89 protein-coding genes, 2 tRNA genes and 3 pseudogenes (2 of these 94 cut by a window edge) are annotated in these 115,343 nt (G+C 67.0%); 37 read left to right on the top strand and 57 right to left on the bottom strand.

Annotated features, from left to right (window positions below; translation table 11 throughout):
• The 3 genes from ABZ412_RS09390 to ABZ412_RS09400 form a co-directional block, all read left to right on the top strand.
• A protein-coding gene (locus tag ABZ412_RS09390; protein ID WP_357278402.1) for an MFS transporter crosses the window boundary here: on the top strand, positions 1–752 show its 3' portion. 487 nt of this gene lie to the left of the window's left edge; the window shows 752 of its 1,239 coding nt (coding positions 488–1,239); the start codon falls outside the window, past its left edge; the stop codon is at positions 750–752.
• Between the two features lie 4 nt (positions 753–756).
• Positions 757–1,122, top strand: coding sequence for a metalloregulator ArsR/SmtB family transcription factor (locus tag ABZ412_RS09395; protein ID WP_357278405.1), 366 nt, complete (start codon positions 757–759; stop codon positions 1,120–1,122).
• Between the two features lie 117 nt (positions 1,123–1,239).
• The gene (locus tag ABZ412_RS09400; protein WP_357278407.1) at positions 1,240–2,847 is read left to right on the top strand and encodes an NAD(P)/FAD-dependent oxidoreductase; all 1,608 of its coding nucleotides are present in this window, start codon (positions 1,240–1,242) and stop codon (positions 2,845–2,847) included.
• Between the two features lie 52 nt (positions 2,848–2,899).
• On the opposite strand, the gene ABZ412_RS09405 is transcribed toward ABZ412_RS09400, so the two are convergent.
• Together ABZ412_RS09405 and ABZ412_RS09410 are read right to left on the bottom strand one after the other, a co-directional pair.
• Entirely contained in the window at positions 2,900–3,883 is a 984-nt protein-coding gene (locus tag ABZ412_RS09405) for an alpha/beta hydrolase family protein (RefSeq protein WP_357278409.1), read from the bottom strand.
• A 198-nt stretch (positions 3,884–4,081) separates the two neighbouring features.
• Entirely contained in the window at positions 4,082–5,056 is a 975-nt protein-coding gene (locus ABZ412_RS09410) for an alpha/beta hydrolase family protein (protein WP_357279011.1), read from the bottom strand.
• 232 nt (positions 5,057–5,288) lie between these two features.
• Between ABZ412_RS09410 and ABZ412_RS09415 the strand changes: the two genes are divergently transcribed.
• Positions 5,289–6,677: a serine hydrolase domain-containing protein gene (locus ABZ412_RS09415; protein ID WP_357278412.1), complete on the top strand. Its 1,389-nt coding sequence runs from the start codon at positions 5,289–5,291 to the stop codon at positions 6,675–6,677.
• Between the two features lie 51 nt (positions 6,678–6,728).
• Here ABZ412_RS09415 and ABZ412_RS09420 read toward each other — a convergent pair whose 3' ends face one another.
• Positions 6,729–9,869: a BTAD domain-containing putative transcriptional regulator gene (locus tag ABZ412_RS09420; protein WP_357278415.1), complete on the bottom strand. Its 3,141-nt coding sequence runs from the start codon at positions 9,867–9,869 to the stop codon at positions 6,729–6,731.
• Positions 9,870–9,983: 114 nt separating this feature from the next.
• Here ABZ412_RS09420 and ABZ412_RS09425 point away from each other — a divergent pair, with 114 nt between their 5' ends.
• The 5 genes from ABZ412_RS09425 (at position 9,984) to ABZ412_RS09445 (ending at position 14,734) form a co-directional block, all read left to right on the top strand.
• Positions 9,984–10,394: a PaaI family thioesterase gene (locus tag ABZ412_RS09425; protein ID WP_357278417.1), complete on the top strand. Its 411-nt coding sequence runs from the start codon at positions 9,984–9,986 to the stop codon at positions 10,392–10,394.
• Between the two features lie 89 nt (positions 10,395–10,483).
• Positions 10,484–10,723 carry a hypothetical protein gene (locus ABZ412_RS09430; RefSeq protein WP_357278420.1) on the top strand — a complete coding sequence of 80 codons (240 nt, stop codon included), beginning with the start codon at positions 10,484–10,486 and terminating at the stop codon, positions 10,721–10,723.
• Between the two features lie 314 nt (positions 10,724–11,037).
• The gene (locus ABZ412_RS09435; protein ID WP_357278422.1) at positions 11,038–12,237 is read left to right on the top strand and encodes a hypothetical protein; all 1,200 of its coding nucleotides are present in this window, start codon (positions 11,038–11,040) and stop codon (positions 12,235–12,237) included.
• Positions 12,238–12,293: 56 nt separating this feature from the next.
• On the top strand, positions 12,294–13,517 hold the full coding sequence (locus tag ABZ412_RS09440; protein WP_357278424.1) for a MoxR family ATPase: 1,224 nt from the start codon (positions 12,294–12,296) through the stop codon (positions 13,515–13,517).
• Positions 13,514–14,734 (top strand): VWA-like domain-containing protein, encoded by a 1,221-nt coding sequence (locus tag ABZ412_RS09445; RefSeq protein ID WP_357278426.1) that lies wholly within the window; start codon positions 13,514–13,516, stop codon positions 14,732–14,734. The genes ABZ412_RS09440 and ABZ412_RS09445 overlap by 4 nt, the downstream gene beginning before the upstream one ends.
• 47 nt (positions 14,735–14,781) lie before the next feature.
• On the opposite strand, the gene ABZ412_RS09450 is transcribed toward ABZ412_RS09445, so the two are convergent.
• The 5 genes from ABZ412_RS09450 to ABZ412_RS09470 form a co-directional block, all read right to left on the bottom strand.
• On the bottom strand, positions 14,782–15,498 hold the full coding sequence (locus ABZ412_RS09450) for a cation transporter (protein WP_357278429.1): 717 nt from the start codon (positions 15,496–15,498) through the stop codon (positions 14,782–14,784).
• Positions 15,498–15,827: a metalloregulator ArsR/SmtB family transcription factor gene (locus tag ABZ412_RS09455; RefSeq protein ID WP_357278432.1), complete on the bottom strand. Its 330-nt coding sequence runs from the start codon at positions 15,825–15,827 to the stop codon at positions 15,498–15,500. The genes ABZ412_RS09450 and ABZ412_RS09455 overlap by 1 nt, the downstream gene beginning before the upstream one ends.
• A 93-nt stretch (positions 15,828–15,920) precedes the next feature.
• Entirely contained in the window at positions 15,921–17,342 is a 1,422-nt protein-coding gene (locus ABZ412_RS09460; RefSeq protein ID WP_357278434.1) for an MFS transporter, read from the bottom strand.
• 143 nt (positions 17,343–17,485) lie between these two features.
• Positions 17,486–18,142, bottom strand: a complete 657-nt coding sequence (locus ABZ412_RS09465; RefSeq protein ID WP_357278437.1) for a TetR/AcrR family transcriptional regulator — start codon at positions 18,140–18,142, stop codon at positions 17,486–17,488.
• Positions 18,143–18,196: 54 nt separating this feature from the next.
• On the bottom strand, positions 18,197–18,874 hold the full coding sequence (locus tag ABZ412_RS09470; protein ID WP_357278439.1) for an SGNH/GDSL hydrolase family protein: 678 nt from the start codon (positions 18,872–18,874) through the stop codon (positions 18,197–18,199).
• A gap of 298 nt (positions 18,875–19,172) precedes the next feature.
• On the opposite strand from ABZ412_RS09470, the gene ABZ412_RS09475 reads away from it, so the two are divergent.
• A complete protein-coding gene (locus tag ABZ412_RS09475; protein WP_357278441.1) occupies positions 19,173–19,406 on the top strand; it encodes a hypothetical protein in 234 nt (77 codons plus the stop codon).
• Positions 19,407–19,747: 341 nt separating this feature from the next.
• Here ABZ412_RS09475 and ABZ412_RS09480 read toward each other — a convergent pair whose 3' ends face one another.
• Complete coding sequence (locus ABZ412_RS09480; RefSeq protein ID WP_357279014.1) at positions 19,748–20,212, bottom strand: WYL domain-containing protein; 465 nt, start codon at positions 20,210–20,212, stop codon at positions 19,748–19,750.
• 57 nt (positions 20,213–20,269) lie between these two features.
• Positions 20,270–20,629 (bottom strand): annotated as a pseudogene (locus ABZ412_RS09485) (HTH domain-containing protein); the annotation flags it as partial.
• Here ABZ412_RS09485 and ABZ412_RS09490 point away from each other — a divergent pair.
• On the top strand, positions 20,517–21,260 hold the full coding sequence (locus tag ABZ412_RS09490; RefSeq protein ID WP_357278444.1) for an alpha/beta fold hydrolase: 744 nt from the start codon (positions 20,517–20,519) through the stop codon (positions 21,258–21,260). The pseudogene ABZ412_RS09485 and the gene ABZ412_RS09490 overlap by 113 nt on opposite strands.
• 62 nt (positions 21,261–21,322) lie before the next feature.
• Positions 21,323–21,970, top strand: a pseudogene (locus ABZ412_RS09495) (helix-turn-helix domain-containing protein); the annotation flags it as partial.
• 18 nt (positions 21,971–21,988) lie between these two features.
• Here ABZ412_RS09495 and ABZ412_RS09500 read toward each other — a convergent pair.
• Together ABZ412_RS09500 and ABZ412_RS09505 are read right to left on the bottom strand one after the other, a co-directional pair.
• Positions 21,989–22,624, bottom strand: a complete 636-nt coding sequence (locus ABZ412_RS09500; protein ID WP_357278446.1) for a TetR/AcrR family transcriptional regulator — start codon at positions 22,622–22,624, stop codon at positions 21,989–21,991.
• 37 nt (positions 22,625–22,661) lie between these two features.
• On the bottom strand, positions 22,662–23,645 hold the full coding sequence (locus ABZ412_RS09505; RefSeq protein ID WP_357278448.1) for an alpha/beta hydrolase: 984 nt from the start codon (positions 23,643–23,645) through the stop codon (positions 22,662–22,664).
• Positions 23,646–23,821: 176 nt separating this feature from the next.
• On the opposite strand from ABZ412_RS09505, the gene ABZ412_RS09510 reads away from it, so the two are divergent.
• On the top strand, positions 23,822–25,213 hold the full coding sequence (locus ABZ412_RS09510; protein ID WP_357278450.1) for an FAD-linked oxidase C-terminal domain-containing protein: 1,392 nt from the start codon (positions 23,822–23,824) through the stop codon (positions 25,211–25,213).
• Positions 25,214–25,449: 236 nt separating this feature from the next.
• Here the strand turns inward: ABZ412_RS09510 and ABZ412_RS09515 are convergent, their stop codons facing one another.
• The 4 genes from ABZ412_RS09515 to ABZ412_RS09530 all read right to left on the bottom strand — a co-directional run bounded on the left by ABZ412_RS09515 (position 25,450) and on the right by ABZ412_RS09530 (position 28,043).
• A complete protein-coding gene (locus tag ABZ412_RS09515; protein ID WP_357279016.1) occupies positions 25,450–26,226 on the bottom strand; it encodes an MspA family porin in 777 nt (258 codons plus the stop codon).
• A 265-nt stretch (positions 26,227–26,491) separates the two neighbouring features.
• Positions 26,492–26,830: a hypothetical protein gene (locus tag ABZ412_RS09520; protein ID WP_357278452.1), complete on the bottom strand. Its 339-nt coding sequence runs from the start codon at positions 26,828–26,830 to the stop codon at positions 26,492–26,494.
• A gap of 686 nt (positions 26,831–27,516) precedes the next feature.
• Positions 27,517–27,590 (bottom strand) — tRNA-Ile (locus tag ABZ412_RS09525).
• A 69-nt stretch (positions 27,591–27,659) separates the two neighbouring features.
• Complete coding sequence (locus ABZ412_RS09530; protein WP_357278454.1) at positions 27,660–28,043, bottom strand: DUF4234 domain-containing protein; 384 nt, start codon at positions 28,041–28,043, stop codon at positions 27,660–27,662.
• A 132-nt stretch (positions 28,044–28,175) separates the two neighbouring features.
• Here ABZ412_RS09530 and ABZ412_RS09535 point away from each other — a divergent pair, with 132 nt between their 5' ends.
• From ABZ412_RS09535 to ABZ412_RS09545, 3 genes are all read left to right on the top strand, one after another.
• Complete coding sequence (locus ABZ412_RS09535; protein WP_357278456.1) at positions 28,176–28,604, top strand: nitroreductase/quinone reductase family protein; 429 nt, start codon at positions 28,176–28,178, stop codon at positions 28,602–28,604.
• Between the two features lie 178 nt (positions 28,605–28,782).
• Complete coding sequence (locus ABZ412_RS09540; RefSeq protein ID WP_357278459.1) at positions 28,783–29,820, top strand: TerC/Alx family metal homeostasis membrane protein; 1,038 nt, start codon at positions 28,783–28,785, stop codon at positions 29,818–29,820.
• Between the two features lie 580 nt (positions 29,821–30,400).
• The gene (locus ABZ412_RS09545; protein WP_357278461.1) at positions 30,401–30,886 is read left to right on the top strand and encodes a hypothetical protein; all 486 of its coding nucleotides are present in this window, start codon (positions 30,401–30,403) and stop codon (positions 30,884–30,886) included.
• On the opposite strand, the gene ABZ412_RS09550 is transcribed toward ABZ412_RS09545, so the two are convergent.
• From ABZ412_RS09550 to ABZ412_RS09585, 8 genes are all read right to left on the bottom strand, one after another.
• Complete coding sequence (locus ABZ412_RS09550) at positions 30,883–31,245, bottom strand: hypothetical protein (protein ID WP_357278463.1); 363 nt, start codon at positions 31,243–31,245, stop codon at positions 30,883–30,885. The two genes, ABZ412_RS09545 and ABZ412_RS09550, sit on opposite strands and share 4 nt — an antisense overlap.
• A gap of 136 nt (positions 31,246–31,381) precedes the next feature.
• The gene (locus ABZ412_RS09555; RefSeq protein WP_357278466.1) at positions 31,382–33,145 is read right to left on the bottom strand and encodes an SDR family oxidoreductase; all 1,764 of its coding nucleotides are present in this window, start codon (positions 33,143–33,145) and stop codon (positions 31,382–31,384) included.
• 24 nt (positions 33,146–33,169) lie between these two features.
• The gene (locus tag ABZ412_RS09560; RefSeq protein ID WP_357278468.1) at positions 33,170–34,297 is read right to left on the bottom strand and encodes a PDR/VanB family oxidoreductase; all 1,128 of its coding nucleotides are present in this window, start codon (positions 34,295–34,297) and stop codon (positions 33,170–33,172) included.
• Positions 34,294–35,199, bottom strand: coding sequence for a metal-dependent hydrolase (locus tag ABZ412_RS09565; protein WP_357278471.1), 906 nt, complete (start codon positions 35,197–35,199; stop codon positions 34,294–34,296). The genes ABZ412_RS09560 and ABZ412_RS09565 overlap by 4 nt, the downstream gene beginning before the upstream one ends.
• A gap of 96 nt (positions 35,200–35,295) precedes the next feature.
• Positions 35,296–37,161, bottom strand: coding sequence for an amino acid transporter (locus ABZ412_RS09570; protein WP_357279019.1), 1,866 nt, complete (start codon positions 37,159–37,161; stop codon positions 35,296–35,298).
• Between the two features lie 213 nt (positions 37,162–37,374).
• On the bottom strand, positions 37,375–38,175 hold the full coding sequence (locus tag ABZ412_RS09575; protein ID WP_357278473.1) for an N-acetylmuramoyl-L-alanine amidase: 801 nt from the start codon (positions 38,173–38,175) through the stop codon (positions 37,375–37,377).
• Between the two features lie 36 nt (positions 38,176–38,211).
• On the bottom strand, positions 38,212–38,631 hold the full coding sequence (locus ABZ412_RS09580; protein WP_357278475.1) for a MarR family transcriptional regulator: 420 nt from the start codon (positions 38,629–38,631) through the stop codon (positions 38,212–38,214).
• On the bottom strand, positions 38,621–39,997 hold the full coding sequence (locus ABZ412_RS09585) for an MFS transporter (RefSeq protein ID WP_357278477.1): 1,377 nt from the start codon (positions 39,995–39,997) through the stop codon (positions 38,621–38,623). Before ABZ412_RS09585 ends, ABZ412_RS09580 begins: the two co-directional genes overlap by 11 nt.
• 98 nt (positions 39,998–40,095) lie before the next feature.
• Here ABZ412_RS09585 and ABZ412_RS09590 point away from each other — a divergent pair, with 98 nt between their 5' ends.
• Positions 40,096–41,184: a family 20 glycosylhydrolase gene (locus tag ABZ412_RS09590; RefSeq protein WP_357278480.1), complete on the top strand. Its 1,089-nt coding sequence runs from the start codon at positions 40,096–40,098 to the stop codon at positions 41,182–41,184.
• Positions 41,185–41,199: 15 nt separating this feature from the next.
• Here the strand turns inward: ABZ412_RS09590 and ABZ412_RS09595 are convergent, their stop codons facing one another.
• Complete coding sequence (locus ABZ412_RS09595; RefSeq protein WP_357278482.1) at positions 41,200–41,943, bottom strand: hypothetical protein; 744 nt, start codon at positions 41,941–41,943, stop codon at positions 41,200–41,202.
• Positions 41,944–42,024: 81 nt separating this feature from the next.
• Positions 42,025–43,014, bottom strand: a complete 990-nt coding sequence (locus tag ABZ412_RS09600) for a zinc-binding dehydrogenase (RefSeq protein WP_357278484.1) — start codon at positions 43,012–43,014, stop codon at positions 42,025–42,027.
• Positions 43,015–43,385: 371 nt separating this feature from the next.
• Between ABZ412_RS09600 and ABZ412_RS09605 the strand changes: the two genes are divergently transcribed.
• The 7 genes from ABZ412_RS09605 (at position 43,386) to ABZ412_RS09635 (ending at position 49,505) form a co-directional block, all read left to right on the top strand.
• Positions 43,386–45,269 carry an ATP-binding protein gene (locus ABZ412_RS09605; protein WP_357278486.1) on the top strand — a complete coding sequence of 628 codons (1,884 nt, stop codon included), beginning with the start codon at positions 43,386–43,388 and terminating at the stop codon, positions 45,267–45,269.
• Positions 45,266–45,679 (top strand): roadblock/LC7 domain-containing protein, encoded by a 414-nt coding sequence (locus ABZ412_RS09610; RefSeq protein ID WP_357278488.1) that lies wholly within the window; start codon positions 45,266–45,268, stop codon positions 45,677–45,679. The genes ABZ412_RS09605 and ABZ412_RS09610 overlap by 4 nt, the downstream gene beginning before the upstream one ends.
• On the top strand, positions 45,676–46,029 hold the full coding sequence (locus ABZ412_RS09615; RefSeq protein ID WP_357086153.1) for a DUF742 domain-containing protein: 354 nt from the start codon (positions 45,676–45,678) through the stop codon (positions 46,027–46,029). The genes ABZ412_RS09610 and ABZ412_RS09615 overlap by 4 nt, the downstream gene beginning before the upstream one ends.
• 28 nt (positions 46,030–46,057) lie before the next feature.
• Positions 46,058–46,612: an ATP/GTP-binding protein gene (locus tag ABZ412_RS09620; RefSeq protein ID WP_357279021.1), complete on the top strand. Its 555-nt coding sequence runs from the start codon at positions 46,058–46,060 to the stop codon at positions 46,610–46,612.
• Positions 46,609–47,871, top strand: coding sequence for a cytochrome P450 (locus tag ABZ412_RS09625; RefSeq protein ID WP_357278490.1), 1,263 nt, complete (start codon positions 46,609–46,611; stop codon positions 47,869–47,871). Before ABZ412_RS09620 ends, ABZ412_RS09625 begins: the two co-directional genes overlap by 4 nt.
• Complete coding sequence (locus ABZ412_RS09630; RefSeq protein ID WP_357278492.1) at positions 47,868–49,094, top strand: cytochrome P450; 1,227 nt, start codon at positions 47,868–47,870, stop codon at positions 49,092–49,094. The genes ABZ412_RS09625 and ABZ412_RS09630 overlap by 4 nt, the downstream gene beginning before the upstream one ends.
• A gap of 144 nt (positions 49,095–49,238) precedes the next feature.
• The gene (locus ABZ412_RS09635; RefSeq protein WP_357086159.1) at positions 49,239–49,505 is read left to right on the top strand and encodes a GlsB/YeaQ/YmgE family stress response membrane protein; all 267 of its coding nucleotides are present in this window, start codon (positions 49,239–49,241) and stop codon (positions 49,503–49,505) included.
• A gap of 259 nt (positions 49,506–49,764) precedes the next feature.
• Here the strand turns inward: ABZ412_RS09635 and ABZ412_RS09640 are convergent, their stop codons facing one another.
• From ABZ412_RS09640 to ABZ412_RS09650, 3 genes are all read right to left on the bottom strand, one after another.
• Entirely contained in the window at positions 49,765–50,724 is a 960-nt protein-coding gene (locus ABZ412_RS09640; RefSeq protein ID WP_357278494.1) for a helix-turn-helix domain-containing protein, read from the bottom strand.
• A gap of 119 nt (positions 50,725–50,843) precedes the next feature.
• Positions 50,844–51,689 (bottom strand): ParB/RepB/Spo0J family partition protein, encoded by an 846-nt coding sequence (locus tag ABZ412_RS09645; protein ID WP_357278497.1) that lies wholly within the window; start codon positions 51,687–51,689, stop codon positions 50,844–50,846.
• 380 nt (positions 51,690–52,069) lie between these two features.
• Positions 52,070–53,080 (bottom strand): GAF domain-containing protein, encoded by a 1,011-nt coding sequence (locus ABZ412_RS09650; protein WP_357278499.1) that lies wholly within the window; start codon positions 53,078–53,080, stop codon positions 52,070–52,072.
• A 220-nt stretch (positions 53,081–53,300) separates the two neighbouring features.
• Here ABZ412_RS09650 and ABZ412_RS09655 point away from each other — a divergent pair, with 220 nt between their 5' ends.
• Positions 53,301–53,810, top strand: a complete 510-nt coding sequence (locus ABZ412_RS09655) for a hypothetical protein (RefSeq protein ID WP_357278502.1) — start codon at positions 53,301–53,303, stop codon at positions 53,808–53,810.
• A gap of 71 nt (positions 53,811–53,881) precedes the next feature.
• Here ABZ412_RS09655 and ABZ412_RS09660 read toward each other — a convergent pair whose 3' ends face one another.
• The gene (locus ABZ412_RS09660) at positions 53,882–55,093 is read right to left on the bottom strand and encodes an FAD-dependent monooxygenase (RefSeq protein WP_357278505.1); all 1,212 of its coding nucleotides are present in this window, start codon (positions 55,091–55,093) and stop codon (positions 53,882–53,884) included.
• Between the two features lie 189 nt (positions 55,094–55,282).
• On the opposite strand from ABZ412_RS09660, the gene ABZ412_RS09665 reads away from it, so the two are divergent.
• From ABZ412_RS09665 to ABZ412_RS09690, 6 genes are all read left to right on the top strand, one after another.
• The gene (locus ABZ412_RS09665; protein WP_357278507.1) at positions 55,283–55,852 is read left to right on the top strand and encodes a YdcF family protein; all 570 of its coding nucleotides are present in this window, start codon (positions 55,283–55,285) and stop codon (positions 55,850–55,852) included.
• 76 nt (positions 55,853–55,928) lie between these two features.
• The gene (locus ABZ412_RS09670; protein ID WP_357278509.1) at positions 55,929–56,267 is read left to right on the top strand and encodes a hypothetical protein; all 339 of its coding nucleotides are present in this window, start codon (positions 55,929–55,931) and stop codon (positions 56,265–56,267) included.
• A 162-nt stretch (positions 56,268–56,429) separates the two neighbouring features.
• Positions 56,430–58,214: a serine/threonine-protein kinase PknD gene (locus tag ABZ412_RS09675; protein WP_357278511.1), complete on the top strand. Its 1,785-nt coding sequence runs from the start codon at positions 56,430–56,432 to the stop codon at positions 58,212–58,214.
• A 93-nt stretch (positions 58,215–58,307) separates the two neighbouring features.
• Positions 58,308–58,601 carry a replication initiator gene (locus ABZ412_RS09680; protein ID WP_357278513.1) on the top strand — a complete coding sequence of 98 codons (294 nt, stop codon included), beginning with the start codon at positions 58,308–58,310 and terminating at the stop codon, positions 58,599–58,601.
• A gap of 95 nt (positions 58,602–58,696) precedes the next feature.
• Complete coding sequence (locus ABZ412_RS09685; protein WP_357278515.1) at positions 58,697–59,152, top strand: hypothetical protein; 456 nt, start codon at positions 58,697–58,699, stop codon at positions 59,150–59,152.
• A gap of 373 nt (positions 59,153–59,525) precedes the next feature.
• Positions 59,526–59,807 carry a hypothetical protein gene (locus tag ABZ412_RS09690; protein WP_357278517.1) on the top strand — a complete coding sequence of 94 codons (282 nt, stop codon included), beginning with the start codon at positions 59,526–59,528 and terminating at the stop codon, positions 59,805–59,807.
• A 1,496-nt stretch (positions 59,808–61,303) separates the two neighbouring features.
• Here the strand turns inward: ABZ412_RS09690 and dpdD are convergent.
• The 8 genes from dpdD to dpdE are packed head-to-tail and all read right to left on the bottom strand — an operon-like array spanning position 61,304 to position 78,533.
• On the bottom strand, positions 61,304–63,310 hold the full coding sequence (dpdD, locus tag ABZ412_RS09695) for a protein DpdD (protein WP_357278520.1): 2,007 nt from the start codon (positions 63,308–63,310) through the stop codon (positions 61,304–61,306).
• The gene (gene dpdK, locus ABZ412_RS09700) at positions 63,289–63,810 is read right to left on the bottom strand and encodes a phospholipase D-like domain-containing protein DpdK (protein WP_357278522.1); all 522 of its coding nucleotides are present in this window, start codon (positions 63,808–63,810) and stop codon (positions 63,289–63,291) included. Before dpdK ends, dpdD begins: the two co-directional genes overlap by 22 nt.
• On the bottom strand, positions 63,807–68,195 hold the full coding sequence (gene dpdJ, locus ABZ412_RS09705) for a protein DpdJ (protein WP_357278525.1): 4,389 nt from the start codon (positions 68,193–68,195) through the stop codon (positions 63,807–63,809). The genes dpdK and dpdJ overlap by 4 nt, the downstream gene beginning before the upstream one ends.
• Positions 68,192–68,863, bottom strand: a complete 672-nt coding sequence (locus ABZ412_RS09710) for a hypothetical protein (protein ID WP_357278528.1) — start codon at positions 68,861–68,863, stop codon at positions 68,192–68,194. Before ABZ412_RS09710 ends, dpdJ begins: the two co-directional genes overlap by 4 nt.
• Entirely contained in the window at positions 68,856–71,933 is a 3,078-nt protein-coding gene (dpdH, locus tag ABZ412_RS09715) for a protein DpdH (RefSeq protein WP_357278530.1), read from the bottom strand. Before dpdH ends, ABZ412_RS09710 begins: the two co-directional genes overlap by 8 nt.
• A complete protein-coding gene (locus ABZ412_RS09720; protein ID WP_357278533.1) occupies positions 71,912–72,775 on the bottom strand; it encodes a hypothetical protein in 864 nt (287 codons plus the stop codon). The genes dpdH and ABZ412_RS09720 overlap by 22 nt, the downstream gene beginning before the upstream one ends.
• Entirely contained in the window at positions 72,776–75,319 is a 2,544-nt protein-coding gene (dpdF, locus tag ABZ412_RS09725; protein WP_357278535.1) for a protein DpdF, read from the bottom strand.
• Complete coding sequence (dpdE, locus tag ABZ412_RS09730; RefSeq protein ID WP_357278538.1) at positions 75,312–78,533, bottom strand: protein DpdE; 3,222 nt, start codon at positions 78,531–78,533, stop codon at positions 75,312–75,314. Before dpdE ends, dpdF begins: the two co-directional genes overlap by 8 nt.
• 299 nt (positions 78,534–78,832) lie before the next feature.
• On the opposite strand from dpdE, the pseudogene ABZ412_RS09735 reads away from it, so the two are divergent.
• Positions 78,833–79,177 (top strand): annotated as a pseudogene (locus ABZ412_RS09735) (integrase core domain-containing protein); the annotation flags it as partial.
• Here ABZ412_RS09735 and dbpB (ABZ412_RS09740) read toward each other — a convergent pair.
• The 9 genes from dbpB (ABZ412_RS09740) to ABZ412_RS09780 all read right to left on the bottom strand — a co-directional run bounded on the left by dbpB (ABZ412_RS09740) (position 79,171) and on the right by ABZ412_RS09780 (position 87,384).
• Positions 79,171–80,295: a DGQHR domain-containing protein DpdB gene (gene dbpB, locus ABZ412_RS09740; RefSeq protein WP_357278540.1), complete on the bottom strand. Its 1,125-nt coding sequence runs from the start codon at positions 80,293–80,295 to the stop codon at positions 79,171–79,173. The pseudogene ABZ412_RS09735 and the gene dbpB (ABZ412_RS09740) overlap by 7 nt on opposite strands.
• Entirely contained in the window at positions 80,295–81,530 is a 1,236-nt protein-coding gene (gene dpdA / locus ABZ412_RS09745) for a tRNA-guanine transglycosylase DpdA (protein ID WP_357278542.1), read from the bottom strand. The genes dbpB (ABZ412_RS09740) and dpdA overlap by 1 nt, the downstream gene beginning before the upstream one ends.
• Complete coding sequence (dbpB, locus tag ABZ412_RS09750; RefSeq protein WP_357278544.1) at positions 81,527–82,675, bottom strand: DGQHR domain-containing protein DpdB; 1,149 nt, start codon at positions 82,673–82,675, stop codon at positions 81,527–81,529. The genes dpdA and dbpB (ABZ412_RS09750) overlap by 4 nt, the downstream gene beginning before the upstream one ends.
• Entirely contained in the window at positions 82,675–83,634 is a 960-nt protein-coding gene (locus ABZ412_RS09755; protein WP_357278546.1) for a hypothetical protein, read from the bottom strand. Before ABZ412_RS09755 ends, dbpB (ABZ412_RS09750) begins: the two co-directional genes overlap by 1 nt.
• A 2-nt stretch (positions 83,635–83,636) precedes the next feature.
• Positions 83,637–84,434 (bottom strand): GTP cyclohydrolase FolE2, encoded by a 798-nt coding sequence (gene folE2 / locus ABZ412_RS09760; RefSeq protein WP_357278548.1) that lies wholly within the window; start codon positions 84,432–84,434, stop codon positions 83,637–83,639.
• Positions 84,434–84,790 carry a 6-carboxytetrahydropterin synthase QueD gene (gene queD / locus ABZ412_RS09765; protein WP_357279023.1) on the bottom strand — a complete coding sequence of 119 codons (357 nt, stop codon included), beginning with the start codon at positions 84,788–84,790 and terminating at the stop codon, positions 84,434–84,436. Before queD ends, folE2 begins: the two co-directional genes overlap by 1 nt.
• Positions 84,790–85,428, bottom strand: coding sequence for a 7-carboxy-7-deazaguanine synthase (gene queE / locus ABZ412_RS09770; protein WP_357278550.1), 639 nt, complete (start codon positions 85,426–85,428; stop codon positions 84,790–84,792). The genes queD and queE overlap by 1 nt, the downstream gene beginning before the upstream one ends.
• 8 nt (positions 85,429–85,436) lie before the next feature.
• Entirely contained in the window at positions 85,437–86,141 is a 705-nt protein-coding gene (queC, locus tag ABZ412_RS09775; RefSeq protein ID WP_357278552.1) for a 7-cyano-7-deazaguanine synthase QueC, read from the bottom strand.
• A 1,170-nt stretch (positions 86,142–87,311) separates the two neighbouring features.
• Positions 87,312–87,384 (bottom strand) — tRNA-Asn (locus ABZ412_RS09780).
• Between the two features lie 187 nt (positions 87,385–87,571).
• Here ABZ412_RS09780 and ABZ412_RS09785 point away from each other — a divergent pair.
• Positions 87,572–87,817, top strand: a complete 246-nt coding sequence (locus ABZ412_RS09785; RefSeq protein WP_357278554.1) for a hypothetical protein — start codon at positions 87,572–87,574, stop codon at positions 87,815–87,817.
• Between the two features lie 117 nt (positions 87,818–87,934).
• Here ABZ412_RS09785 and dnaG read toward each other — a convergent pair whose 3' ends face one another.
• Positions 87,935–89,848 (bottom strand): DNA primase, encoded by a 1,914-nt coding sequence (gene dnaG, locus ABZ412_RS09790; RefSeq protein ID WP_357278556.1) that lies wholly within the window; start codon positions 89,846–89,848, stop codon positions 87,935–87,937.
• A 213-nt stretch (positions 89,849–90,061) separates the two neighbouring features.
• Here dnaG and ABZ412_RS09795 point away from each other — a divergent pair, with 213 nt between their 5' ends.
• Genes ABZ412_RS09795 through ABZ412_RS09805 form a run of 3 tightly spaced genes read left to right on the top strand, consistent with a single transcriptional unit; the run spans position 90,062 to position 91,909 of the window.
• The gene (locus ABZ412_RS09795) at positions 90,062–90,652 is read left to right on the top strand and encodes an energy-coupling factor transporter transmembrane protein EcfT (RefSeq protein ID WP_357278558.1); all 591 of its coding nucleotides are present in this window, start codon (positions 90,062–90,064) and stop codon (positions 90,650–90,652) included.
• 34 nt (positions 90,653–90,686) lie between these two features.
• Positions 90,687–91,235, top strand: coding sequence for a biotin transporter BioY (locus ABZ412_RS09800; protein ID WP_357278560.1), 549 nt, complete (start codon positions 90,687–90,689; stop codon positions 91,233–91,235).
• Positions 91,232–91,909 carry an ABC transporter ATP-binding protein gene (locus ABZ412_RS09805; protein ID WP_357278562.1) on the top strand — a complete coding sequence of 226 codons (678 nt, stop codon included), beginning with the start codon at positions 91,232–91,234 and terminating at the stop codon, positions 91,907–91,909. The genes ABZ412_RS09800 and ABZ412_RS09805 overlap by 4 nt, the downstream gene beginning before the upstream one ends.
• Positions 91,910–92,038: 129 nt before the next feature.
• Here ABZ412_RS09805 and ABZ412_RS09810 read toward each other — a convergent pair whose 3' ends face one another.
• The 4 genes from ABZ412_RS09810 to ABZ412_RS09825 are packed head-to-tail and all read right to left on the bottom strand — an operon-like array spanning position 92,039 to position 95,443.
• Complete coding sequence (locus ABZ412_RS09810) at positions 92,039–92,743, bottom strand: hypothetical protein (protein WP_357278564.1); 705 nt, start codon at positions 92,741–92,743, stop codon at positions 92,039–92,041.
• Between the two features lie 31 nt (positions 92,744–92,774).
• Complete coding sequence (locus tag ABZ412_RS09815; RefSeq protein WP_357278566.1) at positions 92,775–94,043, bottom strand: deoxyguanosinetriphosphate triphosphohydrolase; 1,269 nt, start codon at positions 94,041–94,043, stop codon at positions 92,775–92,777.
• Positions 94,044–94,046: 3 nt separating this feature from the next.
• Positions 94,047–94,703 carry a YdcF family protein gene (locus tag ABZ412_RS09820; RefSeq protein ID WP_357278568.1) on the bottom strand — a complete coding sequence of 219 codons (657 nt, stop codon included), beginning with the start codon at positions 94,701–94,703 and terminating at the stop codon, positions 94,047–94,049.
• Positions 94,704–94,747: 44 nt separating this feature from the next.
• Complete coding sequence (locus ABZ412_RS09825) at positions 94,748–95,443, bottom strand: MBL fold metallo-hydrolase (protein WP_357278570.1); 696 nt, start codon at positions 95,441–95,443, stop codon at positions 94,748–94,750.
• Positions 95,444–95,504: 61 nt separating this feature from the next.
• Here ABZ412_RS09825 and ABZ412_RS09830 point away from each other — a divergent pair, with 61 nt between their 5' ends.
• Positions 95,505–97,523 carry a TPM domain-containing protein gene (locus ABZ412_RS09830; RefSeq protein ID WP_357278572.1) on the top strand — a complete coding sequence of 673 codons (2,019 nt, stop codon included), beginning with the start codon at positions 95,505–95,507 and terminating at the stop codon, positions 97,521–97,523.
• Between the two features lie 277 nt (positions 97,524–97,800).
• Here the strand turns inward: ABZ412_RS09830 and ABZ412_RS09835 are convergent, their stop codons facing one another.
• The 5 genes from ABZ412_RS09835 to ABZ412_RS09855 form a co-directional block, all read right to left on the bottom strand.
• Positions 97,801–98,406, bottom strand: coding sequence for a response regulator transcription factor (locus ABZ412_RS09835; RefSeq protein WP_357278574.1), 606 nt, complete (start codon positions 98,404–98,406; stop codon positions 97,801–97,803).
• Positions 98,403–99,533 (bottom strand): sensor histidine kinase, encoded by a 1,131-nt coding sequence (locus ABZ412_RS09840; RefSeq protein WP_357278576.1) that lies wholly within the window; start codon positions 99,531–99,533, stop codon positions 98,403–98,405. The genes ABZ412_RS09835 and ABZ412_RS09840 overlap by 4 nt, the downstream gene beginning before the upstream one ends.
• A gap of 244 nt (positions 99,534–99,777) precedes the next feature.
• Positions 99,778–101,220: a molybdopterin-dependent oxidoreductase gene (locus ABZ412_RS09845; protein WP_357278578.1), complete on the bottom strand. Its 1,443-nt coding sequence runs from the start codon at positions 101,218–101,220 to the stop codon at positions 99,778–99,780.
• 72 nt (positions 101,221–101,292) lie between these two features.
• Complete coding sequence (locus ABZ412_RS09850; protein WP_357278580.1) at positions 101,293–114,870, bottom strand: amino acid adenylation domain-containing protein; 13,578 nt, start codon at positions 114,868–114,870, stop codon at positions 101,293–101,295.
• 9 nt (positions 114,871–114,879) lie between these two features.
• A protein-coding gene (locus ABZ412_RS09855; RefSeq protein WP_357278582.1) for a DUF6875 domain-containing protein crosses the window boundary here: on the bottom strand, positions 114,880–115,343 show its 3' portion. It continues 199 nt past the right edge of the window; only the last 464 of its 663 coding nucleotides appear in the window; its start codon lies beyond the right edge, outside the window — the gene reads right to left on this strand; the stop codon is at positions 114,880–114,882.

The following is a 115,343-nucleotide window of genomic DNA, read 5'->3' on the forward strand; positions in this document are numbered from 1 at the left end:
GCTATCACTCGCTGTTCGTCGGCACCGCCGCGGGCTTCGTGGCCTCGGCCCTGCTGGTGGTGACCACCAGACTCCCGCGCCTGGACCCGGCCGACCATTCGGCCCCGCTGCTGGAGCGCATCACCGCGGGCGCGCGCATCATGATGAACCGCCCGGTGCTGCGCGGCCTGCTGGCCCTGAACATGGTGGTGGCCGCCGCCTCCTCGCTGGTCATCGTGAACACCGTTGTGTACGTGCGCGACCAGCTCGACGGCTCCAATACCGGTGTGGCACTCGCGCTGGCCTGCTTCGGGTTCGGATCGATGGCGGTGGCGCTGTCGACCCCGCGACTGCTGACGATCCTCCCCGACCGGCGATTCATGCTGACCGGCAGCGCTGTGCTGCCGCTGGGCCTGATCGCCGCATCCCTGCCACCCCTGCTCCCCCACGCCGCCGGGACGATCGTGCTGGCCCTGACCTGGCTGTTGCTCGGCGCGGGCACCTCGATGATCAGCACCCCGTCGGGCCGCCTGCTGCGCGCCCAGACCCAACTCTCCGATCGCACAGCCGTTTTCACCGCCCAGTTCTCGCTGTCGCACGCCTGCTTCCTGGTGACCTATCCGATCGCGGGCAAGCTGGGCGCGCTGGCAGGTCTGCCGACCACGGCCATCGTGCTGGCCGCGCTCGCTACACTGGCAGCGACGACCGCGGCGCGGGTCTGGCCCGCGTCCGTCCCCGCCGACATCGAGGCGGTGTCCGCGGCAGGAAGGTGATCAGGTGAGCAAGGCCGAATCGCTGCCCGCCGCCACTCCCAGCCTCACCCATCCGGTCGCTCCGGACGAGGCCCGGCTGGACGTGGCCACCGAGACCTTCCGCATGCTCTCCGATCCGACCCGCCTGCACATCCTGTGGATCCTGGCCGCCGCCGAGGCCGATGTCTCCGCGCTCACCGAGGCCTGCGGCGCGTCCCGGACCGCGGTCAGCCAGCATCTGGCGAAGCTACGCTTCACGGGCATGGTCGATACCCGCCGCGAGGGCCGCCGCATCATCTACCGGATTCGCGACGGCCACCTGGCCCGCCTGGTCCGTGAGGGCCTCAACCACGCCGATCACGTCGTGACCGGCGAACCCTCCCACGAGTAACCATCCCCCGGACCTGCGCTCCTGGTCAGTGGGACGTGGTATCGCCGTGTACCCGCATTCGCCGCGACGATATGCCTATTCGAAATATCGCCGGACGAATAGTGAGAGGTCGCGCGCATGCATCCCGAGCAGGGCAGCCCATTCGATGTCATCATCATCGGGGCCGGATTCGCCGGACTGTACGGCGTCCACCAGGCGGCGAAGGCCGGATTGAACGTGCTCGGCCTGGAGGCCGGCGAGGGCGTGGGCGGCACCTGGTTCTGGAACCGCTACCCCGGCGCGCGCTGTGACGTGGAGAGCGTCGACTACTCGTACTCCTTCGACGAGGACCTGCAGCAGAGCTGGACCTGGACCGAGCGGTTCGCCGCGCAGCCGGAGATCCTCGACTACATCAACCACGTGGCCGACCGCTTCGAGCTGAAGCGCCACTACCGCTTCGGCCAGCGCGTGATCGGCGCGAGCTTCGACGACGCCGCCGCCATCTGGACGGTGCGCACCGAGCGCGGCGACGAATTCCGGTCGCAGTTCGTGATTTTCGCGACCGGCTGCCTGTCCGCGCCGATCAAGCCGAACATCCCGGGCATCGAATCCTTCGCGGGCGAGGAGCTGTTCACCGCGCAGTGGCCCGAACAGGGCGTGTCCTTCGAGGGCAAGCGGGTCGGCGTGATCGGCACCGGTTCCTCGGGCATCCAGGTGTCGCCGATCATCGCGCGGGAGGCGCAGGCGCTCACCGTGTTCCAGCGTTCGGCCAACTTCAGCGTCCCGGTCCCGAACCGCCCGTGGACCGAGGAGGAGCAGACCGATATTCGCGCCACCTACCGGCAGCGTCGCGAGAGGTCCTACTACGCGGGTGCGGCCACCCCGCACGCCTCACTGGAGACCAAGGCCCTGGACATGAGCGCCGAGGATCGGGCCACGGCCATGGAGGACCGCTGGAACGGCGGCGGCGTGCTGTTCAACAAGGTCTTCCCGGACCAGAACAGCGATATCCGCGCCAATGAGCTGGTGCGCGAGTTCGCGGTCGCGAAGATCCGCGCCAAGGTCGACGATCAGGCCGTGGCCGATGACCTGATCCCCAACGACCACCCGATCGGCACCAAGCGCATCTGCACCGACTCGGGCTACTACGAGATGTTCAACCGGCCCAATGTGTCGCTGGTGAACCTGCGTCGCGAGGCGATCGAGGAGGTCACCCCAACTGGCATCCGCACCGCGGACCAGTTCATCGAGCTCGACACCCTGGTGTACGCCACCGGTTTCGACGCCATGACCGGCGCGCTGCTGCGCATCGACCTGCACGGCGCGGGCGACGCCCGCCTGGGCGACCTGTGGGCCGACGGCCCGGTCACCTACCTGGGCTTCGGCATCCCCGGCTTCCCGAACATGTTCAGCATCAACAGTGTCGGCACCCCGTCGGTGATGGCGAACATGGTGCTGCACTCGGAGCAGCAGCTGGACTGGGTGCTGGCGCTGGTGCAGCACTGCCGCGCCAACGGCATCCGCACCGCGGAGGCGCGGTCGGAGGCGGCGGTCAAGTGGACCGATCACCTGCTGGAGGTCGCCGAGGGCACGCTGTTCGTAAAGGCCAACTCCTGGTACATGGGCGCGAACGTGGAGGGTAAGAAGCGCGTGTTCATGCCCTACATCGGCGGTTTCGGCAACTACCGCCGCTACTGCGACGACGAGCGCGACAACGGCTACCCGAACTTCGAGTTGACGGCGTAATCGACCGCGGAGACCGGCTCGCTTCCCTGGGGAGCGAACCGGTCTCGCTGTTTCAGGCGGGCAGTCCCAGCCCGGCCGCCAGCACCGGCCACGACCGCTTCACCGCTTCCTGCCAGTAGCCCCAGGAGTGGGTGCCGGTGAGCGTGAAGAAGCAGGTGGCGGGAATGCCGAGCCACTCGAGCCGGGCCGCGAGATGGTGGCTGCAGTAGTCGGTGGCGGCTTCGATGCTGCCCCCGAGGGTGAGCTGGTCGATCCAGCCGTCGAGGCCGGGCAGGGTGTGCGGGCCGCCCGGGAGATCCCACTGGCCCGGCAGCCCGGATCCGCTGGAGATGAACAGGTTCAGGCCGCGCAGCTGATCGGCGTGCAGGAAGGGATCGTTGGCCGCCCACTCGGGATCACCGGCGGGCCCGTACATGTTCTCCGGGTCGCCGCCGCCCTTCTCCACCACGGCGCTCACGAAATGATGGCCCAGCGGGTCGCTGATCTGGGCGCAGCCGCTGTAGGACGCGACCGATCGATACAGCCCGGGTGCGGCGATGGCCAGTTGCAGCACCGAGGTGCCCGCCATGGACAGGCCCGCGATCGCGTTGCGCCCGTTGCCGTTCAGTTCCCGGTCCACGACCGGCGGCAGCTCCTGGGTGAGGAAGGTCCGCCATTTGTTCACGCCCAGAACGGGATCGGGCTCGCGCCAGTCGGTGTAGTAGGTGTAGTCGCCGCCGATCGGCGCCACCACGGTGACGTCCTTTCCGGCCAGGAAGTCCATCGCGTCGGTCGCGGTCTGCCAGTTCACCGCGCCGACGCCGCCGCCGCCCGCGCCGCCGAGCAGGTAGAGCACCGGGACGGGCTGCGAGGTGTCGGCGGCGCGATGCACTTCGACCTGGATGTCGCGGCCCATGGCGTCGGAATGGACCCACAGCGTCTCGAGGCGCGCGTCGCCGGTGTCGGGTTCGGCGGCGGCGATGCCCGCGGCGGTCGTGAGCAGGAGGGTTGCGGCCACGGCGGATAGTGCACTGACCAGCACATTTGTCGATCGCACGGTGTCTCCTTCGGCGATGGAACTATGCCTGAGGGTACGATTCCGCGCCGCCGGTCAGGGCCGGATTCCGCCCCTGGTGACCGCACTGTGGCCGTCCCGCGACCACCCCCGGACACGACACCGCGACATTTCGAGAGGCGGGCTCGCTTCCCCTGGAGGCGCGCCGGTTCTCTGTCGATGTCGCAGTGTCGTCTCCGATCAGACGGGCAGACCCAGACCGGATGCCAGGACCGGCCACGACTTCTTCAGCGCGTCCTCCCAGTACCCCCAGGAGTGGGTGCCGGTGGGCGTGAAGTCGTAGGTGGCCGGAATGCCGAGGCCGTCGAGCTTGACCTTCAGACTGTGGGTGCAGTAATTGGTGGCGGCCTCGAGCCCGCCACCGAGGGCGATCTGGTTGATCAGGCCGCCCGCGCCGGGCAGGGTGTGCGGGCCGTCGAGGGTGTCCCACTCGCCCGGCATGCCGGATCCGCTGGAGATGAACAGGTCCAGGCCGCGCAGCTGATCAGCGTGCAGGTAGGGATCATTGGCGGCCCATTCCGGATCGCCCTGGGGGCCATACATGTTCTTGCTGTCACCGCCGCCGGCGGCGACGACCATATTGACGAAGTTGTAGCCGAGCGGGTCGCTGATCTGGGCGCAACCGCTGTAGGCGGCCACCGATTTGTACAGGCCCGGCGCGGCGATGGGCAGCTGCAACACCGAGGTGCCCGCCATGGACAGACCCGCGATCGCATTGCGCCCGTTGGTGTTCAAGGCCGCGTCGATGAGCGGGGGCAGTTCCTCGGTGAGGAACGTCTTCCACTTGTTCACGCCCAGTGCGGGATCCGGGTCGCGCCAGTCGGTGTAGTAGCTGAACGCGCCGCCGACCGGCTGCACCACATTGACGTTCTTGTCGGACAGGAAGTTCAGGACGTCGGTGCGCTGGCGCCAGGTCGCGGTGTCGGTGCCGCCGCCCGCGCCATTGAGCAGGTACAGCACCGGGGTGGGCCCCGAGGCGTCGGCGGCTCGTTGCACGTCGACCTGGATGTTCTTGCCCATGGCGGCCGAATAGACCTGCAATGTCAGGTTCCGCGCATCTGTGGGCTTGCTGGAGGCGATGCGGGAGCCGTCGGCGGAGGCCCCGGCGTAGTCCACCGAGGCGCCCGGGTTGGCCCGAGCGGCGCCCGCGGCCATTGGTAGCAGAACAGTTGCGGTCAAGGCGAGCACTCCACTGCACCAGATCTTCGTTGAACGCACGCTTTCTCCTTCGGCAGTGTTTTCCAGCTTGTTACCACTCAGCGCATCACATTGCCGATCCCCTCTAAGTAATTGCTGGCTCGAAACTGAGTACCGGCTGAGAACCCCCGTCAGGGGCTGTCAGCGCACTGTCGGTGAGCTGTCAGCGCGGGCCGACATCGTCATGGATATGACACAGACCACCACTTCCGACGCCGCCCTGACCGCTTTCGTCGAGGCCACGGCCGCGCGGTACGACATGCCCGGCATCGCCGTCGGTATCTGGGCCGGCGGCCGTGAGATCCATGCCACGGTCGGCGTGACCAGCACCGAGAACCCGGTTCCAGTGACCGAGCACACCGTGTTCGCGATCGGCTCGACCTCCAAGACCTTCACCGCCACCGCGCTGTTGCGCCTGGTCGCCGACGGCCGGGTCGACCTGGACGCCCCGGTCCGCACCTACGTTCCCGAGCTCGACCTGCTCGACGAGCACGCCGCGGCCACCGTCACCGTCGCGCAGCTGCTCAACCACACCGCCGGATTCGAGTGGAACCTGATCAACAACACCGGCGAGGGTGAGGACGGGCTGGCCGCGTTCGTGGCGTCGCTGGCCGAGCTGCCGCTGCTCGCCGCGCCCGGCGAGCGCGCGTCCTACAGTCAGGCCGGTTTCAACCTGCTGGGCCGCGTCATCGAGAACGTGACCGGCGAGCCGTTCGAAAAGGTCGTCGCCGACACGGTTTTCGCGCCGGTCGGGCTGACCGGGAGCCACTACTTCCAGGGCGACATCATGACCCGCCGTTTCGCGGCCGGGCACGAACGCCAGGCGGACGGGACACTCGAGGTGGCGCGGGTCTGGAAGGGCACCCGCGCCAACAATCCCGGCGGCGGCATCGGCACCACGATGTCGGATCTGTTGCGCTGGGGCCGATTCCACCTCGGCGATGGCCACGGCGCGCACGGTGAGACCGTGCTGCCCACCGACCTGCTGCGCGCCATGCGGGAGCCGACCGTCACACTGCGCAACAGCACCCTCGCCGACGCGTTCGGCCTGTGCTGGATGCTGCGAGACGTGGACGGGGTGCGCATGGCCGGGCACGGCGGTTCCGGCTTCGGCCAGTTCGCGGACTTCCAGCTGGTGCCCGAGCGCGATTTCGCGATCGTGGTGCTCTCCAATGCCAGCCCGGATGGCATTCCGGCCAATCAGGCCATCGTCCGCTGGGCGTTGGAGCACTACCTGGGGGTGATCGACCAGGACCCGGAGCCGGTGCCGTTCGATGCCACCCGCGGCCCGGAGCTGTCCGGCGTGTACGACATCGACGCCATGACCATGACCTGCTACGCGGAGGGCGATCAGCTGTACCTGGACTGCAAGGTCAAGCCGGAGATCCGGGCCGCCGGGGGCGTGGAGATCCCGCAGGATCACCCGCCGTTCCCGTTCGGCATCCTGCCGGGTGACGGGGACGAATATGTGATCACCGCGGGGTCTTTCGAGGGTCAGCGCGGATTCTTCAGCCGGGACGCCGACGGGGAGATCATCGGCGTGGATCTGGCCGGGCGACTGTTCGGCAGGGTGTCCTGAGCGGCACGCATCGACCGCGCCGACCCTTGCCGGGTCGGCGCGGTCGTCGCGTCAGCCCACAGCGCGCGTCAAGCGGCCCAAGGCTTCCGGCCGGGACAGATCGGCCCCGAGGCGGTACGCGCGGTGGTATCCGTCCTCACCGAGACGCTCGGTGAGGACGGCGACGAGAGTGACCAGCTCGGGTTCTCCGTGATCGAAGACGCCGCGGATGACCTCGCTGAGACCGAGGGCCGTGGCGGCCGCCGCGGGATCGTCCTCCAGGAGATGAAGTTTCGCGACGAGTTCCGCGGCCTGAGCCTGCGCTTGCGTGGTGAGAGCGGAATCGCCGTGGACGAACGAGCCGTCGACCACCTGCGGGAGGAGAGCACGGGCGGACTCGACGTCCGCTCCCGAGAGGTGATTCCGCAGCCGCGCGACCGCTATCTGGTTGGCTGCCATGGATTCCGGGTAGGGCAGGTGGCGAATCCGCTGTTCGAGCTGATCCAGATCATGACCGGATCCATCGAGATCACCTGTGCGGCGATGCAATTCGGCACTGATGAACAGGATCACCGCGCTCAGCCGAGCCAGGCCCTGGTCGGCCGCGAGTCGTTGCGCGGCTTCGATATCGCGGGCCGCCTCGGCGAGTTCGCCTCCGCGCATTCGTTCCTCCGCGAGGGCGGTGCGAGCGGCGGCGATATCGTCCTCGGTCCCGAGTTCGGACGCCAGGGTGACCGCGCGGGCGTAGTCGGCGAGGGCGCGATCATGCTCGCCCGCCACCGCGTGGGCGCGTCCGTCCGCGAGCAAGGCCATGCCCAGGCCCCAGCGATCACCGACGATCTCGAAGCCCCGCAATGCTTCTCGCCGGGCCTCGACTCCTTCCGAGAGCCGTCCCTCCCCGGTCAGCGCGATGTCGCGGGCGAACTGGGCGCTGGCCCGCACCCACGGATCGGGCCAGGTCATGGCCTGCTTCAGCTGTCGTTCGGCGAGCTTCTCATCCTCGGCGCGGACGGCCAGCAATGCGGTCCACAGCGGCACGGCGGGATGGAATTCCAGCCCACCGGCTGCCACGCATTCCTCGATCAGGGTCGACAGCGAGCTTCCGGCGGGTGGGGCTCCGGCCATCAGGGCGATGACCCGGAACGCGGCGCGCGCCGATTCCGGCAGCTGGTCCGCGAGGCTCAGGATTCCGGCCAGCGAGCTCTCGAACTGGGTGCTCATCCCCCGGATCCCCCAGTACCAGAACATGGCCCGTACCAGCCGCGACGCGATCTCCGGCGACGCCGGTTCCCCCAGCGCGGTGCGCAGCGCGGCGGCCAGGTTGGCGTGTTCGGCGTCGAAAAGAGCGATGGCGGTGAGCTGTTCGGTGCCACGCAGGTGGGGTTCGGCCTGTTCGGCGAGGGTCAGGTAGTAGTCGGTGAACGGCTCGGTGAGATGGTCGGGTGAGGACGCGAGCCGCTCGGCGGCGTAGGCGCGGATGGTCTCCAGCATGCGGTAGCGCGGCGGATCGTCGGAGCTGACGGTGACGAGGGACTTCTCGACCAGGGCGTCCAGGAGGTAGAGCAGGTCGTCGCCCGGGAGTTCCTCGTCACCGCAGATGATCTCGACGGCTTCCGCGGTCGCCCCGCCGGGGAACGCGGAAAGCCTTCGGGCGAGGACTCTTTCGGGTTCTTCGAGGAGGTCCCAGCTCCATTCGACCAGGGCGAGCAGGGTGCGCTGCCGGGGCAGGGCGGTGCGGCTGCCGGAGGTGAGCAGCCGGAAGCGATCGCCGAGCCGCCGGGCCACCTGGTCGACGTTCATGGCGCGCAGTTTCGCCGCGGCCAGTTCCAGGGCCAGCGGGAGGCCGTCGAGTCGGCGGCAGATCTCCACCACCGGTGCGACGGTGTCGGCGTCGAGCGCGAAGCCGGGACGGATGGCGGCGGCGCGTTCGACGAAGAGCCGCACCGACGAGGAGCGTTGGGCCGCAGCGGAATCCGCCGTCCGGTCAGGAACGTCGAGCGGCCCCAAGTGGCACAGCGTCTCGCCGGTGAGGGCGAGGGGTTCGCGGCTGGTGGCGAGCACCCGCAGTTGCGGCAGCCGGTCCAGCAGTGTCTCGGCGAGCCCGGCGGCGGCCGCGACGACGTGCTCGCAGTTGTCGAGCACCAGCACGGCGGGTCCGACGTCGAGGAGTTCGATCAGCCGGCCGGCTTTGTCGGGACGTTCGGCGGCGTCACTGTCGAGAGCGCCCGCGACGGCGTCGGCGAGCTGGTCGGGTGCGCCCAGTTCGGCCAGCGGGACGAAGAACACCGCGCCGTTGCCGGGCCGGTCCATGGCCTCGAGCGCGAGGCGGGTCTTGCCCGCGCCGCCGGGTCCCACAATGGTGACCAGTCGCGAATCCGCCAGCAGCCCGGTCACTTCCGCGATCTCGGGTTCGCGGCCGACGAATCCGGTGAGGCGGACCGGGAGCTTCCGGGTCGCGGCTTCCCGTCGCGGGGGCGGGCTTTCGAGTTCGCCGCGCAGCAGGGCCAGGTGGGTTTCGCGCAGGATCGCCGACGGATCGATGCCCAGTTCCTCGTCCAGCCGGGCCCGCGTCTCCTCGTAGGCCGCCAGCGCGTCGGACTGCCGTCCGGCCGCGGCCAGGGCCCGCATGCGCAGGGCGGCGAGCCGTTCGCCGAGCGGATTGTCGGAGGCCGCGACCTCGAGGTCGGTGAGCACCTCGGCGTGGCGGCCCAATCGCAGTTCGGCCTCGAAGCGGTCCTCGAGGGCGGCGGCCCGCAGATCGTCGAGCCGGGTCGCGGCGGGCTGGGCGTAGGGGGCGTCGAGAACATCGCCGAGAGCGGGCCCGCGCCACAGCTCGAGGGCCTCGCCCAGCAGGCGGGCGGATGGTTCGGCGCGGCCCGCGGCCAGTTCCTGCCGTCCGCGCCGCACCAGATCCTCGAACCGGTCGGCGTCCACGCTCACCCCGGGCAGCCGGTAGCCGCCGGGCCCGAATTCGACGGTGCCCACGTCGCGCAGGGCCTTGCGCAGCCGCGACACCAGCGCCTGCAGCGCGCCCGACGCCTCAGCGGGCGGCTCCTCACCCCAGAGTCCGTCGACGAGCGCGGCGACGGACACATCGCGCCCCGACTCCAGCGCCAATCGCGCCACCAGCATTCGCACCCGGACGCCGGGGATCTCGACCCGGGTCCCGTCCTCCGCATGGACCCGAACCGGTCCGAGCACACTCACCTGCACCCGGCGAGTCTTCCAGACACACCGGCCGGGTACCCGTCTCCGATCGCGGCGGGGCACAGCCGATTACCCCGGAGGTAATCGACTCCGGGCGCCGCGCCGGGCACAGTCGATCCCATGACCGACATCTCCGCCGACCCGATCGGCCCCCAGTTGTTCGCCACCATGCCGTTCACCGAGGGCCTCGGCGTGCAGGTTCTCGACTGCGGCCCGCAACTCGTGCGCAGCCGGCTGGCCTGGCGCGAGAACCTGTGCACGCTGGGTGGTTCCATGCACGGCGGCGCGTTGATGGCGCTGGCCGACGCCACCGCGGCGGTGTGCGCGTACCTGAATCTTCCGGCGGGCAAGCAGGGTACGACCACCGTGGAGTCGAAGACGAACTTCGTGCGCGCCCTGCGGTCCGGTCACGCCACCGCCACCGCCACGCCGCTGCACGCCGGTCGGAGCTTCATTGTCGTGGAGACCGAGATCCGCGATGACGCGGGCGCTCTCGTCGCCAAGGTGACCCAGACCCAGGCGGTGCTCTAATCCGGGTTTCGACGCGATGCCCCCAAAGTTGCGGTCGTTCCATACGGAACGACCGGAACTACTGTTCGTCCCGTCGAAAGGGACCCTCAGTGAACCGATTCATCGCCGCAGCCTCCACCAGCGCACTTCTCGCCCTCGGCCCGCTGGCCGCCACCGCCTCCGCGGTGCCCGAGCCCGCCGCTACCCCCGTTGCCGACAGCGGCTCCGCCTCGGGCTCGGGCACCTTGGCCGGCCTCGGTCTCCAGATGCTGTTGTGCCGGCTCGAAGGCGGCACCATGACCAGTTCCGCCGCCGAAACCGCTCCCCCGTCCCACTGCACCGTCCTCTGATCGTCCGAGCGGATGCCGACCACCCTCGATCCGGCCGGGTGGCCCGGATCGGGTCGGGGCGTTATGATCGCCTCGATGACTACTCATTTCCATCAAGGATTGGGGGTTTCGTTCGCTTCTGGTGAGTGCTGATGCACCCATCCACCGCGAACGGGACAACTTCCCGACATTCATTCTGGCTGCGCGTGCGGGAGTTCGCCGTGCCGCCCTCCATGATCGAGACCGCTACCGCTCGGCGACGCGCCGGGGATTGGGCTGGGGCTTGTGCCGCAGCGGGTTTCGATGTGGATCTCGATCTGCGAACCGTAGCCCGCGTGCACGGGCGAGGACTCGCCACTCGTGTTCGAGACGATCTGCGAAGTCTGGCACCGGACCTGCTGCGCTGGCATCTGCCGCGGGTCGCTCCTGACGGATTGCTGCGGCCCGGGCTGACGATGTCGCTGACCCGGTACAGCGGCGACGAGTACGGAAACGGTTACGGCGGAGCCGGTTCGGTTCATCTGGTGGTGCGGACCGCGCCCGCGTGGGCGGATGCCGGGCAACGGGTGAGCCTCGCGCTGTGGGACGGATCCGGTGACCGGGGCGGCGGCACGCTGCATCCGCATCCCCGGCCGGACCGGCGTTATCGGCTGGATCTTCATCGTCACCTGTGGGACTCGCGACGCAGCGACGAGCTGCGAATACGTTCCGGGGCAGTGCGACTCGACAGCCCGGAGGACATCGAGACCCAGCTCTCGGGTACGGCCCCGCCCGGTTGCGCCGTGGACCGGTGGGCCGATGAGGCCGGGATTCTGCTGCGCTCCGAAAGGAGCGCGGGCGGCCGGGTTCTCGTACGGGCCGGGGTGCGGCGGCGGATCGTCCTCGAATTGCCTTCGCACGCAGGTGATCCACCCGACGTGCGAATCGCCGAGCGATATCCGCGCGGCGAGATGTCCGGGCTACCTGTGCTGCCCGATGCCGCGACCTGGGCGCTGCCCGATCTGGAGCTGATGCGCGCGGGTGCGATCACGGCCGATCGGCTGCATCCCCTGGTCGCCTCGGCCCTGGAACCGGGCCATTCGAGGTCCGAAACCTCCGGTGGCGCAGCTCAGGACGGCCGGACGCTGGTGGTGGAGTGCCGCGGCGAGCGGCATCGGGTGGCACTCGTGGACGGGGTGCTGACCGCCCTGGATCACGATCCCGCCGAGATCCGGCGAGAAGAGCTGCTGGTCGCCCTGACCGGAACTCCCCTGCCCTGTCTCCAGGCGATCGACCGGGCCCACCGGCGACCGGACTGGCTGTCCGATGTCCGGGAACGGTTGATGCACGGCGACACGGCCGGTGCGCTGACCGTGGTCGAGCGCGCTCTGGGTCCCGACGCGTTGTTGCGCGAGGGCGCGCTGCGCGACGAGCTGGAAGCGGCAGCGCGGCAGCGGATCACCTACGGCCTGTTCCGATCCGGTCTGTCCAAGCCGTTCCCTTGCCTGCCCCGGCCGAAGCACCGAGCCCATCCGCGAAACGCGACCTCCCGCTGATCCAGCGACCGTCGCGCCACTTCCCATTCCTCTGAACTCCCACAGGTGATTCACACATGTCCATTGCAGCCCACTCCGACTCCCAGCTCACCATCGCGGGCGACCTGTTGACCCTGCTGGGCGATGTCGCCACCGAGCCCCGGCCCAATCTCCAGCTCGAAGCCCTCACCCTGGCCGTGGCCGCCGACCTGCCGGTCCTCCTGTGGGGCGAGCCGGGCATCGGCAAAACCGCCGCCCTGACCCAACTCTCGAACACCCTCGACCTCCCCCTGACCACGGTGATCGCCAGCGTGCACGAACCGTCGGACTTCTCCGGCCTGCCGATCATCGGCGACGATCCCGCCACCCAGGGTGTCCCCATGGCCCCGCCGGAGTGGGCCGTCCGCCTGGTGCGCGAGGGACGCGGCCTGCTGTTCCTGGACGAGCTGTCCACCGCGCCGCCCGCCGTCCAGGCCGCCCTGCTCCGCCTGGTGCTGGAACGCCGGATCGGCACGCTGCGGCTGCCGCCGGGCGTCCGTATCGTGGCCGCCGCCAACCCGCGTTCCTCGGCGGCCGACGGCTGGGAGTTGAGCCCGCCGCTGGCCAACCGATTCGTCCACCTGAACTGGGTACACGACCACGAGGTGGTGGTGCGCGGTCTCGGCGGCACCTGGCCGTACGCGACGCTGCCCACGCTCGATCCCGAAAAATTCCCGGAGGCAGTCGATTTCGCCCGTCGCGCGGTGTGCGGCCTGCTCGCGGGCCGCCCGAAGCTCGTGCATCAGCTGCCCAGCAGCGAAGCTCGCCGTGGCGGCGCGTGGCCGTCCCCGCGCAGCTGGGAGATGACGGTGCGGCTCATCGCCTTCGCCACCGCCGCGGGCGCGAGTCGCGACGTGCTGTCTCTGCTGGTCCGCGGCTCGGTCGGTGATGGCCCCGGTTTCGAGCTGCTCACCAGCATCGACCGCATGGATCTCCCCGACCCCGAACTGCTGCTCGCCGATCCCGGCGCCGCCGACCTGCCGACCCGTGGCGATCTGCGTCAGGCTGCTCTCGACGCCGTGGTGGCGGCCGTGCGCAGCCGCCGCACCAAGGCACGATGGGACGCCGCCTGGGTGCTGCTGGCGAAGGCCGCCGAAACCGGCGCACCCGACCTGGTGGTCGTCCCCGCCACCACCCTCGCGAGTGTGCGTCACGAAACCTGGGACGTCCCCGCCTCGATCGAACGCCTCACCGGCATGGTCTCGGTCTCCCAGGGCGCGGACCGCGCGGCCGCCCGCATCACCGCGCAGGTGGGCCGATGACCCCGATCCTGGATTCCGAGAAGCTCTTCGCCGCCCGCCTGCTGGCCGTCCGCGCTCGCCCGTACCTCGCCACGGCCCTCTACGCCCTGAACATCGTCGTATCCCGCCGCGTCCCCACCATGGCCGTCGACCGCTACTGGCGCTGCTACGTCTCCCCCGCTTTCGTCGACCACACCCCTGTCGAGAACCTCGCTTCGATTCTCGTGCACGAGGTTTCCCATCTGCTCCGCGACCACCACGGTCGCAGCGATCGATTCGCGCAGGCCCACAACCTGTCCGGCCCCGCCGAACGCCTCCGCATGAACATCGCCGCCGACGCCGAGATCAACGACGACGCGTTCGGCGACGGCCTGATCCAGCCCGAGGACGCGGTCACTCCCGCCACCCTCGGCCTCTCCTCGGGCGAGCTCATGGAGGACTACCTCCACCAATTCCGGCTCACCGTCACCACCCAGCACCTGGCCTGGCTCGACTGCGGCAGCGGCGCCGACGGCCTCGACCGGGAGTGGGATCTGGGCCCCGACGGCGCCGACGCCCTCACCGAACAACAACGCGACGCCGTCAAATTCCGTGTCGCCCAAGGCATCGTCGGCCGGCCCGGCGACGCCCCTGAAGGCTGGCGCCGCTGGGCCGACCGCGCCCTCCACCCACCCCAACCCTGGCGAGACCTCCTCGGCGCGGCCCTCCGCTCCGCCGCCTCCACCCCCGGCCTCGGTGAAACCCACACCTACTCGCGGCCTTCCCGCCGGGCCACCGCCCTCCCCCGAACCATTCTCCCGACCCTGCGCCGAACCCCACCTCACGTCACCGTCATCATCGACACATCGGCTTCGGTGAGCGACACCGAACTGGGCAGCGCCCTCCTCGAAACCACCGCCATAGCCCGAACCCTCGGCGGCCGCAAAGACCTCCTCACCGTCATCTCCTGCGATGCCGCCGCCCACATCGCGGGCCCCTTCTGCCAGTCCGAGAGCATCCCCCTGATCGGCGGCGGAGGCACCGACCTCTGCACAGGTTTCGCCAAAGCCGCACGCGCCCAACCCCGCCCGGACGTCCTGGTGGTCCTCACCGACGGCCAAACCCCCTGGCCCGCGCACCGCCCGTCCGCCCGAACCGTGGTCGGCCTCTTCCGCCGACCCATCACCTGGACCGACGACGACACGGGTTACATCCCTGACCAGCCCCCATCCTGGGCCCGCGTCGTCGAAATCGGCTGACATTCGCGGCAACCGCCCGGTCGAACAACACCGCCGGGCAATCGGATTCAGTCCTCGCAGCAGTCGCAATCACCGTCCGCGGCTCGGGCACCCGCTCCGAGCGCGGTCGGCGACGGGCAGCAGGTGTCACCGTGCCACGCGTTGACGCCTTCCCGCACCGCGATGCCGGCGATGACGAGAGCCGCGATCGGGTCGGCCCACGACCAGCCGAACACACTGTTGACCACCAGTCCGACCAGCAGCACCGCGGACAGATAGGTACAGAGCAGCGTCTGCTTCGAATCGGCGACCGCGGAGGCCGACCCGAGTTCCCGCCCGGCCCGGCGCTGCGCCCACGACAACACCGGCATCACGGCCAGACTCACCGCCGCCAGCGCGATGCCGATCGGTGAATGCCGAGCCTCCCCGGCACCGACCAGCCCGCGCACCGAGTCGACCGTGACGTACGCGGCCAGCGCGAAGAACGAGAACGCGATGATCCGCAAGGCGGTCCGCTCCCGCCGCTCCGGATCCCGGCCCGCGAACTGCCAGGCGACCGCCGCGGCCGAGGACACTTCGATCACCGAGTCCAGCCCGAACCCGATCAGCGCCGTCGACGACGCCCGCGTGCCCTCACTCAGCGCGATGAGCGCCTCGACCACGTTGTAACCGATGGTCGCGGCCACGAACCAGCGAATCCGGCTCGCCAGCACCGCCCGCCGCTCCGGCGATGGCCCCACCACCACAGCCGACGGCAGCGACGGCATCCCCAGCGACGCCGACATCAGCAGCACCCTTCGGCCTCGGCCGCCGCACAACACGCGGGGTCGACCGCCAGCACCAGCCCGGTCAGATCATCGAGCGCGCGCCCGATCCGCGCATCCGCCAGCTCATACCGCGACCGCCGCCCCTCCGGAACCGCGACGACGAGTCCGCAACCCCGCAGGCACGCAAGATGATTCGACAGAATCTGACGCGACACCCCGATCCGCTCCGCCAGCTCGGACGGATAACCCGGCTCCCGGCGCAAGCTCAACAGAATCTGGGTCCGTGTCGGATCCGACAAGGCGTGCCCGAACCGGGCAAGCGCATCACGGTGCAGCAGAGTGTCCACCCTCTGACAGTACATCAGAATCTGTATTCAGAAAATGATGAACCATCTTGCGTGGGATGCGGCCCAGGTCGAGACCGCGTTCGGGAACTGTGGTCAGGACACACGACCTACGGAGTCGAGGCGTCGTCGTGCCGTGATCCCGAGCGCGGTGAACACGCTGAGCAGCGCCACCGCCGCGATCGCCCACCACGAGTGCCTGAACCCGTTCAGCGCGTCGTTCCCCGAGGCGGTGAGCGTGCCGAGCAAGGCGACCAGCATCGCGACGCCGAGGACATAGCCGAGCTGGCGGCTGGTGTTCACGATGCCGCTGCCGGTCGAGACCTGGGCGGGCGGCAGATCCACCGTGGCGGACGCCAGCAGGCTGGGCAACGAGAACCCGACGCCCACACCGATGATCACCCAACCGGGCAGCACCTGGGCCGGGTAGTCGACCTCGGTCCGGGCGCTCAGCGCCAAGGCCACCGCACCCGCACAGACCAACGAATTACCCAGAGCCACCAGGTAACCGGCCGACCATCCGCGCTCGGCCAGGCGCTGCCCCACCGCGGCGAACACCGGCACCATCAGCGGGCCGGGAGCCACCGCCAGACCGGTGGCCAGGGCACTGTAACCCGCGCCGCCCTCGAGTCGTAGCACGACGCTGGGCAGCACCGCGCCGAAGGCGGTGCAGAACAGCAGGGCGGTCACATTGGCCCAGAGGAAGGTTCGAACCTTCATCAAGTTCGGATCGACGATGGGCGACGCATGGGTGAGCACTCGGGCGATCGCCAGCGCCGCCGCAACCGCCGCCGCCGCGAAGGCGATGAGCGTCGACCTCCCCGACCAACCCCACTCCTGCCCCTTCACCAGCGCCAGCGCCAGCGCGCCGAGACCGACCGCCAGGATCAGCGCTCCGAACAGGTCCGGAATCCGGGTCACCGTCACGTCTTCGGTCTCCGGCAGCAGTGCGACGGCCCCGATCAGCGCGATCACGCCCACCGGCACGTTGACCAGGAACACCCACTGCCACGACAGCTTCACCAGCGCACCGCCGACGACCGGCCCGACCGCGGCGGCCAGGGAGGTCGAGGTGGCCCAGATCTTCACCGCGCCCGCCCGGCGTTCGGCCGGGAGCGCCGTGAGCAGCAGGCCCAGGCTGGTCGGGGTCAGCAGGGCCGCGCCGGCCGCCTGTAGCACCCGGAATCCGACCAGCCACCACAGCGTCGGGCCGACAGCGCACGCCATGCTCGCGAGCGTGAAAACCGTGAGCCCGACCAGGAATCCGCGTTTGCGGCCGAAGCGGTCGGCCAGCCAGCCGGCCGGAATGAGCAGAGCCGCGTACACGATGGTGTACGCGTTGAGGATCCAGCTCAGATTCGACAGCGTCGAGCCCGGATAGCCCTCGCCGATCGCCTTGAAGGCGACGTTGACGATGAAGGTGTCGAGCATCGCCATGAACGCCGCCGAGCACAGCACCAACAGGATGAGATTCGAACGGTCGCGTGCCTGGGGCTGCGCCTCCGGAGCAGCAGACACAACCTGACTTGGTTCCACCATAGTTAGCTACCGTAGGTGCTGACTATGGCGAGATCAAGCCAGAGTGGGCGAGTCGTTCCCGCCGCACCGAATTGGCTGCGGCACTACAGCTTTCGATCAGGAGCGCTACGCCGGCTGGCCCATCACCCGTCGACGGGCACCAGGAAGTGCTCGACGACACGGCGGATCTTGCCCTCGACGGACTGGTCACCGAGGCGCATGGAAGTGTTCGCCGTCCGCAGCACGGCGTCTGTCTGAAACGCGGCGAGATCGGTATCCAGCCGTGCGATTTCGCCTCGTTCGACGGCGCACGCCAATTCCGCGGACAGCACGTCCACCCATTCCTGCTGATACTGCGCGAGCTTGTCGCGCAACACACCGGGCCGACTGTCGTACACCGCGAGATTCGCCGCCTGGAAACAGCCACCCTCGAACAAGGGCTGTTCGGCATAGGCGATCCAGCGTTCGATCAATTCGCGAAAGCGTTCCACGCCAGGCGATTTCGCATTCGCCGGGCGAATCACGAAGTCGATGAACATGCGGCGGGCATGTTCGATGGTGGCCAGCTGCAGGGCTTCCTTGGTCCGGAAGAGGGTCTGAATGCCGGCCTTGCTGAGTCCGACCTCGGCGGCGAGCCGCCCGAAGCTCAGCGCCTCGAGATTGTCCAGCGATGCCATATTCACGGCGTGAGCGAGTACGGCCTGCCTGGTCCGAGCGCCGCGCAGGAGTCGCTTGTCGGTGATCTCACCGACGGCATCCGATGCCGTGGCACCCACGGCCGGCGTCACCGAACTAGGCATACATCCGATCGTACGTTACTCACCCGCCCCTCCGGAGCGGTCCCGCTCCCAGACCTAGGACGCGGCCTCCACCCGGAACGCCAGTTCACGCACCATGATCGTCGACAGGATCGCCTGACCTGACGTCGAGAAGTGAATCTTGTCCTCACTCAACAGATTCGGGCGATCGTTGAGGGGATGGTCCTCGGAATCGGCCAGCACCGCGTCGAACTCGGCGGCCAGCTTCCGGGTGATGTCGTTGAGCCGGGTGCGCCGCTCGGTCCAATCCGGGAAGACCGGGATCACGAATGCCCGTCCCAGGGTGAACACCGCGAGCTGAGCGCCGGTGCCCGCGGCGAACCGATACATCTCACGCAGTCCCGCCTCGATCCGCTCCCAGTCGGGACTGCGGCGCACGATGTCGTTCGCCCCGCTGTTCACATGCAGCAGGTCGGGCTCGAAGTCCAGGATCCGTCGCCCCTGCTCCTCGAGCGCCTGCGCGGTCGTGGCCCCGATGCGGGCCGTATTGAGGTAGGCCAGATCCGGATTCACCATCCGGAGCACGCGTTCGACCCGCGCGGGCCATCCCAGGTTCGCATAACCGGGCGTCGGATCACCCGCACCGACCGACAGGCTGTCTCCGAGCACGGCATAGCGGCGCCACGGAGCGCCGAAGAGCAAGGCGGCGAGGTCGGTCGGCGCGAGAACGTGAGGGTCGGTTTCCTCGGTGAGAGGCTGCGCAATCATCGTCATGAAAGTAAGCATACGGTCGACCATCTATATTCTCAACGGATATGGAGACGCCACATACGCATACGAATACATGCAGTTCAAAGCCAGATTGCACCCAACCCGTGCTGAATGGGTAGCCGACGGCCTCGCCGATGTCTCCTGAGCGACACGCGCGGCGCGATGCCGTGAAATCGCATCTCACGTGACCGCCGACCCGCCCTCGAGACCGGGTGCGTTCACGACTCCCGAGGCCCTGGTGAGGGACACATAAGCCGGAACCTGGGCCACCGAACCGGCCCCACGGAGTAGCGTGCGGTCCATGAGCGCATGCGAGGTTTGCGGTAATGATTACGCCATGCCGATCGTCGTCGAAGCTCAGGGAGTGCGGCACACCTTCGACTGCTTCGAATGTGCGATCCACCGCATGGCACCCATCTGCGAGCACTGCAACGTCAAGATCATCGGTCACGGCGTGGAGTCGGAGGGCAGGTTCTTCTGCTGCGTGCACTGCGCCGTGTCCGAGGGTGCCATAGGCCTGGTCGACCACATCTGAAACCGAGCGAACCAGCGGCCGAACGCCCTTGCGGCGCTTCGGCATTCAGGACTGCGCACCGCGGCCGTGGTGGGGCGGGCGGGGCTCGAACCCGCGACCAATGGATTATGAGATCAATCGCTGTCGGCTCTGTGCGGACCAGCGAAGTACCTGCACGTCATGGAGCATTTTTCCATATTCGACACGCATCTTGACTCTGCTCGACCCCGACGAGGGGCTCTGCTGCACGCCAGGGAACCTCGCTGTGCCTCAATCTTCCTGCGCCGGAACGTCCATCGAAGACCATCCAGCGGCGTGGAGCCACGACTAGGTGTATTGACCGGAGACGTTGATCGAGTGCCTCACTCAGCTTGGCCATTCACGGGTCTTGCTGTCGCTGGGGGGATGCCGATCTCGTCAATGCCATGGCCGCTGCAGGCAATCTTGGTTGCACTGGCGTGCTCGATGCGGGACACGAGGAACCACCGCATATCGCTGCGTAGCCTGCACCACCCGATCAGGTACCAATGGCCGTTCGTGGAGCCGAACATCACCGGTTCTACGTCGCGGGTGGTCTTGCTGCCGTCACCCGAGGTGTAGCGGATACGCACCACCCGTTGCTCGGCCATCGCTTCCTCCAGTGCTGACTTGATCGCGCGCGGAGCAGGAGGCGCGTTCACCCAGACGCGACTGGCCAGCTCATCGGCCTTCGTCCGGGTCTGTGGATCGAGTACGTCCATGATCTTCCGAACGCCGGCCAAGGCGAGATCGGCGTAGGGGGCATCGGGTGCAGCAGAGACTGCCGCGAGTAGTGCCACTGCCTGCACAGGGGTCAGGCTGACCGGTGGCAGAGTGCCTCGGGCGACTAGCCCGTAGCCGCCGCCGGGGCCCGGACGCGACCAGATCGGCGCGCCACTGTTCTCGAGTGCGGTGAGGTCTCTCTTGACCGTTCGCACGGACACGCCGAACTCTTTTGCCAGTCGCTCAGCAGTGCATCCACGCGGTCCGCTGCGTCGCAGCATCTCGGACAGGGCGTGGAGTCGCTCCGCCCTCTTCATCTCCCACCCCGGCGAAAAATCATGCCAAAAATGGTGACATACCCTTGTCCGCGAGGCTCGAGAGCATCGTGGTGTGACGAACAACGCGAGCAGCCCGACCATGATCCTGATCGCTGGCCATTGGCTGGGAGCTTGGGCATGGGACCAGGTGCTGGAACACCTGACCGCTGACGGCTGGCGAACCATCCCGATGACGCTTCCCGGCCTCGATGAGCGGGACCCCGAGCGGGCGTCCAGGACGCTCGATGACCAGGCGACGGCGATCGAGCAGACTATGACCCAGGCCTCGGCTTCCGAGGCTCAGCCGGTAGTCATCGTGGCGCACAGCGGAGCCAACGCGCCGGTAAGCCTTGTGCTCGATCAGCATCCTGAACTTGTCCGCCGAGTGGTGTGGGTCGATAGCGGGCCCGTCGCGTCCGGCAGTATCTTCGCCCCGGATGCGCCCGAGGATCTGGATGAGTTTCCCCTGCCGCCCTTCGACGCGCTCGGGGAGCAGGCCAGCCTCGAGGGCCTGAGCACTGAGGCTCTCGAGCGCTTTCGAGCCAGGGCCGTTCCAGAACCCGGTCCCGTGCTACGCCAGCAAGTGAAGCTCACCAACGATGCACGTCTGGCGGTCCCGACCACTCTGGTGTGCTGCTCGATCCCGAGCGCGCAGGTAATGGAGCTGGCCAACTCGGGTCATCCCATGTTCGCCGAGGTGTCAAACCTCGACAATGTTGACCTCATCGACCTCCCGACCGGGCATTGGCCCATGTGGAGCCGCCCCGGCGACCTCGCCCACATCCTCGCCGCAGCAGCGACTTCCCCAGCTAACTGAACCGCAGACAGACCTGAAGAGGCCAGCCGAAGCGGCTGGCCCTCTTATTTCCGAAAGATCTCATGACACACCCCCATGCCGCGCTCACCCCAAGACATCGCCTCGAGGTTGCCCGTCTCGCCGTAGAGGAGGGGTGGGCGATCAGCGAGGTCGCTGCCCGTTTCCAGGTGTCCTGGCCGACCGTGAAGCGCTGGGTCGATCGCTACCTCGCCGGTGAGCCGATGCACGATCGCTCCTCGCGACCGAGAACATCGCCGAACAAGACGGGCAAGGCCGTGACGAAGGGATGTGTGAGCCTGCGGATGCGGCTGCGCGAAGGCCCGGTTCAACTCGCGAGCAGGCTTGGCGTCGCCCCGTCGACGGCTCCTCGCATCCTGTGCTCGGCGTGTCTGAATCGGCTGTCCTATATAGACAGGGCGACCGGTGAGCCAATTCGCCGGTATGAGCACGACCACCCGGGATCGCTCGTCCACGTGGACGTGAAGAAGCTCGGGAATATCCCCGACGGCGGTGGCCGGCGCTACGTCGGCCGCCCCCAAGGCGACCACGACCGCGCAGCCACCCCAGGCAAGCCGAAGAACAAATGGCGCAACCCGAAGCTCGGGTACGCCTTCGTGCACACAGTTCTCGATGATCACTCCCGGGTGACATACACCGAGGTCCACGATGATGAGACAGCCTTCACCGCAGTCGCCGTTCCGCGCCGTGCCCAATCGCCGATCGGCCGGTCAGCGAAGCATGCGTTCGGCACCGCCGATGAGAAAGGACACCAGGTCCTCATAGAAGTCGATGAGCTCCACATCGCTCATCTTCGGGGTGCTGGACCACAGATCCACGCGGCTGAGCGATTGCAGAAAACTCATCACCGCGATCGGCCAGCGCTGCGCGATCCGTTCGTCGGGCGTATCGGGCAGCGCGCGGCCGAGCTGGGCTCGCAGCCGCTGGGCAAGCTCGTCCTGCGGGGTGTCGGCGATCGCCGGCCGGGTGTAGTCGCGGGACACGTGCACGACGATCTTGGTCCAGCGGATACCCCGAACCCGATGTGCGAGTAGCAATTCCAGGTACGGATCGGTCAGCGCCCGCACGACCGCCTCGAGGTCGGGCGCGGGGCCGGCCTCGAGGCGATCGATCCGCTGCGAAATCGACTCCACCACTGCGGAACCCAGGTCCAGCAGCACCGCGGACAGCAGGTCTTCCTTGGTGCCGAAGTGGTAGTTCACCGCAGCAGCACCCTGTCCGGCGGCGGCATTGATCGCGCGGACCGACACGGCGTCGACGCCGTAGTCGGCGAAGAGCTTTTCCGCGGTGCGGATCAGGTGCGCCCGGGTGGCATCACCCTGCCGGTTCGGCAGCACGCGATTCATGCCGGCCAGGCTACCCGCCCTGATCGGACGGGCCTGCTCAGAAATGGCGGTCGAGCCATTCGACGATTGTCGCGGTCGTGGTGTCCGGATCCTCCAGCTGCGTCCAGTGGCCGGTGTCGATGATCCGGCGCTCGAACGTCTCGAAGTACTGCAGCAGGTTGTTACTGAGCATCGGGTGGCAGATCGGGTCGCGGCGTGCCGCGATCATCAGCGCGGGCACGTCCACCTGCGGCACGCCGTCCGGGAAACGCTCGGTATGCACTTCCCAGTTCCGGAGGATGCTTCGGTACCAGTTCAGGCCGCCGCGGAAACCGCTGCGTGCGTACGCATTCGCGTAGTATTGCAGCTCCTCCGGGCTCATGACGACCTCGCCCGGCCACGTCGACTCGTCATCGTGCAGCCAGTGGATGTACGACATCGACTCCGGATCGTGCTGTCCCGAGCGCGACAGGTTGGTACCGTTGCCGGTGTCGCGGCGCATGAAGAACCGGAACGTGGCCGCGGGGTCCTTGTCGAGCAGATCCTCGCACTCCTGTGTCTGGAAGTACGCCACGTAGTTTCGCGGTCCGTACACCTGCTCGTAGAGCTCGATCGGATTGTGCTCCGAGAACCCGAACGGGGTGTTCAGCGTGATCACGCCGGCGACCGAATCGGGCCGCAGGTACGGCATCGACCACGACACCATGCCGCCGAAGTCGTGACCGACCACGACGGCCTTCTCATAACCGGCGTCCTCGATCAGCGCCGCCACGTCCGCCGTGGTTTCGGCGATGCTGTACTTGCGGGGATCCTCCGGCCCGGTCGACTGACCGTACCCACGCATATCGGGTGCCAGGACGTGGAATCCGGCGTCCGCGATGGGCTGCAGCTGGTGCCGCCAAGAGGCCGCCAGCTCCGGAAAGCCATGGCAGAGAACGACGCACACGTCGCGGGTGATCTTCTCCGGCACCACCTCGAAGACCGCGAGGCGGGCACCGTCGGTGTCGACGAACCGCGGTTCCGGGAGGAATACGTCAGACATTTGCAATCGCCTTTGCAGATTCGAGGCCACGTGGGGAAACCTACGATTTCGACGGTTCATTTCAGCTTCTTGATCATTCGATCGAGAAGTGACGGCCGGAAGCGACCGTCCCGCTCAACGGATGAACTTCGACTCGAGGCCCGGAACGGATGTCCTGTGCGGCTTATGGTGCTGGCATGAGTGCAGCCGTCGATGGGCCGGATCTGATCGCCGCGCTGGGCGACGAGATCCCTGAGGATCGCTTCGTCACCGACCCCGACATCGTCGACCGATACCAGCACGACGAGGCAGCGTGGGCGCCCTACCACGATGCTCTCGCGGTGCTGCGCGCTCGATCGGCGGCCGAGGTCCAGGCGCTGGTGCGGTACTGCCGGCTGCACGGCATCCCCGTCGTACCGCGCGGTGCGGGAACCGGGCTCTCGGGCGGCGCCAACGCCGTGCCGGGATGCGTGATCGTATCGCTGGAGCAGATGACGGCGGTCAAGCGGATCGACCGGCTCGAGCGGATCGCGGTCGTCGAGCCGGGCGTCGTCAACGATGACCTGCGGGCGGCGTGCGCCACCGAGGGGCTCTGGTATCCGCCGGATCCGGCCAGTTCGCCGTGGTCGACCATCGGCGGCAACGTCGCGACCAACGCCGGCGGCATCTGCTGCGTCAAATACGGCGTCACCCGCGACTATGTCCTCGGCGTCGAGGTCGTCACCGGTACCGGCGAGCTGGTTCGGTTGGGTCGGCAGACCGCGAAAGGCGTTGCCGGATATGACCTCACCGGGCTGATGGTCGGATCCGAGGGCACGCTCGGCATCATCACGGAGATCACCGTGAAGCTGCGTCCGCTACAGCAACAGCAGCGGACGATCGCCGGCTACTTCGACTCCCTGGTCGACGCCGGAAAGGCCATCCGGGCCGTAGCCGACGCGGGATTGACACCGTCCGCGCTGGAGCTCGTCGACAAGAGGTGCCTGCAGGCCGTCGATGACTGGAAGCACATGGACATCTCGGCCGAGGCGAACGTGGTGCTGCTCGGCCGCATCGACACCCCCGGCGCCGTCGGTGACGACGAGGCCGAACGGATGGTGCGGTCCTTCACCGACGGCGGTGCGACGTGGGCGGCGGCGTCCACCGATCAGACCGAGGCCGACGCGTTGTTCGCAGCGCGCCGCCTCGCCTACCCGGCGATGGAGCGCCTCGGCCCGGTGCTGACCGAGGACATCTGCGTACCGAAAAAGCATGTGCCGGACATGCTGGCGAGGATCGAACAGATCGGCGACGCGCATGGCGTGGTCATCGCGAACATAGCGCATGCCGGCGACGGCAACCTGCACCCGCTGCTGATCGTCCCGCCCGACGACGACGCGCAGCGCATCCGAGCGCAGGCTGCGTTCGACGACATCATCACGGCGGGGCTGGAATTCGGCGGCACGGTCACCGGCGAGCACGGCGTTGGGCTGTTGAAGATGTCCGGCCTGCGGCAGGAGCTGTCCCCCGCGGTCCTCGACATGCACCGCGCGGTCAAGACCGCGCTGGACCCCGACGGGATTCTCAACCCCGGCAAAGTCTTCCGGTAAGTACGCCGGCCCAGTCTCGTCAGTGGCCGGCTCACCATCCCGAGCACGTTCTCAGCCGAGGAAGATGGTCCCCATCATGTCGAGGCCCCAAATCGATTCGATGGTGGTGATCAGAGAACCTGCGATGGCGGTCATACCGGTCTGCATCCCTGCGGGCCTGCGCTGCCGTTCCGCCCCCCGCGGACCGGTGTTCCGGATTCGCTGACCCCCAACCCTTCTCGAAGCGGCTCCGGGCCTCAGAAGGTGAACTGATCGCCGTAGGCGGTGGTCTGTACAACCCCCCGCACGGTACTCACCGTGGCCGTAACGAAGGGGACAGCCGACACCGGCGAGGCGCATTGGGCGACATTCAACGCGGCGCTGTCGAAAGAGATGCGGTACGGGAACACTGTGGTGTCGTCCAGGGCCGACGTCGCCGTTGTCGCGACGGTGACCTGGCCGGGCCCCAACGTGGCCGTCAAGACCTCTAGCAGGCCCAGTACTCCACCGACACTGGGTCCGAGGTCGATGCTGGGTGGACTGGCACTGGTTGGGGTGGTGGTGGTTGGGGTGGTGGTGGTTGGGGTGGTGGTGGTTGGGGTCGTCGTAGTCGTCGTAGTCGTCGTGGTCGTCGTGGTCGTCGTGGTTGTCGTGGTCGTCGTGGTTGTCGGGGTCGTCGTGGTTGTCGGGGTCGTCGTGGTTGTCGGGGTGGTTGGGGTCGTCGGGGTGGTTGGGGCAGCGGCTGGGCTGGTAGTGGTTATGGCGAAGCCGACCGGGCGGGTACTGGGTGTGATGGCGCTGGGGGTGATGACGGAGGCGGTGGACGTAGTCGGCACGGGAGTGGCCGCCGTCGCAATCGGCGCGCTGACAGGGCTCACTGTCGGGGCAAGGGCGCCGACCAAGCCTTGATTGGGCTCGATTCCGACGGTGAAGCCGCCGGCCACACTGATTCCGCAGCCGAGGATGAACCCTGCGACGGCCTGACCGGACGTGATCGGGTCACCCTCCACATTGACCGAGTAATCGCCGGACATCTGCGCGGCATGCGCGAACGTCAAGAGGAAATTCGGAGTCCGGTTACCAGGCAGATTCACCCCGACGCTGTCGACGGATGCCGTCAGATGAACTCCCGAACCGGTTACCTCCGAGCCGGGCGGCTGGGCTCGGCCCAGGTTGGTACCCCAGACCCACACGCCCAGGGTTGCCACGGCCGTGCCCGCCGCGGCGACGATTAGTAGACGCCGCAAACCTGGATCCTTTCTCGAAGATGTGCGCTAGCGCTTCTTCCAGAGTCCGATATCACAGGAACAGCCGCTGTTGGCTGGCAATAGAGCCTATCGGACATATCAGGCTGAGGAGCAATGCGGCGATAAGGCGTGTCGACCAGGGAACTCCTGCCGACGAGCCGATACCCGCCGTGTTCTGCCACTCGTCCGTGTCACCGAACGCTCTCAAAGCAAAGCCGTCCATCAACGTGGACATGCCTTCGGAGGGCGCACAGGTCGCCGCCAGGTTGGGCAGCTGGATCGAATCGAGGAGACCGCCGAAGTAAGTCGGCAGTTGCGGATTCGCCACAGCACCTACAGAACTGCCCATCGCACTGCGGTAGCTGTTCGCGAGCTCCCAGGAATCGCGCATTGGATCATCGGGAAGTGTACTGCTCGAGCCTCCGCAGGTTTGTGCGTAGCGCACCCGATCCGATAGGCCGAGAGTGGACAGCTCGTCGGCGAGATGCGGGTGAAACCGGATCGGGCAGCTGTTGCGGTTTCCCGTGCCGTCATCGGTCCAGACGTTGTCGATACCAACATCTTTCGTGGATCACCGATGCTCCGGTCGCGCGTTTGGGATTCTGTGGCCGCGCACCGTGACGAGTGGAAGACGCAAGTCGTAGTCCCCGAGGTCGCTGTGGTCGAGACGGTGAACATGATGCGGGTCGAGTGGGAGAAGACCCTCGCGGCTGTCGAGATACTTCACGTCGGGGAATTCGGACTCAGCGGGCTTCAACAGGAGATGGCCGAGAGGATCCGCGCGTACAGCGACGCATGCGAGCAGTCCGGTGCGCGATCGTCTCAGCGAGCTGGGTGTGTTGGTTGTTCCGCCGCTCGATGTATCCGCCGATATGGTCGCGGGTGATGTCGGGTGCTTCGATCGGAAGTGACTCGGAGAGAAGGTAATCGGCGAAGTAGCCGATGTGGACCAGGTATGTCGTCCAGCGAAGCGCTCCCCATGGTGCGATGGCACGCCCGTAATCTATTCGCGGAAGAGCGCTGTTCTAGATTGAAATCTCTCCAGAAACGACAAAAACCCCTGGTCAGAGGGGTTTGTGGGGCGGGCGGGGCTCGAACCCGCGACCAATGGATTATGAGTCCACGGCTCTAACCGACTGAGCTACCGCCCCAGACCGCCGCAGATCACCGCGGGCTCCGCGAGATGCTACCGCTTCGGCGGGGGCGATGCCCAGTCGGACCTATCGGGCGGCGGTGGGGCCGTCGGCGATCTTGTTGAGTTCGAGCTGGTAGTAGAGGATGCCGAGGCCGAAGACGAAGTTGAGCAGGAAGCCGAGGAGGGGGTTGCAGGTGGGTTCGAGGCCTGCGGCTTCCTGGGACTGGCCGATGCGGGTGCCGGTGCGCCAGAAGCTGATCAGGGCGGCGATGCCGGTCCAGGAGAGCAGAATCATGACCAGGAGGGGGCCGGCGACGGGGGCTTCGGGGTCGCGGCGGAGTTCGGCCATCTCCTTGTGGATCTTGTAGTACCAGACCAGGAAGTAGATGCCGAGGGTCAACAGCGGCCAGACCAGCCACACCAGCACGGGGTTGCGGGGTTTGATCGGCGTGGCGAGGGCTGTGGTCATGGGGTGAATCCTTTTGTTGTCGTGCGATTTTCGTGTCCCGGCGGGAGCCGGCTGCCGAAACGTATCCACAGGATCGTGACCTGATCGTGAAGCGTTAATCTGAGGCGACCACCAACGGCAGGGAGGCACAGGATGTCGAGTCTGTTCGGGAACGTGCTGAAGGCGCATCAGTGGATCTACGAGAACAGCCACGGGGCGATCGGGCACAAGTTGTTGTTCGGGAATCCGACACTGCTGCTGCGGACTGTGGGACGGAAGACCGGTCAGGAGCGCACGAATGCGCTGACCTACGCCAAGGACGGCAAGAACTATCTGGTGACGGCTTCCAACGGCGGGTCGCCCCGGCCGCCGGGCTGGCTGGCGAATGTGAAGGCCCGGCCGGAATGTGTGATCCAGATCGGGACCCAGCGGATTCCGGTCACGGCCACCGCCATCTATCCGAACAATCCGGACTACGCGCGCCGGTTCCAGCTGGCCGACAAGGTGAACAAGGGCCGCTATACGCAGTATCAGACCATGACGTCGCGGCCGATCGCGGTGGTGGTGCTCACACCGCGCTGAAACGCGGATCAGGTAGACCGACCCGCTAAGGGTCGGCTACCCTGCTGGGCAGAGGGGAGTACTTCCCACGAACCATTCCGGTCAGTACGGGCCGCGTCGTCGCGTCCCCCGGGTGGTTGCCCACGGTGTCCGCGGGTGAAGGAGACCTCGGCTGGTTTGCCATGTCCGAGGAGGTCCCATGAGTGCTACCCCCACTCTCCTAGCCGCTACCCCCGTCATCGACAGCATCGGAACCCCCTGGTTGTGGGGTGGAACGATCGCCGCGGTGCTGGCGCTGCTGGTTCTCGATTTCACGCTCACCCGCCGCCCGCACGAGGTGTCCATGCGGGAGGCCATCGGCTGGACGGCCTTCTACATCGCCCTGCCGGTCGCCTTCGGCGTGTTCCTGTGGTTCAACAACGGCGGCACCCCCGCGGTGGAGTTCTTCACCGGCTATCTGCTGGAGAAGTCGCTGTCGGTGGACAACCTGTTCATCTTCATGCTGCTGCTGTCGGCGTTCGCGGTCCCGGCGGCGCTGGCACAGCGGGTGCTGCTGTACGGCATCGCGGGCGCGCTGGTGCTGCGCGGCATCTTCATCGCCCTGGGCGCGGCCGCCCTGGCCACCCTGGACTGGGCGTTCCTGCTGTTCGGCCTGATCTTGCTGGTCACCGCGCTGAAGCTGCTGGCCGACGCGGCCGGCGGACACGAGCAGGAACTGGACGTCGCCAACATGAGGTCGGTGCAGCTGCTGCGCCGCATCTGGCCGGTCACCGACGACTACCGCGGCACCAAGATGACGGTGAAGGAAGCCGACCCGGACCGGCCCGGCCGGTTCCGCCGCGTCCTGACCCCGCTCGCCCTGGTCGTGGCCGCCGTCATGGCCACCGACATCGTCTTCGCCGTCGACTCGGTCCCCGCGGTGTACGGCGTCACCGGCGACCCGTTCCTGGTCTTCGCCACCAACGCCTTCGCGCTACTCGGCTTGCGCGCACTGTATTTCGTCCTGCACGCCGCCCTGTCCCGCCTGGTGCACCTGGCCTACGGTCTCGCCGCCATCCTCGCCTTCATCGGCGTGAAGCTGGTCCTGCACTGGGCCCACGGCATTTGGAGCGGCGTTCCGACCATCCCCACCGCCGCCTCGCTGGTGGTGATCGTGGTGGTGCTGACGACGGTCACCCTCACCAGCATCTACGCCACTCGCGGCGAGGAGAACGAACCCGTAGCCGACCCGCGGTGAGCCAACGCGGCGTCACCCGATGCCGCCGAACCGGTTCCCGCGGCCACCGCTCGATCCAGTCGATCGGGCGGTGGACGCGTGGCTAACCGCCGCCGCCACCGCACCCGCCGCCACCACCGCCGCAACCCCCTCCGCCACCACCACCGCAACCTCCACCACCGCCGCAACCTCCGCCACCGCAGCCGCTGCCACCGCTGCACCCGCTGTGCCCGCCGCCGCAGCCACTGCCGCTACCGGGGTCCCCGCCGGCGCCGCAGTTGATCACACCGCCGCTGCTGTTGACGGAACCGCCGCTGTAGGCCGCGCCACCGACCCAGCCTCCCCCAGCACGCCATCTCTCCCTCCGGCGCTTCACCTCGAGATCGGACCGGATGCCCTCTATGAGCCCGTAACTCAGCGCGCTCACGAAGCCGATACACAGGATCACGGAAATTATGATGCCGATCATCGCCGGCCTCCTCCCCCGTCTCGCGGCAGCCGTGACCGCGAGATATAGCCGAAAAATACGCTCGGGGAACCGCTTCGACCAACCTATTTATCGGGCCCTGCCCGGTCACCAGATTCGACGTAGCGTGTAGCCATGTTGCTGAACCGTTCTCGGCGTCCGAGCATCGAACAGGTCAATCGGGTGGTCGACGCACTGGAGATCCCGGAGGCGGTGTTCAAGACCTGCCCGTGGCAGCCGCGGGAGCTGGTGGAGACCGGGTTACGGCAGTGGTTGCGGTGCTGCGGGGCGGCCATGCGCGACGATCGGGTGATCGGGATGCCGTCGCACGCGGTGGACGAGGCGTGGCACGGGCTCATCCTGTGCACGAAACGGTATGCGCGCCTGTGTGATGACGCGTACGGGCGATTCCTGCACCACTTCCCGGACGGGGAGGGCACGGGGTCCGGGGACCCGATGGCGGAGCAGCTGGGACGCACCGTCGTCGCGTGGTCGTTCGTGGCGCGACCGGGCGAGGAATGCGTGCTGTGGAACCTGGACAGCGTTGTGGGAGTGGACCATCCGTGGGGTATCCCCACCGAGCAGGTCCACTCGATCGAGGCGGAGTTGCGGGCGGGCTAGTTGCCGCCGCCGCAACCACCGCCGCCACAGCTGCTGCTGGAGCTGCTGCCACCGCCGCAGCCGCTGTGCCCGCCGCCGCAACCGTGGTGGCCGTGGCTGGTGCCACCGTGGTGATCGTGGCCGCTGCTCCCGTGGTGTCCGTGGCCACCGCCCATGTGATGGCCGTGGGCGTCGCCTCCGGGGGACCATCCGCTACCGCGGTCGCCCGAGTCGACGGTCCAGTCGCCGCCGCCGGAGCCGAGTCCCCAGCGCTTGTCGCGTCTTCCACGCGCTCGATCGCGTTCACCTCGGTTGGTGACCACCGCCACGACGACCAGCGTGAACACGATGAAGACAACAATGAATCCGACAGCGAACATCGTCGGCCTCCTCCCCCGTCCCGCGGCCCCTGTGGCTGCGAGGCTGAGCCGAAAGCTACGCGGGGAGGGGCGGTGCGACAAGCGCATTTACCGAGGGGCTCATCACCGGCGTGAGCCCCTCGGGGGCGCGTACTCGCTACGTCAGCTTCACGCGGGCCGCGAAGAAGCGGGCGACGGCGGGCGCGAAGCGGTTGAAGCGGTACTGGAGCCACGCCTCCGGTGTCACCGGCACCACGTCGCGTCCGTTCTCGACGGCCTTGACGATCTGGTCGGCGACCTTCTCGGGGCCGTAGCGGCGGGCCGCGTACAGCTTGTCGTAGCGCTGCTGCTTGGCCGCCTCTTCCTCGGCGGAAACACCCGAGAACCGGGTGTTGGCAACGATATTCGTATGCACGATTCCCGGGCAGATGGTCTGCACACCGATGCCGTTGCCCGCCAGTTCGGCGCGCAGGCAGTCGGAGAACATGAACACCGCGGACTTGGAGGTCGAGTAGGCGGCGAAGCCACGCTGCGGGGTGTACGCGGCCATCGACGAGAGGTTGACGATATTGCCACCCAGGCCGCGGTCGGCCATGGCCTTGCCGAACGCGCGGCAGCCGTTGATGACACCGTGCAGGTTGATGTCGAGCACCCGGTTGAATTCGGCCGCGGAGGTGTCGAAGAAGTCGCCCGCGGCGCCGATGCCGGCATTGTTGATCAGGATGTCGGGCACGCCGTGCGCGGCGATGACCGCGTTCGCGTGTTCGGCGACCGCTTCGGCGTCGGACACGTCGAGCTGGTAGGCGTGCGCGATACCGCCGATCCCGGCGATGAGGTCCGCGGTCTCCTTGGCCGAGTCCAGGTTGATGTCGGACAGCACGACCTCGGCGCCCTTGCGGGCGAAGCCGAGGGCGGTCTCACGGCCGATGCCGCTGCCGCCGCCGGTGATCACCAGCAGCTGGTGGTCGAAAGGCCGCTGCTCCGAACCGACCTCGGCCCGGCGCAGCGTGCGCGGCGTGTCCCCGGTGCGGAGCGAGTCGATGAGCTCGATGGTGGAGGTGGCCAGCAGTTCCGGGTGCGAGAACGGCAGCCAGTGCCCGCCGCCGACCTCGCGGCGGTACAGGTTGGGCGCGTACTCCTTGGTGTCGGCGTAGCCCGCGGGCCGCACCGCCACATCGCGGCGCGCGATGACCAGCTGCACCGGCACCTCGGTGCGGCGGTCGCGCGGATCACCCAGGCGCTGCAGGATATTGGCGCGGTAGATGCGCATGCCGTCGAAGAAGTCACGCCGGAACTCCGGTCCCAGCTTGATGTTCTCCGGCGAGGTCTCGTTCATCAGGCCGACGAAGCGCGACCACATCTTCTCGGTGCCCAGCGGCTTGAGCACCACCCGCGGCACGCCCGGCGTCATGAACAGACCGGTGTACAGCGAGGACAGCAGCTGGGTGAACGGACCCCACACCTTGCCCTGCGACATGCGCGAGCGCACCCACGCGCCCAGGTGGTCGAGGTTGGGCCCGGACACCGAGGTGAAGGATGCGACCCGGCCGACGGCCTGCGGCTCGCACACGGCCTCCCACATCTGCACCGAACCCCAGTCGTGGGCCAGGATGTGCACGGGCGCATCGGGACTCACGGCGTCGGCGACGGCGAAGAAGTCGGCCGCGAAGTGCTCGAGCCGGAAGTCCTCGGTGCGGTCGGTGCGGGTGGAGCGGCCGTGGCCGCGGGTGTCGTAGGTGACGACGTGGAAACGGTCGGCGAGCAGCGGCACCACGCGGTCCCACAGGTGGTTGTCGTCGGGCCAACCATGCACCAGCACAACGGTTTCAGCGGACGGCTCACCGTATTCGTAGACGGCGATATCGAATTCGCCCGAGCGCACCAGGCGCTCGGCGGCGGGGATGACGGTGGCTTCGGTCACGATCTTCTCCTCGTTGAGACGGTGCTAGAGGTCCAGCACCAAACGGTCCCCGCCGCAACGGGATACACAGATGAGCATGTCGCCGGCCGCGCGCTCGGCGTCGGTGAGCACGGTGTCGCGGTGGTCGACCTCGCCGGAGCGCACCCGCACCACGCAGGTGCGGCAGAAGCCCTGGCGGCACGAGTACGAGCTGTCCGGACGGGCTTTCAGCACTTCCTCGAGCACCGACTTGTCGGCGGGCACGTCGAGCACCTCGCCGGTGCGGGCCAGTTCCACCTGGAAGGCGGTGCCGTTCACCACCGGCGGCGGCGAGAACCGTTCGGAATACAGTTCCACGCCGCGCGCGCCGTTGCCTGTCATCGTGCGCACGGCGTCGGCGATGACCTGGGTCATGACGACCGGTCCGCAGCAGTAGACGGAGGTGTCGGGCCCGACGCCGGGCAGCAGGTCCGCGGCGGTGGGGATGCCGTGCTCGTCGTCGGTGCGCACGGTGACCCGCGACCCGAACGACTCCACCTCGGACAAGAACGGAATGGTGTCGCGGGACCGCCCGGCATACACCATGGTCCAGTCGACGCCGAGCCGATCGGCCATCCGGATCATCGGCAGGATCGGTGTGATCCCGATGCCTCCCGCCACGAAATGCACTCGCGCGGACGAGGATCCGTAGCCGGGCAGTACGAAAGGGAAGGCGTTGCGCGGCCCGCGCACGATGATCGTGGTGCCGACCCGCACCTCGTCGTGCACCTCGAGGGAGCCGCCGTTGCCGTCCGGAATGCGCCGCACCGCAACGCGATACGCGTGCCGGTCGGCGGGGTCCCCGCACAGCGAGTACTGCCGCACCTTGCCCGAGGGCAGTTCCAGATCCAGGTGCGCGCCGGGCCGCCAGGCGGGCAGTTCCCGCCCGTCGGGGGCGGTCATCAGCAGGCTGATCACGTCGGTGTCGTGCGCCTCGACACGGCGTTCGACGACGACCAGCGGAATCCGCCAGGCGTCGACCCGCACCTCGGGTTTGTACCGGTTGACGAAAGTGCTCCAGCGCAAACGGCTCTCGGCGATGAAGTCCAGGACCCGGGTGGTCCGGTCGGCACGTCCCTTGCCGAACAGATCCTGCGGTGGTGTGACGGGGACGGGCCGGATCGCCGCGTTCACGAGGCCATCACGCGCGCGGCCGGGGACTGCGCCAGGTAGGCCACGGCCTGCGCGGTGGACCCGACGCCTTCGGGGCTGTAGCCGGGCTTGAAGGTGGACAGCGCGCTGATCAGCAGCGACGGGATGCCGGGCACCGAGCCGCGCCACATGCCCGCGAAGATCCGGGCGACCAGCATCGGATAGCGGTGGTCGGGCAGCGTGGGGTCGGCGTGCACCAGGTACTTGGTGCCGCGCAGCAGCAACGCGATGAAGATCGGGAACACGATGAGCATGAGCGCGCCGCGGCGCACGTAGCCGATCTCGAAGTACTCGGCCACGTCGTGGGCGACCATGCGGTGCTCGACCTCTTCGGCCCCGTGCCAGCGGAACAGGTCCAGCATCTGCGGGTCGGCGTCGAACTGCTCGAGGTCGGCGTTGATGACCCAGTCGCCGAGGAAGGCGAAGAAGTGCTCGAGCGCGGCGATGACGCCCAGCCGTTCGACGAGCTGTTGCTGCTGGGCGGCCGTGGTGCCGAGCCGGCGCGGGCCCAGCGTCTTGCGGAACAGGAATTCGGCCTGCCGCACGTAGGGCTCGACGTCGATGCCGTGGGCGGCCAGTACCTCTTCGAGGGCGCCGTGGTGGCTCTCGGCGTGCATGGACTCCTGGCCGATGAACCCGATCATGGCCTCGCGCAGCTTCTCGTCCTTGACCAGTTCGAGGGCTTCACCGAAGGTCACCAGGAACATGCGCTCACCTTCGGGCAGCAGCATGCTCAGGGCATTGAGGACGTGCGAGGCGATCGGTTCCTGCTTCATCCAGACCGGTTCGGTCTTCGACCAATCGAACCGGACGTTGCGGGCGTGCAGGGCTACCTCTCCGGGTTCGGTCACCTCTCGGCGGCCCAGCTTCGGAAGTAGCTTCATCGGTACTCCTGGTCTCGTAGCGATTTGCTGCGTGAGCGTAGCAACATTCTACCTATGTATGAAACCAGGAGTTACAGCTAGATTTTTCCGCCCCGATCAGCTATCGACGTGCACGTGCGGCCGCTGCGACCGGCGCGGGATGGCCCGGCGCAGGATCTCCCGGGTCACCGGCGCGACCTCGCCCTCACCGAAGAACATGAACCGCACCAGATTGACGAGCGGGTTCCCCTCGGTCCATTCGAAGTAGACGTGCGGGCACTCCCCGGTCCGGTCCCGGATGGCGATCAGGATCGACGCGATGCAGTTCGGCACGGCCGCGGCCTCGACGGTGAGGATGTGATAGTCCTCCACGTCCACCTCGGTCACGTGCAGCGTGGTGCTGAACTCCGAGGGGTCCTTCACGATGACCTCGAGGAAGAGGATGGGCTCGCTGTCGGGAATGTGGCTCTCCCGGCGCTGGTCGGCTTCCTTCTCCGCGTACTCCTGCGGCGAACGCCCGTCGGTGATGTCGTGGGTGACGATGCGGATCTCGCCGCGCTCGGCCAGCCGGTCGATCACCGCGCAGGCCTTCTCGTCGAAGATCACCTCGACGGCCCGCAGCTCGAACGCCCGGCGGATGCGCGAGGCGAACGACACCACCAGGGTCGCCAGCACGAACAGGATCGCGAGGTGCAGACCTTCCGGCTTCTCGATGATGTTGTCGATGGTGGTGTAGACGAAGATCAGCGACACCAGCCCGAAGCCCAGCACCCGCGAATACTGCTGTTTGCGCCAGGCCGAAATGGACACCGCCACCGCCGCGGAGGTGATCAGCACCAGCACACCGGTCGCGTAGGCCGCGCCTTGCGCGTCCACGCTCGCGTCGAAATACCAGGTGATCCCGAAGGCGATGAGCGCGAAAACCAGGGTCAGCGGCCGGATCTGACGCGCCCACTCGGGAGCCATGCCGAAGCGCGGGAGGTAGCGCGGGACCAGGTTCAGCAGGCCCGCCATGGCCGACGCGCCCGCGAACCACAGGATCGCGATGGTGCTGATGTCGTAGACGGTGCCGAACGCGTTGCCCAGATGCTCGTGCGCCAGATACGCGAGCGCCCGCCCGTTGGCCTGCCCGCCCTCCTGGAACTCCTGCTCCGGAATCAGGATGGTGGTGATGAAGCTGGTGACGATCAGGAAGCCGCTCATGATGAGCGCGGCCGTGGTCAGCAGTTTGCGGGTGCCGATGATGCGGGTGCGCGGAAAGTCCTTGGGGTCGGCCGGATTGCCCTTGATCTGCGGCATGACCGCGACACCGGTCTCGAAGCCGGACAGACCCAGCGCCAGCTTCGGGAACACCAGCAGCGCGACGCCGATCATCGCGAAGATGTTGCCGTGCTTGGCCGTCAGCAGATGCGTCCAGTCGGTCACCAGATGCGGGGCCTCCAGCACCTTGACGATGCCGACCACGGCCACCACCAGGTTCAGCGACAGGTACACGCCGACCAGTCCGACCGCGATGCCGATGGCCTCGCTGAACCCCTTGAGGAACACCGCCGCCAGCAGCGCCAGCAGGACCAGGGTGATAGTCATGTTCTGGTCCGCCAGCCACTCCGGCACGTACGGGTTCTCGACGATGTGCGCCGCGCCGTCCGCGGCCGACAGCGTCATGGTGATGGTGAAGTCGGTGGCCGCGAAGCCCAGCAGCACCAGGATGAAGATCTTGCCCCACCAGTTGGGCAGGAATTTGGCGAACATGGCGATGGACCCGCCGCCCTCGTGGCTCTCCGTGGCCACCCGCCGGTACACCGGTAGCGCGCCCAGCAGGGTCAGCGCGACCAGCACGATGGTCGCGAGTGGGGACAGCACGCCGGCGGCCAGCGCCGCGATGCCCGGCTGATATCCGAGTGTCGAGAAGTAGTCGACACCGGTCAGGCACATCACCTTCCACCAGGAGTGCTGATGCTCCTTGGGCGGCTTCTTCACCATCGGGCCCTGGATCTGCGAGTGGTTCTCCCCCGCGTCTTCCAGTAGCCAGTTCGCGAAGCGCGAGCGCGGCCGTACATCGGTCGTGGTCAAGGAGTCCTCCCCGGATCGCTGCGGTCCGGTTTCCCGTAAATCTTCCGAAATGACGTGATGAATGTACTCACGGCAAACCGGGCACGGTCAGAGCCCGCGCCGTGAGTCGATCAGGGGAATGTGCTAGCCGAGATAGGCCGCGACGGCGTCGGCGATGGCCCGCGCGAATCGGGCACGGCCGTCCCGGGATTCGATGAGGGCGGCATCGCCGGGATCCCGCATATTGCCGCATTCGACCAGAGCCGTCGGACGCTCGGAGAAGTTCAGCCCGGCCAGGTCGGGCCGCGGGTTCAGGCCGTCGGAGCCGACGTAGGTCGACGGCGTGAAGCCCGCCCCGGACAGGGTGTCGCGCAGCCGGGTGGCCAGCTGCACCGACGGCCCGGACTGGGCGTCGTTGAGCGCGGGCGAGGAGTAGGCGACGTGGAAGCCGTGCGCCCCGGCGGGCGCGCCGTCGGCGTGGATCGACACCACGGCCGCTGCGCCGACCCGATTGCCGAGGGTGCCACGGTCGTTCACGCACGGGCCGACGCCGGTGTCACTGTCGCGGCTCATGATCACCTGGAAGCCGCGGGCGGCGAGCTGATCGCGCACCAGCTGGGCCACCGCCCAATTGAATTCGTGCTCGGTGTAGCCGTCGTCACCGCTGGTGCCGGTGGTGTTGCAGGGCTTCATGCCGCCGCGCCCGTCGGGCACCTTGGCATTGATCTCGTCGGCGTGGGCCGCGCCGCCGCCATTGTGGCCGGGATCGATCACCACGGTCCGGTTGGCGATCGGAAAGACCGGGAGGGCAGGCAGATCCGCTTTCGCGGGGGCGTCCTGCGCCGGGCGCGACTGCGAGACCGGGACGGCTTGGCTCTGCACGCAGCCCGCGAGCAGCAGCGCGCCGCACAGTGCCGCCATGGACTTCCAGTGTCGGTGTCGCACGCCTCGACGATAACGGTTGAATCACGAAGAGGTAAGTCAGTGTTCGAGCTTGCGCAGGATCTCGTGGAGGGTGCGCAGGTCGGCCGGGGTGAGGTCGGCCAATTCCGCGGGCGCGGGGTCGGGCGTGGCGAGCGCGTGGGCCACCACCCGCTCACCGGCGTCGGTGAGCGAGATCAGCTTGCTGCGCCGGTTGGTCGGGTCTATCTCGCGGGTCACCAGTCCGCGTTCCTCGAGGTCGTTGACCACCACCGTGGTGGCGGGCGCGTCCATGGCGGCCGCCCGGGCCAGGTCCTTGGCGCTGAGCGGCCCGGGCCGCAGTCGCCGCAGCACCCGGATCCGGCTGAACGGCATGCCGGTTCGCTCGGTCACCGCGCGTTTCCAGCCGTCGCGGGTGTCCATCACCAGGTGGGTGAGCTGCCGCCAGACCTGGTCGGTGGTGGGCGTGTCATCCGGCATGAACGGGGACCTTCTGTTCCAGCAGGGGCGCGATCCGGTCTCGCGAACGGTACGCCCAGTCGGTATTGGCGGCGACGCCGAGCGCGGTGACGGCCACGGCGAATCCGCTGATGGTCCACCACAATCCCGCGCCGGTGAGCGCACCACACAGTGCCACACCGAGACTCACCCCGACCTGGCGGCTGGTGGAGGCCACCGCCGCCGCGGCCCCGGCCCGATCGAGCGGCATCCCGCTGACCGCGGTGGTGGTGATGGGCGCGTTGACCATGCCGAATCCGATGCCGAACAGCACGAACGTGACGATCAGCTGCCAGATCGGGGTGTCGGCGCGCAGCAGGGTGAGCAGGACCGCGGCCGCACCCATCAGCGAACCGGAGGCCAGCAGCGACGGCCGGGTGCCGTAGCGGCCCACCAGTCGTCCCGACAGCGGTGAGAAGAACAGCATGCCCAGCGCCATCGGCAGGTACAGCAGTCCGGTGTGCACGGCCGAGAAGTGCCGCGTCCCTTGCAGATACATCGACATGCTGAACAGGAAGGCGCCCAGCGCCGCGAACGAACAGACCGCGATGACGGTGGCCGAGGAGAACGGGAAGCTACGGAAGAAGCGTAGGTCGATGAACGGCGACCGGTGCCGCGACTCGTGCCACACGAATCCGGCCAGCGCGGCCGCCGCGATGACGAAGACCGCGGGCTCGGCTTCGATGAGCCCGAACACCAGCGTGAACAGCACCGCGATGGCCAGCAGCTGTCCGATCGGATCCATGCCGCGCGGATTGGCCGACTTCGATTCCGGCACGAAGATCGTGGTGAGCGTGAACGCGACCGCCACGATGGGCAGATTGATCCAGAACACCGACTGCCAGCCCAGACTGTCGATGAGCACACCGCCGACCATGGGCCCCAGCGCCGTCGAGATGCCGACCACCGCACCCCACACCCCGACCGCGCGCGCCCGCTCCACCCGCCCGGTGAAGGTCGTCGTAATGATCGACATGGCAACGGGATTCAGCATGGACCCGCCGATGGCCTGCACGAACCGCGCCCCGATCAGGATCTCGATGCTCGGCGCGAGACTGCACAACAGCGATCCGGCCGCGAAGGTGAGCAGCCCGATCCGGAACACCCGCTTGCGTCCGAACCGGTCCGCCGCCGCGCCCGACAGCATGAGCAGGCTGGCCAGCGTCAGCGTGTACACGTCGACGATCCACTGCAACCGCGACAGCGGCGCCCCCAGATCGTCGCGAATGGTCGGGATGGCGACGTTCACGATGGTCGCGTCCATGGAAGAGATCAGCAAGCTCAGGCAGCAGGTGACCAGGATGATCGTCTTCCGGCGCGAATCGAGGCCCTCAACGGTTGTATGCACACAACTATTGTGTGTTCACAACCGTTTGGGACGCAAGGTCTCATGCAGTGGCCCCGATCACACCCCGATCATCCGCACCGAGAGGACACTCGACACCCATGACGGGAAACGTGAAGCGGCGATTGGTCATCGCCGCGCTGCTCGCCGCCGGACTGGTCACCGCGACGCCGACCAGGGCGCAGCCCGCACCCGCCGCTGCCACCGAGTACCCGTGGCGTCAGCTCATGGTCGATACCGGGCGCGAGTACTTCCCGATCGACTGGCTCGAGGCGCGAGTGCGGGAGCTGTCGGCGTCGGGGATGAACACGCTGCATCTGCACCTGTCCGACAATCAGGGCTTCCGGCTGCGCAGCGACACCCATCCGGAGGTGAACTCGGCGCAGACCTACTCCAAGGACGAGATCCGCGCGCTGGTGTCCTACGCCGAGGGCTACGGCATCACGGTGGTGCCGGAGATCGACATGCCCAGCCACATGGGGCAGATCCTCGCCCACCATCCGGAACTCCGGCTGGTGCCGGCGCACACCACACCGGCCGAGGCCCAGCAGGATTCGCTGCTCGGCGGACCGGAGACCAAGATCGACCTGTCCAACCCGGCGGCCTATCAACTCATGGGTGATCTGCTGCGCGAATTCCTGCCGCTGTTCCCCGGCCCGTACTGGCACCTCGGCGCGGACGAGTACGTCAGCGACTTCGACCGCTATCCCCAATTGAGCCCGTACGCGGTGCGCGACTACATCACCTGGGCGTCAAGCATTCTGGCCGAGACGGGCAAGACGCCGATCGTCTGGAACGACGGGCTCGACTGGCCCGGCGGACTCGGCCTCGACCCGTCGATCATCATCGACTACTGGTCCGCGGGCACCGCGCCGTGGATCCGCACCGGCCGCGGCCCCGCCGAGCTCGCCGCGAATGGAAACCGCTTGGTCAATGCCGGTTTCACCCCCACATACTTCGTCACCGGCGGACCCGCATCGGGCCTGAACACCCCGCCCGCTCTGCTGAAACTGTGGGATCCCGCGATCTTCGTCGACCTCAGCACCCTGCCCGCCGCGAGCCGATCCCAATTGATCGGGTCGGGCGTCTTCGTGTGGTGCGACGATCCCACGGCCATGACCCCGGACGAGATCTCCGCTCCCCTGTCGGAACGGCTGGTCATCATGGCCGACAAGCTTCGCGGGCGGTAGCGCCGAGTCGCGGTGTCAGTGTTTGGGATTCACCTCGGGCATCAACGCCGACCATGCCGCGAGCACGTCCTCGGTCTGTTGTTCGGGGGTGCCGTAGGTGTGGGCGGCGACGGTGAAACCCGGACCGAAGGAGACCGACGACACCTCCGGATCGCCGACATCGGACCAACCCCACTTGGTTCCGTACACCTGCGGCAGCCGGGCCGTGCCCCAGTCCTGGCGGGTGCCGTCGGCGGCTCGGTCGGCGGGCTGTTCCATCCACGCCAGGATGGGGCTGTCGGGTTCGTCGCGGATCTTGGCGGCGAGGAAGTCGGCCACGTCGGCGGTGCTGGTGGTCGAGAATTCCCAGCCGCCCTGGCTGTGGGTGGAGCGGAGGTGGTATTCGGTGGCCTCGGCGTCGATGGCGTACGGGTATTTGGCTTCGATTCGATCGGCGGCGGCGTCGTCGGATTTGCGGATCATGCGTTCACCGAGGTCGCGGTCCTCGGCGGAGCCGTCGCCGTGTTTGAGGGCGTAATCGGCGAGGTAGAGCTTGGCGAGGGACAGGGCCGCGCGCTCCTCGTGCTGGTTGGTGGTGCCCCAGCCCGCGCCGGGGACCAGCGTGCGCACCGAGAGCGCGGTGCGAGGCGGGATGCGGGACGAGTCGAAGGCGCCGGGGTCGAGCGCGGGTTGCGCGCTCGCCGCTCCGCCGGCGCAGACGCCCAGCGCCAGTCCGACTCCGGTCGCCACGGTCTCGACCACACCTGCCCGCCTGCCCATCGCCCACCTCCGCGTCGCGTTGCACCCGGTGTCACCTTGCTCCGCGGCGCTGGGCGGAGGCTCACGACACGCCGATGGCGGTCAGACCGTGAGCAGGGTGCGACCCAGCGCGGCGCGCGATCCGATGGCGGTGTGCGCCGCCGCGGCCCGGTCGAGCGGGAAGGTCTGGCCGATCACGACTTCCAGTCGTCCGGCCGCGACTTCGGCGTGCGCGCGCTGGTGCAGCGCGAGCCAGTCGGTGTCCGGGGTGGTGAGCTCGAACAGCGTCACGACGGTGACCTCCTGGGCCGCAGCGGATTCCGCGTCCACCGCGGCGAAGCCGCCGGCGGCATTGCCGTAGGCGATGAGCAGACCGCCCGGCGCGACGGCGGCCAGTGCCGCGCGGCCGATCTCGCCGCCCGCGCCGTCGAGGACCACCGCGACGCCGCCGGTGCGTTCGCGCACCCGCTCGGCCCAGCCGGGCTCGGAGTAGTCGATCACCTCGTGCGCGCCGAGTCGTTGCGCCAGCGCGAGTTTCGCCTCACCGCGGGCGGCCGCGATCACCCGCGCTCCGGCGGTCCGCGCCAATTGGACCAGCAGCGTGCCCAATCCGCCCGCGGCGGCGGTGACCAGCACCCACTGCCCCGGTTCGATGGCGGCCCGGTCGGCGATGGCGAGCACGGTGCGGCCGTCGTGGACCAGGGCGGCGGCCTGCTCGAAACTCAACTCGGCGGGGATGGCCGCGAGGGTGTCGGCCTTGGCCAGGGCTCGTTCGGCGTAGCCGCCGATGGGCAGGCCGCCGCTGACGCCACTGGCCGCGGTGGGGGTGGCCACCCGCTTGCCGACCCACGCGGCGTCGACGTCGGGGCCGACGGACTCGACGGTGCCGGTGACCGCGCCGCCGGGGATGAAGGGCGGTTCGGCCGGGAAGTAGTCACGCGCCGCGCCGCTGCGCAGCATCGTGTCCAGGAACATGACGTCGGCGGCCGCGACCCGCACCACCACTTCGCCGGGCCCGGCGACGGGGTCGGGAACCTCGTCGATCTTCAGCACCTCGGGTCCGCCGAACTCTTCGACCTGCACTGCACGCATCTCGTTGCCTCCCTCTCGCTTCCGACGACCGCTTCGACCGGCCGTCGCTGCACCCAGCATCGAACCTCGACATATGTTGAGGTCAAGGCCGGGCGGCGAAGGTTCACTCCGGGCGAACACGAGAGATCCGTTTCCGAGCCACGCGGCGCGCCCTGACCTGCGCCGTCGATCCATTGTCCCAACGGATGGGACGGATGTTTGCCCGTGGGTACGCGCTCGGGTAGCGCCACTGACCGGGTGCGCTTATGCTGCGTCCGGCAGAACCGAATCCGCTTGGCGGTCCGGGCATTTCGCACGGCATTCCGCGGGGCGGGCGCGGTCGGGGGCATCGGGGCGTCCGCCCTGATGGACGTAGTTCGGAAGTGCGGAGCGTGTCGGAATCAGTCAATCCGCCGAATGGGGAACAGCACACCGTTCGGGGTCAGCGCCCGCCGTATGTGACGACGGCCGTCTCACTGGTAGCCACCGCGATCGTGGTCGCGGTCGCGGTTCTGCTGTCCCCCAACGAATTCCGGATACCGATGGCCATCGGGGCGAGTGTGGCGGCGTTGTTGCTGACCGGAGCGCTCACCGCGGCCGCCTACTACCGGGACCGGGCGCACACGGTGCGCCGCGAAGCTCTCGCCTACACCGCGCAGGCCGATGCCCATGTGGCCGCGACCATGTCCGCCGCCCAAGCGCGAATCACCGAGTCCGAGGCCCGGGTTCACGACATCCGTGAGCACGCCGCCGAACAGGCCCGCGCCGCCAAGGACAACGAGCACCGCCGGGCCGCGGCCCTGGCCGCGTTCGCCGGGGCCGCGGGCCGCATGCAGGCCATGAGTACCTCCATGCTGGCCGAGCTACGCGAGATGGAACACCGCCACGCCGATCCGAAGGTGCTGGCCGACCTGCTCGAACTCGACCACCGCACCGCCCAGGCCGGGCGACTGGCCGACAGCATCGCAGTGCTCAGCGGCGCCCGGTCCGGTCGCCGGTGGGCGAAACCCATTGCCATGGAGTCGATCCTGCGCGGAGCCATGGGCCGCGTCGCCGGGTACCAGCGGGTGCGGCTGCGCGCGGTCACCGAGATCGCCGTGGCGGGCCACGCCGCCGAGGGCGTCATGCACGCGCTGGCCGAGCTACTCGACAATGCCTGCAACTTCTCCCCGCCCACCACCGAGGTGCATGTCTACGCCGCCGAGGTCCCGGCGGGTGTGGTGATCACCATCGAGGACAGCGGCCTCGTCATGAGCGAATCCGCTCTCCGCAGAGCCGAATCCGCGGTGGCGGGCCCCCGCGCCGACACCGACCTCTCCTCACTCTCCGGCACCCGCCTGGGTCTGGCCGTGGTCGGGCACCTGGCCCGCAAGCACGACCTGACCGTCAGCTACCGGCCCTCCGCCATCGGCGGCACCGCCGTCGTGGTGGTCATCCCGCGCGAACTGACCACCCGCCTGGAACGCCAGTCCGGCGCCCTGTCCCGCCTCACCCCGGTGGCCGCCGGTGCGTCCGCCGACACCGCGGAACCCCAGATCACCCGCGTCCCAGCGCGGCCGGATGACTCGGTCGCCGAATCCGCGTGGGCAGGCTCGGCCGCCGCACCGGGGCGTGGCCCCGGGCTCGCCGGAACGGCCCGCACCGGATCCTTCGACCCGGCGAGCGCAGAACGATCCGAGCCCATCGCGGCCGCGCCCGATTCCACCGCGGCGAACCATGCCGATCCCGCCGGCTCGGCACACACCGCCCCGAGCGGTCCGGCGCAGTTCCCCGCGCGCGGCAGCGATCAGGGTCGTCAGCCGGATGAATCCGGCACGCACGCAGCGACTTCCAGCGGTCTGCCGAAGCGGCAGCGCGGCAGCACCCTCGCCGCCGTCCACCCGGAGGGCTTGACCGTTCCGGCGGCCCCGCCTCCGCCGCGTCCGCCGGCCGCCCCGTCGTCGATGGCCGCCTTCCAGCGTGCCGTCTCCGGTCGGGAGACCCCCGCCGACGCAGGGTCTTCGCCGCTCACCAACCTCGATCCGCCCTCGGGCGGCCGCATTCCCACCGTCTCTACCCGGCCGGATCCGCTCGGCCTCGACGGCTCGAGCGACGCCTCCCTGCTGCCGAGGTCATTGATGGACGCGGTCCGGCGCGGGATCGATCTGCGCGACAACGCCTCCGCGGCTTCGCCTTCCGCCGGTCGGACCGCACAGCTCCCGGACGGCGAGATCGGTCGCGAGCCCGGCACCGGCGCTTACCCTGCCCCTGCGAACCCCTGGGAGACCGATCGATGACACCGTCCGCCACACAATTGGGCTGGCTGTTGGAGCAGCTGCTGGTGCGCACGCCGCGGGCGCGGCACGCGCTGCTGCTGTCGGGGGACGGTTTGAAGATCTGTCATACGCCGGGGCTGGGGAACGACAGCGCCGATCAGCTGGCGGCGATCGCGGCCGGGATCCAGAGCCTGTCGCACGGGGCCTCGGTGGAGTTCGGGGACGGGCGCGGCGGCGTGCGGCAGTCGATGACCGAGTTCTACGGGGGCATCCTGTTCATCGTGGAGGCCGGGGTGGGCGCGCACATCGCGGTGGTCGCCGCGGAGGACGCCGACGCCGGACTGGTCGGCCACAATATGCGCGAGCTGGTCGAACAGCTCGGCGAGCATCTCGCCGCCGCCCCACGAGTACCGGGGGCGAGCGTGCCGTGACCAGGCCAGACGAGGATCCGGATCGGCTGTACACGCTGACCGGCGGTCGCAGCCAACCGGATTCGGACGCCTTCGACCTGGTCACCCTGGTGGTCAGCGAGAGCGCTCCGGTGCGCGGCATGCAGTCCGAGCACGCCGCCATCCTCGATATGTGCCGCGCGCCGACCGCGGTGGTGGAGATCGCGGCCGAGCTGCGCCTGCCGGTGGGCATCACCGTCATCCTCCTGTCGGACCTGCTGCACGCGGGCAAGATCACGGTGCGTCATCCGGATCACGCGTCGCGGCAATGGAATTGGCTGCCCACTACCGACACGCTGGAAAAGGTGCTCGTTGGACTCCGCAAACTCTGATCTCCGCCCGTCCCGGGCCGAGGCTCCGCTGCCCGCCGACGCCCGTCAGGGCCTGAAGATCGTCATCGTGGGCGGCTTCGGCGTCGGCAAGACCACCATGGTGCGCTCGATCAGCGAGATCCGCCCGCTCGACACCGAGGCCACCATGACCCAGGTCGGCCAGGGCGTCGACGACCCGGCCGGGATACCCGGAAAGTCCACCACCACGGTGGCTTTCGACTTCGGCCGCATCACCATCGACAACGAGCACGTGCTCTACCTGTTCGGCGCGCCCGGCCAGGAACGCTTCTGGTTCCTGTGGGATCGGCTGTTCGCGGGCGCGCTGGGCGCGATCGTGCTGGTGGATCAGCGCCGGATCGCCGACTCCTGGTACGCCATCGACCGGCTCGAACATCAGGGCACACCGTTCATCGTGGCCTGCAACAGCTTCGGGCCCGGACCGTCCCTGGCGGAAGTGCGGGAGGCGCTGGATCTGGGCCCGCACATCCCGCTGGTCGAATGCGATGCCCGCGTGCGCGATTCCTGCAAGAACGTCCTGATCACCCTGGTCGAGTTCCTCTACCACCCGGAGACCGTCTCATGACCTCGCCCGCGCAGAGCGGCTGCCCGGTGCCGCATGCCGCCGCGGCGGCGGTGCCGCTGAGCGGCCCCCGCTTCCACACCGACCGCAACTCCCTCTACCGCGAGATCCGCCGCGACCGCGGCCCGGTCGCCGCCGCCGAACTGATCGGCGGTATCCCGGCCTGGCTGGTGCTCGGCTACCGGGAGATGCACCAGGTCACCAGCTCTCCCGAACTGTTCCCGCGTGATGTGAGCCTGTGGAACCAGTGGCCCAATATTCCCCCGGACTGGCCGCTGCTGCCCATGGTCGGCACACCGATGCCGTCGATCTACTTCACCGCGGGCGCGGAGCACCGCCGCCACCTGGCCATGGTGGAACCGGCGCTGGAATCGGTGGACAACTTCGAATTACGCAGGGTCGCGGAGGGTTTGGCCGATCAGCTGATCGACGCCTTCTGCGGGCGCGGCTCCGCGGACCTGGTCGCCGAATTCGCCGAGCCGCTGCCCGTGCTGGTGCTGGCCGCGCTGCTGGGTTTTCCGGAGGTCGAAGGCCCCGGCCTGGCACGGGCCATGAAGGTGATGGCCGACGGCGGCGCCGACGCCCAGACCGCGCACCTGCAGTTCATGCAGTACATGCAGCACCTGCTGGCCATGAAGAAGGCCGCGCCCGGCGACGACCTGGTCTCGCGCATGCTCGCGCAGCCGGGGCGGTTCACCGACGAGGAGTACGTCAACGACCTGATGGCCGTCACCGCCGCCGGGCATCTGCCCACCGCGGACTGGCTGATCAACTCGGTGCGGCTGATGCTCACCGACGACCGGTTCGCGGCCGCGCTCGGCGGTGGCCGCCGCAGCGTGGATCAGGCCATGAACGAGGTGCTGTGGGAGGACTCCCCCAACTCGATCCTGGCCGGGCGCTGGGCCGCCCGCGACACCCGGCTGGCCGACACCCAGATTCGCGCCGGTGATCTGGTGCTGCTCGGACTGGCCGCCGCGAACACCGATCCGCATGTGCGCCAGTCGGTCGGCGACGGCATCAACAGCGGCAACAACGCCCACTTCGCGTTCAGTCACGGCGAGTACCGGTGCCCGTTCCCGGCGCAGCAGATCGCGGAGACGGTGGCACGCACCGGCATCGAGGTGCTGCTGGACCGGCTGCCCGACATCGATCTGGCGGTGCCCGCGGCGAGCCTGGTGCGCCGGCCCTCCCCGTTCCTGTGCGGAATGACTTCTCTGCCCGTTGTTTTCACACCTGTTCGCGCTCTCGGAGGTTTCCAGTGAGTTCCCCCTGCCCGCATGCCATCGCCATCGATCCGATGGTCGGCGATCTCGCCGGTGAGACCACCCGTCTGCGCGCCGCCGGACCGATCACCCGCATCGACCTGCTGGGCGCGCCCGCCTGGACCATCACCGATCACACCGTGGCGCGGCAGCTCCTCACCGACACCCGGCTGGTCAAGGACATCAACGCCTGGAAGCTGTTCAGCGAGGGCGTGATCACCCGGCAGTGGCCGCTGATCGGCATGATCGACGCCGGGCGGTCCATGTTCACCGTGGACGGCCCCGAACACCGCCGCCTGCGCATCAAGACCACCCAGGCGCTGACCCCGCGCCGCCTGGAGGAGCTGCGCCCCACCGTCGAACGACTCACCAAGGAGCTGCTCGACGACCTCGACGCGGCGGGCGGCGAGGGCGCGGTGGTCGACCTCAAGCAGGTCTTCGCCTACCCGCTGCCCATGCGCGTGATCTCCGAACTGATGGGCGTGCCGCGCGAGGACCACCCCATGCTGCTGGACTGGTACAAGAAGTTCTTCTCGATGATGACCCCGCAGGACGAGCGGCTGCGGGTCATCGACGACATGGACGTCTACTTCACCGAGATGGTCCGCCGCAAGACCGCCACCCCCACCGACGATCTCACCAGCGCGCTCATCCTGGCCGACGAGGGCGGCGAGCCGCTCACCGAGGAAGAGGTGGTCGGCAACCTCAAGGCGCTGGTCGCGGCCGGGCACGAGACGACCGTCAGCCTGATCCTGAACACGGTGCGCGCCTTGCTGACCCGGCCCGAACAGCTGGCCCGGGTGCGGTCGGAGGAAGTGGAGTGGAAGCAGGTCATCGAGGAGTCGCTGCGTTTCGACGGGCCGGTCACCCATCTGCTGATGCGGTTCGCCACCGAGGACATCACGGTCGGTGACACCGTGATCGAGAAGGGTGAGGGCGTGGTCATGTCGTACCGCGCGATCGGACGCGACACCGACGTATTCGGTGACGACGCCGACGAGTTCGACATCACCCGGCCGACCGCGCACCGCAATATCTCCTTCGGGTACGGCCCGCACATCTGCCCCGGCGCGGCGCTGGCGCGGCTGGAGGCGGCCATCGCGCTGCCCGCGCTGTTCGACCGCTTCCCGGCGCTGCGGCTGGCCGACGCGGATTCGGACATCGTGAACCTTCCGGTCATGACGCAGAACGACATCGCGGCGCTGCCGCTGCACCTGGTCTGACCGCTCGCCCACGTGCCGGGACCCCGCTTCCCGGCGCGTGCGGCCGTGTCCGCCACGGGCGAATTGGGGTGTTTCGGCTCGCTCATCACCGACCTTCGCCCTGCTACCGTCGATGCAGCGGAACCCAACGACAAGGAGAATGTCATGGGCGGCATCATCACGATGATCATCATCGGCCTGATCGCGGGCGCGATTGCCCGGCTGATCGTCCCCGGCAAGGAGGACTTCGGCATCATCTGGACGGCGGTGCTCGGCATCGTCGGCGGCTATGTCGGCGGAACGCTGGGCAGCCTGCTGTTCTCGCCGCACGAGTTCAGCGTGCATCCGCCGGTCAAGCACGCCTTCCTGGGCGCGATCGTCGGCGCGATCGTGGTGCTGGCGATCTACAAGTGGATCCGCGCACGCGTCTGAGCGCCTCGCGTATCGAAGACCACCGCTCGGGGCGGGGCCGCTGGAAGGCGGCCCCGCCCCTTGTGGTTTCGGCGGCGTTGCACGCGATGAGGGGTCCGTACAAGGCCGCCGCCGCCACGACGCCGTCCCCACGGCGCCCCCGGGCCGCAGGTGGTCTACGCCCCAAGCCTTTCTACGTACCTACTTAGTAGATACGTAGAAGTTAGCAGAAGGTTGCGGCCGGATCAACGCGCGGATTTCCTTCGCGGGCGGGCTGCGATCAGCCGCAGCCGGTCTCGCGGTAGGCGGCCGGGGTGGTGCCCATCTCGACCCGGAAAGCGCGATAGAACTGCCGCTCATTGGCGAAGCCGGAACTGTGCGCGACCGCCGCCACGGGGAGATCCTTTCGCGCGGTGAGCAATCCGCACGCGTACTCGATCCGCATCCGGCGCAGCAGCGTCGCCGGGCCCTCCTCGAACTCCTCGAGCACCCGGTACAGCGTGCGCCGCGACACCCCGCAGCCCGACGCGATCGACTCCACGGTGAGTGACGCGTCGAGGCAGTGCTTCCGGAGGAAATCCAGCACCTGACGGCGGGTGAGGGTCTCCGACGCCTCGCCCGGGATCGAGCGGCCGGCCGTCAAGGCGATCGCGGAGGACAGCAGATCCACCGTCGAACCGGCCAGCACCCCGGCCTGCACGGGGTCGGTGTTCTGCAATTCGGTCAGCTCACGCAGGAAGCTCGTGACCACACCGGCGGGACTGTTCCCCGCCACCGTGGTCGCGGTCGGGATCTCCGACGGGGCAATACCGGAGCGCTGCCGCAATCGGCTCAGCGGCACCTGGACCGCGGACATCTCCCACGCGCCCTCGAATTCCCAGTGGTACGGGCGGGTGCTGTCGTAGAACACCATCTCGCCCGGACCCACCTCCGCGACCCGGCCGTCCTGATGCAGCCGGCCGCGGCCCGCGATCTGAATGCTGGTGTGCAGGAACTCGTCATCGGTGCGGGCGATCAGGGTGCGGGTGCGATGAACCCGCTGCTTGCTCGCGCCCAGCGTCGACAACTCGACCTCGTTGTAGCGGCCGTGCACGATCCAGCCCTGGAAGCTCTCGCACTCGCCGGGCGATACCGCCAGCGGCACATAGGCTTCGCTGAGCCCCGCCTCCCATTGTTCGAACAGCCGGCCCGAATCGGCCCCCTCGCCGCCGCGGACCTCGACTCGCCGGATCCCCTGCAACGCACCTACTCCGATCGATCCTGCACCACGCTCTTCAACATTTTGTCATGGCCGGATTCGAGCCCCGAAGAGCGCCAAGCCCTTCGACGCCGTCCGGCTCGCCGCGGGCGCGGCGCTCGTCACGCCGCGGTGTTCTCCTCCGCCACCGCATGCCGGGTCGCGGCACGGGCCAGGGCCGACCAGTTCTCGGCCTGTTCGGCGGCCAATTCGGCGAGGAAGGCGGCGTGATAGGCCGGGAGATCACTGATCACCTCGGCCCAGGTCGCGGGATCGGCGGGGATGGTCGCCAGCAGGTCGAGCAACTGCCGGCCGGATTCGGTGCGGTGCAGCGCGGGGTCCGAGGTACGCAGGGCCGGCGGATGATCGGCTCCGGCGGCCGGGACCGAACAGCGTTGGACCGGACGAGGATCGGCGTGTGGGATGCGCTCCGGACGGCGATGAACCTCGCCCGGCGCGGCGACCGGGGTCGGGCACGGGCGCGGCTGACAGGTCGGCAGCAATGCGGTTCGGCGCCGCACGGCCGCGATCGTGCGCTCGGACAGACCGAGTGCCATGGCCAGCCGGCGATCCGACCAGTCCGGGTAATACATCAGCACCTGTTCGGCGGCGGCCTTGCGATCGGCGGCGGACAGCGGCAGGCCGTGCGCGGTGTTCAGCCGGATGGCCAGCAGCAGCGCCTGCCCGTCGTCGCCGTCGAAGTAGACCGCGTCGATCCACTGCGACCCGCTGCACTGCGCGGCCCGTACGCGATGGGCGCCGTCGATGACAGTCATGCTCGGCCGGTGCACCACGATCGGCGGCAGGGCCCCGGCGACCTCCGACAGCGCGGCGACATGCCGGGCGTTCTCTCCGGATTGCCGCAGCGTCGCGCCGATGTGCACGCGGTCCAGGGGGATTCGGACGATCTCGGCGGGATTCGGCTCCAGTCCGCGGACATTCGCGCCCCGATAGGTGCGCAACCCCATCGATCGCACCATTCGAGCCGCCAGCCACTGCCGGATACCGGTGAGAAGACTCAGCCACCACGCATTGTTCGGTCCGAGCACTGTTGCCGCCTCCCTACGCCGAGCAGCCACGACCGCCGGAGCCGCAGCAGCGTTTCCGGGCAGGGCCTGTCAACGACGCGCCAGGCGGTCTCACGGGGAGAACCGGCAAGATTCCCGCTCGCGCGGGTGCGTACTGGCGGCAGTGTAGCGATCCGGACATTCCGTGATCAATTGAGCAAATCCCCCGCCCACCTGCGTATTTCCCCCTTGATCACGCTGACCTGCCGCAAACCCGCGACGCGCGGCCAACCGCTGTTATATACCCAACAAACATTACTGGTGGTTTGTTTGCTGGCCGGCTAATCCACCAGGTCCGGGTCCCGAACGGTCACCAAAGCGGCCGTCGTGTACTGATCCAGCGCCATCAGCACCGCCCGCGCCCGCACCACCCGCCACCCACCGTCCAACGCCCGCAACCGCAGCACCCCCGACGTCCGCGACTGCGCCAGATCCCGGCTCATGGCCTTCGCGATCGGCAGATCCTCCGGATGAATCCCCGGCTCCGGCTCCCCCGCCAACGACTGCCACGCGATCCCCGGCATCGCCGGTCCCATCCACCGCAACAACCGCAGATTCCGCAAATCCATGATCGCCCGATAGTCACCTTCCGCCGCAGCCGCATCCAGCACCCGATGCTCCAGAATGACGGGCGGCGGCGCCGAACTCACCTCGGTCGCATCCCCGATGTCATGCGTGACGCCCCGCATGAAGATCTCCGGACCCGCGGCGGACGTGTGCTCTTCGAGGATCCGGCAGGAGAAGTGGGCCGCCCGCAACGCACCGTCATCCCGCCGCACGGTCCACACCGCCTGATGCTCGGTCCCCGGAGCCGACCGCACAATCTTCGCCAGCGCATCGGACTCGTCACTATTGGTGATGACGCGGGCGAACACCCCCGCGATGGCATGCTCCCGAGCCCGGTTCTCCGGCGCGACCCCGTACAGATCGAGCAGATCATCCGATCGCGTGGATTTCGACGTCGAGAGGTTGAAGTACCACGCCCCCACCCGATCTCGCGGCGGCAGTTCCTCCTCGACCGGGCCCGACCACAACAGCACCGCGTGCACTCGTTCCGGTGTGATGTGCAGCGGCACCGTCACCGTCCGCCGCCGTCCGTCCTCGCTCACGACATCCACCGACTCGAGGCGGGCCAAGGTCGCCGCCACCGCACCACGAATGGCCGAGAGGGTCTCCCGCTGCCGGAACATCTGGGTGAGCGGGACGAATTTCCTTGGTGCACTTCCGAGTCCGACGACCGTCGGCTCGCCGCCGCCGAAGGTTTCGATCAACAGCCACCGGGTACCGCTCACCGCATACTCCCCTCTCGTCCCCCTGACCATGAGTACACGAGTCTTCCCCAGCCCGGCACCGGTCCGTATCCGTTACTCGAGTCAGGCCTTCCCCCAAGCCTTTTCACCGAGCACTCGGCGTTGAGCCGTTCCCGCCAAGTTTCACGTTCAGCCTGCGAATGATCGGCAACGGGGTTAAGTTGGTCATGCGTCCAGGTTTTTCGGGGAAAGCAGTACTTCGATGCGAAACATCATTCTGATCACCGCTTCTATCGGTATTTCACTCGCCATCGCGGCCGGGCCGGCGGCCGCCGAACCACTCACAGTTGAAGGCCCGGGGGTTGCCCAGGCCGATCCCACCGCACTGGATCCCGGCATGACCTGCCTCGAGGGATTCCTCAAAGGCTGGGCCAGTTCGGCCGCCACCGGCTCGGTGACGGGTTCCGCGCTCGGATTCCTCGGCGGTTCCGCCGCAGGCCCCGAGGCCGGTCTCGCCGCGGGTCTGACGAACGGCATCATCACCGCTCTGACCAGCGGCTCCGGCGGCGGACTCGCCACCTGCGCCCTCGACGAGCTGGCCAACGGGGGCGGCGACGCCTTCCTCGGCTCGACGACCGGGCCGGGCCGGGGATATCTGACGGGCTCCGCCAGCGGGTCCGCGTCCGGATCGGCCACCAGCGACCTGCCGGGTGCGGTGATATCCAGCATCCTGTCGGGACTGCTCGGCGCGGCGACCAGCGGCTCGAGTTAGCGGGCCAGTCGCACGAAAAGGCCTTCACCGACCGGTTGATCGGTCGAGGAAGGCCTTTTCGGCGCGGTGGATCAGTAGGTCGGGAGGACGTAGTCCTGGGTCTGGTCCAGCATCTTCATCATGATGGGGCGGAACAGCTTGGTGGTCATGAGCTTTCCGACCTGCTGCATCATCTTCAGGCCGAGCTTCGAGGTGGGGAGCATCATCTGGATGCCGCCGCCGGGGAGCTCCTTGGCCTTCTCCAGGAACGGGGTGACCTGCGCCTCGTAGCGGGCCAGGGCGCCGTCGATATCGGCTGGAGTAGCGGCGATTTCGCCCGCCAGCAGGTAGGCGCCGACGATGGCCATGGCGGTGCCCATGCCGGTCATCGGGGAGCCGCAGAAGCCGGAGTCGCCGAGCAGGGTGACACGGCCCTTCGAGAGCGTGGGCATGTCGACGCGGACCAGTTCGTCGAAGTAGAAGTCCTCGGTGGTCTCCAGGTGCCCGAGGGCCTCGGGGACAAGCCAGCCCGCGTCCGCCAGCATGTCGCGAATCAGCGTGCGCTGGGCCGGGATATCGCGGCGCAGGGCCGGGTCGGCGTCGGTGCGCAGGGTGATGATGGCCTTCGAGGTGGCCGGGTCGAAATCGGGGCGCAGGCCGAGTGAGGCGCGCGGCACCACGTGCATGGACATCCAGTCCTGCTCCACACCCGCCGGAGTGGGGATCGTGTAGAAGGACATGTAGCCGCCCAGGTAGGTGGTGAACTCCTCCTCCGGGCCGAACACCAGCTTCCGCGTCCGCGAGTGCACGCCGTCCGCGCCGATCACCAGGTCGTAGCGCTCCTCGCGGCCGGAGTTGAATCCGACCGTGACGCCGTCGGCATCCTGGTCGATGGTCTCGATCCAGTCGCCGTAGCGGTAGTCGAGTTCGCCTGCGGCACCGGCGAGTTCGGTGAGCAGCACATTGTTGAGGTCGCCGCGGCTGATCTCGATGTCGGCCACCGGACCCTTACCGTCGAACATCTCCATCGACATCCGGTACACCGACGACCCGTCCGCCTTGACGACCGCCATCCCCTTCTCGTGCAGCAGGCTCTTCTCGATCCCCTCCATCAACCCCATCCGCTCGGCCACCTCCCGGCTGGGCCCGCGCAGGTCGACAGCCTGCCCGCCGGGCCGGGGCGCGTCCGCCCGCTCGACGACGGTGACCGCGATGCCGGCCCGAAGCAGCTGCAGGGCAACAGCATTGCCGGCAATGCCGCCGCCGGCGACCAGGACGCGGAGGGTGTTGGCGGTGGTGCTCATGGGGTGTCTCCCGGTTCGTGGTGAAGAACGTCTGTCTAAGACATATGTCTACACGAGGTCTGACACGTTTGTCTAGAACAAATGTCTAAAACGGTGGCGAGCGTAGGCTCGAACACGAATCGACGCCGGTGAGAGGACACGAACGTGACGACCCACAGGGGACGGATCGGGCTGTCGATAGGGGCAGTCGTGGCGGTGAGTCTCTGGGGTGAGTGGGAGAACTGGCGCGCCTCACGCAGATTCGTGGGGTCCGCTCCCGGCACCACGGAGGCGGTTGTCGTGCTGGGCTACCGCAACGCGGGCACCCGGGCCAATGCGATGAACCGCTGGCGGGTGCGCGCGGGACTACGGTCCGTCGACCCGGCCGCGGCCAGTAGCCGGCTCGTCCTGTGCGGCGGCGCGTGCGCGGGCCCGACCCCCGAAGCCGCACTGATGGCCGACTACGCCACCACCCACGGCTATCGCGGACCACTCACGGTCGAACCGCAGAGCCGAAGCACCTGGGAGAACATCGCTTTCGCCCTCCCGTACCTGGAGAGCGTCGACCGGATCAAGATCGTCTCGCTCCCCTACCACGCCGAGCGAGGTCGGTCCTACCTCGTCCGCCAACGCCCGGACCTGGCCGAGCGGCTCGTGCGCGGCGCCGAGTACCGCTTCGGCGAATGGATGCCACTGAAACCCCTACTCGCCCTGTACGGCCGAGGAAAACTGGCGCCATGGCCGATCTCGTTCTCACTCCGGAGCGGCACGACCAACTAGCCGCCCTGCTCGGCGACGAACACCAGCCGCGAACGCAATTCCCCCGCGTTGCTGAGTATTTGACGACAGCACCGATATGCTGTCGGGCACCGGCGACGACACCGCGGACGCCGCCTTCGACCTTCGCCTGGTTCATTACCTGACCAGCGGCGAGTCCCGGAACCCGTACTGGGACACCGTCGCGGCATCCGTGAGCGAACGCGACGGTCGCCGAGTGGTGAACGGCGGCAGGACATCCGGCATCGGACGCCTCGCCTACGCGCAGTCGATCCTGCAGGCAGCCTACGCGTACGCGATTCCCTCGCCGCGGACGATCGCGTCGGTTCGCGAGTTCTGCGGGACCAGAACGATGGTGGAGCTCGGCGCGGGACGCGGTTACTGGGCCGCCCAGCTCGCCGGCGAGCGATACGAATAGATAAGGCGGTACGCTGAAGTTGCTACAGGTTTGTTGACGGATAGCGCCGACTCTCGACTGTCTGGCCTGGCTGAATCAACTAGGGCGGGGTACCAGCTCGGGCGGGGGTTGGACCGCACGCAAGTACACCGTTTGCCAGTCGGGTGGTCACGGGACGGCATAATGGACGACACGTCAGTTGGTGGCAGAGACACCACCTCAGCGGAGGTGTTCGGGCGCTATCGGCTGTTGTCCCTGCTGGGACAGGGTGGCATGGGCCAGGTGTGGCGGGCGCATGATTCGCTGACCAACCGGGTGGTGGCGGTCAAGGTGTTGCCTGAGCGCTTCGCCGATGACGAGGAGCTGCGCGAACGGTTCCGCCGGGAGTGCCGGGCGGTGGCGCAGCTGACCGAGCCGCATGTGATCCCCATCCACGATTTCGGCGACATCGACGGTCGGCTGTATCTGAACATGCGCTTGATCGAGGGCACCGACCTGCGTGAAGTGATCAGCCGAGAAGGTGCCTTGTCGCCGCGGCGGGCAGTGGCGATCTGTGCACAGGTGGCCGGCGCGCTGCAGGCGGCCCACGACGTCGGGCTGGTCCATCGCGATGTCAAACCCTCCAACATCCTGCTGGGGGCCGACGAGTTCGCCTACCTGATCGACTTCGGGATCGCCCACGCCGCCGATGACCGTACGCTGACCACGATCGGCGAAACCCTCGGCACCGTCGCCTACATGGCGCCGGAGGAGCTCACCGCGGAGGTCAAGGCCGATGCCCGAGCGGACGTGTACGCGTTGACGTGCGTGCTGTATCAGTGCCTGACCGGCCAACCACCGTTTGCGAGCGCAGCGGGGGTGCAGGGTGTGATCGCCCATCACCTGCATACCCCGCCGCCGCGCCCCAGCACCATGACACCCGATGTACCGGCTGCGTTCGATGCGATCATCGCCAAGGGAATGGCCAAAGACCCCGACGATCGTTACCAGACAGTGCGCGAGCTGGCCGCGGCGGCCCGCACCGCGGTGGGCGATTCCGCGGTCAGCACCACCGGGGGCATGGCTGCGCGCCATGGGCGGCGAATGAGATTGTCGCCCAAGACCGCCGGGCTGCTCGCCGCCGCGGTCGCGGTTACGGTGGTGGCCGCCATCATCGGCGTCCGCCTCGGATCAGGCGGTGGCAACTCGCCCACACCTATCACCTCGGGCTACTCGGCACAGACTCCGCTGCCGTTCACCGGCGTCAGCTTGCCCACCGATGTGGCTGTCGACGCGGCGGGCAATGTATACGTCACGGACATGGGTAACGATCGGGTGGTGAAATTGGCGGCGGGCGCATCGACGTCGACCCCGCTGCCGTTCACCGGGCTGAATAATCCCCAGGGTGTGGCGGTCGACGCGGCTGGCAACATTTACGTCACCGACACGAGTAACAATAGGGTGGTGAAATTGGCGGCGGGCGCATCGACGCCGACCCCGCTGCCGTTCACCGGACTCAAGGACCCCCAGGGTGTGGCCGTCGACACGGCGGGCAACGTGTACGTCAGCGACCGGGGTAACGATCGGGTGGTGAAGTTGGCGGCGGGCGCGTCGGCGCCGACCCCGCTGCCGTTCACGGGGCTCCAGGATCCCCAAGGGGTGGCGGTCGACGCGGCGGGCAACGTATACGTCACCGAATTGAGTACCGAGCGGGTCGTGAGGTTGGCGCCGGGCGCGGCGACGGCGACCTCGCTGCCGTTCACCGGGCTCAAGGATCCCCAGGGTGTGGCCGTCGACACGGCGGGAGACTTGTACGTCGTCGACTGGGGTAATCAATGGGTGGTGAGGTTGGCGGCGGGCGCGTCGACGCCGACCCCGCTGCCGTTCACCGGCCTGAAGAATCCCCAGGGTGTGGCCGTCGACACGGCGGGCAACGTTTACATCACCGACCAGGGCCCCGATCCGGTGGTGAAACTCCCGGTCGGCTGAGCCCCGTTCCGCCGCCCAAGGGTGTCAACCTCCGCGCCGCAGATCTGTTGAAGTCCGAATCTCATTTGCTGTTCGGGTGCGCCGAGACCGACGGTGTTCTCGAGGCTGCTCGTTCCCGCGCCCAACGAGCGGACCCGCCGGCACTACGAGCGCCTGCACGCCGAGTTTCAGCGCACCCCGTGCTCCCCGCAGTGCTCGGTCGGGCTGCGCTACGGCATCGTCCCGCGCGGGGCCAAGGCCAAGACCCAACCGGGCCGTTGCAAGGGGCGTGCGCACCGCCGTGACACCCTCGGTCTGCGTGGCCGGCGCGTGACCGAACCGGGCGATGTGGAGGTGCCCCCGCGCGAGACCTTGATCAAGTCCTCGGTCGCCCAGCGCGCCGCGTAGCAGAACGAATACCTGACTGCCAAGGGCCTATTGGCGGATATCTCTGAACCACAACGCGTTTCGGTTCCGGTGATCGACACGCGGGAGGTGCTGCGATGAGTGAAACACGGCCGCGGTGGGTCAATACCAATGCCGCTGCTCGGATCGTCTCCTGCCACCCCGAGGTGCTGCGTCTTTATGACCGGAGGGCCGCGGTCCTGGTGCAGGAGTATGGCTTCCGGCGGCACCTGCCGGCCGAGTTCTCCACCGGTGACGCCGAGGAGTGCCTGGCGGTGGTGGCCGAGGGGCACGGGCGTGCCGCGATGCTGAACGCGCGCTCGATGCTGTCGGGCATGTTCCGCTTCGCGGTGCGCAAGGGGGCGTTGAGCGTGAATCCGGTGCGGGAGGCAGAGGTTCCGCACAACTGGCCAGCGGAGGTCAGGCCAGCCGATCGGGCTTCGCTCTCAGGCCCGCGTGCTTTTCCTATCCGTCCGTTAGCGACGTGGCTCAATGGGATCCGATTCGCGGCGTGCTGGCGTGCGCCGCAACGCCTGCCCCGACGCGCGTCGTAACATGGGGCGGCGCGCGCCAGCACGCCGCGTTTGAAGCCATCGAGGCGAATTCGGAAGCCAGGCATGAACTTGGCCGCGAAGGCAAGTTGTTCGGCCGATCAGCGGCAGACGAGATGACCGCGCAGTCCGCGGCGAAAGCCAAGACCATGCGGGTGATCCTGCTGGGCATGTTCGCTCTGCCGGTGCGCCATGACGTCCTGGCGGTGAACCCGCTGCGCGAGACCAGCCGGGCACCGGGGAAGCGTTCCGGCGCCCGCGCACTGACCGCCGAGGAGTTCGCAGTTGTCCGGCAACCCTCCGCGACTACCGCGACAACGGCAGTGGCAGTGGCAACGGTCCTCGACCTGGCAGGCAGCTTCCGGAGCTCGTCGACGTGCTGGCCTCGGCCGGCTGCCGGCCGAATGAGGTTCTGCCATTGCGCTGGTCGGATATCGATCTGCTCGCAGACCCGCCGCAGACGACGGTCGCAGACACGATGATCGACCACGGGGCGGTGAAGAAGACCGCGCTCCATCGCCAGGAGGAGCGGAAGGGCGGCGCTCCCCCGCACACGGTCTATCTGCCAAAGCTGGCGGTGGAAGCGCTGACTGTGCTGTTCGCGGAGGCTCAAGGACCGGATGCCCCGTGTTCAGCAATCGCGATGGCGGCCGGATGAGCCTGGCCAATCTGCGGCGGGCGCTGCGGGCCGCGCTGCCGGAGGACTTGCTGTGAGTCACACCGCGAAGCTTCCGGCCGACAACGGCGGCGATCGTACGCGATGGCCTCGGCCCGTCGGAGGCGCAGGCGCAGTTGTCGCACGCGAAATTGGCGACTACGGAACGGCATTACTTCGAACGCCGCAGGACGGGCCCGGACGCGCGTGCAGCATTGGATCGGTACACGGAGGGAAAGTAGCGACTTGAACGTAGTCGGAAAGTATCCAGTTTGGCCGGATGCGGCCGGATAGCAGAAAGGCCCCGCTACCTGCTTGAGTTGGTAGCGGGCCTTTCGGAGCTCTCCCATCTGGACTCGAACCAGAAATCCGCCGATAGCGAGCTCCAAAAAGACGCTGGTCACGCCAAGCGTTACGGGCATTGCGCGCTTACAGGGTCGAGTTGAAACGCATGAAATGCCCTATGTACCCAGGAGGTACACACACGGAACCCCCGAATCGACTCGAATCTTTGGTGAACATTTGGGTAGGTCGAATCCGACCGGGCGCTGCCGACCACACCGAACAGCAGACGAGCGGCACCTGATCGACACCAGCACTCATAGGCTTGCCTGCAGTCGATCGGTGGAACCCATTGCGAGCGCGCCGACCGACCCGCAGCCTGGCCCAGCGCCCAGGTTGCGTCAAAGCGGATATTCGGCTGACTTCCAGCCTCCGATGGTCAACCATTCCATTTGGAACTCGACGAGTGTGGTTTCCTCCGCCGACAGGTGCGGTAAAGTAACGACTTCCGCTTCCACGAAAACGACGACGGCCCTGAACCGAGAACCAACCACATGCGAGTCCGCCGCGCCGACCAATCGAAGTCCTCATGAACGCGTTCCGGCCTAGCGCCGCGAAGCTTCACTCCCGCACCATCATTCAGTCCGGTTGGGAGACATTCCTCATCGACCGGAGGATTGCCCGGGCGTGCTGGCGATGTTCAATGCCGCCGGATCCTGCCCAGACCCGGCAGTCCGCCACGCAGGACGTGCGGTCCACCATCCAGGTGTCCCAGACCACACCGTGGAGGACGTCTGCGCGAACGAAGATACCCTTGTCGGCTCGGCGCTCCTTCATGCTCGGCAATTGCTGCCTGGCCACGTCGCCGTGTCGGGGCCGCGGACGCGGAGGTGTTCGCGGTGACTGAGTGGGGCTGCGAACTGGGTGGATGGCGTTTCCGGCGGATGGGTGTGGTGAATGCGGCGCTCGCGGCGAATCTGCGGTGGCTCTCGGGTTACCGGCATCCTCGCAACTAGGTCGAACCGTCGGCATCGTGGCTGATGTCGGAATTTGCCACGGAGAGAAGGCTATCGGAGGGCTGTCCGCTGTGGGGGATCCGATCGCTGTGCTGCCGACGCTGTTTCATATGCTGTGGACCGGTCACCTCACGGCGGACCTGCCAGGAACTCAACGTTTTTCGGGTGTGGTGGTGTGTGGGGGGTTAGGACCGCCTACAATCATCCTGAAATTCTGAGGTCGTCGAGTTCTGCTTCAACTGCCCTCAGCATCGACGCCGATCCAGAGCCGTCCGGGTAGCAGATCCTGCCCCGACCAGCATTATCGACAATAAACCCGGTTGCCGCGTGAGCGGCACGGCGTGTAGCGATCGCGATGACGTCGGCATTGCGACTGTGTTGTCGAAGGGCAGGATTGCCGACCTTGTCGGACGACTTACTCACCTGGAAGGTGGGGTACTGCGCGGACAACGCGGTCGCAACCCGATCCAGCGTTCCCGTGTCTAGGCTGTACAGCAGAACGTGGAGCCCTACTGGGAGTTCATGTTCAACCAATTGCTCCTCGAACTGAGAGGATATCCAGTCGAATTCGAGGCTCAAGTCACTCGAAATCAATGCCGCGAGTGAGCGTAACGACCCTGCCAACCGGTGACGTTGGTGGTGCAGCGCACCAAGGATCGTGGTGACAAATGCAACCTGTGCGTCGTTGTCCGGACGCGGCCCGCAGGTTACGACATCGGCCAGGTCAAGCGCCTGTGCCGCGGAATTCACGGATACCCAACGGCCGGCGAATGCACCCATGTCGTCGAGCAGCATCGCGTAATCGTCGGCCCTTGGGGCGCTGCTGAGGACAATCGCGAGAAGCGACGTCAATGCGCTCAAATCTGCTGGTGCGAACCGCTCTTCAATCAGATAACGACGTATGAACGCATGTGCGGTATCCGGTGCCGGCACGCCCAGGGTGGACGTCTCAAGGAAAGCTGCGACTCCTGCCAACAGCGAATCAGTCGCGATGTCCGGCAACGAATCGATGCGGTGTGCGATCTCTTGATCGTGCTCCGACGCTGGAGTCCAAGACTCCACAAGTTCCATGATGTCGTAGGGTGTCGATACGCGGTCGAGGCTATCCAGCCACCCAATCCACGAACCCGGTGTCCGGTCTTCGACATCGACTGACAGTTGTTCGGCAGCGATCAACGCTTCCTGGATAGCCTCGGCAGGCACGGTCTCCTCGTGAACCGCCTCGGACCGAGCTACCAAACTTAGATCCGACACGAGCACAGTTCGCGCGTGCTCATCGAGCGAATCGTTTTTGAGCAGAAGGAGCGCCAGCTCGTGATCACCACGCGCCTCTGCGACGACCGCACCGAGGATTACCGCATCCATGGCTTGCGATCGTGTCAGAAAGTCACCCACGAGCATGGCGACATCGAGTGGATCTGTGTGAAGGCGCTCTAGTGCATGCTGGGTATCTATCTCAGCGTTGACGTAGAGGTTGACTCGGGCCCAGGCTCCGAGAATTGCCTCGCGAACCGCCGTCGGAGGTTCGGTATGGACGACGGTAGGCAGTGAGCCGTGCGCCAGGAGTTCCGCGTCGCGTCCTAATCGGCCGAGTCGTTGCAGTTGCAGGAATGCCAGATTCTCGTGGGAGATGCCGCCGACCCGTTCGATTTCCTCGAGCAGAATTCTCGACTGCGCGATCGCGCCCGTAGCAAGAGCCAGGTCGAACTCCCGAAGGATTCGGCCCGCGGGCCGTGGAAGCGAAGCCTGCCGTCTCGGGCGTCCTGCGAGGGTACGTACGAATCGGTGTAGACCGCTGACAAGGTCGCTTTCGGTTGTGGGATCAGGGCGTAGCACGAAAGTGGTTCCTTGTCCCACCAGATCGTGGACGGCACTTTCGGGGCCGTCGGACCTTTGGAGGTGCTTCACCCTGCCGTCGAAGGGTGCAAGGTAGGAAGCAAAGGCCGCGTGCAGCAGTGGCCGAATCCGCCCTGCATGGGCGTGGTCCCAGCACACGACGTAAACCGTTGCGGCATTATCGCTACGCTCGCGACGCGGCAGAACCAGCGGGCACTCCCCCCTACCACGTGCTGCGTGGACGAAAGGGGATATCGCACTGGCTGCCCCGGCCATCGGATTCATGTCAGGCCATATCAGATTCGGAGGTGAGAAGAATCGCCGTACGGCGTCGTCGAAGTCAGATGATGTCATTCGCAAGGACCGATCCATCGCGTTTGCAACTCAAGACGCTCCCTCGCCGCCGCCGTGCCTCCGACCTGTAGGTCGATGCTTTCCTCGTTGCGTTGCAACCCATTCCAGGTGAAGTTCATGGATCCTCTCATCACCCAGTCGTCACCGACAAGCAGTTTCTCGTGCAGGTCCGGACTCGAGTGCGTGTAGAGCGGAACACCACGATTCTCCAGTCTACGAAGGAAACTGGTGTTGTGATCGACGTCTCGAACGGCGACATGTACCTTCGCCCCACGACGGGCCAGTTCGACGAGAACATCGGACAGGAATAGTTCAGTCGGAGCGCCGACGCCCAACAGATCGTCGAATCGGTGTGCTGCGTTGTCGAGCACACGAGTCTCGCTCACCCACCCACTGACGAGCCAGAATTCGGAACTCGGTGAACAGAGTTCCGATAGCAACAGGCCCGAAAGCACATCTACGATGGCGAGGCCGTTTCGCGGCCGGGTCCGAATTGTGCGCTGTGCGGCGACGTTCATTGCAACTCCTCGGCGAGGTCCATGTGTGCCAGCCAGTCGGTTCCGCGCCGGGTGACGGCGGTGACGCGGGCGTACACGCGGAGGCCGGCGCGTTCGATGGGGGTGATGAGGCATTCGCGAATTGCTCGCGCGAACTCGTCGTTCCGCACTCCTTGCGCGCACAATCGGACGGCACCATCTCGTTCAACGGCCTCGACGTAGCGGGCCTGCCACCCCTCCTGTGAGATATCCACCACGACGGACCGGTCGGCGACGAACGGTTCAATCACGAGTCGCTCGACGACCGGATCATCACGATAAGGATTCCAGTACTGCAATCGCTTGTTGCGTGCTGCGTGCCCCCTCGCCCAGAGCATGCCATAGGCGGAGTCGAGCGTGAGGGGTCTGATCGACATGCCAAGCGTGCCCTTGTCAGCGTGGTAGACGAGCGTGCGGGGATCGACCTCCACCCCGAGTCGGCTTTCGATACTGGTCCAGGCTTGCACCAACTGATGTACGGTTGCATCGATCCGCGGGTTCGAACCAGGACGCAGGAGACGGGTCGAGAACGTCGACAGCGTCAGATGACTGGGCGGGCCGTCGAACACCTCCCATTCACGCCGAATAGCGTCGAGTGCCCCGTCCAGTGCTGATGCGTCTCGCGCTGCGCGGAAATCAGCGACCGCACGCGCAAAGGGGGATAGGTCTTCCACCAACACTCCCAGCGCAATCTGTAATGCACGGTCGCTGTCTTCGACGTCGGTTGGCGCGACTGCGCGGCCAACCCCATCCCAGAACCGACGCGGATCCAGCGCATAGGCGTTGTGCAGGGCCTCCATGATGCCGAGGCCACCAATGGACGTCTCTGAAACGAGTATTCGATACTCGTTTGATTCGTGATCCAACTGCACGTCAGCAACCAGGTCACCGCCCTGGGCATCAGGCACGGCGTCGAATGTGGCATCGAGGATTGCGGCGGCAAATGTGTCGGCGAAGACCTGCCGATGGAGATCCTGGGTCGTCACGTCTATATCTGTGGAGGTAAGAAGTTTCGAATGATCCTCCACGACCGCACGCACGTCCGCGTCAGCGGCCAGGCTCTCGAGATCGGTCAGTACCCGTTGGTTCTCCACCGTCGCAGTGTCATCCGACCGATAGGCAGTGCCGAGGAATGCCACGAGGTCGCGCGCCCATACTCCGTTTGCAAGACCGGAATATCCCGCTTCCTCAATGGAATTCGTGAGAACCGCGTTGACGTACGCATGGAGGTAGACCTCGACGAGCCATCGCCGCTGGAACACGTTCGCGATGCCGTCCAGTCGCCTGTCCGAGAGCACGCTCCGCCGGAACGCGAGCGTTCTCCACTCGGGTGCCTGCGCAAGCGCCACCCATTGATCCCCTTCAGGGACAACACCGGACACGATGAAGGCATCAACCTCCATCTCAAATCCCATTGCGGCCGGGGCACCCTGATGTACGTACCGTGTCGTGTGGGCCCGTCGGTCGATCCCCGAACCCTTCTGAAGTGCCAACTCGCCCTGAGCCCCCACACACATCCGCCGGACCGTCAATGGGCCGCCGGCGATGTGGAGTGCGAAGGCAACCTTCGTGACGAAAGCGGACCACGGCGAGGGCGAAGGGATATCCATTTCATGGAGCGAGGCGTCCTCGTACTCGAACGACGACCGCCAGATGGTCTGAGCCCCCGACGTATCCGCTACCTCGCGGGGTGGTGTCTGTAACTGGATCTCCAGTGGACGGACGACGAAGAAGCCCTCGCCCGACTGTGCAGTCCATGTACCCAGGGCATGGCCCTTCGACACGACGTTTGTCAATTCGACTTCCACGCCCTGGGTTGCCAGCGGCAGCCAGGTCCGGTGTGACGCGTGCGCGAATCCGAAGCGTCGACTGACTCGTCCTGGTACAGCCTCCCTGAGTGCCTGGAGCACAGGCATTACTTGCGGTTCTCCCGTGCGGAATTCGGGCGGCATTGCCAACACCACGTCGGGGGTGTTCAGGGCGTCGAACAGCGTCGAGGTGAGGAATTCGGGTAGCGGAGTTCTCGGGATAGCCCCCGGATCGACACTGCCTGGCAGTGTCCGCCAATCACTTGCGAGTCGTTTCAGCAGTGTGGGTATGACCGAGAGCATCATCGACCGCGGCTCTTCCCACATGACTGCTTCGGCGTCGTCGACCGATATCGACAAAGCGCGCTGGATGAAGCGCTTCACCTCATCCTGGCGTTGTTCTGAATCCAGCACCTGCTGAAGGAGTTCGACGACGGCCGAGTTATCGGGGGCATGACCCGGTCGAGGCGGTGTCGCCAGAGCCCGCGCGTCACGTCCTGTTCCCCGTGCTAACCAGTTGAGCAATGCATGCGTGGCCTGGATCTTGATGACGAATCGGTTGCCCACCGGCAGTGTTCGCACACCGAGCTCCGGGCTCAGGAGCCGTTCGTACTCTTGGTAAGCGGTGTGATCACGACCGAAATCAGAGAGAACCACCGCCGTTAACGGGCGCATCTCGAGGCGTCGGCCCGCCCGTCCACGGCGCTGCAGGAACGACGCCATGTCGCGCGGAGCCTTGTGCTGAACCACCATGCCCACACGGGGATCATTGAACCCCACCTCCAGCGATGAGGTCGCAACCACGACATCCGCGGCCACGTCCACGCCGGAGTCTTGCGAGGATGTGCGCGCCACGCGAAGAGGTGCGGCCATTCGCCCCAAGCGGCTTGCCAGATCCCACGATTGGCCGTCTTCGTAGCGACCACCGGTGTGCGGAAGCCCCGGATCGCGCAGTTGACCGAGAACCTCGCCGCGCGCTCGTCCAAACCGTGAATGCCCTTCAGCGTCGCGCAGGTTGTCGTAGAGGCGATTCACCACGTCGAGGTCGTCTGTGAATGCGAATGCGATAGAACCGAACTGGCTCGGTCCGCGGTCCAGCATGCGCCCCAGAAGCATCAAAGCCTGAATCGTGGTCGAGAGGAGTGCTGCTCCGGACAGCGGATCCCCACGCAGAACGACACCGTATTCCCTGCTGACCGGGCTGAGTTCGTCGGCAGTTGGCGCGATCAGATCGACATCACCGCGGTCGACACCGGTCAGGTCTGAGAAGAACTGACTGGCGTCGCGCAGTGTCGCCGACAGACCGACCATCGCAACACTGTCGGAGCCGCGCTGTCGGTTGGCGTGTCGCCACCGACGCAGCGTGTATGCCACTTGCGCCCCGTGGACGCCGGAGTACGTGTGGACCTCGTCAAGCAGCACGAGCCGGGTTCCGTTGGGCCCCTTCCATCCGAGTACTTCCGCAATGCGCCCGGAGGTCGACTGTTTGCTCAGCATCTCGGTGGTCGTGAACAGAATGTCTGGCGGACGTTTGATAATGGTCTCGCGGGTCAGCGCGATTGCGTCGGCCTCGGTGGCCCTTCCGCAGATCGAACATGTCAGGCGTTCCGTGCCTATCTGTCGATCCCGGTCGAGCCAAGCCATGCCCCCCGGGCATCCGTCGGACAGACACGGGAAGTACGGGGAGGTCCATCCCGCATTCGTGCGGGTCCATCCGCGCAGGTCCGAGTCGTCGAAGTCACGACTGTAGGGTGTGCCTCCGTACAGCAACCCCACACGAACCCTACGACCATCCTGAGCAACGGCGCCAATGCGTTCGCTCATCAGCATCGCTTCGCGTGCCTGGTCACGGAGGAGTTCGATCCGTGGGTACAGCGCCAACGTGTGCGGCCCGCGGCGACGTGCCGACGCAGTGGCTGCGATGTCGAGAACGGCAGGTAGGTAGAACGCCAGCGTTTTTCCAGAACCTGTGCCGGCTGTGATGATCTGCGCGGTAGGCACACCGGCGGCAATCCCCGTGAGAACGGCACGCGCAGACCGCAACTGGAATCGCGCCAGCGACGAGCCTCCCACCACACGGTCCAAGATCTCCTCATGGGTCGGTGACCAATCGGGCAGCGTGCGCAGGTCATCGCGGACCGCTTCGGCAGCGATGTCGCGGCACGGGTACCGACGCGGGCCCACCCATAGCCTGTAGTCGGCGACCAGGGTCACGTACCGTCGCCACCACCCGTTAGCGGCAGGGTCTGATGGTGGCCACAGTTGCCGGAGCAGACGGAGTAATCGGAGTTGCTCGGCGAACCTCGTTCTGTAGCGCTCCTCCCCGATGGGGAGGCGGAAGAGCAGGTTCCGCTCGATCAGCAGGTCGAGATACTCATCGGTGGACGGCACACCGAACTCACCAACGGCGAATGCTGCACCGCGTTGATCGTCGATCGTCGAGGTCACATCGTCAGCGCTGAGGAATCCGTCAACAACTCCCCACGACAGCAGTGGGAGTTCCAGGTCCTCGAGGCGGCTGAGAAGCTCTCCCAAACGGTGCTCGTTGACGTGCGTCATCCCATCCTCAAGGAGATCTGTGAGTCGACGTCATGGGAACGCAGGAGTGCGATGTCCTCATCCGACAGGTCACTGAGTGGGCAGGGGAGCTTCGCCAGAACCTCGTCCAACTCTGCGGTGGGGCCGAGTTCGTCGAAGCGCGCCTTGACGGACGCGTACTTCGACAGAAATGTCTCGACGCCGGCGATCGTTGGCGGTTTGCCCGCAGCCTGCCTCATCTCCCGCACGGCCGTCTCGACCGACATCCGCCACGCACCCAAAAGTGCGATGCGTGCGAGTGGCAGCCCACCGAACTCCGCCTGCGACCAGTCTGCCCACGACCTCGCCGCACTCGCATCGAGCGCTTCGCGCGCCTTCTGCGCGTCTTTCCTACGTGCATTCAGGAATTGTGGGCTGGGCCTTCCAACCTGGTCGATGTGGTTTCGCAGGTCGCGTGGCGCCTTGCCGAGATCTAGTTCTACCTCGTCCGCGATCGACTTCCCGACCAAGAATGCGTGTAGCTTCAGCGACGCGTCCAGGGCAGTCAGTTCCTTGTCGAGTTCCTTGAGAGCCGTGTTCGTCCTTGTAACATCCTGGATTTTCTCCGCGCCTTCTCGCCGCTGCCTTGCCAAGGCGGTCAAACGCCTTGACCGGGTCAGAAGACTTGTACCCAGGTGATCGTCAGACATCGGTGCCGCCCTCTCCGGCCATCGTGAGCCACCGCACGACCTGCTCATCGATTGCGACATCGATATCGATGGCTGCGCCTTGATCGACCTCACCGTTCCGAATCCCTAGTTCGATCCACTTAGCCGAGTCTTCAAGGAAATCAACGATCTTCGTGAGATCGCTACCAACTTCGGAACCGACGACACAGGCCAGGTCGTAGCCGGACCGCCCCTCGGAGTTGGTGAGGGCCTTCTCGACTCGCGCGATGACACGGTCGTTGAAGCCCCGAGCGCCAGCATTCGTAGCTGCAAGGGCGGACAAATTCTGGACCGGTACCAAACCCTGCCCTGATGCTTCCTCGGCAGCTCGGCTGACAGCGTCGACCGTCTCCACGTACGACTCACCAGGTGGAAGCAACCCGCGGAGTCGACCGATCAACATTGTCCACTCGCTCACCTGCAGTGGGGCGAGTTGGATCAACTTGGTGAGTTGTTTGTGCGCTGCAGTACACCAACCGGGTAATTGTTTCTGATCTACCGGATCTCCCAAGCCGGCGCGCACCCTCTTGACTATCTTCATGAGCCGTTCGTAATCGAGTGCGTGGACACCACCCGACCCCTGCGCGGTACCCGCACCGGCGACGAACTTGTCGACCGACTTCTGACGTTCTTCGATGTACTTCCTGTACTCGGCATTGCACTGCGGGTTACGGGAGTCCTCGTCCAGGCGGATTGGTGTTCCCCTCCATAGGAGTGCGCGGACCAACTCGGCGTTCGTCTGTATCGAAGTGAAGTGGCCACACACATGAGCGCCTTCGATCAGAGAACGAGCCGCAGCAACCAACTTGCCCTCGTCGTACTCGAGTGTCTCGAGGATCCGGTCACGCACCACCGGAATCGCGTCGACCACAAGAGCATCCAGCCGTGCGAGTGCATCGCCCGACAGATCCGGCCGTTTGGCATCAAGTAACACCAGCCCTCTAAGCATCTGAGCATTTCGCGCCGTTCGGCTAACTCGAATGACCGGTTCAACGCTGGAACTGAGCGATTCCTTAGCCCCCTCGATCGACACGCTGCGGGCGTTATTCGGTAGCGCCTTTGCCAACGCCTCCATATCGGGTGATTTGATCGCAGGGGAAATCCATTGCATACGACTAAGAATCGCATCATGAATGCTGCTCCGAGCGAGGCCGGCGATGTCCTGCTCCAAACGCTCGCCACGGGTGGCCCATGCATCGATCTGATCGAGTCGCCGCTGGAGTGATGGGCTAAGCGTGCCCGGGCCGCTCAACCGACTCTTCGCCTCACCAGCAGGGTTGCTTGGGGGTTCCTGCAGCGACTTGCCCGCGGAAGTCGACTGCTGAGTTTGCGTTCCAGACTCCAGAAACAAGGCATGTGGAAGCTGGTCGATCCCAAAGGTCGCAAGTATCGTATCCACCGGACGACGAGTCCCATTCGCCCCCCAGAAGAGAAGGAACGTCTGCAACCGCCGAGCGGTGTCAGGCGAGTACTGTTCCTGCAGTTCCGCCGTCACATCGACAGTGAGTCCCTGCAACTTGGCGTTCCTTGACTCGTCAGCGAGAAGGTTTCCTGGAGGGAACTCCCCCTTCTGCAACAAGCCCTCGGCCGTTTCCAGAACGTCGCGCACGGCCCTGGCAAGGACGCGTCGTGGATTGAAAAGTGCATGCTCACCGCTTCGGTCAACATCCGCGCATGCACGCACGGCGCGTTCGACGGCCGATCGATTGTAAGGGTAAAGACCATAGCCGGAATCGGATGTTCCGAATGCCTCATGACACGCATCCTTGAATGGACACTTATCACATGCGTTGGGAGGAATCTGCGTGGAAGTCGCACGCATTGATGACTCCAACTCGCCCTTACCGACCCGCGCCGCGTTAAGATATCGACTGACGAAGTCGACCAACTGTGAGTTCTCGGCACTATTGGCCGCAAGCTCGATATCCACGACATACCGCGGAGAACTCGCCTCCACGCGTGTTCGGAACGTCTCGGGAAGCTTCTCATTGTAATATGCCGGCGTCACCGCGAGGAGGGCGCGGACAGTGGCGTACTTTTCCCTGCCTTGCACGATGCTGGTCTCGATGATGGCGTCCAACAGATCGCGCCGAACGCCCTGGATCAGTGCCACATCCTCGATCAAAAGGACGATTTCATGTCCGACCAACTCCTCGCGGAGTTTCATAAACGCGCGATTGATATTTCCGACTCCAATGTTCGCCGCCTTCATGACGGCGACATCGAGAACCTCATTGAGGATGCGGATAGCCTCCACTTGCAGGTCGGAACGGACTGCCAGCGTTCTGAACAGCCGTCGAGTGGCAGCGGCAGCATCAGCCAGACTCTCCGAATCCTCGATGTCCAAGGGCAGTTCGTCGACGGTGAACTCGAGGGGCACATCTGGCTCGTCGGGATCACGCCCGTTGAGAGCATGGAGGGCGCGTCGGTTGATAAACGAACCGGGTCGAAGCAGGTGTTCACGGAACAGAGGATCGTGAAACAGCAGGCCTAACCCGTTGTCGCCGACCAGTTTCTTATCGAGTGGGCCCTGCGGCTCTCGGGAACGCAAGGCCTCGGCAAGTTCGTTGAGGATCCTGCGTTCCATTTCGTCGACAGTGATCGAGGCGCCGAACCCCACTTGTCCGCGGATCTCGTCGAAGACGGGGCCTTCCTGATCGTTCAGGAGTTTCTCGACGACATCCCGGAGACTGGTCTGCGTCTTGGGCAGATAGATGATGTGGCGTTTCTCCTCCTCCTTCGGCATCGTGGCGTAGACCCACCGGACAAGGTGCGACTTTCCAGTGCCGGATTCACCAAGGACCGGAGCGATCACGACGCCGGCATTGGGGGTCGACCCGAGGAACTCGTCGAGCACCTCACGTTCGGTCACACTGTCAACTCTGGTGCCTGCGCGCGAACCTTCGCGCCGGATGCTCAGCGGCGAGTGAGTGGCCAACAGGACCTCATCCGAGGGAGTTGCCGCCTCTGTGGAAATTGTCGCGGCGACAGTTTCCGCTGTCCAGCACGCAAAATTGGCTGGGAGTGTGGTCATTTCAGCACCTCGATCCATGAGACATAACGAGGACGGCCGGATCCCTCGTTGCTCGGGAGTGCTGCCACCCCTGTTGGGTCCGATTGGTAGCCCATCTTCAGCACGCCCCGTGCTTCAGCGCAGTTGAGAGCCAATCCCACGGCAGCCCACTCGCTCGACGCGTCGGTGTCCATACCGTCGTAAACAGCCGACGGATGTCCCGGGAGGATCGGCAGTTCATTGCGCAGGGCGTTCATGAAGGTCTCGACTGGTACCTGCTCCCCGCTGGGGAAGTGCGATGCCGCCCCTGGACTCAACAAGACATCGAGGATGGCTTCTGTCGGGTCCGCTGTGATGTGGTTAGCCGATCCGTTGGAACTGGGGACGAGGACCTTCAGCGCCGGGCGCGCAAAGCCCAAAGCTCCACTCCAAAAGCGGAATCCGTTCCAGCGAGTGTCATTGACAAACAACCCTGCTGGCATCTGGGTCTGGACGCCAGTTTTCCAGTGGAGCGCGGTGAATGGACTCTGCCGCATGAGCCAGATCAGCCCAGATCGAAGATCGGGTGCACTGACAGTAGAAGCATCAGTGGGAGGCGCAACCACAGACCGCCTAAGCCGCCTCAAGAACCCTGCAACATCGGTTGGCTCAGCGCTGATCATGCCCTCGCTGTCGATGTCGACGAGACGCAACTCTCTGAGGGCACTGATCGCTCTCTTGGCGTGAGCACCCTCCTGCGGGACGGTGCCCAGCATGTTGTCAGGAACCACCAAGCGGACCAACTGTTCCTCGGCCACGCCGCTGTTACGGGCCGCCGCCGAGTAGCACAGCCACATAGTCTGTGGTAGTACGAGGGCAGGACTCGGGTTCAGGACTTCCATTCACAACTCCGTCAATAAGGTCGATGCACGAACGCTCGAGGCGGTATCCGCCAGGCTCCATCCAGGCTTGTTCGGGTTCGCGAGGGTGCGTGGACCCACGATGTAGGTGACGAGCCTCATGTCAATCCGCTCCCAGATCTCGACAGGAACCGATCCCCCACTCACGACAACCACGAGTGGACCCTCGTATCCGAGCATGAGTGGCTCGTGAGAATCGGGATCGTCCACGATCACCGGCACCGAGGGAACACTGCGCTGCAGGCGATCACCGTCGGTCGTTGTGAGGCCTGCGAAGAGTTGCAGCCCGCTCTGGGCGAGCCGCGTGAGAATGCTATCTGGCTGTTCGGTGTCGGTGTGCCAGATGAACGCCCAGCAGGAATCGCCTCTCCAACCGGCGAGTGGGTCTGCGCCGAATGAGTACGGCAGGGGTGGACTTGACTCACCCACCGATACTCCCGGTGAACGCGCAGGATCCCTTCGGCATGCAGGGCACCCCCGACATGTAGGGGAGGTGATGAGTTGTCCGCCTTCACGCCGCACCTTGTAGTAGCCGGCGAGAATTCGCCCCACACACCGATCACTGGACAGGATCTCGAACATTGCCTCCAGCGACTGCTGCTGGGACGCACGGATGTCCTCACGCACACGATTCGCCGCCAGTGTCCATCCGTCTTGATTGAGGCACTCGCCGTTTGCCAACTCGAACTCGACAGCGTCGGCTGCAGACTCGAAGAACGCATCCCGATCCTCACCGTCAATATCCGGTCGCCACTGCGGTACTCGGAACTTGATGGCCCCGGCCTGTGCCATGAGCAGCAGCGTGCGAACGTTCCATTTCGCGCTTTCCCCGAAACCCTCGGACAGGTAGGCCGGGACCAAGGAACGATCGACTCGATACCGCAGGCCCGAAATGTGTGTCGCCTTCTGCAGCAAACCCTGCCATCGGTGCCAACCCTTGGCATCGCCGATGAGCGCCGGCATGTTCAGTTGCTTCGCGAGCTGCCGATCGCCGGGAGCTTCGCACAGGTAGGAAACAGTGGGTCGACCATCGCGACCTGCTCGCCCCACCTCTTGGTAGTAACGGTCCACCGTCTCGGGAACACAGGCGTGGACGATCGTGCGGATATTCGAGATATCAAGGCCCAGGCCGAAAGCAGAGGTCCCTACCACGATGTCTACGGTGGTGCCGATCCTCCTATCATCGGCGTCAACCCCACGGACTGACGCCACGACCTTGGCTCGCTCATCACCCGGTGAGTCACCCGTGATACACGCAACACGGTGATAGCCCACGTTCCTCAGTCGCTCTGTCCACTCCTTGGCGTCCTTCACAGTTGTGGTGTATAGGATCAGCGGCTTCGGCAGTCCATCCACCGCACGGATCACCGCTGCCTGGCGGGCGGCCTCGTCCTGAGCGCGGTCTGTGAAGAACGCCGGTTCGGTCCGAAGTTCAGATCCCCACACCAGGTTCGGGAGACGGTCTCCTCCGAACAGGCGGTCAACCATATCGATCGCGCGCTGCGCGAAGGTAGCACTCAATAGTGTGACCGAGGGGCATGCGTTTTCGGGCGCGCACGCCCGCACTTCGGCGATCAGCCCCGCCATCGTCTGAAACGCAGTGCGGAAGTCGTTTCCCCATTGATCGACTAGGTGAGCTTCGTCCACAACGACCTGCTGCAGACGTCCCTCCTTCGCGCAGTCGAGGATCGCAGGCGCAAGGCCTGTGACCAGCGCCTCGGGGCTGGTGTACAGCAGTCGCTGGGAACCATCTCGGACTGCTCCACGAATTGCCGACTTGGCATCGGGACCCATGCTTCCCACATACGCGAAGCGCCCAGTGGGGCTGAGACTTGTTCCGCGCTCCCGAGCCAATTCCCGTGTCCGCCGTTCCATGTCGAGGGCGAGGACAACGGTCGGGACCACCACAACAGTGACCCCGGTCGTGGACATCAGCGACTTGGACCACGCAACCGCGGTTTTTCCCCTACCGGTGGGTAGCGAAACGACCAGTGTCTCATCGTGGTTCAGCACCGCGGCACGCGCTGCCTGACGCTGAGTCTCGCCGCGATATGTTTTGAAGTCTTGGCCGTGTGCCCTGCTCCAGAACGGGTCGGCTGGCACCTCCGGAAACTCTGGAATCGAATCCTGGAACGCCACGCTGATTTGAGCATGGGCCTGGTCCGCGATCGTGTTGTCGGATGCGCAACTCGCAGGAATCCACCGTTGCGGGGTGATCCTCACACCGCCGTCCGAGAGTGGCATGGTTCGGCAGTTGACGCGCTGCCATTGTTCGGCAGTAGGCCATCCGGGCCCTTGCGGGACAGGCAGCACAGCATCGGAGCCATACGTGGCACTCAGGCCGATGAGGACCTGGCGCAGTAGTGTGCCGACATCTCGCCAGCCAGCATGGCCAGACGCCAATTGGGCAGCAGCATCCAGAAACCGTCCGCACGCATCCGAAATCTGAGCCGTGGATGCCGCCTCGTACTCCGACGGCCACGAACGAAGCGCGTCCGCGACGCTGGTGAAATCGTCGCTAGACATATTCGCCCCAGTTCTGCGCCGAGCGAACAAGGCACGACACCGACGCAAGGTGAATCCGCGGCGTCCTGACACCTTTCTCCAGCGCTCGCCCTGCCTCGACCTCGCCGGCCAACAGGTCCACATCCGGTACCAGCCCCGCGGCGGCGTGTCGCGCCTTCGACTGCGCAATGATTGAATCAGTCTCCAGTGCAACCTGTTTCGCTGCTTCTTCCGTAAGGTGTGCGAGGTCGGCAACGTTACGGAGGTGACCATGGGCGACGTCGAGGCACTGGTGCGCGATAATGCCGAGAACCGAGGGTCCTCCCAAGACAGAATGCAGTGCCCCAATACGACCCGGATTGAGATTGGCATCCCGCTTGTCGAGATAGGGCTCATTCAAATACCTGATCGTGTCTGCATCCTTTACCGGCGCCACGGTGCTGACATCGACCCACACCTTCCGGTACTGAGGGCGCAACGCAAGATCACCACGGCGGCGCGCGACTGGAATCGAGCCTGTACCGTCGCGGAAGACCGCAAGGAGCGGGTCCAGGTCGGTTTCGACGAGGAATTCGAAGCCGAAATACACAAGTGGGTCATACTGCCATGCGCGATCCAGTCGCCACTGGGCCGTGGCCTGGCCCCTGTCATCGATTGCAAGGATGGACTCCACACCGTCGATGAACGGGTTCCCGCGGCGGAACAGGCGCCGGTTGGGCTTGACTCGCCAACGGTCGAAATACCCAGTGCGCGACTCCTGGCTCGTGCTCACCCGCTCCAGCAAGCGTGGGCTGACCAATGGAGACTGGAGTGAATCGCGTTCGAATGTAGTGCTGCCATCGGCGTTGTGTCGTGCAGCCAAGGCAAAGCCTTCGACACCGGTCAGCAAGTGCCTGAAGGCACTCTCGACCGCGTCGTGGCGCACATCGTATTGTGCGATGCGTTTCGCCAGAATCTCGCTAGCGCTGTCGCCATAACTAGCCTCGAGTGCATCGAGTCTGTTGATGCGAGTACGTTCCTGGGCGAGGCGCTGTGGGATCTCGGTGATCTTCTCAGCCACTGCCTCACGACCTTCGTTTAGAACACTCACCCACACGTCGTCCGCCAACTCCTCAACCGCGTCCTGCAGCGAAGAGATTGATTCATTGAAGATGGAGAACCCGGACGCCAAGATCTGAAGCCACGCAAAGTGAATGCCGTCTCGATCGGGATCCGATACGACCAACTGGTCGGCGGTCCTGTGGGTTCCGTATCGGTCCACACGCCCGATCCGCTGTTCCAGTTGGTTCGGATTCCAGGGCACGCGGGCGTGGAACACAACCTCAGCCTGTTGAAAGTTGCGCCCAACGTCACCGCTCTCGTCCGCGACCAGGACACCGCCCGAGGTCCGCCAGACATCCACCGCTTGTTGGCGGACCACGCCGGGGGCCTGGACCAAGTGCTCCAGTACGGCAACTGATTGTCGGCCCGCGGACTTCAACTGCGACGACAGGGCGGATGCGAGGCGACCCTTGCCGCAGAACACAACTACCCGTTGGCCCGGCTTGATCTTGTTCAGCAGGTTCATCGCCAGCGTTCGCGGCCCGTCGGCCGTCTCCGACAGACGCAGTCGTTCGAGGAGGTTCGCTTCGAACGGTAACGGTGGCACACTCCGCAGCAGCGCCATCTCACTCGGCGCGAAGTCCCCAGCGTTGCGCCCGGAAACCCTGGCTTCAATGACATCGGCCATATCGTCCGCGGTGGCGGCACCGAGCCTGGAAACAAGCATCCCGGCGATACGCGCATACGGCGCCGACGCCACATCGTGGTCGAGAATATGGTCAGACGTCCTGCGCAACCACTCGTCCACAACGCCCACCGAAAGCGCCCCCTCGGCGGTGTCCAGCCGAACCACATTCGGCCGACCGCGTCCGGTGAGCTCGAACGGCGTAATCGTTCCTTCATCATCCAACGCCTGCCGCTGAACAGCGTGTCGGCGGTTACGGATTACCCGATGGTGAAGGCGGTACGTCTCGGCAACATGTGTGCGAACAACGGCAACCGAACGCAGGAACGCATCCTCGTCAGATACAGCGCCCGCCGAGTAGGTGGCCATGGAGTCTGTGATCGCGGCGTCGAGCAACTCATCCTGCGGTAGGAATACCTTGAGGCGATCATAGAAGTACTCGACATCCTCAGGATCCTCTGGATCGGGGTCTTCCAGCCCGGTAATCGTCTCCGCCAATTCAACTCTCGACTCTAGCAAGCGTTCGAACTGTTCGTGCTCCTGCCATTGAAAGTGCACCGGATCGAGAAGATGGAGAAGCGCAAGGTGGGTGGTAGCGCGTCGGCCGAAGGGCGTTGCTGAGATCAGTAGGATGCGCGGGACCGCCCGTGCCACCTCTGCAAGTAGGTTGTATGGCTCTTCGTCGGAGGATTCGACACCGGCAAGCAGGTGCGCTTCATCGACGACGAGCAGGTCGGCGCTGGCGAATTTTTGCCATTCATCGGATTGCTCATGGCTACGGATCGCAAATGGCAGGCGCCCATCAGAGGTGGGGAAGTCGTCGAGATAGAACTTCTCGAGGAGTTCATCCCGCCACTGCTCCCTCAGCGCCGACGGGACGATCAAACCGATGCGACGGCTTGGGTCATCGATGAGCAACTGGCGTATTACAAACCCGGCTTGGATGGTTTTGCCCATCCCCACTTCGTCGGCCAACAGGTACCGCTGAACCGGGTCGTTGATGATGCGCAGAGCAGCACTTACCTGGTGCGCGTGGATCTTGACGCCGGACGAAGTGATACCCGTCGCGGACATTGATGACGCCCGGTCTGCTAGGAGGGCGCCGCGCACCGACTGCCTGGCGTCCCGAAATCGCGGAGTCTCGTTGGCCCCTCCGATCAACACCTGGAGAGGGTCGCTGACCGGCAGTTCCCAACGTACTCGAAGGGCGTGCTCAGGCACTTCGATGTCAGTTGTTTGATTGGGGAACCGGACGTGGTACGCAGGCGACTTTCCGCCGACTACCCGGCCCGCGAGCCAGCCGCCATCGTTCTTGGGGACGAATACACGCGTCTCCTTGTCCAGACGGACGCGACGAAGACCCTCTAACGCGACCCACCGCGACCCGACGACCGGTTCGGTTGCGGACTCGAAGAAGTCGACACGCGCCCGGTTGGCACGCACGGCAGCGATGCGGCCGATCCCCGGAGCACCATCAAACGTGACCAGAACCCCTACGGTATCTGACACGTACACCCAGCCTTCGACATCCCCCGCCCTAGCCCTTCCAGTTTGTGTAACAAGAACCGTAAGCCAACTGGAGGCGAGCATAGTCGTTGGAACCGACACTTCCCTTCTGTACCAGTAGAACTCCCGGAGATGCGGGGCTGACCCGTGCGTCGCGCGGTCGCGAAGGACATCGATGGCCCGAATGGCCTTGCTGCCAGGGAGCCGATCAAGGCCCGCATCCACGACGCCCCGCCGCCTCGCGCGGGCGACCGTGAAAGCCTGTCCCTGCCACGGCCTTCACCGGTCTATGGGACAACAGCCCCGCCGAATCACTGTGGTCGACCTTCAAGCACGAGTTCTACTATCGTCACACCTTCACCCGTAAGGCTGAACTCGTTGGCGCGGTTGGTAAATGGATCGACCGCTACAACGCTACCCGCAGGCACTCCGCCATCGGTGGGTATCAGTCCGATCCGCTACCAGCGGCCGCTCCTGACAGAAGCGGCGAACGCTGCGTAACCCACTGTCCACCGCTCCCAGGGAACCCCATGCCGCGGTGGCAGGACTTCTGGGTCTCGGAAGCTCAGGTAGCCGCGGGATCGACTCCTGGACTGCATAAAATGTGTGCAGTCCAGGAGTCCGCGACCGGACTCACGGTTCAGTAGAGCGGGACGGGCTCTTGCTGGTCGACAACCTGCAGCAAGTAGTTCGTCAGCAAACGGACGTCACTCGGTGTGTTTTGCAGGCCGTTCCATTTGCGCTCGCCACTCTCACTGAAGTTCCAGGTGCCCGAGGTCCACCTGGCTACACCTTCGATCCGCTTCATCGCTTCGATGACGATATCTGTGTCCACTTCGTGTGACGCGAGGTGTTCAGTAAGGTGATCCATGACAAAACCCATGGACTGTATGCCCACGCCATGCGTGAGGCGGGAGTTGCGTGGGTCCAGCTTCCACGCCTCGGGAAAAGTGTCGCGAACCAAACCCCAGAAGGTGTTGAGGTGCGCGAGCATCTTGTCGATATCGCCGGTGCCGTCCGCAGGGTTGCGGTACTGATAGAGGGCGCCCTCATAAAGGCTGTGCTCGATCATCTTCAGAACGCTATTGTCCTTGATGTACCCATCGGGAGCCGTCGGTGTGGCAATGATTCGGTAGAACGGACCCCTAATCGTCCCGTTGAGCCGGGTCATGATCTCCGCTGGAAGCTGCCGCCGAGCGTACGCGGGGGGCAGATGCCCCGTCGTGTCCGGCAGCAACTCGTTGACCAGACCTTTGGGGAGAGGCTTTGTGTTGTTTACAAGAATGAACTGCGAGCGCTGCTCGGCCTCGTCATCGGCGATGAACGCCACCGCGGCGACGGGAAACTCACCGATGTCGGCATCCCGGATCGCTGCGCTACGCTGCTGCCCGTCCACCAGCCACGCCGGCTTATCCTCCTCGGCGAGCGTCTCGTCGATCGGGACTACCAACTCGCCGGGTGTGGAGTAATGCACGGCCTGCGAGGAACCCGATGACGGCTCGAAGCTGACCCGATTGTCGAATGCGAGGACCACAGCGTTCGGAAGCATCGCCTCATCCGATTCAAGATAGCGCTTGATTGCCCGAATATGACTCGCAACCTCAGGCCGCTGGTACCCGTGAAGCAATTCCTCCGGGTCGCGACGGATGCGGGAAACTGCCGCGAACTCATGCAGCCGCTTGCCGTCCACTGCGAAGCAGTAGATGCGGCGGGTTCCCTGCCTAACCTCCAGCGCAGGAAGGCGAAGCGTGTAGCGGTCGGCCATTATCTCTCCTCGACAGACGGACGGACGGCGATGTTGTGCATTTTTTCACAGAGCACCGACAGGTTATGGAATCCACGACTCTTGTTACGTTCAGTGCCGCGAAATATGACGATTTCTATCCCATGCTTCTGACAGAGCTCACATTTGCATGCCTTCCATGGTTTCGCTTCAAGGGTCCGCCTATATCCAGGGAGCCGCGACTTTTTGACTGGGTCGACAAGGGGTTCGTAGTCACCGAGTGCGGACAACACTTGCTCCAACGAAGCATCGCCGGTATCGAAAGCGCGCAATCGCTTGAGACACTCACGCTCAGCAGCTTTTACCTTTGATTGACAGACAGCACCAGACAATATTCTGCGCTTGAGTGCAGGATTTCCGTCCGACTGCGGGACACGGATGGCATTGAAGGTTCCATCCGTCGTATGGTAGTTGTCTCGATCGTCCATGAAGGCTTGTTTGAATGGTGACGTGCTATCGAAACTTGTAACACCGTACCGAGCAAATTCTTCCATGGATGCAACACGCGTGATTCCCAATAGATGGAACTCGGTCTCCGGGCTCCGAACTCCGTCGATCTCCCTCAGACAAGCGAGAATCTCATGAGTCTTCAACGGCACCATGCCTCCCAGCGCAATCCGTTGGTAGCCCATGCCCTGAAGGCGTTGCACACTGTCCGCGTAACTTGCCGGACTCCATCCCTGGGCCGCGCCGACAGGTTCAATCTTTCGGCCCCGAGCCTCGACACCTGCCAGGAATTTTTCGGCGTAACTGAGCGATGTTTGTCGACGCTCCGCCCAGGCCGGGTTTACATCACTATCCGCAACATCTGGATCATATCCGAAGATGATGTGGTCGATACTGATTCCAGAATCAAACCCACAGCCTTCATAGAAGTCGAGAACGTCGTCGACCGTGTATGGCGGGAGTTCCTCATTGATATAGTTGAAGGCTCCACAGTCGCCGAGTGATCTAACATCATCGGGGAGGCGGAAATACTTCTTTACGCCAAGGCGGTACAAGCGCTCCCGCTGCGGCATGGAGTATTTTCCGGCACCTTTTATAGAGCCATCAACGATGGCCTTACTCACCAATATTCCATCATAGGGCGCAGGGCTTAAAACCTCATGGGCGTACTTGTCATCTCGCTGCCGCACACGAAATGGAGAATACTCGTCGTTAATGAAGTCATAGTTCGGACTTACCATGTCCTGACTATCGGGAAAGTAGAACTTCACATGAGTTCCCTACGTGTCGATTGATAGGTGCGAATGAGATAATTGGAGAGTTCCTGGAAGTATCTACTGCCGTTCTCGATTTCATTCCAACGATATCCGATATCGTTCCATGTGCCTGCCGTCCATCGACAATAAGGCACCACAAGAGCAAGATGCTCACGAATCCGTTCAGGAGAATCCTCCCGTAACGGATCTACCGTTCCCAGAATCCGATCCATGAGACGACCCATTGCACGAATCCCAGCTCCATGCATGAGTCGACTTTTTTCCGGAGACTTTCCCCATGCGTCAGGGAAGGTGTCTCGAACAGCCGACCAGTAGATAATTAGGGCTTTGATAATGCTGTCGAAATCGGTTTCACCTCGGCCGATATCCCTATAGGGGTATAAACAGCCTGAGGGGGATGTCAAACTCTCTTGTATCATTTCAACGATCCCCGTGTCAGTAACGACCGCATTAGTTGGCTTGTTACCAGACATCGAGGCACGTTTGATCATGCCCAGGAAAGGCGAGGATTTGTCTGTGTTCAGGACATCGCAAAGTTTCGATGGGGCCTGACGGATTGCCAGACGAGCCGGGAGTGGGCTGTCCACCTCCGGCAGCAACTCGGTGACCAAGCCGCGGGGAAGAGGCCTCGTGTTGTTGATCCGGACGAACTGATCACGCTGCAAATTGACAGTGTCAGCAATGAACGCCGTGATCGGAACGGGGAAGTCCTTGCGTTGGGCACGGGAGAGGGCCAAGGCTCGCTGCTGACCATCGACGATCCAGGCTGGTTTGGCCTTGCCCTCTTCCGGCAGTGGAATGGTGAGCCTGCCGGTGTCGGAGATCCCGTCGTCAGGATGGCGGTTACCGCCCCGGGTGCTCCTGAAGACAACGTCAGGGGACAACGCCATGATGATCGGGTTCGGGAAGATCGGTACGTCACTATCCAGATACTCCACGATCTCCTGGATGTGCTTGCGTACCTGTGGTCGCTGATATCCGATCAGCTTCCCCGCCTCATCGCGACTGACGCGTGAGATGTCAGCGAAGTCCAGGATCTCGCTCGCTCGGAGCATGAAGACGTACAGCGGATAGTCCTTGGCCTGGACGATCCGGAGGGCGCGGACCTCTCGTGTCGGGGTCACTCTGGTCGCCGCCATCAAAACAGCACCTCACTGGATACTTCGACGAAGAGAGCTTTGAAACGAGCTTGCTCGCACGACAGGCCCGAATCCCTCAGCGACCGCAGCAGTTTCGTCGCCGATGTCGGTCCATCGGATATGTGCTCTCGGATGAAGGCGCGAACGTCTTCATCGGCGAGCTTCATGCCGACTGGTCGACGTCCCGGATCTGCAGGCGCCGCTGCAGTGGCATTAGAGATCAGTTTGATGAGCAATGATCGGCGTAATGGTGTACCAGACTCACGCGCTACCCGGAGAACATGGTCGGCAGCGCGCACGTTCAGAGCCTGCAAGCTACCGCCAACCGATGGCCGTAGTGCCGCAGTTACAGGAACGATCAGATCGTCGATGTCGGAACAGCTTCGCGGCGGCCCGAATACCGAAATGTTCTCAGCATCAACCAGCCGCGCCGCCGCTTCCTTCAGGTCACGAGAACACGCACGCAGGTACGCATCCGACATTACCGCGATGATCACCGAGTCGGGGTTCCGCTCGGCCAGTGCCGCAAAGGACCGCGGTTCGCCAGCGCACGGCCCTTCCCATTTCGACAAATCAAACCACCAACGCCGCGCGGCATCGGACGTTGTTGCTACGGAGTCAGGTTGGCCGTTGGCAAAAGTCGCCGCGTAGGGATGGATCGGAGCGACGGCTGGGATCAAGCCGTAACCGGCCGAGTTGACCCAGAGAGTTGCGGACGACCCAAGCGTTTCAGGCAGATTCCTGGCCACCTGCCAGTGCTCGCCCGCATACATGCTTGTCGCAGTGATCGTCGGTGAACCTGTGGAGAGCCGCTCAAGCCATGCGGCGCAACGCTTCTCCGGCGCTTCGACGTTCAAGTTCTGAAGTCGAAGGTGTTCCGGCACAATCCAGCGTTTACGGTTCGCGCACGTCACCACAACGTGAATGGCCGGATCCCGCCGGTCTGCGAGGTTTTCCATGCCTAGACGCTTCCAGCCGCGCTGGTCCAGGCAAGTTCGGCGAAGGCAGCGTGGTTATGAATGCTCTCGTCATTGACAGCCCGGATACGGTATGCCCCAATACGATTCGAATTTGCAAGCGCCTGGGCGACGTTGCGGACCATATCTTCGACGAAGACGGGGTTGTCATATCCCGCCATCGTCACGTGGCGCTCGTCAGGCCGCTTCAGCAGCGCATAGACCGGCGATGAGCCAGCGGCCTCCGCGATCGCGATGAGTTCATCGAACCAGAGGTCGGTCGGATGGTCCGCTGGGCGGACATCGATGGTGATCCAGCCTCGCTGGTTGTGCGCACCTCGATCACTGATCGCCTTGCTACATGGACAGACACTGGTGACCGGGACTACAACCTGCAGCGTAAGGCTGCTTCCCTCGCGTGCACTAACAGCGGAAACGGCACAGTTGTACTCGACAAAGGCAGGCGCACCCGTAACAGGAGCCGACCGCTCGAGGAAATAGGGAAACGCCATATGAACACGGGCACGAGTGCTCCCCATGCGTTCGCGAAGGTCATCCGCGATGCCAACGGCGCTCGCCGCACCCAACTGTTCACGCCAACTGTGAAGTACTTCGATGAAGCGGCTGAGATGCGCTCCCTTGACCCCGGGATCGAGGCTCACCGACATGTTCGCAGTGGCTACGGTCTCTCGTTTGTCTCCCTGCCCGTTCGAGATCAGCACCGGGTAACGAAGGCCCTCGATACCGACCTCATCGAGAGGGATACCTCGTACATCTGGAGCAGCCTGTACGTCCTGGAGCATTAGTCCTCCCCACGGTAGATACAACCAGACGTGCATGTCTCGCGCACTTGGATTGCGGCCAAAGGCAACTGGTCAATCAAGCGTGTCCAGATCCACTTCGCGAGCACCTCGCTGGTCGGGTTCTCCAGCCCCTCAATGTCATTGAGATAGTAGTGATCGAGTTGCTCCTCGATCGGCTTGAAAGCGACCTTGAGGTCGCCGAAGTCCATAAACCAGCCCAGAGAAGGGTCGATCTCGCCCCGTAGATGCACCTGGACTCGGTAGCTATGGCCGTGCAGGCGACCGCACTTGTGGCCCTCAGGCACGTTCGGAAGCCGGTGGGCTGCTTCGAACGTGAACTCGCGGAAAATCTCGATCAACGGATCCCCAATGTCTTGTGCGTCTGGACGCTCAACTGCCACTGCGGGTTTTCGAGGCAATAGTCGATCGCTGCCTGGGTGTTGGCGACCAGGTCAGGCCCGTCCATCGGCTGCAGCAGGAAGCGAGTGAAGTCGAGGTCTTCGAATTGATCTGGCAACGCGCCCTTCTGCGGGTAGACCAGTTTGAGGTCATCACCCGAAGTCAAGACAACCTCGGCACCCGCCTTGGGGCTCACGCACACCCAGTCAATCCCCGCTGGGGCTCGGCGAGTGCCGTTCGTCTCGATCGCGACTTCGAATCCCTCCGCGTGGAGAGCGTCTACCGCGGCCTCGTCCAACTGCAGCAAGGGCTCACCGCCTGTGCAGACGACATAGGGACGGCACCGCGAATGCGGACGGCCCTCCCAGGTCTTCGCCACTGCCGCCGCGAGGTCTGATGCAGTCCGAAACCGTCCTCCGCCCGGCCCATCCGTGCCAACGAAGTCGGTATCACAGAACTGGCAGATCGCTCGATGTCGATCCTTCTCCAGTCCAGTCCACAGATTGCAGCTCGTGAATCGACAAAACACGGACGGTCGCCCAGCGTGGCTGCCCTCACCCTGAAGCGTGTAGAAGATCTCCTTCACCCGATACATACGCGGGATCAGGCCTTGAGAGAAGTGAATGAGGGGTCGACCAAGCCGAGTTCGGCGAAGCCACGGCCGCGCAACAGACACGAGTCGCAGGTCTCACAGGCGCGTCCGTCAACCGGGTCGTAGCAACTGTGGGTCCAGGCGTAGTCCACGCCGAGTTCGAGTCCCCGCTTGATCGTCTGTGCCTTCGTCAGGTCGATCAGCGGTGTGTGGATCTTGAGCAGTTGCGTGCCCTCAACGCCAGCCTTTGTCGCCAGATTCGCCATACGCTCGTAGGCCTCGATGTACTCGGGCCGGCAGTCCGGGTAGCCGCTGTAGTCGAGCGCGTTCACACCGATGAAAACGTCAGAGGATCCAAGGGTCTCGGCCCAGGCGAGAGCAAATGAGAGAAAGACCGTATTGCGCGCTGGCACATAGGTAATCGGGATGCCGGAGTCCATGTCGTCGACGTGGTCGTAGTGCGGCACGTCAAGGGCACGGTCTGTCAACGCGGAGCCGCCGAAGACAGCCAGGTTGATGTCGGCTATCACGTGCTGTGCAGCGCCAAGTTTCGTAGCAACGAGCTTCGCGGCCTCGAGCTCCTCAGTGTGTCGCTGCCCGTACCGGAAGCTAAGTGCGTAAGTCTCGTACCCTTGCTGCTGAGCCATCGCGAGGACCGTCGTCGAATCGAGCCCGCCACTGAGCAGGACGACCGCCTTGCGCTTATCTGTGGTCACTGCATCTTCCCATCGCTTGTAACTAGAGGAAACTGCTCCGTCATTCGACACCTGGTGAGCGTAGTTTTCCAGGACAGTCGCTGCAACATTGCCACGGCCTCCGGACCCCTTTCCAATCGGGGCCGTGCAGCCGTCAGCAACCCGCCTCAACAGGCGCGGCGCCTCACCGACCTGACTACCATCCGGCTCTTGACCTTGGCTCCGTATGCACAGTGCGACTATGCCATGCCACGCAGCCGAAGAAACTGACATCCAGCTGGATTGGTAGGAAGGAACAGTTTCTCGCTACCTGACGACCATCAAGACTGTTCGATCGGCTCAGGCGCATCGGAGACGTACACCCTGACCTGACTCCATACCTGACGTTGATCAAAGAGACTGCGTTCGGAATCAGGCGACCTGATTGTAGGCATCAGCACGCATTATCCAAGGACCCTGACGTCGTCGATTGCGTCGGCGAGTCCGGTGCGGATTGTCCGGATTCTTGCCTCGAGTGGCACGACTTGTGCTGTGCTTCAGCCTCATTCAACTGACCATCGGCATGGCGTACCCGAGTCGAACCAACAGGCAACGTCAGTTACTCTGGTCCACAGCAACAGGTTGCGTCCAATAGCGTGGTACAGCAGCTCGTAGCTCGGCCGATGGGGCCAGCCTGGATACGGACGCCGTCGAAGATGATCAAGCCCCAACCGATGCGGGGCGATACAGACCCAGCCCTGCTCGAAATAGCCAGCCCCCAAAGGACGCCCAGCTCGGACTGTCGAGATGCTATGCGACAGCGATCATCTCGTTGCGATTTCAGTACCGGAACCTCAGTCTCATCACACACCTCGTAGACAGACAGCATCTCGGCCTCGCACCGAGACAGGACCTGCGGGGCCCCGGCCCGAGCGACCGACGAAACCTGTCCGGAAGCCCGGGACAACCTCAACCGGTGCGGACGTGCCGTTGTTCGGAATCATCACGCTGACTTGGATAACTTGGCCGGACTTCGACAGGAGAGCCCCGGAGTCTGGTTGCCGGATCGGACGATTCGCCGGGTGGTTCAGCCGTCGACGAAACGTTCGGCGGCGAATTCTTGGGGTCTTCTTGGTGTGGAGTCCAATAAGTGGACCGAACGAAAAAAGCCCCTGACCGTGCGGGGTGAACCGCTGGTCAGGGGCCTTTCGGCTCCCCCATCTGGACTCGAACCAGAAACCTGCCGATTAACAGTCGGCTGCTCTGCCAATTGAGCTATAGGGGATTGTTTCCCTGGCTGACCCTTCCGGACCGGCCGGAGAAAACTTTAGCGTATCGGTTGTACAGTTCCCAAATCGCGGCTCTACCTGCGGGAATGTGGGTGGGGTGGGGACGGGGTGCCGGATCGACAGGGTGGGGTGGGGTCGGGCAGGATATGGGGGCGGACTGGTCTATGGGAGGAGCTTCTCGGGATGCTGCGGTTGATCATCGGTGTGGCGGCTGGGTATGTGCTGGGCGCCAAGGCCGGGCGGGTTCGATATGAGCAGATCAGTAAGACGACCCGCGCGATCAGCGAGAGCCCTGTCACGCGGAAGGTCGTGATGATGGGGCGGCAGAAGCTCGCGGACAAGCTGAACACCCAGCCGAAGCTGGAGCCGATGGTGCCGCTGGACGAGCGGACCACGATCCTGGTGCCGCAGGACCAGCTGCGGCGCTGAGGGATTGGGGCTTTGCCCCTTGCCCCCTTGTGGGGGCCGCGCCCCCACACCCCTGCCCCGGGGCGGCGAGCTTCGCCGCCTGCCGGCTGGGTGTGGTGTGGGTATAGCGCTTATTCGTCAGACGCCTGCGAAGTCGCCTGAGTTGCCCATGGCCTGGGTGAGGAGGCTCTTGCGGTATTGCTCCAGGGCCACCAGGTCGCCGAACAGGGCCATGTAGGCGTCGGGCTGTTCGGTGGAGGATATGCGCTGGAGTTTGGACTTCAGTTCGGCGATCTGGCGGCCGACCCAGGATTCCTGGGTGCGGGCCAGGACGCCGGCGACGAAGCGAGGGATGTCGTCGGCGGATTTCACCGGGAGCGGTTCGGCGGCCAGTTCGGAGACCATGGCGCGCAGGGTGAGGTCGTCGGTGTTGTCGGCGACGGCGGTGACCCATTCGGCGCCGGTGAGGCCCGCGGCGGTGCCGCCGGCTTCGGCGATGGCGGCGCGGACGGCGACGAACGCGGGGTGGGTGAAGGCTTCGGGCTCGAGGGAGTCGAAGACCGCGCCCGCGAAGCCGGGGTATTGCAGGGCGGCGGCGAGGGTTTGGCGTTGGGGCAGCAGGGCCGGGTCCGTGGGGTTGGGACGGGCGGCGGGGCCGGGTGAAACCTCGTGGTGGGGTTGGCGTTCGGGGATGCCGGGCTTGGCGCCGGTGCGGGCGCCCTTGCGGGCCTCCTCGCCGACGCGGCGGACCACCTGCTGGATGTCGTCCCAGCCGACCCAACCGGCCAGTTTGGTGGCGTAGGCCTTGCGGAGGGCGAAGTCCTTGATCTGGGAGACCACGGGGACGGCGCGGCGCAGGGCCTCGACCTGGCCTTCGGGGGCGTCGAGGTTGTGTTCGGCGAGCAGGCCGCGGATGACGAACTCGTACAACGGGACTCGGCGGGCGACCAGGTCGCGGACCGCGCCGTCGCCGTTGCGCTGGCGCAGTTCGCACGGGTCGAGGCCGTCGGGGGCCACCGCGATGTAGGTCTGTCCGGCGAGCTTCTGGTCGCCGGAGAAGGCCTTGAGGGCGGCGGCCTGGCCGGCGGCGTCGCCGTCGAAGGTGTAGATGATCTCGCCGCGCCAGAAATTATCGTCCATGAGCAGGCGGCGCAGGATCGCGAGGTGGTCGTCGCCGAAGGCGGTGCCGCAGGAGGCGACCGCGGTCTTGACGCCGGCCAGATGCATGGCCATGACGTCGGTGTAGCCCTCCACGACCACGGCCTGATGACCCTTGGCGATCTCCCGCTTGGCGTGGTCGAGCCCGAACAGCACCTGGGACTTCTTGTACAGCAACGTCTCCGAGGTGTTGATGTACTTGGCGGTCATGGTGTCGTCGTCGTAGAGGCGGCGCGCGCCGAAGCCGATCACCTCGCCGCCGAGATTGCGGATCGGCCACAGCAGACGGCGGTTGAAACGGTCCATCGGGCCGCGCTGGCCCTGCTTGGACAGGCCCGCTGCCTCCAGCTCCTTGAACTCGAAACCCTTGCGCAGCAGGTGTTTCGTGAGGGTGTCCCAGCCGCCGGGGGCGTAGCCGCAGCCGAACTGGTGGGCGGCATTGTGGTCGAAATTACGGTCGGTGAGGTACTTGCGGGCCGCCTCGGCCCCGGGCTCGCCGAGCTGCGAGATGTAGAACTCGTGCGCGGCCGCGTTGGCGGCGACCAGGCGGGCGCGGGTGCCGCGGTCGACGCGGACCGCCGTGCCGCCGCCCTCGTAGTTGATCTTGTAGTTGAGCCGGTCGGCCATCTGCTCGACGGCCTCGACGAAGCCGACGTGCTCGATCTTCTGCAGGAACGCGAAGACGTCGCCGCCCTCACCGCAGCCGAAGCAGTGGAACACGCCGTGATTGGGCCGCACGTGGAACGACGGCGACTTCTCGTCGTGGAACGGGCACAGGCCCTTCATGGAGTCGGCGCCGGCTCGGCGGAGGGCGACGTACTCCCCTACGACATCCTCGATCCGGACACGTTCACGAATCGCCGCGATATCGCGGTCCGGAAGTCGGCCAGCCACCCAGCGAGTCTAGCCCCCGGGGCCCCGACACGCGCTTCCCCGCCTCTCCGCGCCTCGGCGCACGACACAGTGCCGTTGATTGCCATGCATGCGGGCCGGCGGCCAGGCTCCGAACCGATTTCGGACGTCCCCGATGAGTTGCCCCACTCGCACCGAAACCAGTCGTCCGATCCCCGACGACCTGCGGCGGAGCCGAGCTGCGAAGATCGATGCGTGCTCAGCCTCTACCACGACGCCCGGACGCCGGTGCACGTCGTGCCCGCGGGGGTGAAACTGGCCGGGCTCGCGGTCGCGGGGACGGCGCTGTTCTTCGTGTCGTCGATCACCGTGCTGACCGGCGCGCTCATCGTGGTGCCGGGCTTGTACGCGCTCGCGCGGATTCCGTGGCGGACGACCGGGCGGCAGGTCCTTACGCTGCTGCCGTTCCTGGGGTTGATCGTGATCGCGCAGGTGATCTTCACCGATGCGCGTACGGCGGTCCTGGTCGGGGAACGCCTGCTCACCCTGGTCCTGCTGGCCAATCTGGTGACCTTGACCACCCGCACCTCGGCCATGGTCGACACCATCGAACGCGCACTCACCCCGCTGCGCCCGCTCGGCGTCCGCCCCGAACGGGTGGGCCTGCTGGTCGCGATGACCATCCGATTCATCCCGGTCATCCGTGAGCAGGCCGAACTCGTGCGCGCTGCCCAGCGGGCTCGCGGCATCGAGCGCAGCACGGTCTTCCTGGTCCCGCTACTGATCCGCACACTACGGATGGCCGACGGCGTCGGCGAGGCCCTGGACGCTCGCGGCCTGGACTGACCGGTCGGTCCGGCACCCCTTTAGGATGCCTCGGGTGCGTAGTAGGGATTTGGCGCAGATCGCGCTGTTCGCGGCAATCATGGTGGTCCTGGGATTCTTCCCGCTGATCCAGTTGCCGGGCGCCTTCGCACCGTTCACCTCGCAAACTCTGGGCGTCATCCTGGCGGGCTCGATTCTGGGCGCCAAGCGCGGCGCGCTGGCCATGTTGCTCTTCGACGTCATGGTCTTCGCGGGGCTGCCGGTGCTGTCGGGCGGGCGCGGCGGCCTGTCGGTGATCATGGGCCCGACGGGTGGCTTCGTGATCGCCTATCCGATCGGCGCGCTGGTGATCGGCCTGCTCACCGAACGGGTGTGGAAGCACTACAACCTGCCGCTGGCCCTGCTGATCAACTTCCTCGGCGGCGCGATCGTGCTGTACGCCATCGGGATCCCGTGGATGGCCGCGGCCGCGCACATCTCGCTGGGCAAGGCGATCACGACCTCGGTGGCGTTCCTGCCGGGCGATGTGGTCAAGACCGTGATCGGGTCGCTGGCCGCGGTGGCGGTGCGCAAGGCGTATCCGATGATTCCGGCCCGAGCATGATCGAACTCGACGGCGTCTCACACCGATTCGGCGAGCGCGAAGTACTGCGCGACCTGGATCTGCGTTTGAGCGAGCACCGGATCGCCGTCGTCGGCGCGAACGGTTCGGGCAAGTCCACCTTCGCGCGGCTGCTCAACGGCCTGCAGGTGCCGACCGCGGGGACGGTGCGCGTGGACGGCCTCGATACCCGCAAACAGGGCCGGGCCGTGCGCAAACTGGTCGGATTCGTCTTCCAGGATCCGGATGTGCAGATCGTCATGCCGACGGTCGCCGAGGACCTCGCCTTCGGCCTCAAACACCACGGCGTCGCCAAATCCGACATCCCGCAACGGGTCACCGAAACCCTCGCGACCTACGGCCTCAGCGAATTCGGTGACCATCCCGCGCATCTGCTCAGCGGCGGCCAGAAGCAACTGCTCGCCATCGCCGCGGTGCTGTCGGTGCGACCGGAGTACGTGGTGTTCGACGAACCGACCACCCTGCTCGACCTCCGCAACACACGCCGCATCACCCGGATGCTGCGCGACCTCCCGCAGCGACTGGTCGTGGTCTCCCACGATCTGGACCTGCTCGCCGATTTCGACCGCGTGCTGGTGTTCGACGAGGGCCGCGTCGTGGCCGACGGCCCGCCCGCGAAGACCATCCCGCACTACGTGGCCATGCACTCCGACTGACGCTCAGTCCGTGCGCTCCGGCTGAGCCTCAGTCCGTGCACTCCGGCTGAGCTTCAGTCGATGCACTCCGGTTGAGCCTCAGTCCATGCGCGCCGACTGAGCTTCAGGCCATGCGCGCCCACCAAGATTTCAGTCCTCGCGCCCGAACAGATGCCGCCGCACGTGCGCGTTCAACCGCTGCCCGGGCCGCGCGTTGAACGCCATGTGCACGCTCACCCGCGGAATCTCGCCCTGTACCGGCGTCACCCGGTGCCGGGACCGCCGCCCGGCGTGCAGCACCAGCGTCCCGGGCACGGTCGGCAGCATCTTCACCATGTGCCGGTGCCGCATCGGCAGCCCGCCCCCACGCTCGATGAAAGCGCCGGGCAGCGGGATGTATTCGAGCGCTCCGCCCCGCTCCGGCGCGACGATGTGCAGCATCACCGTGTAATCGGACATGTCGTAGTGCCAGTCCTGCGCGTCGCCGTTCTCGTGGATCTGCACCGTCATGGCGCCCAGTTCGTCGGCGGACCGGTAGGCCTGCTCCCCCACCAGGTGGGAGACGAACTCCCGCAAGGGTTCCCAATGGTAGAGCGCCTTCAACGGCGAGGAGTCCGGAATCCGGTCGCAGGCCACGGTGTATTCGAAGCGCATGGCGTCGCCGAGTCCGTCGGAGAGCACATCGGCCGCCATCTCGGTGACCGCGGCGGGCCGCAGGAATTCGGGCAGCACGGTGACTCCGCTGACCAGGAAGTCCGCCTGCGACCGCTCGATCACCTCACGCAGCCGCGCCACGGACCGCCGGTCGAGCGGATATCGCTCGAGGTCGACCAGGTCGTCCACCTCGCGTGTCATCGCGCGCCCCCTGCCGCCGGATTCACCGAAATCAGGGTATCGCGGCGGCGATGCGTTCCAGGCGGCTCTCGGTGTAGGAGGCGATCTGGTCGACGATCACCCGCACCCGCGCGGTGTCGTCGGCGGCTTCCTCCCACCACGGCAGCAGCAGCCGGTCCAGCCCGTGCGGGGCGGCGGCGAGCAGCCGGTCGGCGACGAGCAGGATGCGTTCGCGCTGCCCGGCCTGCCGCACCCGGTGGATGGGGTCGGAGAGCACGTAGCGCAACGCCATGGTCTTGAGGACCGCGACCTCGGCGGCCACGATGCGCGGCACCTCCAGATCGGCGTCGTAGCGCGACAATTGGCGGCCGCCCCACGCGGCGCGGGTGGCCTCGACGGCGGCGGTGGCGAAGCGGCCCACCAGATCGCTGGTCAGCCGTTTGAGCGCGACGGAGGCGAGCAGCGAGCCGTCGTACTCGGCGGCGGCCGCGACCACCGGTAATTCGGAGAGCCGCTGCGCCGCGGCCACCATGTCGTCCACGGAATGCGCGGCATGCCGTTGCGCGCCGAGTTCGGCGAGCGCCACCTGTTCGACCGGATCGGCCAGGGCGCGCAGGTCGATGCGCCCCACGATGACCCCGTCCTCGACATCGTGCACCGAATAGGCGACATCGTCGGCCCAGTCCATGATCTGCGACTCCAGGCACTGGCGGCGTTCGGGCGCGTCCTTGCGGACCCAGTCCAGCCGGTCCATGTCCACCCCGTAGGCCCCGAACTTGGAGCTGGGACCCGTTCTGCCCCACGGGTATTTGATGACCGCGTCCAGGGCCGCCCGGGTCGGGTTGAGCCCGAAACTGACGCCCTGGTCGTCGATCACCTTGGGTTCGAGCCGGGTGAGGATGCGCAGGTTCTGCGCGTTGCCCTCGAAACCGCCGTGCGCGTCGGCGAATTGGTCGAGCGCCTTCTCGCCATTGTGCCCGTAGGGCGGGTGCCCGATGTCGTGGGCGAGCCCGGCCAGGTCCACCAGGTCGGGATCACAGCCCAGGCTGTCGGCGATGCTGCGGCCGATCTGGGCGACCTCCAGCGAATGGGTGAGCCGGGTGCGCGGGGTGTCACCGTCGCGGGGGCCCATGACCTGGGTCTTGTCGGCGAGCCGCCGCAGCGCGGCCGAGTGCAGTACCCGGGCCCGGTCGCGCGCGAACTCGCTGCGCCGGGCGGGGCACGGCGACCAGCTCAGTCCGGCCGTGTGCTCGGTCTCGGGAACCATGCGTTCCCGGTCGGCGTCGGTGTAGACCCCGTCATAGTCGATGCGTGCGTTCATTGCTCACTGATCCGCCGTGTATTTGAAGTCCGCCGAGAAATGGGTCAGCTGATACCAGAGCAATGCGAAGGTCTCCCGGAAGATCCCGTGCGCCTGCGATTCCCGCGTGTACACCGCGGGCCCGGTCCTGGTGGGCGCGGTCCAGGCCGACAGCCCGGCGTCACGCGCCATGGTGCGGGTGCGCAGCGAATGCCAGGGGTCGCTGACCAGCACCACCGACGATTTTCCACGCGCCAGCAGCGCTTTCGACACCGCTTCCACGCTTTGCAGGGTGTCGGAACCGGTTTCGACGGCCAGGATCCGGTCCTCCGGGACGCCCTGGTCCTTCAGGTAGTTCTTGCCCGAGGCCGCCTCGGTGTAGTTGTCTCCGACCCGTTTGCCGCCCACCGTCACGATCATGGGGGCGACCTGCTTGCGGAACAGCTTGTGCGCCTGGTCCAGTCGCGCCTCGAACACCGACGACGGGGTGCCGTCGTACTGGGCCGCGCCCAGCACCACGATGGCGTCGGCGTGGGCGTAGTCGTCGATGCGGGCCACCTGCCACACGTGCAGTGCGGTGCCGCCCACCACGACCAGGCCCATCAGCACCCCGCCGACCAGCAGCCGCCGCACCCAGCGCAGCGTGCCGCCACCGCGTCCGGAGGCGGTGGATGTGGCCATGTCCTGTGCCGACCGGTCCGGTTCGGCTCGATGGTTGCGGAGTCTCACCAACCGCGTTGCCGCCATTCGGGCAGGTGCGGGCGCTCGGCGCCGAGGGTGGTGTCGTCGCCGTGGCCCGGATACACCGCGGCGTCGTCCGGATAGCGGTCGAACAGTTTGGTCTCGACGTCGCCGAGCAGCGAGGTGAACTGCTCCGGCGACAGGGTCCGGCCCACGCCGCCCGGGAACAGCGAGTCACCGGTGAACAGGTGGACGCCGCCAGCGCCGTCGGTCAGCGCCAGCGCGACCGAGCCGGGCGTGTGCCCGCGCAGGTGAATGGCCTCCAGCACGAGGTCGCCGACGTGAACCTTGTCACCGTCGGCCAGCAGCCGGGCCGGGGGCACCGGTAGCGGCGCGGCGTCCAGCTCGTGCGCGGCGGTCGGAATGTCGGTGGCCGCCACCACATCCGGAAGCGCGAACCAGTGGTCCTGGTGCTGGTGGGTGGTGACGATGAGCTCCACCCGGCCCGGGGCCTCTTGGCCGATGAGCTCGAGGATCCGCCCGGCCTCGTTGGCGGCGTCGATCAGCAGGGTCGCGCCGGTGGCGGCGCACTGCACCAGATAGGTGTTGTTGTCCATGCCACCGACCGACATCTTCACGATGCGCGCGCCCGGAACCTCACGCTGCTGCGGATTGGAGCCGGGCGAGACGTGGCCCGTGTAGGGCGAATCGATGGTGATCACCTCACCGATCGTAGTCATGGCTCCCGACACAGCGTGCAGAAGAAACCGACCCTCCGCGTTCCACAGTTAGATTCGATGCATGCGGCCACCGAAGCAGCTGTCCCTCCTCGTGACCGGTCTGCTCGCGGCCTTGGCCCTGGTCGGCGGCCACGCCGCGCCGGCCGCGGCCGAGACGCCCCTGCGACTGCCCGGCTATGTCACCGACAAGGCCGGGGCGCTGGACCGCGGGCAGACCGCGGAGCTGCAGCAGGCCATCGACGCGCTGTACTCGCGTGACCACGAGCGGCTGTGGATCGTCTACGTGCGCGACTTCAGCGGCCTGGACTCGCACGCCTGGGGTGAGCAGACCGCGAAACTGTCCGGGTTCGGGGATCGCGACGTGCTGCTGTCGGTGGCCGTCGACGATCGGGCGTACGCGTTCACCGGGACGGTGCCGCAGTCGGTCAGTGACAAGGAACTCGACCGCCTGCTCACCGACAGGGTGGAGCCGAAGCTGCGCGACGGGAATTGGGCCGGGGCCGGGCTGGCCACGGCGACCGGGCTCTCGGACGCCATGAGCGGGTCCGGCGGCATCGGGCTGTTCCCGATACTGATCATCGCGCTCCTGGTGGCGCTGGCGGTGCTGGGGATCTGGTGGTGGTCGAAGCGGCGCAAGACGCGGCGGGAACGCTCGGTCATGGATTCGGCGCGCAAGACCGATCCGACCGACGCCCGGGCGCTGGAGGCCCTGCCGCTGGTCGTACTGGACGCCCTCTCCAAGGAGACCCTGGTCGACACCGACAACGCCATTCGCATCAGCACCGAGGAATTGCGGCTGGCCACCGACGAATTCGGGGGCACCGCCACCGCGCCCTTCACCGCCGCCCTGGAGGGCGCGAAACGGGCGCTGGCCAAGGCGTTCTCGATCCGCCAGCAACTCGACGACGATATCCCCGAGACCCCGGATCAGCAGCAGCGCATGCTGATCGACCTGGTCAGCAGCTGCGGCAGCGCGAATCGGGACCTCGATGCCAAGGTCGGCGAATTCGACGCCATGCGCAATCTGCTCATCAATGCCGGAGAGCGGCTGGACGCGCTGACTCGCGACCTGATCGAACTCACCGCGCGGGTGCCCGGTTCCCAGGCCACGCTCACGGCACTGGTGGCCGCGCATCCCGCGTCGGTGCTCGCGCCCATCCACGACAACGTGAGCATGGCGAGCGAGCGAATCGGGTTCGCGGAGAAGACGATCGCGGACGGCCGTGCCGCGGCCGCCAAACCGGTCGGGCAGCAGGGCGCGGCGGTATCCGATATTCGCGCCGCCGAATCGGCCGTGGACGCGGCTCGCACGCTGTTGGACGCGGTCGATTCGGCCGCCACCGATATCGAGCAGGCGCGGGCCGGACTGTCGGCCATGATCGAGGAACTGCGCGGCGATCTGGCCACCGCCGACGGACTGTCGGAACACGGCGGCACCGATCTGCCCGCCGCGACGGCCGTCGCGCGCGCGGCTCTCGATCAGGCCACCGCCGACGGGGCCGCCAATCCGCTCGGGGTCTTCCGGCAGGCCGTCGCCGCCGACGCCGCGCTGGATCAGGCCATTGCCGCGGCCGGCGATCGCAAGCGGGCCGCCGATGACCTGCGTCGCCGTCTCGACCGGACGCTGACCGCGGCCCGCAGCCAGGTCAATGCCGCCGCCGACTACATCAGCACCCGCCGCGGCGGGGTCGACGCCGAACCACGCACCCGCCTCGCCGAGGCCCAGCGCAGTCTGGAGCAGGCCGCTCAGCTCGCCACCTCGAATCCCGAGCAGGCTCTCCAATCCGCCCAGCGCGCCGTCGAACTCGGCGCTCGCGCGCTGCACACCGCGCAGGCAGCGGTGCAGGAGTGGCAGGCCCAGCAGCAGCAACGCGTGTCTTCCGGCGGCTCCCAGACCGGGGCCATCCTGGGTGGAATCCTCATCGACGGCATGCTGCGCGGGATGGGCAATGAGTACCGCCGCGGCGGTGGCGGATTCGGCGGCGGTTTCGGCGGCGGGGGCGGTGGCCGCAGCTACGGCCCCGGCTCCTTCGGCGGTTCCGACGGCTCCCGGCGGATCAGCCGGGGCGGCCGGTTCTGAGGGTTCGGCTCACCGGAGGCGAGCCGAACCCGGCGCACTCACCAGCCGGAGCCGGTCCCACCCGAACCCGTGTTGGCCACGATGGTGCCGATGACCATCTGCGCGAGCCCCGCGATCAGGCTGAGAATTCCCATGGTGTCCTCCGACTTCCGCTTTTCTCACCGACTGTCCGGTGTAGCCGTGAACCTAACCCAGCAAACTTGAGAAAGTGGCTCATTTCAGAACATTTCCCACACTGTGCCACCCGTGGTCATGATTCAGTTAATGCCCCGGGGTGCTAGAGCCAGCCGAGACGCTCCGCCGCCCGGACGGCTTCGGCCCGCGTGCGAGTGCCCGTCTTACCGATGGCGGAGGACAAATGGTTGCGGACCGTGCCCTCGGACAGGTGCAGCAGCTTGGCGATGGCGCCCGCGGTCGCACCGTCGGCGGCCGCGGCGAGAACCTCGCGTTCCCGAGCCGTGAGGGGTGAGGTTCCGACCGTGAGGGTTTCGGTGGCCAGGGCCGGGTCGACGACGCGCAGGCCCATGTGGACACGCCGGACGGCGTCGGCGAGTTCCCGGGCGGGGGTGTCCTTGACGACGAAGCCGGAGGCGCCCGCGTCGATGGCGCGGCGCAGGTAGCCGGGGCGACCGAAGGTGGTGACCATCAGGATGCGCACCGCCGGATGGGCGGCGTGCAGCTGGGCGGCGGCCGAGATGCCGTCCAGGCCGGGCATTTCCACGTCCAGCAGGGCCACGTCGGGGGTGGTGCGTTCGACGGCGGCGAGCACCTCGTCGCCGCGGCCGACCTCGGCGACCACGTCGAGGTCGGGTTCCAGGCTCAACAGGGCCGCGAGGGCGCCGCGGACCAGAGCCTGATCGTCGGCGAGCAGCAGTTTGATCATTCCGGCTCCTTGATCGTCTCCGGGAAGCTTGCCAGCACCCGGAAGCCGCCGTCCGGGCGCGCGCCCAGGGTCAGTTCGCCGCCGGTGGCCCGGACCCGCTCGCGCAGTCCGGACAGGCCGGATCCGGTGCGGGCCGAGTCGCGCGGGCCCACACCGTCATCGGCGATCTCGATGCTGTTCGGGGTCACCCGGACCCAGCAGTGCGCCGCGCCGCTGTGCCGCACCACATTGGTGACGGCCTCGCGCAGCACCCAGCCGAACACGACGCTGTGCCGCGACGGTAGTTCGCCGGGATCCGGCAGCACGCCCTCGATTTCGGCGGCGTTCAGCGCCGTGCGGGCATTGGTCAGCTCGCCGGCGAGCGACACCGCCCGCAGCCCACCGACGGTCGAGCGCACTCCGGCCAGCGCTTCCCGCGCCAGCTGTTCCACATCCGCCATCTCCGTCTTCGCGCGCTCGGGTGCGACGTCGATGAGACGTTGCGCCAGTTCGGTTTTCACGGTGATGACGGTGAGCGAGTGGCCGAGGATGTCGTGCACGTCGCGCCCGACCCGCAGCCGCTCCTCCGCCACGGCCAGTTCGGCGAGCTGCTGCCGGGCGATGTGCAGTTCGTGATTGCGTTGCAGGATCACCCGGATCCCGCCGACCGCGAAGGCCGCCAGCACGATCGACTGCATCAGCGAGTACGCGGGCGGCTGCCCGGTGAGCAGTTGCGGCAGCACCGCGAACACCACGATCAACGCGAGTTCGAGTGGGACCGCCCGCCGCACCGGCAGCGTGAACGCGATGTAGGAGGCCATGTACACGCCCAGCCCGAGCATCTGCGAGTGCAGGGTGACCGCCGCGGCCGCGATCAGCGCCGCCTGCACGGCCAGCGATCCGGCCACCACCAGCCAGGGCGGCTGCGGTGGCCAGCCCTGGTCGGACGGGCCGCGCACCAGCAGCCAATAGGACGCCACATAGGCGATGCCGAAGGCGACGATCACCGCGATCGTGTACGCGCGGGCCACCGGATTCTCGAGCTGCCAGCCCTGCCGCAGCGGGTCGAACAGGTACACCGCCCACACGGCCGCGAGCAGCGTCCCGAACCGTCGCCGTCGCCGAATACCCGCCTCTTCCGCGTCCACACCGCGGGACGCTACCCGAGCCCATGCCGATCGTCGCCGGTCAGCGTGCGGTCGTACGGCGGATAGAGACGGTATGACAGCGCTCAGGGACAGCATCGGGGCAGCCGGCAGCACCGGCCCGGGGCAAAGCGGCACACGCCACACGCCGTGAGTTTCACACCAATACCGTCACCCGCCGCGACCTGCCACGCATCCCCGGTTCGTCACTGTCCGCCCATGACGGATGTCACGGGCGAGGCGACGATCAGGCCGTGACGGTGACGCTGTGCAGGCCGCCCGGGCCGATCGGGAACGGCGGGCGCTCCTCGGCGTCCTGGACCTCGCCGGAGCGGCTGATGGCGCGAGCCTGAATGGTGTGGGTGCCCGGCGGCACGTCGACAATGGTGCGCCAGCGCCGCCAGGCGGCGGGGGCCAGTTCGGAGCCGAGTTCGACCGGCAGCCAATCGGTTTCGCCGATCCGGATCTCCACCCCGGCGACCCCGTGCGGCGGGGCCCAGGCCACGCCCGCGACGGTGAACTTGCCGCCGCCCGCGCCGCCGCCGGAGGCGACGTCGATGCGGGCCTGCGGCCGCACCCACAGCGGTTCGGCGGGCCAGCCGCGCTTCCACCAGTAGTCGACGTGACTGTCGTCGGTGAGCTTGAGTTCGCCGACCCACTTCGCACCCGAGTACTGGCCGTAGATGCCGGGCACGAAAACCCGTGCGGGGAAGCCGTGTTCGGGCGGCAGCGGTTCTCCGTTCATGCCGATGACCAGGTAGCCGGGCCATTCGCCGGTGCGCAGCGGTTCCAGCGGCAGCGAGATGGTGTAGCCGTCGACGGCGCGGGTGACCAGGCGGGTCGCACCGGATTCGGGGACGGCGTGGTCGAGCAGCGCGGTCAGCGGGACGCCGAGCCAGCGGGCATTGGCGCAGCGGCCGGAACCGACGGTGTTGTGCACGCACACCATGACGGCGTCGAATTCGACGGCCTGCTCGGCCAGATCGGCCAGCGACAGCCGTAGCCGATGGGCGACCCGGCCGCCGATGGATAGCCGCCAGTCGGCGGGGTCGATGCGCGGGGCCCGCGAATTCACGTCCGCCACATAGAATTTGCTCGCGGGCGTGATCAACGGGGTCAGGCCGGGTTCGCTGCCGATGCCGTCCTCGGGGACCGGGACGTGCGCGCCCATCGGGCCGATCCGGCGAGCCCGTTCCCGGTGCCGCTGATCCTCGCGTCGCACCAATGTCTCGGCGGCGGCGATCATGCCGGTTCCCGCTGCGGCCCACAACAATCCGTGCCCGCCGGGCTTGCGCAGTCCGGCCCGCAGGACGGCCGCGGCGGCCACCGCGCCGAGCGCCCCGGGCACCGAACGGTCGGTGCTGCGCAGGGCCGCCGCCGCCGTGGCGGCCCCGAATATGGCGGCCGCCGGGGTGCGCAGTCGCGGCGGGAGCAGCGCCGTGCCGACAGCCGCGCCCACACTCCACAGCGCGACACCGAGCCGGGTCATCTCCTTGTCGTGGTCCCCGGCCTGCGCCACCATGGTCTCGACCACCTGCACGGGCGCGTAATCCGCGGCCAGCCGCCCGATTCCGTCGAGCATGGAGCCGCCGCGCGCCGCGGCGAGCAGCTCGCCCGCGCCGAGCGCGCCCACCCCCACCGCGACCGCGTGCAGCAGCCCCTTCTGGTCCGCCGTCCCCTTCACCGACACTTGTCCGAACCTTCCGTAGCCCACCGGGTTTCCGGGCCCATTGTTCCCCAGCCGACCCGCTCGCGGCCAGGATCAGCGGCTCAGATACGCCGCGACCAGGGGGCCGATCACCTCCCAGGCCTCCGGGGTGGTGAGCCGGTTGTGCCCGAACTCGACGGGGCGGTCGTCGATCCGGCCCGCGATGTAGGGCCGCCAGGTGCTGACATTCGGGATCGGCTCCGGGTTGCCCGAGGCGGCGATGAACAGCAGGTCGCCGTCGAAGACCTCGTGCTCGTGGACCGCGATCTGACGCAGCAGATGACACATGTCCCCGTAAACGTTCTCCAGTTCGGTTGCGGAGAAACTGATTCCGGCCGTCTCCAGTAGTTCGGCCGCACGGTCCGCGGTGAGGTCGTCGAGTCCGGGCGGGACGTCGATGCCGCCGAATTCGGCCAGCAGCAGCGACAGCGGCGGAATGGCGGTGTCGTCCGGCACGGTGACGTCGGCGCGGGAGTCGAGCATGATCAGCGACGGCACCTCCGCACCCCGGCGGCGCAGTTCGACGGCCGTGGCGTGCGCCAGCGGACCGCCCGCCGAGTAGCCGAGCAGCTGGTAGGGGCCCTCGGGCTGCGCGTGAAGGATCTCCTCGGCATAGCGCACGGCCAGGTCGCGCACGGTGCGGTCGGCCGTCCCGCCGTCGGTCACACCCGGAGACTGGATGCCGTAGATGGGGTGCGCGCCGTCGATGTGGCGGACCAATCCGCCGTAGCACCAGGCCAATCCGATGGCCGGATGCACACAGAACAGGGCGGGACCGTCACCTTGCGGGCGCATGGGCAGCAGGACCCGCATCGACTGCTCCACGCCCGGTTGCGCGGCGGCTTCGCCGAGGCGTCGCGCCAGCGCGGCGGGGGTGGGATCGAGGAACATCCACTGCAGCGCCATCGGAAGGCCGGTCGCCTCCCGCACCTGGGTGACGACGCGGACCGCGCCCATCGAAGTGCCGCCGACATCGAAGAAGTTGTCGTCCACTCCGACTCGCGGAGACTCCAGCACGGCTTCGAAAGCGGCGACGAGGATGCGTTCCTCCTCGGTTCGCGCGGCCCGATAGCCGCGCTGGACCGGAGCCTGCGCCACCCGGCTCGGCGCCTCGTGGGGAGTCGCCGTCAGCGCCGGCAGCCCTGCCCCGGCCACCTCGATGGTGCCGACCGCCGCCAGGGGATCGGCTGTCATCGCGTCCAGGATCGCGAGGAAGCCGTCGACCATGGCCGCGGCGGTGGAGCGGTCGAACAGGTCGGTGGCGAAGGTGAGGGAGGCGGTCATACCCGCGGGCTCCCCCGCGGCGCCGAACTGTTCGGCCAGCATCCATTCGAGATCGAACTTGGAACCGGGCGCGGGCGCGTCCAGCGGGCGAACCGCCAAGCCCGGCAGCGCCGTTCGCTCGGTCCGCACGTTCTGGAAGGCCAGCAGCACCTGGAACAGCGGGTGACGGTCGGTGGAACGGACCGGGGCCAGCGCCTCCACCAGTCGTTCGAACGGCAGGTCCAGATTGCCGTAGACGGCCAGGTCAGCGCGGCGGACCGCGTCGAGGGTGGCGGCGAATCCGGCGGCGGGATCGACCTGCGAGCGCAACACCACGGTGTTGACGAACATGCCCACGAGGTCATCGAATTCGCCGTCGCCGCGACCGGCGACCACCGAGCCGAGAGCGATGTCCGGATGACCGGACATCCGCGCCAGCAGCACCGCGAGGGCGGCGTGCACCGCCATGAACGGGGTCGCGCCGTGGGCGCGGGACAGCTGCTGCACACGGTCTTGAACGGTTGCGGGAACGGTGAATTCGATGCGATCGCCGGTACCGGACGGCAGGGTCGGGCGGGGGCGGTCGGTGGGCAGGGCGTGGACCTCGGGCAGACCGGCCAGGGTGGTGCGCCAGAACTCCAGCTGACGACTCGCGAGGCTGCCGGGGTCGCTCTCCGCGCCCAGCAGTTCGTGCTGCCACAGGGCGTAGTCGGCGTACTGCAGCGGCAGCGGCGTCCATTCGGGTGGGACTCCCGCGGTGCGAGCGGCGAACGCGTACACGACATCTCGCGCCAAGGGCGCCATCGACCAGCCGTCGGCCGCGATGTGGTGGACCGCCATCGCCAGCACGGTGCGTTCGGGCCCGACGTGAAGGACACACACCCGCAGCGGGGTTTCGCGGGTGATGTCGAAGCCCCGAGACAGCTGGGTGATCAGCGCGGCGTTGATGCCGTCCGCGGTGACGTCGAGTTCGGTGATCGGCGTGGAACCCGGTGTCGGCGGCAGAATACGCTGGTCCGGCAGGCCGTCGGGCCCGGCCGGGTAGATCGTCCGCAGCGTCTCGTGCCGGGCCACGACATCGTCGATCGCGGCGCGGAGCGCCGAGACATCGAGCGCGCCATCGATGTCGAAGGCGCCGGGAATGTTGTAGAGCGGCGAGCCCGGGTCGTACTGGTTGAGGAACCACATGCGCTGCTGGGCCGCCGACAGCGGGATCCGCGCCGGGCGTGGGCGCGGTCCGGGACGCGGGCGGTCGGACGCCGCGCCCGCCGCCACGAGTGCGGCCAGCTCGGCCACGGTCGGGGCGTCGAAGAGCGCCCGCACCGGCACGGCGGCGTCCAGGGCGGCGCCCACCCGGGCCACGACCCGGGTGGCGATCAGCGAATTGCCGCCGAGCGCGAAGAAGTCGTCGTCACGCCACACCCGATCGATGCCGAGGACCTCGGCGAAGGCCGCCGCCACCGCGGTCTCCACGGGCCCCTCGGGTGCCAGATGAGCGCGGGCCTCCTGGCGCGGGGCGGGCAGGGCGTCCAGATCCAGTTTGCCGTTGGCGGTGCGCGGCAGCTCCGGGAGCACCATGACCGCGGAGGGCACCATGTAGGACGGGAGTCGTTGCGCGGCAGCCTTCTTCAGTAGGGCTGGCACCGGCTCGGCGCCGGGCGCGGCGACCACGTAGGCGGCCAGCAGGCCGCCGTGGCCGTCGTCGCGCACCACCGCGACCGCCCGCGCGACCGACGGGTCGGCGACCATGGCCGCCTCGACGTCGCCCAGTTCGATGCGCAGGCCGCGCAGTTTGACCTGGGTGTCGGTGCGGCCCAGGTACTCCAGGTTCCCGGCGCGGCGGCGCACCAGGTCGCCGGTGCGGTACATGCGCTCCCCCGGCACGCCGTGCGGGTCGGCGACGAAGCGGGCGGCGGTCAGGTCGTAGCGGCCGAAGTAGCCGCGGGCCAGCGGGATTCCGGCCAGATACAGTTCGCCGACCACGCCGTCGGGGACCGGGCGCAGCCGCTCGTCCAGGACCAGGGCGCGCACGCCGGGCGCGGGGACGCCGATCGTGACCGGTTCGCCGGAGCGCACCGACCCGCCGACCGCCCACACGGTCGCCTCGGTCGGGCCGTAGTCGTTGAAGTGACGGCGGCCCTCGGCGGCCCACGCCGTCACCAGCTCGGGCGGGCAGGGCTCGCCGCCGGTGACGATCAGGCGCAGGTCGTCCAGGCCCGCGGGGTCCACGGTGGCCAGGGCCGAGGGGGTGAGGGCGATATGCGAGACACGTTCGCGGGACAGCAGTTCCCCGAGTTCGAGTCCGGCGTAGACGGTGGGCGGTGCCACGACCAGGGTGGCGGCCGCGCCGACGGCCATGAGCAGCTCCACCACCGAGGCGTCGAAACTGGGCGAGGCGACATGCAGGACGCGGGCATCGCGGGTGATCTCGTCCCGCTCCCGCTGGGCGGCAGCCAGATTCGCGAGACCCGCGTGGGACACCACCACGCCCTTGGGTGCGCCGGTCGACCCCGAGGTGAAGATCACGTACGCGGGATTGGCCGTGTTCCTGGGGATTCCGGCGAGTTCGGGCGGGTTGTCGTCGGCGTCGGGCTCGTCCAGGCACCACCAGTGCACGGTGCCGGGCAGGCGGTGGCGCTGGTCGGTGACGGTGAGACCGAGGCGCACGCCGGACACGTCGATGATGCGGGCGATGCGGTCGGGCGGGTAGGCAGGGTCCACGGGGACGAAGGCCGCGCCGGTCCGCGCGACGGCCCAGACCGCCACCACCGATTCGATGGAGCGCGGAATGCCCACGGCCACCAGGGTTTCCGGTCGGGCGCCGGCGGCCGCGAGCCGTCGGGCCACCCGGTCGGCGCGGGCATCGAGTTCGCGGTAGGTCAGGCTCCGGTCGCCGCAGATCACGGCGATGCCGTCCGGGTTGGCGGCGACGGCGTCGGCCATGATGTCGGCCAGGGTGCGCGGGGGCGTCACCGGGGCGCGGCCGCCGCCGAGCCGGTCCTGCTCCGCCGGGGTGAGCAGGTCCAGATCGCCGACCGAGCGCGGGGCTTCGGTCGTGATTTCACCCAGCAGGTGGACCAACCGGTCGGTGAAGTCGGTCATGGTGGCGGCGTCGAACAGGTCCGTGGCGTAGCAGCAGCGCAGCTCCAGTCCGTCGGCATCGCCGATGACGGTGAGGCTCAGGTCGAATCGGCTGTTGGTCTGCGGCAGTTCGAGCGGGGCCACGGTCAGTTCGGGCAGTCGCAGTTCGGGCATGGGCAGGTTCTGGAACACCAGCATGACCTGGACCACGGGGTGGCGGGCTTCCGAGCGAGCCGGGGACAGCACCTCGACGAGCCGCTCGAACGGGACATCGGCGTGCTCGAAAGCCGCCAGATCGGTGTCGCGCACGCGGTCCAGCAGGGCTCCGAAGCCCTCGGCGGGCCGGACGTCGGTGCGCAGGACCAGCGTGTTCACGAACATGCCGACCAGATCGTCGAGTTCGCGCACGCCGCGGCCCGCGACCGGGGTGCCGACCACGACATCGGCGGTCCCGCCGAGCCGGGCCAGCAGCACGGCCAGGGCCGCGTGCACCACCATGAACGGCGTCGCCCGATGCTCGCGGGCGTACCGGTCGATCGCGTCGCTCACGGTGCGGTCCACGCGCGCGGTGCATTCGGCCGCCTGATGCGAGGCGCGGGCCGGGCGCGGACGGTCGGTCGGCAGCTCCAGATGATCCGGCACCCCGGCCAGCGTGTCCGACCAGTAGGCGACCTGCCGGGCGGCCCGCGACCGGTCATCCTCCTCGTCGCCCAACCGATCCCGCTGCCACAGGGTGTAATCCGCGTACTGCACCGGCAGCGGCTCCCAGGTGGGGACCACACCGGCCGCGCGGGTCGCGTAGGCCGCGGCCACATCCCGGGTCAGCGGCGCCATCGAGAACCCGTCCGTCGCGATGTGATGGGCGACGAGAACGACGACGTGGTCGTTCACATCGCCGGCAGACGTGTCGATCCGGAACACGCGAACCCGTAGCGGGACAGCGGCGGTGACGTCGAAGCCGTCGCCGATGGTTGCCGCGACCATGGTGGGCAGAGCGTCCGGGGTCACCGGAATCGGCTCGAGGTCGAGGAGGACCTCGTCGGCGTCGAGGACGCGCTGCACGCCGACGCCGTCGATGTCGGGGTAGACGGTGCGCAGGGTTTCGTGGCGGTCCAGGACGTCGTGGAGCGCGGCACGCAGGGCGTCATGGTCCAGGTGGCCCGTCAGGCGCAGGGCCACCGGCACGTTGTAGGCCGGGGATGCCGGGTCGAAGCGGTTCACGAACCACATGCGCTGCTGCGCCGGGGACAGCGGAACCAGGGCTGGGCGCTCGGTCCGGGTCAGGGCCGGTGCGGCGGTATCGGATTCGGTGGCGGTCAGGCGGTCGGCGAGCTCGGCGACCACCGGGGCCTCGAACAGCAGGCGGACGGGGACCGTGCGGTCCAGGTGCGCGGCCAGGCGGGCGGCGACGCGGGTCGCGATGAGCGAATCGCCTCCGAGGGCGAAGAAGTCGTCGCGGGCGCCGACCCGATCCAGGCCCAGCACCTCGGCGAAAGTCGCGGCGACGGTCGACGCCGTACCCGTCGGCTCGACGTATTCCGCCTGGACCAGTGACGGTTCCGGGAGGGCACGCGCGTCAACCTTGCCGGACACGGTGCGAGGCAGCTCCGGGAGCACCTGCAGGGTCGCGGGCACGAGATAACGCGGCAGCCGGTTCGCCGCCCACGCCAGCAGGTCGGGGACCGGGACCGGGGCGTCGAGGGTGACATACGAGCACAGTGTCATCGCCCCGGCCGGATTCCTACGGGCCACCGTCACCGCGGCCTCCACCTGCGGATGCGTCAGCAGGACGGCATCGACCTCACCCGGCTCCACCCGGATCCCACGGATCTTGACCTGGAAGTCGGTGCGCCCCGCGTACTCGAAACCCGTTGTGGTGCAGCGCATCAGATCGCCAGTACGGTACATGCGCTGACCGGCCGCGAACGGGTCGGCGACGAACCGGCTCGCGGACAGCGCGGCGCGGCTCGCATAACCACGCGCCAACCCGGGGCCACGCACATACAATTCGCCCACCGAGCCGAGCGGCACCGGGCGCAGCCACCGGTCGAGCACCTGCAACGTCGTTCCGGGCACCGGCGTGCCCACCAGGGCGGATGTCTCGGGCGTCATCGGGTCGCCGAAGCTCGCGGCCACGGTGGTTTCGGCCGGACCATACGAATTCACCAGTGCGCGACCGGCACCCAACCGGGTGATGAGGGCGGGCGGGCAGACCTCGCCGCCCATGATGACGCTTCCGACCCCGTCCAGGTCGGCGGCATCGAGCGTGCCGAGCACGCTCGGTGTGCAGACCAGGTGGGTGGCGGCGCCCGCGCGGATCACCGCGGCCAGTTCGGCTCCGGCGCTCGCCTCCGGCGGCGCGACGACCAGCGTCGCCCCGGCCGCGAACGCGGACATCCACACCAGCATCGCGGCGTCGAAAGCCGGGTTCACGCAATGCAGGACACGCGCATCGGCGGTGATCCCGCCGCGCACCATCGTGGCTGCCACCATGTCGGCGAGCCCGGCATGCGAGACCACGACACCCTTCGGCGTGCCAGTGGAACCGGAGGTGAACACGACATAGGCGGCGTGCTCCGGGCGCAAGGGCGCGGTGCGATCCGCATCGGTGACCGCCTCGCCGGACAGCGCGGCGCACTCGCCGGCGAACCGCGCATCGTCGATCCGCAGCCACTCCACCTCGCCGGGCAGCTCGGCGCCCGCACCGTCCGATGCCCGGACCACACCGGTAACTCCCAGTACAGCACCACATTCCGCGGCGATCGCGCTCGTCCGACCGACGGGCTGGGTGATATCCACCGGGACGAACGCCGCACCGGTCTTCGCGATCGCCCACACCGCGACCATGGACTCGATCGACCGGGGCAGGGCGACCAGCACGGTCCGCTCCGGCCCCGCTCCTTCCGCGATCATCCTGCGCGCCAACTGATTCGCCGCCGCCTCCAGTTGGCCATAGGTGAGTTCGTCGACGTTCCGGCCGAGCCGAGCGTCCACCAACCGACCCGTGCCCGTTGCGTCGGACTCCGCGACACGCGGTGCGGCGGCATCCACTCCGGCATCCACAGGCGCGGTGGCATCCACAGGCGCTGCATCGTCCACTCCGGGGGCGAGCGGGGAGGCATCGCGGATCGCGACCGCGTTCGGGGACGCGCCGGAACCCAACAGGTCCGGTAGCAGGCGAGGCGTGCCCGCGGGCAGGCCGTGGCGGATCGCGGCATCGGCGTCCGGGGCCACGCCGGTGACCGTGGCGACGCGGTGGGTCGACGGCCCGGTCAGCGCGACAAGCAGGCGGGACAGGGACTCGGCGAGCGAATCGGCTTGGGCGGCATCGAAATAGCGAGGTGATCGGGTGAGCTCGAGGCGGAGGCCGTCATTGGCGTAGGCGGCCAGCGAGAGCGGGTAGTGGGTGCCGTCCTGGGCGCGCAGGTTGGTGACGGCGAGGTCGGCGTGGCGGGTGGCGGCGGCCAGGGTGGCCGCGTCGACCGGGTAGGACTCGAAGACGGTGGCGGTGTCGAACAGCCGGCCGAGCCCGGTGGCGGCGTGGATCTCGTCCAGGCCCAGGTGCTGATGTTCGGCCAGCGCGGCCTGTTCGTACTGGACGCGGGTGAGCAGGTCGGCGATGGATTCGGCCGGGTTCAGGGTGATCCGGACCGGGACGGTGTTCACCAGCATGCCGACCATGCGGTCGGAGCCGGGGAGTTCCGGCGGGCGGCCGGACACCGTGGCGCCGAAGACGATGTCTGTGGCTCCGGTCCGCTCGGCCAGCAGCAGCGCCCAAGCGGCCTGCACCAGCGTGTTGACGGTGACCTGGCAGGCGGCGGCGGTGCGGCGCAGGGCATCGGGCAGGCCCTCAGGAAGCGGTACCTCGTGGGCGACCGGCGCGGTCGCGGCCGCGGCGCGCGGGGCGGTCGGTGCGATCAAGGTGGGACCGTCGAGGCCCGCCAAGGCCTGCGTCCACGCGCTGCGCGCCCGTTCGGCGGGGCGGGCGGCCAGCCATTCGAGATGGGTGCGGAACGGGACCGGGGTCGCGAAACCCGCGTCGTCACCCGAGGTTTCGTAGAGGCCGATGAGTTCCGCGAACAGCAGCGGCATGGACCAGCCGTCGAGGATCAGGTGGTGGTTGGTGATGACCAGCCGGAACCGGCGCTCACCCGCCGCGACGCACAGGAAACGGATGAGTGGAGGGCGGTCCACCGCGAAGGGGACGCGCAGTTCGGCCGCGGCGAGAGCGTCGAGCTCCTCCGGGGTCGCGCCGATCGCCTCGCGATACTCGCACGGGACCGACACCTCGGCTGGGATCACCTGTACGGCACCGATATCCGAGGCGATGAACCCCGCACGGAGCACGTCGTGGCGGCGAACCAGGGCTTCGGCGGCAGCCCGCAGCCGGTCCGGATCGAGATCGGCTTCCACATCGATGATCGCCTGCACCGAGTAGCCGTCCGAGCGGCCCTCGGCCAATTGGGCCTGGAACAGGAGGCCGCGCTGCAACGGCGTCAACGGCCAGGCATCGGCGAGACGGCCGAGAGTCCGTTCCCAGGCGTCGATGTCGGGCTGCGAGACCTTCAGCAGGGGTAGGTCAGCGGGGGTCAGGCCACCGGCATCCGGTCGCTGGAGCAGCTCGGCGATCTCGCCGAGAGCCGAAAGCCATTCGCGCGATAGCGTTTCCACGTCCTCGGCGGCGATCACCTCGGAGGCGTACTGCCACATCGCGCGGATCCGCGGCCCGGCCGCCGACTCCAGGGTGACGGCATCCACCGACAGCACCGCCGCCAGCGGCATGGACGGGTCGGCGTGCCCGCCCAGCCGGTCGCCGACCGCGACCGGCAGCCAGTCGCCCTCGATCTCGATATCGGGGATCTGGCCCAGGTAGTTGAAACCGAGCCGCGGCTCCGGGAAGGCGGCGAGCTCGGACGCGGTCTCGGGGTTCAGGTAGCGCAGCAGTCCGTAGCCGAGGCCACCGCGCGGCACGGCACGCAGCTGCTCCTTGACGTTCTTCAGCACCGATTCCACCGCGTCGAGGCCCGAATCGCCGTTCACGGCAACGGGTCCCAGCCGAACCGGCACCTGGGCGGTGAACCAGCCGACCGTCCGCGACAGGTCCGCTCCCGCGACGGCGGTCTCGTCACGGCCGTGCCGCTCGACCATGACCACGGTGCTCGCGGCCCCGGTCTCGCCGAGCCCGGCACGCCGGCGCGCGAGCGCCATGGTCAAGGCGGCCAGCAGGGCGTCCTCGACGCCGCAGCGATAGGTTCCGGCGAGCCGTGTGACCAGAATCGACGAGACATCCTCCGGCACTTCGAGATCGACGCGCGCGGCGGTGCGGTGGGTGTCCACCGCCGGGTCCAGCGCGCGCGATCCGATCGGAGCGGCCTCGGCCAGGACGTCGCGCCAGTATCCGAGTTCTCGCCGCGGCCACGGCAGGTCCACCACCGCACCGTCCGGGTGGTCCGCGCCGCCGGTATCGGCGTTCGCGACGGCGGCCAGCGCGTACGACCACGTGCGCATCGATGTCCCCGTCTCGCGCAGTTCCGGCCGGGTGCCGGACACGGCCTGCGCCCAGGCGGACATCAAGTCGGGCAGCAGGATTCGCCACGACACCGCGTCACAGGCCAGGTGGTGCACGGCGATCGCCAGCCGTCCCGAGCGGCCCGCACCCGCGTCCAGCCAGGTCAGGGCGAGCATCGACCCCGAGCGCGGATCCAGGCGGTTGACGGCCGCCGCCAAGGCGCGATCGATCGCCGCGGCGGTGATCACGACCTCGGCTTCCGGCTCGCCGAGTCCGTCGCCCGCGATACCCCGCACCGCGGCACAGTCGATGCGGGTCAGCAGGGTCGCCGCGTCGACGGTCTCCGGTGGGGCGACATCCAATCGCGGCCCGTCATCGGCGTGGACGACGCGGGCCCGCAGCATGTCGTGGCGGTCGAGCACCGCTTGCACGGCGGCGAGCACCATCGCGGGTTGGGCCCCGACCGGGACCTGGACCACCATCGACTGGGCGAAATGCCGCCAGCCGGGACGGCTCAACAGCCAGGACTCGACCGGCGTCAGCGGCAGCCGGCCGACGCCGCCGCCCGGGAGTTCGGCAAGCCGCTCGTAGCGATCCTCCAGATGCGTGACCACGGCGGCCAGACCCGCCGGAGTGCGATGCTCGAAGACCTCGCGGGCGGAGAAGACCAGGCCCGCCGCGCGGGCGCGCGAGACCAGGGTGATGGCCATGATCGAGTCGCCGCCCAAGGCGAAGAACGAGGTACCCGGACCGACCTGGGGGATGCCGAGGACCTCGGCGAACAGGGTGCACAGTGCGCGTTCGGTCTCGGTGGCCGCCGCCCCGGCATCGACCGGTTGCGCCACCACGGGTTCCGGGAGCGCGCGCCGATCCACCTTGCCGTTGGCGGTGAGCGGCAGCGCGCCCAGCACGGTGACGGTCGCGGGCACCATGTACGGCGGCAGCCGGTGCGTGGCGTGGTCCAGCAGCTCGGCCTCGGTGATCGCGTGCCCGGCGTGCGGCACCACGTACGCGGCCAGCACCGTGCCACCGCCGGCGCCCGGACGCGCCACGGTCACCGCGATCTCCACCCCGGCGTGCGCGTTCAGGGCGGCGTCGATCTCCCCCAGCTCGACCCGCATACCGCGCAACTTGACCTGGAAATCACCACGACCCACGTACTCGAGCACGCCGTGCTCGGTCCAGCGCACCAGGTCTCCGGTGCGGTACATGCGCGCCCCGGCCGCACCGTCCGGCGCGGGCAGGAACCGTTCCGCGGTCAGACCGGGACGGCCCGCGTACCCGCGCGCCACCCCCGGACCGCTCACGTACAGCTCCCCCGCCACGCCGATCGGCACCGGGCGCAGCCAGCGGTCCAGCACCAGCATCCCCGCGCCCGGAATCGGATCGCCGAGACCGGACTGGACACCCGCGACCAGGCCACCCGTGTAGGTGACCGCCACCGTGGTCTCGCTGGGCCCGTACGAGTTCAGCAGATCCCGCCCGGTCCCGAAGCGCGCCACGATATCCGGCGGCGTGGGCTCACCGCCCGAGGACACCGCGCGCACGCCGTCGAGCGCGTTCGACTCCAGCGTGGACAGCACCGCGGGGGTGGAACACACCTGCGTGATGCCGTAATCCCGGACCAGCCCGGCCAATTCGGTGCCGAGCACCGGATCCGGTTCGGCCACCACCAGCGTCGCGCCCGCGGCGAACGCCATCAGCCACTCCAGCACCGCCGCGTCGAAACTCGGGTTCAAGCACTGCAGGACACGGGAACCCGGATCCACCCGGTACGCGGACACGATGGCCGCGGCCAGACCGGCCAGACCGGAGTGGGTCACCACCACGCCCTTCGGCACACCCGTCGACCCGGACGTGAACACCACGTAGGCCGGATTCTCGACCCGGGGGCGGCCACGAAGCTCATCAGCGGTCAACGGCAGATCCGACAGGCCGGCGTCGTCGGAGGCCGTGCCGCCCCGCACGAGATCGTCCAGGGCGATCCACGGCATCGAATCCGGCAGTTTCGCAGACGATTCCGTGAAGGCGAGACCGACCGTCGCGCCCGCTTCGGAGGCGATATCGGCCAGCCGCGCCGCGGGCAGGGCCGTGCCCACCGGCACGAACGCCGCACCGGTCTTGGCCACCGCCCACAACGCGACCACCGCCTCGATCGAGCGCGGCAGGGCAAGCAGGACAGTCGACTCCGGGCCCAGAACGGGCACATCCGAGCCGGACCCGCCGGCGCGCGATATCCTGCGCGCCAGCCGATTCGAGAGCGCGTCCAGCTCGCCGTAGGTCATTCGCCGATCGGCTGCCATGACCGCGATCGCGTCGGGACCCGCCCGACGCAGACCGGCGGCCAGGATCTCCGGCAGCAGCCGCGGTTCGGGTGCGGTCATCCCGTGCGCGCCCGCCAGCAGCGGCTTCTCGTCCGCCACCGTGTAATCCAGCTCGGCCACGGGAGTCCCGGCCTCCGCCGACAACAGCGAATCCAGCAGCGCGAGGAACCGGCGATGATGCCGGGCCAGCGAATCCTCGTCGTACAACCGCGGATTCGCCGCGAAGTCGACATGGATCGGCGCGCCCGCCCCGTGCTGATAGAAGTTGACGAACAGATCCTCGATCGGCCCCGACGTCACCACGTGCAGACTCGATTCGACGCCCTCGAAATCGATCCCGGCCGGGAACAACATGATGTTGATGACCGGCCCCGTCATCCCCCGCCCGAACTCGGCCCGCCGTCCCCCGTCATTCCCGGCCGTGGCCCGGTCGCCGTCATCCCCTCGCTCACCGCCCTGGCGCATGTCCTCGTGGCGGAACCGTTGGTGGCGTAGAGCTCCCGACGCCGCGACCCGGACCGCCTCCAGGACCTCGCCGACCCGCCCGGTGCGCGGCACCGGCACGCGCAGCGGCACCACATTGGCGATCATGCCGCCCGAACGCCGCAGGACCGCGGTGGTGCGGCCGGAAACCGGCAGGCTCAGGACCACGTCCTCCGTCGCGGTCAGGCGGGCGTAGTAGAGCGCGACCGCCGCCATGACCACGGTCGCCGAGCTGGTGTCGAAGCGGCGGGCGGCGGCTTCCAGCCGGGCGGCGGTGCCGTCACCCAGCTGGGCGCGGGCCTCACGCCCCAGCGCACACGCCGGCGCGGTGGCCGCGACCAGGCTGCACCGGTCGGGCATGCCCGCGGTGGCCTCGCGCCAGTAGTGCTCGTCGGTGACGTACCGGGAGGACTCCCGGTACGCCATCTCCGCCTCGTGCACTGCCAACAGCGAGGCCGCGGTGCCGGGAGGCGCCGATTGCCCGCGCACCGCGGCGTTGTACAGCTCGGCGACCCGATACAGCATGGTCACCGAACCGAATCCATCGATGAGAAGGTGGTGAGCTCTGGTGTACCACAGGTGGTGGGACTCCCCGACCCGGATCACCGTCGATATCCCGGCGTTCACACCGAACAGGTCGATGGGCCGCGCCACGTCGGCGCGCATCCACTCCAGCGCCTCGGCGACCGGATCGGTGCGATCGGTGAGATCCAGGAACCCGATCTCGCGCTCCAGCCCGGTGTCGACCACCTGACCCGGCTGGTCGCCGGCCTCGACGAACCGCAGGACGCCCGAACCGAACTCACGGCCCGCCAGCACCGCCACCCGCCGCAGCGTCTCGACCTCGAGCGGCCCGCGCATCTCGATGTACTGGGCCTCCGACAACGGCACGGCCGGATCCAGCTGCTGGGCGTAGAACATCCCCAGCTGCGCCGGGGATAGCGGGAAGGTGTGGCCGGAAACTCGCGTCATGCTTACCGCCTAACTGCTGGTCGAGAAGGATTCATCGGTCGGCGCCACCTCGTAGGCGGGCACCTGGGAGGCGTGCCGGGAAGTCAAGCGACTCACCATGACCGAGCGCACGTGCGTGGGCAGCGTCGGCGCGAACTTGCGCACATAGGCGTCCGCCCATTCGGGGTCGTCGAGCAGGAACGGGAAGTCGGTGGTCATCATGGCGCGCACCACCAGCATCGGCATCGGCGCGTCCAGGGGCCGAAACTCCTTGTTCCACAGGCCCGGTTGATCACAGCCCGGATAGAATTGCCCGAGCATCGAGCCGCGCTCCACGAATTTGGTCTTGAATTCCTCATGGATCTCGTCGATCAAGGAATAGTCGGTCAAATTCGGGAATACCGTGATCAATGCGCGCAGCACCGATGTGGAACTACCGTTCCCCGTGGGCAGTTCCGGATACAGCTCCAGGGCGTCGCGGATGATCGCGCGCA

Origin of the sequence: Nocardia sp. NPDC005746 (genome assembly GCF_040630785.1) — a bacterium.
Classification (GTDB): Bacteria; Actinomycetota; Actinomycetes; order Mycobacteriales; family Mycobacteriaceae; genus Nocardia.

Excerpts from the sequence above, each read along its gene's own strand:
- ABZ412_RS09400 (WP_357278407.1), top strand. The coding sequence starts at position 1,240 with ATGCATCCCGAGCAGGGCAGCCCATTCGATGTCATCATCATCGGGGCC.
- ABZ412_RS09410 (WP_357279011.1), bottom strand. The coding sequence starts at position 5,056 with ATGGCCGCGGGCGCCGCTCGGGCCAACCCGGGCGCCTCGGTGGACTAC.
- ABZ412_RS09415 (WP_357278412.1), top strand. The coding sequence starts at position 5,289 with ATGACACAGACCACCACTTCCGACGCCGCCCTGACCGCTTTCGTCGAG.
- ABZ412_RS09425 (WP_357278417.1), top strand. The coding sequence starts at position 9,984 with ATGACCGACATCTCCGCCGACCCGATCGGCCCCCAGTTGTTCGCCACC.
- ABZ412_RS09440 (WP_357278424.1), top strand. The coding sequence starts at position 12,294 with ATGTCCATTGCAGCCCACTCCGACTCCCAGCTCACCATCGCGGGCGAC.
- ABZ412_RS09445 (WP_357278426.1), top strand. The coding sequence starts at position 13,514 with ATGACCCCGATCCTGGATTCCGAGAAGCTCTTCGCCGCCCGCCTGCTG.
- ABZ412_RS09450 (WP_357278429.1), bottom strand. The coding sequence starts at position 15,498 with ATGTCGGCGTCGCTGGGGATGCCGTCGCTGCCGTCGGCTGTGGTGGTG.
- ABZ412_RS09465 (WP_357278437.1), bottom strand. The coding sequence starts at position 18,142 with ATGCCTAGTTCGGTGACGCCGGCCGTGGGTGCCACGGCATCGGATGCC.
- ABZ412_RS09470 (WP_357278439.1), bottom strand. The coding sequence starts at position 18,874 with ATGACGATGATTGCGCAGCCTCTCACCGAGGAAACCGACCCTCACGTT.
- ABZ412_RS09475 (WP_357278441.1), top strand. The coding sequence starts at position 19,173 with ATGAGCGCATGCGAGGTTTGCGGTAATGATTACGCCATGCCGATCGTC.
- ABZ412_RS09500 (WP_357278446.1), bottom strand. The coding sequence starts at position 22,624 with ATGAATCGCGTGCTGCCGAACCGGCAGGGTGATGCCACCCGGGCGCAC.
- ABZ412_RS09505 (WP_357278448.1), bottom strand. The coding sequence starts at position 23,645 with ATGTCTGACGTATTCCTCCCGGAACCGCGGTTCGTCGACACCGACGGT.
- ABZ412_RS09510 (WP_357278450.1), top strand. The coding sequence starts at position 23,822 with ATGAGTGCAGCCGTCGATGGGCCGGATCTGATCGCCGCGCTGGGCGAC.
- ABZ412_RS09515 (WP_357279016.1), bottom strand. The coding sequence starts at position 26,226 with ATGTCCGGCGATTACTCGGTCAATGTGGAGGGTGACCCGATCACGTCC.
- ABZ412_RS09520 (WP_357278452.1), bottom strand. The coding sequence starts at position 26,830 with ATGCGCGATTCCTGGGAGCTCGCGAACAGCTACCGCAGTGCGATGGGC.
- ABZ412_RS09530 (WP_357278454.1), bottom strand. The coding sequence starts at position 28,043 with ATGACCACAGCCCTCGCCACGCCGATCAAACCCCGCAACCCCGTGCTG.
- ABZ412_RS09535 (WP_357278456.1), top strand. The coding sequence starts at position 28,176 with ATGTCGAGTCTGTTCGGGAACGTGCTGAAGGCGCATCAGTGGATCTAC.
- ABZ412_RS09540 (WP_357278459.1), top strand. The coding sequence starts at position 28,783 with ATGAGTGCTACCCCCACTCTCCTAGCCGCTACCCCCGTCATCGACAGC.
- ABZ412_RS09545 (WP_357278461.1), top strand. The coding sequence starts at position 30,401 with ATGTTGCTGAACCGTTCTCGGCGTCCGAGCATCGAACAGGTCAATCGG.
- ABZ412_RS09550 (WP_357278463.1), bottom strand. The coding sequence starts at position 31,245 with ATGTTCGCTGTCGGATTCATTGTTGTCTTCATCGTGTTCACGCTGGTC.
- ABZ412_RS09565 (WP_357278471.1), bottom strand. The coding sequence starts at position 35,199 with ATGAAGCTACTTCCGAAGCTGGGCCGCCGAGAGGTGACCGAACCCGGA.
- ABZ412_RS09570 (WP_357279019.1), bottom strand. The coding sequence starts at position 37,161 with ATGGTGAAGAAGCCGCCCAAGGAGCATCAGCACTCCTGGTGGAAGGTG.
- ABZ412_RS09580 (WP_357278475.1), bottom strand. The coding sequence starts at position 38,631 with ATGCCGGATGACACGCCCACCACCGACCAGGTCTGGCGGCAGCTCACC.
- ABZ412_RS09590 (WP_357278480.1), top strand. The coding sequence starts at position 40,096 with ATGACGGGAAACGTGAAGCGGCGATTGGTCATCGCCGCGCTGCTCGCC.
- ABZ412_RS09595 (WP_357278482.1), bottom strand. The coding sequence starts at position 41,943 with ATGGGCAGGCGGGCAGGTGTGGTCGAGACCGTGGCGACCGGAGTCGGA.
- ABZ412_RS09600 (WP_357278484.1), bottom strand. The coding sequence starts at position 43,014 with ATGCGTGCAGTGCAGGTCGAAGAGTTCGGCGGACCCGAGGTGCTGAAG.
- ABZ412_RS09610 (WP_357278488.1), top strand. The coding sequence starts at position 45,266 with ATGACACCGTCCGCCACACAATTGGGCTGGCTGTTGGAGCAGCTGCTG.
- ABZ412_RS09625 (WP_357278490.1), top strand. The coding sequence starts at position 46,609 with ATGACCTCGCCCGCGCAGAGCGGCTGCCCGGTGCCGCATGCCGCCGCG.
- ABZ412_RS09635 (WP_357086159.1), top strand. The coding sequence starts at position 49,239 with ATGGGCGGCATCATCACGATGATCATCATCGGCCTGATCGCGGGCGCG.
- ABZ412_RS09645 (WP_357278497.1), bottom strand. The coding sequence starts at position 51,689 with ATGGGGTTGCGCACCTATCGGGGCGCGAATGTCCGCGGACTGGAGCCG.
- ABZ412_RS09655 (WP_357278502.1), top strand. The coding sequence starts at position 53,301 with ATGCGAAACATCATTCTGATCACCGCTTCTATCGGTATTTCACTCGCC.
- ABZ412_RS09660 (WP_357278505.1), bottom strand. The coding sequence starts at position 55,093 with ATGAGCACCACCGCCAACACCCTCCGCGTCCTGGTCGCCGGCGGCGGC.
- ABZ412_RS09670 (WP_357278509.1), top strand. The coding sequence starts at position 55,929 with ATGCTGTCGGGCACCGGCGACGACACCGCGGACGCCGCCTTCGACCTT.
- ABZ412_RS09675 (WP_357278511.1), top strand. The coding sequence starts at position 56,430 with ATGGACGACACGTCAGTTGGTGGCAGAGACACCACCTCAGCGGAGGTG.
- ABZ412_RS09685 (WP_357278515.1), top strand. The coding sequence starts at position 58,697 with ATGAGTGAAACACGGCCGCGGTGGGTCAATACCAATGCCGCTGCTCGG.
- dpdD (WP_357278520.1), bottom strand. The coding sequence starts at position 63,310 with ATGGATCGGTCCTTGCGAATGACATCATCTGACTTCGACGACGCCGTA.
- dpdK (WP_357278522.1), bottom strand. The coding sequence starts at position 63,810 with ATGAACGTCGCCGCACAGCGCACAATTCGGACCCGGCCGCGAAACGGC.
- dpdJ (WP_357278525.1), bottom strand. The coding sequence starts at position 68,195 with ATGACGCACGTCAACGAGCACCGTTTGGGAGAGCTTCTCAGCCGCCTC.
- ABZ412_RS09710 (WP_357278528.1), bottom strand. The coding sequence starts at position 68,863 with ATGTCTGACGATCACCTGGGTACAAGTCTTCTGACCCGGTCAAGGCGT.
- dpdH (WP_357278530.1), bottom strand. The coding sequence starts at position 71,933 with ATGGATCGAGGTGCTGAAATGACCACACTCCCAGCCAATTTTGCGTGC.
- ABZ412_RS09720 (WP_357278533.1), bottom strand. The coding sequence starts at position 72,775 with ATGGAAGTCCTGAACCCGAGTCCTGCCCTCGTACTACCACAGACTATG.
- dpdF (WP_357278535.1), bottom strand. The coding sequence starts at position 75,319 with ATGTCTAGCGACGATTTCACCAGCGTCGCGGACGCGCTTCGTTCGTGG.
- dbpB (WP_357278540.1), bottom strand. The coding sequence starts at position 80,295 with ATGGCCGACCGCTACACGCTTCGCCTTCCTGCGCTGGAGGTTAGGCAG.
- dbpB (WP_357278544.1), bottom strand. The coding sequence starts at position 82,675 with ATGGCGGCGACCAGAGTGACCCCGACACGAGAGGTCCGCGCCCTCCGG.
- ABZ412_RS09755 (WP_357278546.1), bottom strand. The coding sequence starts at position 83,634 with ATGGAAAACCTCGCAGACCGGCGGGATCCGGCCATTCACGTTGTGGTG.
- folE2 (WP_357278548.1), bottom strand. The coding sequence starts at position 84,434 with ATGCTCCAGGACGTACAGGCTGCTCCAGATGTACGAGGTATCCCTCTC.
- queE (WP_357278550.1), bottom strand. The coding sequence starts at position 85,428 with ATGTATCGGGTGAAGGAGATCTTCTACACGCTTCAGGGTGAGGGCAGC.
- ABZ412_RS09785 (WP_357278554.1), top strand. The coding sequence starts at position 87,572 with ATGCTGCGGTTGATCATCGGTGTGGCGGCTGGGTATGTGCTGGGCGCC.
- ABZ412_RS09805 (WP_357278562.1), top strand. The coding sequence starts at position 91,232 with ATGATCGAACTCGACGGCGTCTCACACCGATTCGGCGAGCGCGAAGTA.
- ABZ412_RS09810 (WP_357278564.1), bottom strand. The coding sequence starts at position 92,743 with ATGACACGCGAGGTGGACGACCTGGTCGACCTCGAGCGATATCCGCTC.
- ABZ412_RS09815 (WP_357278566.1), bottom strand. The coding sequence starts at position 94,043 with ATGAACGCACGCATCGACTATGACGGGGTCTACACCGACGCCGACCGG.
- ABZ412_RS09820 (WP_357278568.1), bottom strand. The coding sequence starts at position 94,703 with ATGGCCACATCCACCGCCTCCGGACGCGGTGGCGGCACGCTGCGCTGG.
- ABZ412_RS09825 (WP_357278570.1), bottom strand. The coding sequence starts at position 95,443 with ATGACTACGATCGGTGAGGTGATCACCATCGATTCGCCCTACACGGGC.
- ABZ412_RS09830 (WP_357278572.1), top strand. The coding sequence starts at position 95,505 with ATGCGGCCACCGAAGCAGCTGTCCCTCCTCGTGACCGGTCTGCTCGCG.
- ABZ412_RS09835 (WP_357278574.1), bottom strand. The coding sequence starts at position 98,406 with ATGATCAAACTGCTGCTCGCCGACGATCAGGCTCTGGTCCGCGGCGCC.
- ABZ412_RS09850 (WP_357278580.1), bottom strand. The coding sequence starts at position 114,870 with ATGACGCGAGTTTCCGGCCACACCTTCCCGCTATCCCCGGCGCAGCTG.